The 111,150-nt window shown below is 67.3% G+C and carries 110 protein-coding genes (1 of these 110 cut by a window edge); 71 read left to right on the forward strand and 39 right to left on the reverse strand.

Annotated elements, in window-relative coordinates:
- Window positions 1-207: the 3' portion of a hypothetical protein gene (locus FHJ30_RS01130; RefSeq protein WP_139027432.1), read on the forward strand. The gene continues 42 nt to the left of window position 1, outside the view; 207 of the gene's 249 nt are visible here — the last part of the coding sequence; its start codon lies off the left edge, out of view; its stop codon occupies window positions 205-207.
- A 34-nt stretch (window positions 208-241) separates the two neighbouring features.
- Window positions 242-1,045: a glycerophosphodiester phosphodiesterase gene (locus FHJ30_RS01135; protein ID WP_240793537.1), complete on the forward strand. Its 804-nt coding sequence runs from the start codon at window positions 242-244 to the stop codon at window positions 1,043-1,045.
- A 6-nt stretch (window positions 1,046-1,051) separates the two neighbouring features.
- On the opposite strand, the gene FHJ30_RS01140 is transcribed toward FHJ30_RS01135, so the two are convergent.
- Window positions 1,052-1,519, reverse strand: coding sequence for a hypothetical protein (locus FHJ30_RS01140; RefSeq protein ID WP_139027434.1), 468 nt, complete (start codon window positions 1,517-1,519; stop codon window positions 1,052-1,054).
- A gap of 140 nt (window positions 1,520-1,659) precedes the next feature.
- Here FHJ30_RS01140 and FHJ30_RS01145 point away from each other — a divergent pair, with 140 nt between their 5' ends.
- The gene (locus FHJ30_RS01145; protein WP_139027435.1) at window positions 1,660-1,869 is read left to right on the forward strand and encodes a DUF6480 family protein; all 210 of its coding nucleotides are present in this window, start codon (window positions 1,660-1,662) and stop codon (window positions 1,867-1,869) included.
- Between the two features lie 68 nt (window positions 1,870-1,937).
- Here the strand turns inward: FHJ30_RS01145 and FHJ30_RS01150 are convergent, their stop codons facing one another.
- The 3 genes from FHJ30_RS01150 to FHJ30_RS01160 form a co-directional block, all read right to left on the reverse strand.
- Complete coding sequence (locus FHJ30_RS01150; protein ID WP_228405011.1) at window positions 1,938-2,999, reverse strand: EAL domain-containing protein; 1,062 nt, start codon at window positions 2,997-2,999, stop codon at window positions 1,938-1,940.
- Between the two features lie 166 nt (window positions 3,000-3,165).
- Complete coding sequence (locus FHJ30_RS01155) at window positions 3,166-4,707, reverse strand: bifunctional diguanylate cyclase/phosphodiesterase (protein WP_139027436.1); 1,542 nt, start codon at window positions 4,705-4,707, stop codon at window positions 3,166-3,168.
- Between the two features lie 18 nt (window positions 4,708-4,725).
- On the reverse strand, window positions 4,726-6,369 hold the full coding sequence (locus FHJ30_RS01160) for an ATP-binding protein (protein ID WP_139027437.1): 1,644 nt from the start codon (window positions 6,367-6,369) through the stop codon (window positions 4,726-4,728).
- Between the two features lie 246 nt (window positions 6,370-6,615).
- Here FHJ30_RS01160 and FHJ30_RS01165 point away from each other — a divergent pair, with 246 nt between their 5' ends.
- The 5 genes from FHJ30_RS01165 (at window position 6,616) to FHJ30_RS01185 (ending at window position 10,544) form a co-directional block, all read left to right on the forward strand.
- A complete protein-coding gene (locus FHJ30_RS01165) occupies window positions 6,616-7,386 on the forward strand; it encodes a class I SAM-dependent methyltransferase (protein ID WP_139027591.1) in 771 nt (256 codons plus the stop codon).
- Window positions 7,387-7,548: 162 nt separating this feature from the next.
- On the forward strand, window positions 7,549-7,998 hold the full coding sequence (locus FHJ30_RS01170; RefSeq protein WP_205677026.1) for a hypothetical protein: 450 nt from the start codon (window positions 7,549-7,551) through the stop codon (window positions 7,996-7,998).
- A gap of 90 nt (window positions 7,999-8,088) precedes the next feature.
- Window positions 8,089-8,508, forward strand: a complete 420-nt coding sequence (locus FHJ30_RS01175; RefSeq protein WP_139027438.1) for a hypothetical protein — start codon at window positions 8,089-8,091, stop codon at window positions 8,506-8,508.
- 20 nt (window positions 8,509-8,528) lie between these two features.
- Window positions 8,529-9,338 carry an SDR family oxidoreductase gene (locus tag FHJ30_RS01180; RefSeq protein ID WP_139027439.1) on the forward strand — a complete coding sequence of 270 codons (810 nt, stop codon included), beginning with the start codon at window positions 8,529-8,531 and terminating at the stop codon, window positions 9,336-9,338.
- Window positions 9,339-9,419: 81 nt separating this feature from the next.
- Window positions 9,420-10,544 carry a glycerate kinase gene (locus tag FHJ30_RS01185; protein ID WP_139027440.1) on the forward strand — a complete coding sequence of 375 codons (1,125 nt, stop codon included), beginning with the start codon at window positions 9,420-9,422 and terminating at the stop codon, window positions 10,542-10,544.
- Window positions 10,545-10,548: 4 nt separating this feature from the next.
- Here FHJ30_RS01185 and FHJ30_RS01190 read toward each other — a convergent pair whose 3' ends face one another.
- The 3 genes from FHJ30_RS01190 to FHJ30_RS01200 are packed head-to-tail and all read right to left on the reverse strand — an operon-like array spanning window position 10,549 to window position 12,107.
- A complete protein-coding gene (locus tag FHJ30_RS01190) occupies window positions 10,549-10,893 on the reverse strand; it encodes a LuxR family transcriptional regulator (protein ID WP_139027441.1) in 345 nt (114 codons plus the stop codon).
- A gap of 27 nt (window positions 10,894-10,920) precedes the next feature.
- On the reverse strand, window positions 10,921-11,583 hold the full coding sequence (locus FHJ30_RS01195; RefSeq protein WP_139027442.1) for a DUF6766 family protein: 663 nt from the start codon (window positions 11,581-11,583) through the stop codon (window positions 10,921-10,923).
- 2 nt (window positions 11,584-11,585) lie between these two features.
- Entirely contained in the window at window positions 11,586-12,107 is a 522-nt protein-coding gene (locus tag FHJ30_RS01200) for a DUF6328 family protein (RefSeq protein WP_139027443.1), read from the reverse strand.
- 208 nt (window positions 12,108-12,315) lie between these two features.
- Here FHJ30_RS01200 and FHJ30_RS01205 point away from each other — a divergent pair, with 208 nt between their 5' ends.
- The 5 genes from FHJ30_RS01205 to FHJ30_RS01225 all read left to right on the forward strand — a co-directional run bounded on the left by FHJ30_RS01205 (window position 12,316) and on the right by FHJ30_RS01225 (window position 16,589).
- Window positions 12,316-13,215: an SDR family oxidoreductase gene (locus FHJ30_RS01205; protein ID WP_139027444.1), complete on the forward strand. Its 900-nt coding sequence runs from the start codon at window positions 12,316-12,318 to the stop codon at window positions 13,213-13,215.
- A 70-nt stretch (window positions 13,216-13,285) separates the two neighbouring features.
- Window positions 13,286-13,654 carry a hypothetical protein gene (locus FHJ30_RS01210; protein WP_139027445.1) on the forward strand — a complete coding sequence of 123 codons (369 nt, stop codon included), beginning with the start codon at window positions 13,286-13,288 and terminating at the stop codon, window positions 13,652-13,654.
- A 201-nt stretch (window positions 13,655-13,855) separates the two neighbouring features.
- Complete coding sequence (locus FHJ30_RS01215; protein ID WP_139027446.1) at window positions 13,856-14,728, forward strand: glycosyltransferase family 2 protein; 873 nt, start codon at window positions 13,856-13,858, stop codon at window positions 14,726-14,728.
- Between the two features lie 92 nt (window positions 14,729-14,820).
- Window positions 14,821-15,717, forward strand: coding sequence for a GAF and ANTAR domain-containing protein (locus FHJ30_RS01220; RefSeq protein ID WP_139027447.1), 897 nt, complete (start codon window positions 14,821-14,823; stop codon window positions 15,715-15,717).
- Window positions 15,714-16,589: an SGNH/GDSL hydrolase family protein gene (locus FHJ30_RS01225; RefSeq protein WP_139027448.1), complete on the forward strand. Its 876-nt coding sequence runs from the start codon at window positions 15,714-15,716 to the stop codon at window positions 16,587-16,589. The genes FHJ30_RS01220 and FHJ30_RS01225 overlap by 4 nt, the downstream gene beginning before the upstream one ends.
- Here the strand turns inward: FHJ30_RS01225 and FHJ30_RS01230 are convergent.
- Window positions 16,586-17,938, reverse strand: coding sequence for a uracil-xanthine permease family protein (locus FHJ30_RS01230; RefSeq protein WP_139027449.1), 1,353 nt, complete (start codon window positions 17,936-17,938; stop codon window positions 16,586-16,588). The genes FHJ30_RS01225 and FHJ30_RS01230 overlap by 4 nt on opposite strands.
- Window positions 17,939-18,138: 200 nt before the next feature.
- Between FHJ30_RS01230 and FHJ30_RS01235 the strand changes: the two genes are divergently transcribed.
- Window positions 18,139-18,744 (forward strand): malonic semialdehyde reductase, encoded by a 606-nt coding sequence (locus tag FHJ30_RS01235; RefSeq protein ID WP_139027450.1) that lies wholly within the window; start codon window positions 18,139-18,141, stop codon window positions 18,742-18,744.
- A gap of 130 nt (window positions 18,745-18,874) precedes the next feature.
- On the forward strand, window positions 18,875-19,381 hold the full coding sequence (locus FHJ30_RS01240) for a 2'-5' RNA ligase family protein (RefSeq protein ID WP_171058884.1): 507 nt from the start codon (window positions 18,875-18,877) through the stop codon (window positions 19,379-19,381).
- Here FHJ30_RS01240 and pgm read toward each other — a convergent pair.
- Entirely contained in the window at window positions 19,378-21,036 is a 1,659-nt protein-coding gene (gene pgm / locus FHJ30_RS01245) for a phosphoglucomutase (alpha-D-glucose-1,6-bisphosphate-dependent) (RefSeq protein WP_139027452.1), read from the reverse strand. The two genes, FHJ30_RS01240 and pgm, sit on opposite strands and share 4 nt — an antisense overlap.
- Before the next feature lie 245 nt (window positions 21,037-21,281).
- Between pgm and FHJ30_RS01250 the strand changes: the two genes are divergently transcribed.
- Together FHJ30_RS01250 and FHJ30_RS01255 are read left to right on the forward strand one after the other, a co-directional pair.
- The gene (locus FHJ30_RS01250) at window positions 21,282-22,274 is read left to right on the forward strand and encodes an NERD domain-containing protein (RefSeq protein ID WP_139027453.1); all 993 of its coding nucleotides are present in this window, start codon (window positions 21,282-21,284) and stop codon (window positions 22,272-22,274) included.
- 50 nt (window positions 22,275-22,324) lie between these two features.
- On the forward strand, window positions 22,325-22,921 hold the full coding sequence (locus FHJ30_RS01255) for a DUF4190 domain-containing protein (RefSeq protein WP_139027454.1): 597 nt from the start codon (window positions 22,325-22,327) through the stop codon (window positions 22,919-22,921).
- Between the two features lie 147 nt (window positions 22,922-23,068).
- Here FHJ30_RS01255 and FHJ30_RS01260 read toward each other — a convergent pair whose 3' ends face one another.
- Together FHJ30_RS01260 and FHJ30_RS01265 are read right to left on the reverse strand one after the other, a co-directional pair.
- Window positions 23,069-24,493 carry an FAD-binding oxidoreductase gene (locus FHJ30_RS01260; RefSeq protein WP_139027455.1) on the reverse strand — a complete coding sequence of 475 codons (1,425 nt, stop codon included), beginning with the start codon at window positions 24,491-24,493 and terminating at the stop codon, window positions 23,069-23,071.
- Between the two features lie 159 nt (window positions 24,494-24,652).
- Entirely contained in the window at window positions 24,653-25,351 is a 699-nt protein-coding gene (locus FHJ30_RS01265; protein ID WP_139027456.1) for a FadR/GntR family transcriptional regulator, read from the reverse strand.
- A gap of 133 nt (window positions 25,352-25,484) precedes the next feature.
- On the opposite strand from FHJ30_RS01265, the gene FHJ30_RS01270 reads away from it, so the two are divergent.
- From FHJ30_RS01270 to FHJ30_RS01280, 3 genes are all read left to right on the forward strand, one after another.
- Entirely contained in the window at window positions 25,485-26,879 is a 1,395-nt protein-coding gene (locus FHJ30_RS01270) for an SLC13 family permease (protein WP_139027457.1), read from the forward strand.
- A 68-nt stretch (window positions 26,880-26,947) separates the two neighbouring features.
- Window positions 26,948-28,159, forward strand: coding sequence for a CaiB/BaiF CoA-transferase family protein (locus FHJ30_RS01275; RefSeq protein ID WP_139027458.1), 1,212 nt, complete (start codon window positions 26,948-26,950; stop codon window positions 28,157-28,159).
- A 1-nt stretch (window position 28,160) separates the two neighbouring features.
- The gene (locus FHJ30_RS01280) at window positions 28,161-29,669 is read left to right on the forward strand and encodes a carboxyl transferase domain-containing protein (protein ID WP_139027459.1); all 1,509 of its coding nucleotides are present in this window, start codon (window positions 28,161-28,163) and stop codon (window positions 29,667-29,669) included.
- Between the two features lie 27 nt (window positions 29,670-29,696).
- Here the strand turns inward: FHJ30_RS01280 and FHJ30_RS01285 are convergent, their stop codons facing one another.
- From FHJ30_RS01285 to FHJ30_RS01305, 5 genes are all read right to left on the reverse strand, one after another.
- Entirely contained in the window at window positions 29,697-30,122 is a 426-nt protein-coding gene (locus FHJ30_RS01285) for a lipopolysaccharide assembly LapA domain-containing protein (protein ID WP_139027460.1), read from the reverse strand.
- Between the two features lie 80 nt (window positions 30,123-30,202).
- Window positions 30,203-30,562 carry a hypothetical protein gene (locus FHJ30_RS01290; protein ID WP_139027461.1) on the reverse strand — a complete coding sequence of 120 codons (360 nt, stop codon included), beginning with the start codon at window positions 30,560-30,562 and terminating at the stop codon, window positions 30,203-30,205.
- Between the two features lie 186 nt (window positions 30,563-30,748).
- On the reverse strand, window positions 30,749-30,961 hold the full coding sequence (locus tag FHJ30_RS01295; RefSeq protein ID WP_139027462.1) for a hypothetical protein: 213 nt from the start codon (window positions 30,959-30,961) through the stop codon (window positions 30,749-30,751).
- A 117-nt stretch (window positions 30,962-31,078) separates the two neighbouring features.
- Complete coding sequence (locus FHJ30_RS01300; RefSeq protein ID WP_139027463.1) at window positions 31,079-31,303, reverse strand: hypothetical protein; 225 nt, start codon at window positions 31,301-31,303, stop codon at window positions 31,079-31,081.
- A gap of 158 nt (window positions 31,304-31,461) precedes the next feature.
- Window positions 31,462-32,949 (reverse strand): amidase, encoded by a 1,488-nt coding sequence (locus FHJ30_RS01305; protein WP_139027592.1) that lies wholly within the window; start codon window positions 32,947-32,949, stop codon window positions 31,462-31,464.
- 215 nt (window positions 32,950-33,164) lie between these two features.
- Here FHJ30_RS01305 and FHJ30_RS01310 point away from each other — a divergent pair, with 215 nt between their 5' ends.
- The 3 genes from FHJ30_RS01310 (at window position 33,165) to FHJ30_RS01320 (ending at window position 34,780) form a co-directional block, all read left to right on the forward strand.
- On the forward strand, window positions 33,165-33,491 hold the full coding sequence (locus FHJ30_RS01310; protein WP_139027464.1) for a rhodanese-like domain-containing protein: 327 nt from the start codon (window positions 33,165-33,167) through the stop codon (window positions 33,489-33,491).
- 13 nt (window positions 33,492-33,504) lie between these two features.
- Window positions 33,505-34,443, forward strand: coding sequence for a prephenate dehydratase (pheA, locus tag FHJ30_RS01315; protein WP_139027465.1), 939 nt, complete (start codon window positions 33,505-33,507; stop codon window positions 34,441-34,443).
- 136 nt (window positions 34,444-34,579) lie between these two features.
- Window positions 34,580-34,780, forward strand: a complete 201-nt coding sequence (locus FHJ30_RS01320; protein WP_139027466.1) for a hypothetical protein — start codon at window positions 34,580-34,582, stop codon at window positions 34,778-34,780.
- Between the two features lie 20 nt (window positions 34,781-34,800).
- Here FHJ30_RS01320 and FHJ30_RS01325 read toward each other — a convergent pair whose 3' ends face one another.
- Window positions 34,801-35,856 (reverse strand): diacylglycerol kinase family protein, encoded by a 1,056-nt coding sequence (locus FHJ30_RS01325; protein ID WP_139027467.1) that lies wholly within the window; start codon window positions 35,854-35,856, stop codon window positions 34,801-34,803.
- An 89-nt stretch (window positions 35,857-35,945) separates the two neighbouring features.
- On the opposite strand from FHJ30_RS01325, the gene serS reads away from it, so the two are divergent.
- From serS to FHJ30_RS01345, 4 genes are all read left to right on the forward strand, one after another.
- The gene (gene serS, locus FHJ30_RS01330; protein ID WP_139027468.1) at window positions 35,946-37,226 is read left to right on the forward strand and encodes a serine--tRNA ligase; all 1,281 of its coding nucleotides are present in this window, start codon (window positions 35,946-35,948) and stop codon (window positions 37,224-37,226) included.
- A 772-nt stretch (window positions 37,227-37,998) separates the two neighbouring features.
- Entirely contained in the window at window positions 37,999-38,451 is a 453-nt protein-coding gene (locus tag FHJ30_RS21555) for a hypothetical protein (protein WP_240793538.1), read from the forward strand.
- A 99-nt stretch (window positions 38,452-38,550) separates the two neighbouring features.
- The gene (locus FHJ30_RS01340; protein ID WP_139027469.1) at window positions 38,551-39,408 is read left to right on the forward strand and encodes an HAD family hydrolase; all 858 of its coding nucleotides are present in this window, start codon (window positions 38,551-38,553) and stop codon (window positions 39,406-39,408) included.
- A gap of 69 nt (window positions 39,409-39,477) precedes the next feature.
- Window positions 39,478-40,062 (forward strand): histidine phosphatase family protein, encoded by a 585-nt coding sequence (locus FHJ30_RS01345; protein WP_139027470.1) that lies wholly within the window; start codon window positions 39,478-39,480, stop codon window positions 40,060-40,062.
- A gap of 13 nt (window positions 40,063-40,075) precedes the next feature.
- On the opposite strand, the gene FHJ30_RS01350 is transcribed toward FHJ30_RS01345, so the two are convergent.
- Window positions 40,076-40,675 carry a hypothetical protein gene (locus FHJ30_RS01350; RefSeq protein WP_139027471.1) on the reverse strand — a complete coding sequence of 200 codons (600 nt, stop codon included), beginning with the start codon at window positions 40,673-40,675 and terminating at the stop codon, window positions 40,076-40,078.
- 158 nt (window positions 40,676-40,833) lie between these two features.
- Entirely contained in the window at window positions 40,834-43,062 is a 2,229-nt protein-coding gene (locus FHJ30_RS01355) for a catalase (protein ID WP_139027472.1), read from the reverse strand.
- A gap of 231 nt (window positions 43,063-43,293) precedes the next feature.
- Between FHJ30_RS01355 and FHJ30_RS01360 the strand changes: the two genes are divergently transcribed.
- Window positions 43,294-45,705: a phosphoketolase gene (locus tag FHJ30_RS01360; protein WP_139027473.1), complete on the forward strand. Its 2,412-nt coding sequence runs from the start codon at window positions 43,294-43,296 to the stop codon at window positions 45,703-45,705.
- Here the strand turns inward: FHJ30_RS01360 and FHJ30_RS01365 are convergent.
- The 3 genes from FHJ30_RS01365 to FHJ30_RS01375 form a co-directional block, all read right to left on the reverse strand.
- Window positions 45,702-46,463 (reverse strand): DUF429 domain-containing protein, encoded by a 762-nt coding sequence (locus tag FHJ30_RS01365; RefSeq protein ID WP_139027474.1) that lies wholly within the window; start codon window positions 46,461-46,463, stop codon window positions 45,702-45,704. The genes FHJ30_RS01360 and FHJ30_RS01365 overlap by 4 nt on opposite strands.
- A gap of 7 nt (window positions 46,464-46,470) precedes the next feature.
- Window positions 46,471-47,796, reverse strand: coding sequence for a carboxylesterase family protein (locus FHJ30_RS01370; protein ID WP_139027475.1), 1,326 nt, complete (start codon window positions 47,794-47,796; stop codon window positions 46,471-46,473).
- 87 nt (window positions 47,797-47,883) lie between these two features.
- Window positions 47,884-48,372: an inorganic diphosphatase gene (locus FHJ30_RS01375; RefSeq protein ID WP_104996439.1), complete on the reverse strand. Its 489-nt coding sequence runs from the start codon at window positions 48,370-48,372 to the stop codon at window positions 47,884-47,886.
- A 154-nt stretch (window positions 48,373-48,526) separates the two neighbouring features.
- Here FHJ30_RS01375 and dacB point away from each other — a divergent pair, with 154 nt between their 5' ends.
- The 18 genes from dacB (at window position 48,527) to FHJ30_RS01465 (ending at window position 65,493) form a co-directional block, all read left to right on the forward strand.
- Entirely contained in the window at window positions 48,527-50,041 is a 1,515-nt protein-coding gene (gene dacB / locus FHJ30_RS01380; protein WP_139027476.1) for a D-alanyl-D-alanine carboxypeptidase/D-alanyl-D-alanine-endopeptidase, read from the forward strand.
- A 399-nt stretch (window positions 50,042-50,440) separates the two neighbouring features.
- Window positions 50,441-51,346 (forward strand): hypothetical protein, encoded by a 906-nt coding sequence (locus FHJ30_RS01385; protein ID WP_240793539.1) that lies wholly within the window; start codon window positions 50,441-50,443, stop codon window positions 51,344-51,346.
- An 89-nt stretch (window positions 51,347-51,435) separates the two neighbouring features.
- Entirely contained in the window at window positions 51,436-52,569 is a 1,134-nt protein-coding gene (locus FHJ30_RS01390) for a zinc-dependent metalloprotease (RefSeq protein WP_139027477.1), read from the forward strand.
- 60 nt (window positions 52,570-52,629) lie between these two features.
- Window positions 52,630-53,718 (forward strand): tRNA lysidine(34) synthetase TilS, encoded by a 1,089-nt coding sequence (gene tilS, locus FHJ30_RS01395; protein ID WP_139027594.1) that lies wholly within the window; start codon window positions 52,630-52,632, stop codon window positions 53,716-53,718.
- A 30-nt stretch (window positions 53,719-53,748) separates the two neighbouring features.
- Window positions 53,749-54,300, forward strand: coding sequence for a hypoxanthine phosphoribosyltransferase (gene hpt, locus FHJ30_RS01400; RefSeq protein WP_041651844.1), 552 nt, complete (start codon window positions 53,749-53,751; stop codon window positions 54,298-54,300).
- Between the two features lie 250 nt (window positions 54,301-54,550).
- Entirely contained in the window at window positions 54,551-56,614 is a 2,064-nt protein-coding gene (gene ftsH / locus FHJ30_RS01405) for an ATP-dependent zinc metalloprotease FtsH (RefSeq protein ID WP_139027478.1), read from the forward strand.
- Window positions 56,615-56,624: 10 nt separating this feature from the next.
- On the forward strand, window positions 56,625-57,269 hold the full coding sequence (gene folE, locus FHJ30_RS01410) for a GTP cyclohydrolase I FolE (RefSeq protein ID WP_139027479.1): 645 nt from the start codon (window positions 56,625-56,627) through the stop codon (window positions 57,267-57,269).
- Window positions 57,270-57,279: 10 nt separating this feature from the next.
- Window positions 57,280-58,200, forward strand: a complete 921-nt coding sequence (folP, locus tag FHJ30_RS01415; RefSeq protein ID WP_139027480.1) for a dihydropteroate synthase — start codon at window positions 57,280-57,282, stop codon at window positions 58,198-58,200.
- Between the two features lie 7 nt (window positions 58,201-58,207).
- Window positions 58,208-58,630: a dihydroneopterin aldolase gene (gene folB, locus FHJ30_RS01420; protein WP_139027481.1), complete on the forward strand. Its 423-nt coding sequence runs from the start codon at window positions 58,208-58,210 to the stop codon at window positions 58,628-58,630.
- Complete coding sequence (gene folK, locus FHJ30_RS01425) at window positions 58,627-59,172, forward strand: 2-amino-4-hydroxy-6-hydroxymethyldihydropteridine diphosphokinase (RefSeq protein WP_139027482.1); 546 nt, start codon at window positions 58,627-58,629, stop codon at window positions 59,170-59,172. Before folB ends, folK begins: the two co-directional genes overlap by 4 nt.
- Entirely contained in the window at window positions 59,169-59,711 is a 543-nt protein-coding gene (locus FHJ30_RS01430) for a DUF3180 domain-containing protein (protein WP_139027483.1), read from the forward strand. Before folK ends, FHJ30_RS01430 begins: the two co-directional genes overlap by 4 nt.
- Window positions 59,692-60,204, forward strand: coding sequence for a PH domain-containing protein (locus FHJ30_RS01435; protein ID WP_139027484.1), 513 nt, complete (start codon window positions 59,692-59,694; stop codon window positions 60,202-60,204). Before FHJ30_RS01430 ends, FHJ30_RS01435 begins: the two co-directional genes overlap by 20 nt.
- A 41-nt stretch (window positions 60,205-60,245) precedes the next feature.
- A complete protein-coding gene (locus FHJ30_RS01440) occupies window positions 60,246-61,805 on the forward strand; it encodes a PH domain-containing protein (RefSeq protein ID WP_373683147.1) in 1,560 nt (519 codons plus the stop codon).
- Entirely contained in the window at window positions 61,798-62,691 is an 894-nt protein-coding gene (locus tag FHJ30_RS01445; protein ID WP_139027486.1) for a Rossmann-like and DUF2520 domain-containing protein, read from the forward strand. Before FHJ30_RS01440 ends, FHJ30_RS01445 begins: the two co-directional genes overlap by 8 nt.
- 2 nt (window positions 62,692-62,693) lie before the next feature.
- Window positions 62,694-63,611 (forward strand): pantoate--beta-alanine ligase, encoded by a 918-nt coding sequence (panC, locus tag FHJ30_RS01450; RefSeq protein ID WP_139027487.1) that lies wholly within the window; start codon window positions 62,694-62,696, stop codon window positions 63,609-63,611.
- Window positions 63,612-63,772: 161 nt separating this feature from the next.
- Window positions 63,773-64,045, forward strand: a complete 273-nt coding sequence (locus FHJ30_RS01455) for a hypothetical protein (RefSeq protein ID WP_139027488.1) — start codon at window positions 63,773-63,775, stop codon at window positions 64,043-64,045.
- Window positions 64,042-64,773: a GAF and ANTAR domain-containing protein gene (locus FHJ30_RS01460; RefSeq protein WP_228405045.1), complete on the forward strand. Its 732-nt coding sequence runs from the start codon at window positions 64,042-64,044 to the stop codon at window positions 64,771-64,773. The genes FHJ30_RS01455 and FHJ30_RS01460 overlap by 4 nt, the downstream gene beginning before the upstream one ends.
- Before the next feature lie 9 nt (window positions 64,774-64,782).
- Window positions 64,783-65,493, forward strand: a complete 711-nt coding sequence (locus FHJ30_RS01465; RefSeq protein WP_139027489.1) for a GAF and ANTAR domain-containing protein — start codon at window positions 64,783-64,785, stop codon at window positions 65,491-65,493.
- Window positions 65,494-65,604: 111 nt separating this feature from the next.
- On the opposite strand, the gene FHJ30_RS01470 is transcribed toward FHJ30_RS01465, so the two are convergent.
- Complete coding sequence (locus tag FHJ30_RS01470; RefSeq protein ID WP_139027490.1) at window positions 65,605-65,868, reverse strand: hypothetical protein; 264 nt, start codon at window positions 65,866-65,868, stop codon at window positions 65,605-65,607.
- A 126-nt stretch (window positions 65,869-65,994) separates the two neighbouring features.
- Here FHJ30_RS01470 and FHJ30_RS01475 point away from each other — a divergent pair, with 126 nt between their 5' ends.
- Window positions 65,995-66,615 carry a TetR/AcrR family transcriptional regulator gene (locus FHJ30_RS01475; RefSeq protein WP_139027491.1) on the forward strand — a complete coding sequence of 207 codons (621 nt, stop codon included), beginning with the start codon at window positions 65,995-65,997 and terminating at the stop codon, window positions 66,613-66,615.
- Here FHJ30_RS01475 and FHJ30_RS01480 read toward each other — a convergent pair.
- Window positions 66,612-67,640, reverse strand: a complete 1,029-nt coding sequence (locus FHJ30_RS01480) for a LacI family DNA-binding transcriptional regulator (RefSeq protein ID WP_139027492.1) — start codon at window positions 67,638-67,640, stop codon at window positions 66,612-66,614. The two genes, FHJ30_RS01475 and FHJ30_RS01480, sit on opposite strands and share 4 nt — an antisense overlap.
- Window positions 67,641-67,663: 23 nt before the next feature.
- On the reverse strand, window positions 67,664-69,379 hold the full coding sequence (locus FHJ30_RS01485) for an alpha-amylase family glycosyl hydrolase (RefSeq protein ID WP_139027493.1): 1,716 nt from the start codon (window positions 69,377-69,379) through the stop codon (window positions 67,664-67,666).
- Window positions 69,380-69,595: 216 nt separating this feature from the next.
- Between FHJ30_RS01485 and FHJ30_RS01490 the strand changes: the two genes are divergently transcribed.
- The 5 genes from FHJ30_RS01490 to FHJ30_RS01510 all read left to right on the forward strand — a co-directional run bounded on the left by FHJ30_RS01490 (window position 69,596) and on the right by FHJ30_RS01510 (window position 75,794).
- Window positions 69,596-70,930 carry a maltose ABC transporter substrate-binding protein gene (locus FHJ30_RS01490; RefSeq protein ID WP_139027494.1) on the forward strand — a complete coding sequence of 445 codons (1,335 nt, stop codon included), beginning with the start codon at window positions 69,596-69,598 and terminating at the stop codon, window positions 70,928-70,930.
- Window positions 70,931-70,937: 7 nt separating this feature from the next.
- Window positions 70,938-72,542 carry an ABC transporter permease subunit gene (locus FHJ30_RS01495; RefSeq protein ID WP_139027495.1) on the forward strand — a complete coding sequence of 535 codons (1,605 nt, stop codon included), beginning with the start codon at window positions 70,938-70,940 and terminating at the stop codon, window positions 72,540-72,542.
- On the forward strand, window positions 72,539-73,480 hold the full coding sequence (locus tag FHJ30_RS01500) for a sugar ABC transporter permease (protein ID WP_139027496.1): 942 nt from the start codon (window positions 72,539-72,541) through the stop codon (window positions 73,478-73,480). The genes FHJ30_RS01495 and FHJ30_RS01500 overlap by 4 nt, the downstream gene beginning before the upstream one ends.
- A gap of 135 nt (window positions 73,481-73,615) precedes the next feature.
- The gene (locus tag FHJ30_RS01505) at window positions 73,616-74,182 is read left to right on the forward strand and encodes a type 1 glutamine amidotransferase domain-containing protein (protein WP_139027497.1); all 567 of its coding nucleotides are present in this window, start codon (window positions 73,616-73,618) and stop codon (window positions 74,180-74,182) included.
- A 136-nt stretch (window positions 74,183-74,318) separates the two neighbouring features.
- Complete coding sequence (locus tag FHJ30_RS01510) at window positions 74,319-75,794, forward strand: DHA2 family efflux MFS transporter permease subunit (RefSeq protein WP_139027498.1); 1,476 nt, start codon at window positions 74,319-74,321, stop codon at window positions 75,792-75,794.
- Window positions 75,795-75,860: 66 nt separating this feature from the next.
- Here the strand turns inward: FHJ30_RS01510 and FHJ30_RS01515 are convergent, their stop codons facing one another.
- Complete coding sequence (locus tag FHJ30_RS01515; protein ID WP_139027499.1) at window positions 75,861-76,697, reverse strand: alpha/beta fold hydrolase; 837 nt, start codon at window positions 76,695-76,697, stop codon at window positions 75,861-75,863.
- A 69-nt stretch (window positions 76,698-76,766) separates the two neighbouring features.
- Complete coding sequence (locus FHJ30_RS01520) at window positions 76,767-77,432, reverse strand: TetR/AcrR family transcriptional regulator (RefSeq protein ID WP_139027500.1); 666 nt, start codon at window positions 77,430-77,432, stop codon at window positions 76,767-76,769.
- A 219-nt stretch (window positions 77,433-77,651) separates the two neighbouring features.
- On the opposite strand from FHJ30_RS01520, the gene FHJ30_RS01525 reads away from it, so the two are divergent.
- The 5 genes from FHJ30_RS01525 to atzF all read left to right on the forward strand — a co-directional run bounded on the left by FHJ30_RS01525 (window position 77,652) and on the right by atzF (window position 86,340).
- Window positions 77,652-79,154 (forward strand): amino acid permease, encoded by a 1,503-nt coding sequence (locus FHJ30_RS01525; RefSeq protein WP_139027501.1) that lies wholly within the window; start codon window positions 77,652-77,654, stop codon window positions 79,152-79,154.
- Between the two features lie 88 nt (window positions 79,155-79,242).
- A complete protein-coding gene (locus FHJ30_RS01530) occupies window positions 79,243-80,121 on the forward strand; it encodes an urea amidolyase associated protein UAAP1 (RefSeq protein ID WP_139027502.1) in 879 nt (292 codons plus the stop codon).
- Window positions 80,118-80,795, forward strand: a complete 678-nt coding sequence (locus tag FHJ30_RS01535; protein WP_139027503.1) for an urea amidolyase associated protein UAAP2 — start codon at window positions 80,118-80,120, stop codon at window positions 80,793-80,795. Before FHJ30_RS01530 ends, FHJ30_RS01535 begins: the two co-directional genes overlap by 4 nt.
- Window positions 80,792-84,535 carry an urea carboxylase gene (uca, locus tag FHJ30_RS01540; RefSeq protein ID WP_139027504.1) on the forward strand — a complete coding sequence of 1,248 codons (3,744 nt, stop codon included), beginning with the start codon at window positions 80,792-80,794 and terminating at the stop codon, window positions 84,533-84,535. Before FHJ30_RS01535 ends, uca begins: the two co-directional genes overlap by 4 nt.
- Window positions 84,532-86,340: an allophanate hydrolase gene (gene atzF, locus FHJ30_RS01545; RefSeq protein WP_139027505.1), complete on the forward strand. Its 1,809-nt coding sequence runs from the start codon at window positions 84,532-84,534 to the stop codon at window positions 86,338-86,340. The genes uca and atzF overlap by 4 nt, the downstream gene beginning before the upstream one ends.
- Here atzF and FHJ30_RS01550 read toward each other — a convergent pair.
- Window positions 86,325-87,179: an alpha/beta fold hydrolase gene (locus FHJ30_RS01550; protein ID WP_139027506.1), complete on the reverse strand. Its 855-nt coding sequence runs from the start codon at window positions 87,177-87,179 to the stop codon at window positions 86,325-86,327. The two genes, atzF and FHJ30_RS01550, sit on opposite strands and share 16 nt — an antisense overlap.
- 73 nt (window positions 87,180-87,252) lie before the next feature.
- On the opposite strand from FHJ30_RS01550, the gene lysS reads away from it, so the two are divergent.
- From lysS to FHJ30_RS01565, 3 genes are all read left to right on the forward strand, one after another.
- Window positions 87,253-88,785 carry a lysine--tRNA ligase gene (lysS, locus tag FHJ30_RS01555; RefSeq protein ID WP_139027507.1) on the forward strand — a complete coding sequence of 511 codons (1,533 nt, stop codon included), beginning with the start codon at window positions 87,253-87,255 and terminating at the stop codon, window positions 88,783-88,785.
- A gap of 2 nt (window positions 88,786-88,787) precedes the next feature.
- Window positions 88,788-88,967: a hypothetical protein gene (locus FHJ30_RS01560; protein ID WP_139027508.1), complete on the forward strand. Its 180-nt coding sequence runs from the start codon at window positions 88,788-88,790 to the stop codon at window positions 88,965-88,967.
- A 133-nt stretch (window positions 88,968-89,100) separates the two neighbouring features.
- Window positions 89,101-89,430 carry an Lsr2 family protein gene (locus tag FHJ30_RS01565; protein ID WP_139027509.1) on the forward strand — a complete coding sequence of 110 codons (330 nt, stop codon included), beginning with the start codon at window positions 89,101-89,103 and terminating at the stop codon, window positions 89,428-89,430.
- A gap of 19 nt (window positions 89,431-89,449) precedes the next feature.
- Here FHJ30_RS01565 and FHJ30_RS01570 read toward each other — a convergent pair whose 3' ends face one another.
- Window positions 89,450-90,064: a hypothetical protein gene (locus FHJ30_RS01570; RefSeq protein ID WP_139027510.1), complete on the reverse strand. Its 615-nt coding sequence runs from the start codon at window positions 90,062-90,064 to the stop codon at window positions 89,450-89,452.
- Between the two features lie 130 nt (window positions 90,065-90,194).
- Here FHJ30_RS01570 and FHJ30_RS01575 point away from each other — a divergent pair, with 130 nt between their 5' ends.
- The 7 genes from FHJ30_RS01575 to FHJ30_RS21245 all read left to right on the forward strand — a co-directional run bounded on the left by FHJ30_RS01575 (window position 90,195) and on the right by FHJ30_RS21245 (window position 99,214).
- Entirely contained in the window at window positions 90,195-92,687 is a 2,493-nt protein-coding gene (locus tag FHJ30_RS01575; RefSeq protein ID WP_139027511.1) for an ATP-dependent Clp protease ATP-binding subunit, read from the forward strand.
- Window positions 92,688-93,113: 426 nt separating this feature from the next.
- The gene (locus FHJ30_RS01580; protein WP_139027512.1) at window positions 93,114-95,237 is read left to right on the forward strand and encodes a prolyl oligopeptidase family serine peptidase; all 2,124 of its coding nucleotides are present in this window, start codon (window positions 93,114-93,116) and stop codon (window positions 95,235-95,237) included.
- Window positions 95,238-95,773: 536 nt separating this feature from the next.
- The gene (locus tag FHJ30_RS01585) at window positions 95,774-96,283 is read left to right on the forward strand and encodes an amino-acid N-acetyltransferase (protein WP_139027513.1); all 510 of its coding nucleotides are present in this window, start codon (window positions 95,774-95,776) and stop codon (window positions 96,281-96,283) included.
- Window positions 96,284-96,568: 285 nt separating this feature from the next.
- Window positions 96,569-97,570, forward strand: a complete 1,002-nt coding sequence (gene dhaK / locus FHJ30_RS01590; RefSeq protein ID WP_139027514.1) for a dihydroxyacetone kinase subunit DhaK — start codon at window positions 96,569-96,571, stop codon at window positions 97,568-97,570.
- Between the two features lie 2 nt (window positions 97,571-97,572).
- Window positions 97,573-98,205 carry a dihydroxyacetone kinase subunit DhaL gene (gene dhaL / locus FHJ30_RS01595; RefSeq protein ID WP_139027596.1) on the forward strand — a complete coding sequence of 211 codons (633 nt, stop codon included), beginning with the start codon at window positions 97,573-97,575 and terminating at the stop codon, window positions 98,203-98,205.
- Window positions 98,202-98,891 carry a dihydroxyacetone kinase phosphoryl donor subunit DhaM gene (gene dhaM / locus FHJ30_RS01600; RefSeq protein ID WP_139027515.1) on the forward strand — a complete coding sequence of 230 codons (690 nt, stop codon included), beginning with the start codon at window positions 98,202-98,204 and terminating at the stop codon, window positions 98,889-98,891. The genes dhaL and dhaM overlap by 4 nt, the downstream gene beginning before the upstream one ends.
- A 146-nt stretch (window positions 98,892-99,037) precedes the next feature.
- The gene (locus FHJ30_RS21245; protein WP_171058878.1) at window positions 99,038-99,214 is read left to right on the forward strand and encodes a hypothetical protein; all 177 of its coding nucleotides are present in this window, start codon (window positions 99,038-99,040) and stop codon (window positions 99,212-99,214) included.
- Window positions 99,215-99,261: 47 nt separating this feature from the next.
- Here the strand turns inward: FHJ30_RS21245 and FHJ30_RS01605 are convergent, their stop codons facing one another.
- The 3 genes from FHJ30_RS01605 to FHJ30_RS01615 form a co-directional block, all read right to left on the reverse strand.
- Window positions 99,262-99,744, reverse strand: coding sequence for a hypothetical protein (locus FHJ30_RS01605; protein WP_139027516.1), 483 nt, complete (start codon window positions 99,742-99,744; stop codon window positions 99,262-99,264).
- A gap of 114 nt (window positions 99,745-99,858) precedes the next feature.
- A complete protein-coding gene (locus FHJ30_RS01610; RefSeq protein ID WP_139027517.1) occupies window positions 99,859-100,290 on the reverse strand; it encodes a DUF3592 domain-containing protein in 432 nt (143 codons plus the stop codon).
- A gap of 53 nt (window positions 100,291-100,343) precedes the next feature.
- Window positions 100,344-101,261 (reverse strand): A/G-specific adenine glycosylase, encoded by a 918-nt coding sequence (locus FHJ30_RS01615; protein WP_139027597.1) that lies wholly within the window; start codon window positions 101,259-101,261, stop codon window positions 100,344-100,346.
- A 192-nt stretch (window positions 101,262-101,453) separates the two neighbouring features.
- Here FHJ30_RS01615 and FHJ30_RS01620 point away from each other — a divergent pair, with 192 nt between their 5' ends.
- On the forward strand, window positions 101,454-102,143 hold the full coding sequence (locus tag FHJ30_RS01620; RefSeq protein ID WP_139027518.1) for a hypothetical protein: 690 nt from the start codon (window positions 101,454-101,456) through the stop codon (window positions 102,141-102,143).
- A gap of 66 nt (window positions 102,144-102,209) precedes the next feature.
- On the opposite strand, the gene disA is transcribed toward FHJ30_RS01620, so the two are convergent.
- From disA to FHJ30_RS01635, 4 genes are all read right to left on the reverse strand, one after another.
- The gene (disA, locus tag FHJ30_RS01625) at window positions 102,210-103,286 is read right to left on the reverse strand and encodes a DNA integrity scanning diadenylate cyclase DisA (RefSeq protein WP_139027519.1); all 1,077 of its coding nucleotides are present in this window, start codon (window positions 103,284-103,286) and stop codon (window positions 102,210-102,212) included.
- A gap of 422 nt (window positions 103,287-103,708) precedes the next feature.
- Window positions 103,709-103,900 carry a MarR family transcriptional regulator gene (locus tag FHJ30_RS01630; RefSeq protein WP_139027520.1) on the reverse strand — a complete coding sequence of 64 codons (192 nt, stop codon included), beginning with the start codon at window positions 103,898-103,900 and terminating at the stop codon, window positions 103,709-103,711.
- A gap of 40 nt (window positions 103,901-103,940) precedes the next feature.
- Window positions 103,941-104,081 (reverse strand): hypothetical protein, encoded by a 141-nt coding sequence (locus tag FHJ30_RS21250; RefSeq protein ID WP_171058879.1) that lies wholly within the window; start codon window positions 104,079-104,081, stop codon window positions 103,941-103,943.
- Between the two features lie 87 nt (window positions 104,082-104,168).
- The gene (locus FHJ30_RS01635; protein WP_139027521.1) at window positions 104,169-104,381 is read right to left on the reverse strand and encodes a hypothetical protein; all 213 of its coding nucleotides are present in this window, start codon (window positions 104,379-104,381) and stop codon (window positions 104,169-104,171) included.
- A 262-nt stretch (window positions 104,382-104,643) separates the two neighbouring features.
- Between FHJ30_RS01635 and FHJ30_RS01640 the strand changes: the two genes are divergently transcribed.
- Together FHJ30_RS01640 and FHJ30_RS01645 are read left to right on the forward strand one after the other, a co-directional pair.
- Complete coding sequence (locus tag FHJ30_RS01640; RefSeq protein WP_139027522.1) at window positions 104,644-106,257, forward strand: peptide chain release factor 3; 1,614 nt, start codon at window positions 104,644-104,646, stop codon at window positions 106,255-106,257.
- A 6-nt stretch (window positions 106,258-106,263) separates the two neighbouring features.
- Window positions 106,264-107,508: a beta-ketoacyl synthase gene (locus FHJ30_RS01645; protein ID WP_139027523.1), complete on the forward strand. Its 1,245-nt coding sequence runs from the start codon at window positions 106,264-106,266 to the stop codon at window positions 107,506-107,508.
- Between the two features lie 42 nt (window positions 107,509-107,550).
- Here the strand turns inward: FHJ30_RS01645 and FHJ30_RS01650 are convergent, their stop codons facing one another.
- Window positions 107,551-108,024: an NUDIX domain-containing protein gene (locus FHJ30_RS01650; protein ID WP_139027524.1), complete on the reverse strand. Its 474-nt coding sequence runs from the start codon at window positions 108,022-108,024 to the stop codon at window positions 107,551-107,553.
- A gap of 119 nt (window positions 108,025-108,143) precedes the next feature.
- Between FHJ30_RS01650 and FHJ30_RS01655 the strand changes: the two genes are divergently transcribed.
- On the forward strand, window positions 108,144-108,413 hold the full coding sequence (locus tag FHJ30_RS01655) for a hypothetical protein (protein ID WP_139027525.1): 270 nt from the start codon (window positions 108,144-108,146) through the stop codon (window positions 108,411-108,413).
- Here the strand turns inward: FHJ30_RS01655 and radA are convergent, their stop codons facing one another.
- Both radA and FHJ30_RS01665 read right to left on the reverse strand, forming a co-directional pair.
- On the reverse strand, window positions 108,414-109,787 hold the full coding sequence (radA, locus tag FHJ30_RS01660; RefSeq protein ID WP_139027526.1) for a DNA repair protein RadA: 1,374 nt from the start codon (window positions 109,785-109,787) through the stop codon (window positions 108,414-108,416).
- 77 nt (window positions 109,788-109,864) lie between these two features.
- Window positions 109,865-110,992, reverse strand: a complete 1,128-nt coding sequence (locus FHJ30_RS01665; RefSeq protein WP_139027527.1) for an aromatic acid exporter family protein — start codon at window positions 110,990-110,992, stop codon at window positions 109,865-109,867.
- Between the last annotated feature and the right edge of the window lie 158 nt (window positions 110,993-111,150).

Genomic DNA, 111,150 nt, shown 5'->3' on the forward strand with positions numbered 1-111,150 from the left:
CGCGAGGCCGCGCCCGCTCCGCACTGGAAGAAGCTGCGGCAGGGCGACCGGGTCCGCGTCCTCCTGGTCCCGGGTTTCGAGGCCAGCGGCCTGGTGGACGCCGTCACCGCCGACCATTCGGCGGTTTGGATCGATTTCGACGGCGGGCGGGGCCGGACGCTGCTGCACTGCAGCGACGGCGTGGACATAGTCCTCCAGGAGGGCTGATCCCCGCCGGCCCCGGCTGGGGTACGCTCGCATTGTGGCCCTCCCCTTCTTCGAGCATGCTGATGCCGACGGGTCATTACTGCCCATCGCCATGGCTCACCGCGGGTTTTCACGCGAAGGTTTGGAGAACTCGATGGCCGCGTTCCGCGCCGCGGTCGAGCTCGGCTACCGGTACCTCGAGACCGATGTCCACACCACTTCCGACGGCGTGGTGTTCCTCTTCCACGATGAGACGCTGGACCGGGTCACCGACGGCAGCGGGAAGGTGTCCGAGCTTCCCGCCCATAGGGTTTCCGAGGTGCGCATCGGCGGGCGCGAGCCCATCCCGCGGTTCGACGAGCTCCTCGTGGAGCTCCCCGACGTCCGGCTGAACGTGGACGTCAAGGACTGGAACTCCGTACGCAGCATCGCCGCCGGCATCGAATACCACCAGGTGCACCACCGGGTGCTGCTGACCAGCTTCTCGGACCGGCGCCGGCGGGCGGTACTGAAGCTGCTGAGCCAGCCGGTGGCTGCGTCCGCCGGTGTGGTTTCGGTTGGCCTGTTCACCGTGCTGGGCCCGCTGCTCCCCGGGCCGGTCTTCAGGTGGGGCATGCGCCTGAACCTGCGCGGGGTCCACGCCCTCCAGGTTCCGGTGCGTTACGGCAGGGTGGAAGTGGTGACGCCCGGGTTTGTTCGCCGCGCCCACGCCCTGGGCCTGGTGGTCCATGTCTGGACCATCAATGATCCGGAGGAGATGCACCGGCTCCTTGACCTGGGCGTGGACGGGCTGGTGACCGACCGCGCGGACCTGCTCCGCGAGGTCCTGCTGGAACGCGGAAAGTGGCCGCGCGGCTGATGTGAGCTACCCGCGGCCGGTGCTGGTTGAGGGGTCCTGGTCCCCTTCGGAAGGGTCTGCCCGCAACTCGTCGGGATTGGACTCCGGCAGGCCGCCCGGCCCGGGAACCCCGCCCGCGCCAACACCCCCACCGCCTTCCGGGGCGGAGGCACTGCCGGCCAGGCCGTCGTCGTCCTGGTCCGCTGTGCCGCTGCCGCCCGTGCCGCTGCCGCCTTCCGGACTGCCGGCCTCCTCGTCACCGCCAAACGGATTCGCCGATACGGGTCCGGGGGCGGCGCCGGTCTTGAGTCCGGGTGCCTTTTCCTTCTCCGCTTCCATCGCGTTGGATCCCTCGCTCAAAGAGGAGTGCACTTCCACGTCATCGTTGGGATCCGTGGGATCAGGAACATGTGTTTTCTCCGTGGGCTTGGATGTCCCCGCCAGATCCTCCATGGCGTTTTCCGCTGCCTTGCCGATGCTGTCGCCGATACCCATGTGACTGCTCCTTCCGACCTCGCGTGCCGGGCACCCCAGCGGATGCCCGGAGCATTACCCTTCCAGAATTATCAGCATGCTTACAATTAGTCCAGAGCCGGGGCAAGGAACCCCGGCCGGGCAGGAAGGACGCATGCACCATGAGCAGCTACCATCCGGAAAACGACCCAGCGAACCCTGACCAGCCGGGCAAGGACCCCGGGCGCGGCAGCGAGGCGTCTGCGGGCTCGCCGAACCCGGACCCTGCGGAAGGCAACGTCACCGGCCTGGAGCCGGGCGGGGGAGTGCCCCCGGGCGAGACGCCGCCGGCTGAGGACCAGATGAGCCGGGACCAGGGCCACAGCGAATAGCGGCACTGGTGAGGCTTGGCAGGCCCGCCGGACTGCATCCGGCGGGCCGGCAGCCAGTGCGGGCTGTGTCAGTGCGGTTCGTTTGTGTGCGGCGTGCCGGCCGCCTGCCCGGGTTCCGCCAGGTGGCGGTTGATCCCGTCCAGGTCCAGCCGGGTGTTCCAGCTGGCCCAGTCCTTCGGCCGGACCGAGGGCCTGCCGAGGAGGTAGCCCTGCCCGGCGGTGATTCCCAGTTCGGTGAGGACCTTGAGCTCCCCGACGGTCTCGATGCCCTCAGCCACAAGGGAGGTGCCGATCTGGTCCGCGAAGTCCACCAGGCAGGCTGCCAGGGCGCGCTGGAGGCCGTCTTTGTCAACGTCGCCAATGACGTTCCGGCCCACCTTCAGGAAGTCGGGCCGGAGGTGCACCATCCGGCTCAATGCCCCCGCCCCTGAATGGGTGTCATCCACGGCAATGCGCAGACCCTGGTCGCGCAGCGGATTGATGGCGGCAATGAACTGCGGGTATTCCTCGTCCTTGACGGTTTCGGTCAGTTCGAGCACCACACGGCTGATGGGAAGCTCGATGTGCTCGAACAATTCCGGCAGCCGGGGGTCAAGGCATGAATCGGGCGAGATGTTGAGGGACACAAACAGGTTCTCGGGAAGTGTCTTGGCTGCGGCGGCCGCAGATCCGAGTGCCGAGAATTCCAGGTTTGCTCCCAGCCCCACAGCGGCTGCCTCAGCGAACCACAGTTCAGCGGCGGCACCGTCGTCGCTGACGAACCGGGACAACGCCTCGACTCCAACCACGATTTTTTCTTCCAGGCCATAGATGGGCTGGAAGGCCGTCATCAACATCTGGCTCTCGAGCAGGGCGCTGATGCGGGACATGCTGCGGATCGCGTCGATTTGCTCCGCCACCTTAGGCGGGACGGCCGGGGTGAGGCGCATCTCCCTGGCGGTTTCCAGCGTTTCCACCGTGTTGGCGTCGCTCCGCCGGGTTTCAAGGAGGTATTCGAGCAGGGCCCGTTCGGGCACTCCGGGATTTTCATCCAGCCTGTTGCTCAGGCGCTGCCGGACAGCCGCTCCGGCCGGATCCGTGTCCGCCAGTACAGCGGCGATAATTCCCCATGCCTGTAGTCGAACCGACATTAGCTACGCCCCCAGTTGACGAAGTAATGACCCAGTGGCCCTTTGTTGTTCAATTTGTAAACGCCTTTAAAGTCCGGTGCCCTGTCCAACATTGATTTTCGCGGCGACGAAAACCGCAGACACCGCACCACGATCGTATATCGCAGGGAACAAAAGCGCAGTAGTTTCAGCCTTTCCGCTTCGCGCTTTCTGGCTGCTTCGCCAGCAATTCCGGAATCTGTTCGGGAGGGACCGGCCTGCTGAAGAAATAGCCCTGGGCGCTGAGGCAGCCGAGGCCGCGGAGAAGCTCCGCCTGCTCTGCCGTTTCCACGCCTTCCCACACCGCTTCCAGGCCACAAGCGCGGACGAGTTGCAGGACCGCTGCCACCAGGGCGGGCTGCGTGGGATCGGTTCCCAGCCCGGTGATCAGCGACCGGTCCACCTTGACCCGGTCCACGGGGAGCCGGCGCAGGTAGCTGATGGACGAGTAGCCGGTGCCGAAATCGTCGATCTCGATCCCCACACCCAAGCCCCGCAGCCCGCCCAGCGAGTACCGGTCCAGATCGTTGCCTTTGACGATGGCGACTTCCGTCAGCTCCAGCACCACCTGGTCCGGCTGGACGCCGGTTTCCTTCAGGACGCTCCTGACGTCCTCGATGAACTGCAGGCTCTGCAGGTCCGTGGCGGAAATATTGATCCGGACGGAGAACCGGCTGTCCACCACGGAGGCGTTGACCCATTCGCGGAGCTGGTGCACAGCCGTCCGGAGCACCCACAGCCCGAGCTCGGAGATCAGCCCGGCTTCTTCCGCCAGCGGGATGAATTCGTCGGGCATGATCAAGCCGCGGGTCGGGTGGTTCCAGCGGACCAGGGCCTCCACGCCCTCGATCCGGCCCGTGCCCAGCTCCACCACCGGCTGGTAGTTGAGCGTCAGGCCGTCGCTGCTGATCGCGGCACGCAGATCCTCCACCAGCTGGCTTCGGAGCCTGCGGACCAGCAGAAGCCCCGGCTCGAAGCGGTGCAGCTTGCTCTGGCCTTCGGCCTTGGACGCATACATGGCGACGTCGGCCTCCATCAGCATGTCCTCCGGCGACTTGCCCGGCTCGCCGGCGCTGAGCCCGATGCTGGCACCGCAGCGGAAGCTGCGTTCAGGCAGCTCAATGGGCTGGCCCACGGCGGCCAGGATGCGGTGGCCCACGATGCCGGCCTGGTCAGGGGTGGCCGACGGCAGGACGATGGCGAACTCGTCGCCGCCGAGGCGGGCAACGACGTCGGATTCGCGCACGGCGCTGCGGATTCGCTCCCCCACGGTGATCAGGACGTGGTCCCCGGTGGAATGGCCCAGGCTGTCGTTGATGGATTTGAAGGCGTTCAGGTCCATCATCAGCAGGACCGGGCTTTCGCCTTCTTCGGAGCGGGCCTCGAGGGCGGCCCTCAGCGCGTCGATCAGGGCGGAGCGGTTTGCCAGGCCCGTGAGCGGGTCCTGCATGGCCATCTTCTGCATCTCGAGATGGGCCTCGTGCAGGAGCTGGGTCCGGACCTGCACCCGCTGCTCAAGCTCCTCGTAGATGACCTGCAGGTCCTCTGCCAGCAGGTTGGTGCCCATGATGATGGCATCCAGCTCATCACGTGCCGGCGAAACCTCGATCCGGGAGGTGAGGTCTCCGGACGCCAGCCGCACGATGCCTTCCAGGAGCTGGGAGAGCCGCGGGTCGTTATCCGCAAACATCGGATTCCTGCATTCCGCTCAGTTTTCCCGGCTGCGTTCAGCGTCGAGGGGGAGGCTGACCGTGACCGTGGTCCCTGCGCCCAGGATTGAGGAGACGTCGATCCGGCCGCCGTGGCGGGAGACAATATCCTTGGTGATGGCCAGCCCCAGCCCTGTGCCGGGAATGGCGCCGGACATGGCGTTTGATGCCCGGTAGAACCGCGTGAAGACGTGGTCGATCTCGTCGCTCGAAATGCCGATGCCGGTGTCCGCCACACTGACGGTGGCCCACCGCGTGCCGTCGGCTGCTGCGTGCGACTCGCTCCCCACCTGGATGCGCCCTCCGCTGGGGGTGAACTTGATGGCATTGGAGACCAGGTTGGTAAACACCTGCTGCAGCTGCACCTCGTCGGCAAGGATCTCAGGGTCCTCCGGAACCTGCTCCACGGCGATGGTGACGTTTTGCAGGGTGGCCAGCGGCCGGAGTGCTGCGGCAACCAGGTCCAGGGTCTGTCCCAGCCGCACCGGGGTGAGGTGCATCAGGCTGTCATCAAGTCCGTTGCGTGAGACGCTCAGCATGTCCTCGATCAGGATCCTCAGCCGCTCGGTGTTGCGGACCACGATGTCCAGCATCTGGTGGACCTCGGGCGAAACGGGCTGCTCGGTGCTTTCCTGGATCATGTCCAGGTACGCCATGATGGACGTCAGCGGCGTCCGCAGCTCATGGTTGACGGTGGCCAGGAAATCGGTTTTGGCCTTGTCCAGCTGCTGCAGTTGCTTCACCACCTGCTGCTGGCTGCTGATCAGGTGGCTCTGGATCAGTCCGTGCGCCGCGTTGCCCGCCACGTGTTGGATGAGCCCCAGTTCGGTCCCGGACCAGGTCCGCGGCTGGTCGATCATCGCAATCCAGATAATGCCCAGCGAGGAACTGCCCTCGCCCATGGGCACCGCCAAGGAGGAGACGGCGTCGGCGATGCCCGGCGAAGCGGCCTCACCCGCTGTCAGGTCCTCCGCGCCGGGTGAGGACGAGGTCTCGGTGCCGGCCCACAGCAGGTCCGCTGCGTGGCGGGCATCCTGCTCGTCCGGCAGGGCCTGCTCGCGGAGCGGCTTTAGCCCGGGCCTGCTCCAGGCGGCGTTGATACGGGGAACCCGGCTGTCCTCGAACGTGGTCAGCCAGACGTGGTCGGCCTTGAACGTCCGGCCGAAACCTGCCACCACATGGCGGGCGATCTCTTGGGGGTCGTTCGTGGCCCGAACCGCGGCAGAGACCTGCCGGAGCTGTTCGCGCAGCGCCTCGGTCTCCTGCCGGGCGGCGTTCCGCCGGGCCACCGTGTCGATAAGGGCAGTGGCGCGGTAGGCCAGTTCCCGGGGGGCGGGCGGCTTCGCGATGCAGTCGTGGATGCCGGTCGGCTGCATGGCGGCGAGCTCTGCGGGATCGTCAAGGTCCACCACCACAAGGACCGGCGCGTCCGCCTTGACGGCGGACAAAGACGCATCAACCACCACGACGGAAGGACGGCATTTCTCCAGGGAAGCAGCAAGTCCGTCAGCGTCCCGCGCGCACAGGACTGAGTACCCTGCATCCCGCAGCGCCTTGGCGTAGGACGCGAGCCGCGCGTCATCGGGGTCTGCCACGACGGCGGTGCGCGGCGCGCGCAAGTCACTCGGCGTGTCAACCGCCACAGTGTCCCCTTCCCTCCCAGTTGAGTACATTGTATGGTCACGCCGGGCGGGCGGCTCCACGGGAAAGACATGGATTGGTTCCATGGCCCTGACGGGCACGGAAATTGGCTGGCCGGGGGTCATACAGGCCACAATAAGGCGGCAGATCGCGCCGCCGGGTTGACCGGCCCCTATATTTGATCCGTGCCCTCCCCCTCGAAGTCCTTCCCGGCAAAGTCACTGCGGTCCACTGTGCAGAAGTACTTGATGGTCCCGAAGCTCATCCGGCTGTCACGCTCGGCTCCGAAGGACCGGCCGCAGGCATGGGACATGTACTGGGCCGGCATTAGGGGGGCCGGAACTGGGGGCGAGGTTCTCTGGGACTCGGGGACGGACGATGAATTTTACGGCTACAAGGACGTCCTGCTCCGCCACCTCGACCCTGAACTTCCCGTGGTGGACGTGGGCTGCGGCCACGGCAGGTTTACCCGTGCGTTGGCCGGAGTGTTCCCTGAAGTCATAGGCGTGGATGTTTCCGGGCAAGCCATAGCCCACGCCGGCGCCCAGGCAGCCACGCATGGCAGCGCCGGCGCCGTCCGCTATATGGCCCGGGACATGACCGCGCCGGGCGCGGGCAGGGGCCTTGCCGGCGGCATGGACGCAAACGTCTTCATCCGGGGCGTGCTCCACGTGCTGGACAGGGCCGACCAGGAGGCGCTGGTGGAAAACCTGCGGCTCATGGCCGGAAGCCGGGGCACCATATTCCTTGCCGAAACGAACTTCCAGGGCAATCCCGTTGAGTACGTTTCCCACCTCGGTGCAACCACGCAGGGCATCCCCGCGCCCCTTGAACGGGCCATCCGCGGGCTGCCGATGCCCGGCCACTTCGGTCCCGAAGAGCGTTCCCGGGCCCTTCCGCCGGAGAAGTGGGAGCTCCTGGAGGACGGGGAAGTGGCCATCGAAACACACCCCATGACGGGCGTAGGCGGGAAGAGCCGGGTCCCGGGGTACTTCGCCGTGCTGCGCCCCAGGGACTAGGCGCGGCTCCGCCCTTCCCGCCCGGAGGGTCGCCCCTTTCTGCACTCACATCCCGTTCCGGCGTTCCATCGGACTGCAGCCGAAACCCTTGACACGCAGTGGATTGGGAGGCTGAATGGTAAGTAAACTTACTACTTAGCTTCAGGGGAAGGGATAGCCATCATGGTGCAGGACAAAGGCAACAACACGCGGGACGCCGGCGCAGGCCGTGACGAAGAAGATCTCGGTGCCGGGCCTGATGACGGCAAGGTCCGGACCGGCCCCGAATCATCCAAATCCCTCAAGTATTCACAGGAGGTCACCTCAACGGAGGACGAACCCGAGCGCGAGGGCCGGAGCCTGGCCACCACGCACCACGAAGTCATCCGGCAGTGGGCCGAAGAGCGCGACGGCGTTCCGGCCACGGTGGAAGGCACCGAACACGGTGACCACCTGGGAGTGCTGCGCATCGACTTCGGTGGTCAAAACGACAAGCTCCGCCACATCAGCTGGGAGGAATGGTTTGAAACCTTCGACTCCCGCGGGCTGAACTTCATCTATCAGGAACAACGCAGCGACGGCCAGCAGTCAAACTTCTTCCGGCTGGAGAATCCCGGCCGCGAAGACGCCTGAGCCGCGTACCGTTCCGCCGCCAGCCCAGCACCGGCCCATGAAGCCGGCGCCGTTTCGCCGACGGCGGACGCAGAACTTACAGGAACTACCATGCGCGAACTCATTCCCTCCGGTTCCCTCCGCGGGATGTTGCTGCCGCCCACCTACGGACAGCACGTCACCCACTCCACGGAGTTCACCGTCTTGTCCGTCGAGATCTGGTCCGCCGGACTGGTGGTCAATATCCACTTGGCCTCCGACGGCGCTACGGAGCCGCGGATCATCCTCCAGGACCACTTCGGCACGGAGTACTCGTTCCGGGATTCCGCCACCCTGGGGTCGCGGAACCTCCAGGTGTTCACCCCTACGGTGCCCCCCGGAACCAGAAGCCTGACCGTCCGGGCCGCCGACGATCCGGAAGGCCGCCCTGTGGTGACCTTTGCGGTCCCACTGATGGCCGTGCCCGAAGAGCCTGAATCTTCCCAGGACGGCGAATACCCCCCGGCGCCGGAACTGCGCCGCCCGGCTTGACCCAACGAAAGGCTGCCACCATGCAGGACACCGCAGGATTTGCCCCAAGCACCGCCATCGTTACCGGATCAGATTCCGGCATCGGCAAGGCCACCGCCGTCGCGCTTGCAAGGGCTGGCATGGATGTAGGCGTCACCTGGCACTCCGACAAGGACGGGGCCGAAGGCACGGCCGAGGAAATCCGCCAGCTCGGACGCAAGGCGGTGGTGCGCCGGCTGGATACCACAGAGCTTCGCGCCGCCGGAGCCGTCATCGACGAACTCGCGGACGAGCTGGGCGGAGTGGACGTCTTCGTCAACAATGCCGGGACCGGCGACGGTACCAAATTCCTGGACCTGGACGTCGACACCTGGATGCAAACGCTGGACACCAACCTCAACGGGGCCTTCGTATGCCTCCAGGCCGCGGCCCGCCGCATGGTGCAGGCAGGCAAGGGCGGACGCCTGGTTGCCGTCACCAGCGTGCATGAATTCCAGCCGCGGGTGGGCGCGTCCGCCTACGATGCGTCCAAGCACGGCCTGGGCGGCCTGATGAAGACACTGGCGCTCGAGCTTGCAGAGCACGGCATCACGGCCAACAGCGTGGCGCCGGGCGAGATCGCCACTCCCATGACCGGGCAGGAGGACGAGGACCCCACCACCAAGGACCGGCCCGGCGTGCCCTTGGGCAGGCCCGGTGATGCCCGGGAAATTGCGGCCGTCATCGCCTTCCTGGCTTCGCCCGCTTCCAGCTACGTCAACGGCGCCTCCTGGGCGGTGGACGGCGGCATGCTGCAGATGGGGCCGCAGGCCGGCTCGCACATCACCAGCCACGAGTGGCGCGAAGGTTAGCCTTCCGGGCAAGGTGGCCTGCAGTCCGCATTACGAGCCGGGCAAGCGCTTTCCCTCGGGGCTGCTGGCATGATGGAGCGCATGCGCATTCTTATTGCTCCGGACAAGTTCAAGGGTTCCCTCACGGCAGCCGAGGCCGCAGCTGCCATTGCCGAAGGTGCCTTGCGGGTCTACCCTGACGCCGTCGCCACGCAGTTCCCCATTGCCGACGGCGGCGAGGGAACCCTCGAAGCGGCGGTGGCGGCGGGCTATGAGGAGCGCCTCAATGCGGTCGTGGGCCCCATCCTTGCGCCAATCGGGGCCGCGTGGGCGGTCAGAAAGGCCGACGACGGCAGGGTCACCGCCGTCATCGAGACGGCCCAGGCCTCCGGCCTTGCGGAAATGGAGCCCACCCCCGCCAACGCCCTCCGGGCCCACAGCTACGGTTGCGGGCAGCTCATTGCGGCCGCCCTGGAGGCCGGCGCCACCGAGATTGTGCTGGGCCTGGGCGGTTCGGCCATGACCGACGGCGGCAGCGGGGCACTGCGCGCCTTGGGCCTCAAGCCGCTGGACTCCGCGGGGAACGTGGTGCCCCTGGGCGGCGGCTCCCTCGCGGACGTCGCGGCGCTGGACACGAGCGGGCTGGATCCCCGGCTGGCCTCCGTCACCTTCCGCATCGCCGTCGACGTGCGCAATCCCCTCTACGGGCCGGAAGGTGCCGCCCATGTCTTCGCTCCGCAAAAGGGCGCGGACCCGGACGCTGTGGAACTCCTCGACGCCGGCCTCCGCAACTGGTCATCGGTCCTGCGCGAAGCAACCGGCCGGGACGTGAACGTCCCCGGGGCGGGCGCCGCCGGCGGCTTCCCGGCGTCGTTCCTTGCCTTCACCGACGCCGCGCTGGAAGGTGGCTTCTCGCTGGTTGCCGGACTTACAGGCCTGGCCGGACAGCTGGGCGGAGCGGACCTGGTCATCACCGGCGAAGGGTCCATGGACTCGCAGTCCCTGACCGGAAAAGCACCCATCGCGCTCGCGGACGCCGCCCGGGAGCGCGGGATTCCGGTGATCGTGGTGGCCGGGAGGATCCTGGTCACGCCCGGGGAGCTCGCAGAACACGGCGTGGTGGCCGCCGCGCAGCTGCTGGACGTGGCACCCACCCCGCAGGATGCCATCGAAAACGCCGCCAAGTACCTGGCCTGGGCAACAAGCCAGGTACTTGAGGGCGCCTAGCGAGCTAAACGATGGTGGTGTTGCGGCGCCGGCGCCAAATGAGCACCACAATCAGCGTTGCAAGGGCGATCGCACCGATAACCCAGGGGGCGAAATTGACCCGGGTGGACTCATTCTGCGCGGATTCCCCGGTTCCCGGATTTGCGGGGCCGGTGGAGGCGGTATCCCCGGGAGACGGCGTGGGAGAGGAAGCGCCCATGGCCCACACTCCTCCGGAGGATCCCGTACTTCCTTCGACGGCTGCAGGTGCGGAACCCGCAGCTGGGGAGGCGTGGGCCGCTCCCAGCGGGAATACCGGGGCGGAGATCAGCAGCAGGGCAAAAAGGGTGGTTCTCAGGATGGTTCGCATGCGGTTTTCCTTTCGGCTGGTCCGGGCTTAGGCGCCGGTCTCGTAGTGTGGCTCGGCAACGGGCTTGGACTCCGGCGATCCCTTTTCGCGGAGGTAGACGGACGCGCCCACCAGGACGGCGACGGCCAAAAACTCGCTCTGCCAGTTTTGGAAGGACTCAAACCAGAAACGGCTGGTGCCCACGTATTGGAGCACGGTGACGCCGGCCTCCCCGTGGCTTTGCTGTTCCTCGTTGTACGCCGCGGTGCCACCCAGGGCGTGCGCGGTGAATGAGCCCAGGAAGAGCAGGAACAGGAGGATGGACAGGGAGTGCTCGTAAAGCTTGAGGACTGCGCCCCCGTGCTTCACAGGCCACGGTGTGGCCTGCTTGATGGCCGCCTGGCGCGGATCCTCGTCCTGGGGTGCCTCCTTGCCCACGGGCTTGGATTCGGAGGAACCTTTTTGGAACAGGAAGACCGTCAGGACCACGTACATGGCCATCTGCAGGAATTCCGATTCCCAGTTCTCAAAGGTGGCCTCGACGAAATCGCCCGTGGCCAGGAACTCGAATACCGAGACGGCGGCTTGGCCGTGAGCCTGCTGCTCCTGGCTGTAGTTCGCCGCACCCGTCAGGATCATCCCGCCGAAAAACGCGAGGAACAGTCCGGCATTCGCCAGGAACAGCCCGTGTTCCCTCATCCATTTGCCCATGGTCATCCTTCCTTCGAGCCGTCCGGCGCCGTGCCTTCAGCGGCGCGCCTGTTGAGGTGGATCGGGATGTAAACGAGCAGGACCACCATCACTGCCATCAGCGCCCCGCCGGCGGTAAGACCGGCCGACCGGCCGGCTGCCACATCGAAGACCAGCGCAGCCGTCCCTGCGCTCAGCAGGGCGATTCCGGCAAGGGTTATCTTGGCGATGGTATCCCCGCTGGACACAAGCGTTTCCTTGAGCCGCTTCCGGAACAGCCTGCGGTGCACGCTCACGGGCAGGAGGATGAGCGCCGTGGTCAGCGCCGCGATCACCACGTTGGTCAGGTACAGGCCCACCTGGAAATCGTCGAGGTCCTCAAACCGCTGCTGGAAGGGGAGCGTCAGCAGAAAACCGGCAAGGATCTGCACGCCCATCTGCAACACCCGCAACTCCTGCAGCAGTTCTGCCCAGTTGCGGTCCAGTTGCTCCTCACGGGTCTCATTCCGGCCCGACCGGCCCGTGTAATCCTCAACCTCGGACATCGCCTCTCCTTCCCGTGCCAGCCCCCTTGTTCTCTTTCTACTCTTCCCGTACCCAGAAACAAGGCCGACGTTGCGCCTGCGCCAACATTTGATAAGTTTACTGATTATTCGCACCGAACGGTGGACTTTGCTCCTCCGGCCGGGATAGCTTCGAAGGACCGGTGCACGGCGGGGCTCTTCGAAAACCGACACAGTGAGCAGGCGGACTATGAGCGACACAGACAAGCAGGCAGACCAGCCAAAGGATCCCCGGGGCGGCTACCACTCAGGCCCGTTCCCGGAGCAGGAACAGAAGCAGCCCGGCCTGACGGCCCCGATGGAACCCAAGCCGGACCACGGGGAATTGAGCTACGAGGGGCACGGGAAACTGCAGGGCAAGGCGGCCCTCATCACGGGCGGTGATTCCGGAATCGGCAAGGCCGCCGCCATCGCTTTCGCCCGGGAGGGGGCCGATGTGGCCATCTCCTACCTCCCCGAAGAGGAGGAGGACGCGCAGGACACCGCGGACTGGATCCGCAAGGCCGGCCAGCGGGTCCTCCTGTTTGCCGGAGACGGCCGGGAAGAGGAATTCAGTACGCGCATTGCAGAGGAGACCCTGTCCGGGTTCGGGCGGCTGGACGTGCTGGTGCTCAACGCGGCCTACCAGAAGAACCGCGAGAGCCTGGAGTCCCTGCCCACCGAGGAGTTCGACCGCGTCTTCAAGACCAACCTCTACTCGCTGCTCTGGACCGCGCGGGCAGCCGTGCCGCACCTCAAACCAGGTGCCTCCATCATCACCACGGCATCAATCCAGGCCTTCAACCCGTCGCCCGGCCTGATTGACTACGCCATGACCAAGGCCGCGCAGGTGGCCTTCACCAAAGCGCTGGCGCAGGAGCTTGGTCCCAAGGGCATCCGCGTTAACGCAGTGGCCCCCGGCCCCATCTGGACTCCACTGATCCCGGCAACGGAATGGCCGGAAAAGCTCCCGAAGTTCGGGCAGGATACCCCGTTGGAGCGTGCCGGCCAGCCGGCAGAACTTGCCGCCGCGTATGTACTGCTGGCTTCCGAAGACGGCTCCTACATCTCGGGGGCAGTCCTTCCGGTGACCGGGGGCAAGGGGCTCTGAAGCCGGGCTCCACAAAAATGAACGGGACCCAGCAGGCCAGCTTCATCCGACCAGACAACAGGAGGAAACCATGACGCAGGAAAACCAGCATGCCCAGCCCGAAACGGACCCGGGCGGTTACGGCACCCCCACCGCTGAGCAGGAAATGGGCGGGGCCCACGGCTCAGGAGGCGGCTCCGGCGCCGGCACGGAAGCTTCGGGAGGCGTGGAAACCAACGAGCCCCAGTCGGACGCCAGCGGGGATCCGGTACCCCACGACGTCGACCTTCCCTCCAGCGCCGCTGAGATCGACGAGTCCAACGATGACTCTCAGGGCTCCGCTCCCGTCTCGTCCGAGTCAGGGCAGGAAGCTGCCGGAATTCCGGACGGCAGCGGCAACGACCTCCCCAAGGAGAAGTCGCCCAATGACGAGGGCGGCGAGAGCTTCGACGCCGGATAGGCGCCTTCCGGGGCCGTCCGCGCCGGACGTTCCGGAGCTTTGGGACAGTCACTGAACGGAGGCCTCCGCCCCTGCGGTTCCCCGGGAACCGCAGGGGCGGAGGCCTTCGGCGTGCCGGGCATAGATCCGGGCGATGTGGGTAAAGAACAGGGCGGACCCTATTCGCAATCCATGCCGAGTGCAGGCGCCAGGAGGTTGGCTGTGAGCAGGAAATCGTCAGAACAGTGGGCACGGCGCGTTGATGCGGAGGCAAGCGTGGAAGTGGACGTCCTGCTGCCCACGTGCAACCGCCCGGCTGAACTTGCCGTAACCCTCGCGGGACTTGCCGCGCAGGCCGAGCCCGCGTTCGCCGTCGTGATCAGTGACCAGTCAACCGGGACCCCCGGCTGGGAGCACCCTGCCGCTGCCGCCATGGTGCGTGTCCTGCAAGCCCAGGGCAGGCCCGTCACCCTCCTCCGCCACCTGCCGCGGCGGGGCCTGGCGGAGCACCGCCAGTTCCTGCTGGAACAGTCAACCGCTGAAAAGTGCCTTTTCCTTGACGACGACGTGTGGCTGGAGCCCGGGGCGCTGGACCGGCTCAGCTGCGCCCTGGACAAGCTTGAGTGCGGCTTCGTGGGGATGGCGCCGCAGGGCCTGTCCTACCTGGAGGACAGGAGGCCCGAACAGACAGCGGTGTTCGAGGTATGGGAAGGGCCCGTCACTGCCGAGCGCATCCGCCCGGGGGACCCGGGCTTCGAACGGTGGCCCCTCCACAGTGCCGCAAACCTCAGCCACATCAGCGCCGATCTGGCCCTCCAGCCGGGGCAGTGGGTGCCCTATCGGGTGGCCTGGCTGGGCGGCTGCGCACTGTACCGCCGCGACGCGCTCAGCGAAGCGGGCGGGTTCGCGTTCTGGGACAGCCTGCCGCCCGGCCACGCCGGGGAGGACGTGGTGGCCCAATGGCGCGTGATGGAACGGTTCGGGGGTGCCGGGATCCTGCCTTCCGGGGCCGTCCATCTGGAGTCACCCACCACGGTGACCGACCGGCAGGTGGAGGCATACGACGTCGTGCTCGGCCAGGAACAGGCAGGCTGACAGGGCCTGCCCCTCCCTTCAGCCGCACAGGGGACGTATTCTTAGAAATAGGTTTTGCAGTAGGCCGGAGCGCTTCAACCAAGGCGTGGATCATGGCCGCTGAACCCACAGGGCAGCTAGGCTGGGGACCCCTTCCAGTACCCCCGGAACAGGTGTTTGACAGCAAGGACGTCGAAACCTATCTCTGGGATGTCACCCGTGACTTCATGGCGGACATCAAGGGCGACCAGCGCGGCATAACCTGGGCAGCCACGCTTTTCCGCCTGGGCCAGGCCCGCACCGTTGCCGCCAGCACGGAGAAGGCGCGCGAGGCTGACCAGGAGCAGTGCTCCTTCGCCGACGGGCCTGTCATGGAGGCCATCCGCAGCGGCGAGTTTGTGCTGCTGTCAGATGTCAGCCGGGACCGGCGCTGGCCGGGATATGCGAGTGCGGCTGCCAGCCACGGCGTGCAGTCGCTCCTGTCGATGCCCATCGCGTCCGAGGGCGGGACAAGCGCCGCCATCAACCTGTATGCGGCGTTTCCCCACGCCTTCACCAGTGACGACCTTCTCCGCAGCCGGAACTACGCCCACCAGGTGGCGCGTGCACTGCGGGTAGTGGTGCGCGTGGCGGAACGGGCCGAAGCGACGGCGGGGATCGCCGTCGTGCAAAGCTCCCTGGTCCTGGTGGACCTGGCGGTGCGCAGCCTCATGGATGAGTACGGGCTCAGCCGGGAGGGGGCGCTTCGGTTCCTGCAGACCCAGGCCCTGCACCATGAGCTTGACCTGCGCGATGCCGCCCTGAACGTTGTTGCGCCCGGCTCCGCAAGGGAAAGCCCCACGGCAGGGGATTCAGGCAGGGAACCCACAGGGCTGAGGCAGGGAACGCCCGACGGCGTGGCGGACTTCCGCCTGCTGCCCCCTGCCGAGCTGGACCAGCAGGCGGAAGCACCGCGCGGCAAGGCCGGACCGCGCAAGAAGTCATCGCACCCAGAAGGGAGGACGGCATGACCGCGCAGAAGCAGGAGCATCCGGCATGGGCTTCAGACGCCGGACATCATCCCTGGCACCGCTTTGTTGCACTCGGCGACTCGTTCACCGAGGGCGTCGGGGATCCCGAGCCGGGGAGCCAGGGCGGGCTGCGGGGCTGGGCCGACCGCGTGGCCGAGGAACTCAGTGTTGGCCAACCGGATTTTGCCTATGCCAACCTAGCGATCCGGGGCCTGCGGCTGCAGGAGATCCTCGACCAGCAGGTGGGCCCGGCACTGGCAGCCAAGCCTGACCTGGTTACGCTGTCCGCCGGCGGGAACGACATCGTGTTCCGCCGCAGCGACCCGGACAAGTTGGCCGAAAAGATCGATGCCGGCGTGGAGCAGCTGGCCCGATCCGGGGCCACCGTGGTCCTTTTTGCCGGCCCCGATTGGGGCGCTACCCCGGTCTTCGGCCAGATACGCGGCAAGGTGGCAATTTTCAACGAGAACCTGCACATAGTGGCCGCCCGGCATGACGCTGTCATCGTTGACCTGTGGTGCCTGCGCGACCTCACCAGGCCCGGAATGTGGGATCCTGACCGGCTGCATTTCTCTCCGCTGGGCCACCACACCATAGCCATAGGGGTGCTGCAGGCACTCGCCGTTCCCCATGGCCTTGAACCGTTGCAGCCCAAGGCGCTCCCGCCTCGCAGCTGGAAGGAATCCCGGGCGCAGGACCTCGCCTGGGCCCGTGAATACCTTGTTCCCTGGGCAATCCGCCAGGTCAGGCACCCGACGGTGGCCCCGCCCGCTCCCAAACGGCCCCGGCCCGGGCCGGTTGGCCATGGGCATTCGGCTGTGGGCCATCCGGGGGCCCTGCCCGCCGAGCCCCTGTCCCTGAAGAAGGCTTAGCGCTTCTTCGGAGCCCGCTTGGCGGCAGCGTTCACGGCGGCCTTGACGGCAGGGGGAAGGCCAGCCTGTTCCGTCTCCGGCTCTGCCACCGTGCCCCGGGCTTTCGCGATGGCCTTCATGCCGTGGTAGATCACCAGGGCTGCCGCCGAGCCCAGCGCGATGCCAGTGAACTTGAGGTCACCGATGGTCCAGGTATAGTCCGCGATGCCGATGATCAGGGCCACGGCGGCGGTGGTGAGGTTGACCGGGTTGGAGAAGTTGACCTTGTTCTGGACCCAGATCTTCACGCCCAGGATGCCGATCATGCCGTACAGCATGGTAGCCGCCCCGCCAAGGACGCCCGGCGGAACGGTGGCGATCAGTTCGCCGAACTTCGGGGAGAAGCTCAGCAGGATGGCGAAGATGCCCGCAACCCAGTAGGCCGCCGTCGAGTACACCTTGGTGGCGGCCATGACGCCGATGTTCTCGGCGTAGGTGGTGGTGCCGGAACCGCCGCCAAAGCCTGCCAGGACGGTGGCGGCGCCGTCGGCCATCAGCGCACGGCCGGAGACGCCGTCGAGGTTCTGCCCCGTCATGGCCGCCACCGACTTCACGTGGCCGATGTTCTCCGCCACAAGTACCAGGACCACGGGCACGAACAGTCCGAGCACGCCGATGTGGAACTCGGGGGTCTGGAACTGCGGGAGGCCGATCCAGGCTGCGGCGTCCATCTTGTCGTAGCTCACCTCGCCGCGCAGCATGGCCACGAGATAGCCAACCACCACGCCCACCAGGATGCTCAGGCGGCCCAGGATCCCGCGGAAGAGGACGCTGACCAGGATGATGGTGGCCAGCGTGACCACGGCGGTGACGGGCGCGGCGTCGAAATTGTTTTTCGCCGCAGGGGCAAGGTTGAGCCCGATCAGGGCCACGATTGCGCCCGTGACGATGGGCGGCATCAGCCGGTTGATCCAGCCCGCGCCGAACTTCTGCACAATGGCGCCCACCAGGGCCAGGGCGGCGCCAGCCAGCACCACACCGCCCAGTGCCCCGGGGACGCCGAACTGCTGCTGGGACGCCATGATGGGCGCGATGAAGGCGAAGCTTGAGCCAAGGTAGCTGGGAACCCGGCCCTTGGTGATCACCAGGAACAGCAGGGTGCCAATGCCGGAGAAGAACAGGGTGGTAGCAGGCGGCATGCCCGTGATGATGGGCACCAGGAACGTGGCTCCGAACATGGCCACCACGTGCTGCATGCCGACGCCAATGGTGAGCGGCCAAGCCAGCCGCTCATCGGGGGCCACCACATGGCCGGGCTTAATCGACTTGCCGGTGCCGTGCAGCTTCCATTTGATTCCGAGCATGCTCATGGGCGGAGGCCTTTCAAGGGGGATGCCGCGGAGGGCGGAGATTAACTGGGACAAGGATACCGCCAGCGCCGGCCCGCGGTCTGCTGTGGTGGACGTCACCTGCCGTCACGGGAAGAGGGCGGAACTGGTTGAAGTTGCAAGTATGGAAAGCAAATAAGGCCGGCCCCGGGAAGCGGGGAGGCGCAGCGAAAGGTAAGCCCATGACCATTGCCCACGAAGAAGCCGTTATCGATGCGGCCGCGGTAGACGCCATTTTCGCCCAGGCCCGCACTGCCAACTCCTTCACCGGAGAGGTGACCGAGGAGCAGGCGCAGGCCATCTACGAGCTGACCAAGTTCGGCCCCACAGCGTTCAACTCCCAGCCGCTGCGCGTGACCTACGTCCGTTCCGATGAGGCCCGCGCCAAGCTGGTGGAGGCCCTCATGCCGGGCAACCGCGCCAAGACCGCTTCCGCCCCGCTGGTGGCAATCCTCAGCTACGACACCGACTGGGCGGGCCAGTGGGACAACTTCCTCCCCGGCTACAACGCCCCCAAGGCCATGTACGATGCCAACCCCGAGCTCGCGGCCGCCACAGGCAACAACAACGCCCACCTGCAGGCCGGCTACTTCATCCTGGCCGTCAGGTCCCTCGGGTTCGCCGCGGGCCCCATGACCGGCGCGGACTTCGGCGCCATCGATGAGGCCTTCTTCCCGGCAGGCGACCAGAAGAGCTTCCTGGTGGTCAACATCGGCCAGCCGGCCGAGGACGCCTGGGGCGAAGCGAAGCCCAAGTTCGCCTACGAGGACGTCGTCCGCACCGTCTAACCCCCCGCGACCCTCTCTCACTTAATGCGCCTTTTTTCCTGACGCTCTCTCACGCCCTGAGAGAGCGTTGGCGCTTAAGTCGCGTTAAGTGAGAGAGCGTTGGAGGGGGTGGGAGACTGGGGCTATGCCGATGCGGAACCTTATCCTGGTGGCCTTTGTCGAGCCGGTGGCGGACGGGCTGGTTTTCCCCCGCAGCGAATGGCCGCTGCACATCACCCTGGTGAGGTTCGACGTCGGCAGTCCTGCAGGTGCCGACCCCGCCGAACGCCTCGCCGGGCTGGCTGAACCGCCAGTGCTGGCGGCCCTGGGTGCCGGGCTGACGGTGGGTGAGGACGCAGGTTTCGGCCGGAACGGCGCGGTCCCCGTGAACCTCATCCAGCCGCAGCCGGATCTCCAGGCCCTGCACGAGCAGCTGGTCGCCGCCGTCGGCGGCCTGGGCGGCACAATCCTCACGCCCGCCCACACCATGTCCGGCTACAGGCCCCACGTCTCACACCACGGCCACAAGCGGCTGAACCCGGGGGACGCCGTCGTGCTCGACCGGATCGCACTGGTGGACATGGCGCCGGACGGTGACCGCACCGTCCGGCGCATCCTGAAGCTGTGGACGCTGGCGGAAACCGGGAACAGCGCCTAGGCGATGACGCTGTCCACCAGGGCCTTGGCTTCCGCCTGGACCTGCTTGAGGTGCTCCTCGCCCTTGAAGGACTCGGCGTAGATCTTGTAGACGTCCTCGGTGCCGGAGGGGCGCGCGGCGAACCAGGCGTTCTCCGTGACCACCTTCAACCCCCCGATGGACGCGCCGTTGCCGGGCGCCTCGGTGAGCTTGGCGGTGATCTCCTCACCTGCCAGGGACGTCGCCGTGACATCCGCGGCGGAGAGCTTGCCCAGCTTCGCCTTCTGCTCCCGGGTGGCCGCGGCGTCAATGCGGGCGTACACGGGCGCGCCGAACTGGTCCGTCAGGCCCTTGTAGAGCTGCGAGGGGGACTTGCCCGTGACCGCGGTGATTTCCGAGGCGAGCAGGGCGAGCAGGATGCCGTCCTTGTCCGTGGTCCAGACGCTGCCGTCCTTTTTGTTGAAGGAGGCGCCGGCCGATTCCTCGCCGCCGAAAGCGCCCTCGCCGGACAGCAGGCCGGGCACGAACCACTTGAAGCCGACCGGAACCTCCACAAGCTTGCGGCCCAGGCTTTCCGCCACGCGGTCGATGATCGAGGAGGAAACCAGGGTCTTGCCCACCACGGAGGCCGGGTTCCAGCCGCTGCGGTTGCGGTAGAGGTAGTCGATGGCCACCGCCAGGTAATGGTTGGGGTTCATCAGGCCGGCATCCGGGGTGACGATGCCGTGCCGGTCGGCGTCGGCGTCATTTCCGGTGGCGACGTCGAAGGCGGAGCCGTTGCCGGCGTCGGACATCCGCTTGATCAGCGACGCCATCGCGGACGGCGAGGAGCAGTCCATCCGGATCTTCTCGTCCCAGTCCAGGGTCATGAACGCCCACTGCGGATCCACGGTGGGGTTCACCACGGTGAGGTTGAGCTGGTGCCGCTCGCCGATCTCGCCCCAGTAGTCGACTGAGGCGCCGCCCATGGGGTCGGCGCCGATGCGCACGCCGGCCTCGCGGATGGCGTCCAGGTCAAGGACGGACGGGAGATCGTCCACGTAGCTGCTGAGGAAGTCGAATTTGCCGGTGGTGTCCGCAGACTGGGCTTCAGCCAGGGGAACGCGCTTCACGCCGCGGAGGTCATTCTCGAGCAGTTCGTTGGCACGGTTGGCGATCCACCCGGTGGCATCGGAATCGGCCGGGCCGCCGTGCGGAGGGTTGTACTTGAAGCCGCCGTCGGCCGGCGGGTTGTGGCTGGGGGTGACCACGATGCCGTCCGCCTGGGGGGCGCCGGCCGCGGCCTTCCGGTTGTAGGTGAGGATGGCGTGGCTCAGGGCGGGCGTCGGCGTGTAGCCGTGCCGGGCGTCCACGAGGACCTGGACGCCGTTGGCCGCCAGGACCTCAAGCGCGGAGTTCTGCGCCGGCTCGCTCAGGGCATGCGTGTCCTTGGCCAGGAACAGCGGGCCGGTGATGCCCTGCCCCGCCCGGTACTCCACAATGGCCTGGGTGATGGCAACGATGTGTTTCTCGTTGAAGGACGCCTTGAGGCTGGAGCCGCGGTGCCCCGAGGTTCCGAAGACCACGCGCTGCCCCGGATCACCCAGATCCGGCGAGATGTCGTAATACGCATCGAGGAGCGCAGTGATGTCAACAAGGTCCTGGGGTTGGGCAACTGTGCCCGCGCGGCTAGCCATGCCACCAGCATGCCAGACGGCGGCCGGAGTCAAAACGATCCGTCCGGAATGCGGCCCGTGTGTCCGGCCTGTGACGAAATTACGTCATCAACCGAGTAGTCAAACTGAGTACCGACCCCGGAAAGTACTTATATACCGCCGCCTGCGCGCCCTGTTACGTTCGAGAAAATCCGGAAAAACATCCGCAAGCAGGGCACGACGGCGGGCGGCCGCCGTCGTCCTTCCGGCAGGGAAGCAGGGACGCCATGGGGGCAGGGGACGGGGCAGCCGAGCAGTCCAGGCTGGCCGCGGAGAGGGTGGCCAGGCTCAAGCGCCGGCTCGACGAAGCGGAGCGCGCAACGAAGCCGTGGGACGCGGGCGCAGAGGGCACGGCGGCAGTGGCCGAGAAGCTCAGTGAGCTGGTGCCGCGGGGCTGGTATGTGCTGAATGATGTCTACTGGCCAGGCCGGCCAAAGGCCAGCCTGGACCATGTTTTGGTGGGGCCGGGCGGCGTGGTTGTGGTGGATTCCAAGAACTGGACGGGCGAGGTCCGCGTTGCCTCGGGCGTGCTGTGGCAGGGGCGCTACGCCCGGACCCAGGCGGTGGAGGGGGCCCTTGCCCAGTGTGCGGCCGTGACGTCCGTGGTTGCTCCGGCGCACCGGAGGCTGGTGCGCCCGTTGATCTGCATGGCTGCCCAGCCGGACCTCTTTGGGGTGACGAATTCTGACGTGGCAGTGGCCGGAACCGGGCGCGTGGTGGGGGCCATAGAAGCCCTGCCCCCGGTCCTGGACCCTCAGGCCGTGGCGGGACTCTACGAACACCTCGGCCAGGAGCTGACCCACGAACAGGAGCCCGGCATCACCGCGCTGCGGAGCGTACGGCCCGGAACCGTGGTCCCGCCCGCCGGAACCACAGTCCCGCCCGCCGAAGCGACAGGAAGTGACCCAACAGGTCCTGCAGGTGGTGTCCGGAGGGCTGGCTCGCCGCCCCGGCCGGTGGTCCGGGGAAACTCCTCCGGGACCACGCCGGCCGGGAACAGCAGCCCGGTCCCGCCACACACTCCGGCCCGGCATGGTTCCCCCCGGCATGGTTCGCCCCGACGCAGTCCGGCCCGGCACGGTTCGGCCCGGCATGGTTCGGCCCTGCACGGTGCCGGCCCGACCTCGCGCCAGCACGGTGCTGCCGGCGCGGGACGGCTGGCCCTGCTGGCCGCTTTTGTGATTTTTGCCGTGTACGTCTTGCCCTACTGGGGACAATAGATCCCCCAACCGGCCGGGAGTAGGCTGGAACAAAATCCTAGGGGGAAACCATGTCCGACCAGCCAAGCCAGCGTCCCGAATCCGGGCAGCCGGAGTCCCCGGCGCCGCCCGGCTTTGAACCGCCCCGATCCGCCGGGCCATCCGGCAGCGGGATGCCGTCGCAGCCGCAGCACGGGCAGGGCGGTTATGGGCAAAATTCTTATGGCCAGGGCGGCTACGGGCAGGGCGTCTATGCACCGGACGGTTCCGGGCAGGACACCTACGGCGAGCCGGGCCAGTACGGCACACCGTACGGTCAGCAGCCAGGCCCGTATGCGCAGCCTGCCAGCCCCTACGGCCAGCCTGCCAGCCCATATGGCCAGCAGCCGTACTACTACGGTATGCAGGCGGAGCCGAAGACGCTGAGCATTGCCAGCATGGTGTGCGGCATCGCCTCGGTGATCATGGGCTGGATCCTGATTCCCCAGGTCGCCGCGATCATCACCGGACACCTGGCCCTCAAGCGGGAACCGGCCGGCAGGGGCATGTCCATCGCCGGCCTCGTCCTGGGGTACCTGTGCCTACTGGGCTACGGCGCACTCTGGCTGCTGGCCATCATCGGCCTGACCGTCGCCAGCACCAGCGGCGGTTCAACCTACTCATACTGAACCGCACGTCTTCTGACCCCCAAGTCCTCAGCCATGCTCAACAGCCTGAACCAACCGCCCACGCCGCCCGGCGCTCCGGCGCACGTGCCGCCGTCGCTCGCCTAGGCCTTCATGCGACTAAGCGCTTGTGAGCCTAAAGCGCTGGGACTAGCCTGGCGGCGGCTGCGTCGGCGGGATGTTGTGGTTAAGGCGGAAGACGTTGTGGGGGTCGTACCGGTCCTTGAGGGCAACAAGCCGCTGGAACTTCTCCGGGCCGTACGCCGCGCGGGCAGCGTCCGCCTCCTTCAGCCCGACTTCGGCACCCAGGAAATTGACGTACTCGCCATGCTCGGCGAACGGCTGCATGAGTGCATAAGCCTTGCGGGCAAAGGCTGTCAGCCGGTCGTCCTCGGAACGGTCGCGCCAGAATCCGTACACGTTGAGCCAGTAGCGGGCGGACCGGTTGGGGAACGCCGTGGCATCCTCCGGCACCCGACCGAACGCTCCCTCCATGTGGTGGATGTCGATGCCGGTTCCCTCCCAGGTCACCTCGGACGCGAAACCCAGCAGGACATCCACCGTCTCCTCGTCGAGGCGGGAAAAGGAGACGTTCTTCCAGTAGCCGCGCGAGCCCTTCGGAAAAACGCTGTCCATGGCGCTCTGCCAGTCCAGCCACGAGGCAGGGCCAACCTCCTGTTCATCGGGCGGTGCCGCGGCCGTCAGTTGCCCAACGAGGTCGAGGCCGGCCTGGTGGTCCTCGCCAACCCACATGAACCCGAGGATCATCCACGGGTCCCCGCCCATCCCGAACTCGGGCGGGAAGACCAGGAACGAGACGATCGGGTTCATTTCCTCGGGCAGGGTGGGGGTCCAGGCGGCAAAGGCGACTAGGGCGTTCCGCCAGTGTTCGCGCCGGTAGAACAGGTTTCCGCCCAAGGGCGCCGCCGGCAGGGGGCGGGCGCGGAAGGTGAACGAGGAGGCAACGCCGAAGTTGCCGCCGCCGCCGCGCAGCCCCCAGAAGAGCTCCGGGTTCTCCTGGCCGCTCGCATGCAGGTGCTCTCCGGCGGCGGTCACGACGTCCACCGATTCCAGGTTGTCCAGGCTGAGGCCGCCGGTACGGGTCAGCCAGCCCACCCCGCCGCCGAGGGTAAGGCCCGCAACGCCTGTCCCGCTGATCACCCCCAGCGGAACGGCGAGGTTGTAGGGGGCAGTGGCCCGGTCCACGTCGGCAAGTGTTGCTCCCGGCTCAACCGTGACGAGCCGGGATTCAGCATCGACCTGGACGCGCTTCATCGGCCCGAGGTCCAGGACCAGTCCGCCGTCAACCGTTCCGTGACCGGCCACATTGTGGCCACCGCCGCGGACCGCCAGGGCCAGGCCGGTCCGCTGGACAGCGTCCAGCACCACCTCGATGTCGGTCAGGGCCCCGGCGCGGACCACGGCCCGCGGCCGGAGGTCCACCATGCCGTTCCAAACAGCACGGGCATCGTCGTAGAGCGGATCCCCGGGCTCGATCAGGGATCCTGACAGCTTCCCGCGCAGCTCGTGCAGTGCCTGTTGCAACTCCATGGCGTTGTCATGAACTGTGGACATCGTCCGTGCTCTTCCGCTTAAGGGCTGAACCCTAGGGGATAAGGAAGATGTGGGAGGCGTTGGCCGCCTTCCACGAGGAACTGCCGGCACATTAAGCCGGAAGCCTCACGCGATGTCCAGAGTGTAAAACCGCCGCCGGGCGGGGTCAATACGCTTGCGTCAGCGGAGCAGCTCCACGTCCGACACCAGCTCGATGTGCGCAAGCATGGCTTCGGCGGCACCTTCAGCATCCTGCGCCCTGACAGCGTCGGCGATCTTGCGGTGGGAGGCAAGGGACTGCTCGGGCCGTCCGGGCTGGCCAAGGGATTCCATCCTGGTTTCAAGAATCATTTCCGCGATGAAGGCCATCAGCTGCGCCAGCACGGAGGAATGCGCTGCGGCCGTAATGGCCTGGTGGAAGAGCTCGTCACCGTGGGTTCCGCGGTCGCCGTCGCTGATTTCCTTCGCCATCACGTCAAGGGCGTCATCAATGGCAGCCAGGTCTTCGTCCGTGCGCCGGGCAGCGGCGAGGGCGGCAAGCTTCACTTCCAGCGTGCTTCGCGCTTCCACGATCTCCGGCAGCCTGCTGCGGTGCTCGCGCAGGCCCTTTATCACGGAGGCGACACTCGGCCGGCGGGCCAGGACGGCTCCGGTCCCGTGCTGCACGTCGATCACCCCCAGCACCTCGAGGGCCACGAGGGCCTGGGCGAGCGTGGCACGGGAAACGCCGAGGCGCTCGGCAAGGTCACGCTCCGCCGGCAGCAGGTCGCCGGGCCTCAGCTGGGCGGACTCGATGTAGGACAGGATCTGCTCCACGAGCTGTTCGTACAGCCGGGGGCGCGTGATTCGTTCCAGTCCCAGCCGTGATGCCTTCTCCACAAAGCCCTCGCTACGTCGTCGGTCCTTCCAGAATAGCGCGTCCTGCTATTGACATACAGACTCGGTGTCTAGGAGGCTAGTCCAGTGAGCCAGTAACTCACGTCACACTCCCATCCCCAATGGAGGACCAACGATGTCCGCTCCTGTTTTATCCATCCTCATCCTGGCGGCGATGTTCCTGCTCGCCACCGTCCTTCCCCTGAACATGGGCGCGCTGGCCTTCGTTGGCGCCTTCCTCCTGGGCAGCGTTGTCCTGGGGATGTCCACCAGTGACATCCTGGCCAACTTCCCCGGCGGTCTGTTCCTTACCATCGTCGGCGTCACGTACCTTTTCGCCATCGCCCAGAACAACGGCACCATCGACCTCCTAGTGAGGGGCGCCGTGCGGCTGGTGGGCAACCGCGTAGCCCTGATTCCCTGGGTCATGTTCGCCATCACCGCGCTGATTACCAGCGTCGGTGCCCTGTCCCCGGCCGCGGTCGCAATCATCGCCCCGATCGCGCTCAGCTTCGCCGGGAAGCACAAGATCAGCCCGCTGCTGATGGGCATGATGGTGATCCACGGCGCCCAGGCCGGCGGGTTCTCGCCGATCGCCGTCTACGGCGTTACGGTCAACGGACTGATTGCCAAGACTGAACTCGCCGCGAGCCCGATGGCTATCTTCCTGGCCAGCTTCATCTTCAACCTTGTCGTGGCAGCGGTCCTGTTCATCGTCCTCGGTGGCAGCAAACTCCTCTCCTCCAAGGCTGGCCGGATCGTTGAGCAGGCAGCCGAGAGCCGCATGAAGGTGAGCGTCGGCGCCCGCGCGGCCGGTGTCACCCTGCAGGGCTCCGGTTCGGACATTTCCCCTTCTGGCGTCTCGGCCAAGGGCACCACTGGTGGGTCCTCCGCAGCCGGTGAGGCCGGGGTCAGCTCCGCAGGCGCCCGCGCCACCGTGCCGCAGCTCGTGACCATCCTTGGTCTCATCTCCCTCGCCGTCATCTCCCTCGGATTCAAGGTCGACGTCGGCTTCGTTTCCATTACCATCGCCATCATCCTGGCGCTGGTGTCACCGGCCGCCCAGAAGGGCGCCGTCAACAAGATCAGCTGGTCCACCGTGCTGCTCATCTGCGGCATGCTGACCTTTGTTGGAGTCCTCGAAGAAGCCGGCACGATCAAGTTCGTCTCCGATGGCGTCGCCAACCTCGGCCTGCCCCTGCTGGCAGCGCTGCTGATCTGCTACATCGGCGGAATCGTTTCGGCGTTCGCATCGTCCACCGCAATCCTCGCGGCACTCATTCCGCTGGCGGTTCCGTTCCTTGCCGCCGGCGAAATCGGTGCCGTCGGAGTCATCGCGGCACTTGCGGTCTCCGCAACCATCGTGGATGTTTCGCCCTTCTCCACCAACGGCGCACTTGTGCTGGCCAATGCGCCCGACGGCGTGGACAAGGAACGCTTCTACAAGCAGATATTGACCTACAGCGGCATCGTCGTGGTCGCTGGACCCGCAATCGCCTGGCTCGTCATGGTCGTCCCGGGCTGGATGTAGCCGGTTGAATGCACCCCGGCAGCGCCGAACCGGCAGCCGCGAGATCAGCAAACGAAGGAAACCAGGCAATGAGCAGAACCGATAGTACGCAGGGCCCCCTGTCCGGCCACCTGATAGTGGACCTGAGCCGGGCTTTGGCTGGACCGCATGCCGGAATGATGCTGGCCGACCTGGGCGCCCGCGTCATCAAAGTGGAGAACCCCGGGACGGGGGACGATACCCGGGGCTGGGGTCCGCCCTTCGTGGGCCCCGCCGACGATCCGCAGTCCACCTACTTCATGTCCTGCAACCGCAACAAGGAATCCATCAGCCTGGACCTGAAGAGCGGAGACGGGCAGGCGGTGCTGTGGGGGCTGCTGGAGCGGGCCGACGTGGTGATCGAGAACTTCCGCCCCGGCGTCATGGACCGGCTGGGCTTCTCCACCGCTGCCATGCACGAACTAAACCCGCGCCTGGTGGTCCTCTCCATCACCGGCTTCGGCCATGACGGGCCGGAATCCCAGCGCAGCGGCTACGACCAGATCCTCCAGGGCGAGGCGGGGCTGATGTCCCTGACAGGCTCCGGACCGGACGATCCCCAGCGGGTCGGCGTCCCCATCGCGGACCTCCTCGCCGGCATGAACGGGGCATTCGGAGTGCTGGCGGCGCTGGTTGACCGGGACAAAAGCGGCCGCGGGCAGGTGGTGCGGACGTCTCTGCTGGCATCACTGATCGGGGTGCACGCCTTCCAGGGCACCCGCACCACGGTGGCAGGGGAAGTTCCGCAGGCGCAGGGCAACCACCATCCGTCCATCGCGCCCTACGGCCTCTTTGCCTGCAGGGACGGGAGCGTGCAGATCAGCGTTGGCAGCGAAAAACTGTGGGCATCGTTCGCTGCGGCCTTCGGCCTGGACCCGGCGGCGCCGGGCTTTGCCAGCAACGCCGAAAGGGTGCGGAACCGCGCTGGGGTGATTGCCGCCGTCGAACGCGTCTTTGCCCGCTACGGGGCAGCAGAGCTGCTGCAGAAGCTGAACGACGCCGGGATCCCCGCGGGCAAGGTGCGCTCGCTTGACGAGGTGTACGCGTGGGAACAGGTTGCGTCCCAGGGGCTCGTGGTGGATGTGGAGCATCCGCTGCTCGGCAAGGTCAGCCTGCCCGGGCCGCCGCTGAGGTTCTTTGCTCCCGGCGACGCCTCGGAAACCACGGTCACCGAACACGACGCGCCGCCCTTGCTGGATGAGGACGGGCAGGCCATCCGCGAATGGCTGGGCCTGTGGGCCGTGGCCGCCGGGGCGAAATAGCATGGCGACGACGGAAAAGGTGCGGCACCTGGGCGCCGCCGAGTTGCTGGACAACGTGGTGGATGCGGGGTCCTTCGTTTCCTGGGACATGCCGGCGCAGGAGCCGCCGCTGTCCGCGGAGTACTGCCGCGACCTTGCCAAGGCGCGGGAGCGGAGCGGTACGGACGAATCCGTGATCACGGGCGCCGGGCTCATCCGGGGTCGCCGGGTGGCGGTGATCGTGAGTGAATTCTCCTTCCTGGCGGGATCGATCGGCCACGCGGCGGCACAGCGGATCGTGGCGGCCGTCGAACGGGCAACGGCTGAGGGGCTGCCGCTGCTGGCCGGCCCGGCGTCCGGGGGCACGCGGATGCAGGAAGGGACGCTGGCCTTCCTGTCCATGGTGAAAATCACCGGGGCCGTGCGGGCGCACCGCCAGGCCGGCCTTCCCTATCTGGTCTACCTGCGGCACCCCACCACCGGCGGCGTCATGGCCTCCTGGGGATCCCTGGGCCACATCAACGTGGCTGAACCCGGCGCCCTCCTGGGGTTCCTGGGCCCCCGCGTTTACGAGGCGCTGCACGGCGATGCCTTCCCGGAGAACGTGCAGACAGCGGAGAACCTGTTCAACAAGGGACTGATCGACGGCGTGGTGGAGCCTGCCGACCTCGCTGACCTGGTGGCCAGGGCCTTGGACATCCTGTGCGCGGAGCGGGCCGGCGTTCCGGCGCAGCCCGCGACGCTCAGAGTCCGGCCCGCTCCCGTGGACGCGTGGACGTCCATTGGCATCTCCCGGCGTGCCCGGCGTCCGGACCTGCGGCAGCTCCTGAAGTACGGGGCAGTGGACGCCCTGCCCTTGAACGGGACGGGGCAGGGTGAGAAGGACCCCGGGCTGCTGCTGGCCCTGGCCCGTTTCGGCGGGCAGTCCTGCATCGTCCTGGGCCACGCGCGGCCGCTTCGCAAGGAAGCAGCCGGGATGGGGCCCGGATCCCTGCGGGAAGCGCGGCGGGGCATGAAGCTGGCGGAGGAGCTGCGGCTGCCGCTGCTGACCGTCATCGACACCGCGGGTGCGGCGCTCTCGCAGGATGCGGAGGAAGGCGGCCTGGCGGGCGAGATTGCGCGCTCGCTGCACGAACTGATCGGCCTGGCCGCCCCGTCGGTCTCCGTGCTGCTGGGCCAGGGTGCCGGGGGAGGGGCGCTGGCACTGCTGCCGGCGGACAGGACCATCGCGGCCCAGCACAGCTGGCTCTCACCGCTGCCCCCCGAGGGTGCCAGTGCCATTGTGCACCGGACAACTGCGCTGGCCCCCGCGATGGCGCAGGCGCAGGGCGTCAACGTCGCGTCGCTGTACGCTCACGGACTGGTGGACCACATTGTGGATGAGCGGGACGACGCCTCTTTGGAGCCGCGCGCATTCTGCCAGCGCATGGCAAAGGCCATCGAGTATGAGCTGGGCTCGCTCGCCGGCCTTCCCGTCGCCGGGCTGGTTGCGGCGCGCTCCGAAAAGTACCGGAGCCTGGGCGCGGGGTGACCTGGCCGCAGCCTTGCTGCGGCGGCGCTACCTCCGCTGCTGGACCCTTGCGCGGTGGGCGTTCCTGCGGAGCTGGAGGATGCGGGCGCCGCCGGCCATGGCAACCAGGACGCCGCCGGTCACGCTGGCGATGAACAGGGCCATGCCCAGCGGGACCATGCCCTCCAGCCCCAAGTAGCGGACCACCACTTGGTCCTGGTTCTGCAGGATGAAGATGATCAGCAGGATCAGCACCACCAGGGCGGCAACGACGGCAGCCCACACCACCCCTGCCCGGGTCACCCGTGGCTGCTCCGCAGCGGGAACCTGGGCCGTGGGGCCAGGGGAGACGGGCCCGGCGTCTGCCGGCCGCGCGTTCGGCACCGCTGCTGTACCGGTCCGGTCCGGCGGCATCCCGTTGCCGCCCTGTTCCGGCTGCCCCTCAGGCCCAGGCGTGTACTGTCCAGCACTCATTGCGTCCCCTTCCCAAATGCTAAGCATGCTTACTGATGCCACCTTAGCGGTCGGGGTTCAGCCGGCACAACGCGGGGCTGCTAAGTCCCGGCGATTCGGCGACCATGCCCGCGCTCCTCCGCCGTCAGCCCGGCCGGTCCAGCTGCCACCAGAGTCCACCGGACAACCGTGCCGTCCGGGCCGGCCTGTGAGCCGTGGGCCAGGGCGCCATCAATACGACGGCGGACCTCGGCTTCCCGCTGCGGGTCGGCAGTGAAGATGGTTCGCAGCGTCACGATTTCACCGTCACGCTGCGCTGCTGTGTGGTGGGCGGCCAGCGGGCAGGGCGGCGGATGCTGCCAGCTGCCGCACAGGGCAACGGTGATGGCTGCCCCGGGCGCCCCGGTTCCGGCGCCGGCGTCCATCAGGACGGTGGCTTCATGTACATAGATCCCGGGCATGCCGTCCTTTCTCCTGCGGGGTTTTCCTGCGCGGGCCCGCGTAGGGATACTGTGTCCGCATGCGGCCGGAGGCTGTGTCCGAACGGGTGGGGAGGCTGCGTCCGGAGCCCGCCTCCGCAGTCCGCGTCCGGAGACAGCGGAAGGGCCTTCCGTGAAGACCCTTCCGTTGACTTTGCCACGCCGGCGTCAGACCCTCTCCTTGCTCCGATCAGCAGAGGTGGTGCGGGGCTCTGGCGTCTTCCACCAGGCCGGGAAAGCCCAGAACGTGAAGTCCTGCGCCCTGACTGGCTTCTCCGGGGTTTCTACCGGGGTTTCCGGGGTGTCCTGCTTGGCTTCAGGCCGGCGGTGGGTTTCCTTCCTGGCGCCCCACCCGAAGTCCTTGCTGGATGAATAGCACATCACAGACCTCCTCACAGTGACTGCCCTTTAATCGTCCTCCCGTTTCGGTGGGGAGTCGACACCCTGGCGGGAGCATTTGCTGCGTCGTCCGGCTCCGGCGTGCCCGCGACGGGGTGGCTATCCGCCGGTGATCACGTCCTCGGCCTCCTGAGGGCGGTGGAACTCGCACGGGCCATGGTGCCGGAGGGGAAGTAGGCAGGTCCGGCCCGTGGGCAAATGGACCATGCCGCAGCGGCCCCTCTCCGCGAGGTCCTCCCTGATATTTGCGTTGTTCAGGTCCGGCCGGGCCAGGTTCGCTTCGTGGGTGTTGCTGGGAGCGGTGCGGGAGTGTTCAGCGTTCATGATCGGCAACTCCTCGTTGAGTGATGGCCAGATTAGGGGAAGCGAAAGCCGTGTGGACTCTGCCAGTCTGGTCCCACACGGTTACGGGAAAATTAAACCGGTGTTAGATCCAGGTCAACAAGACCCCCATCAAGGCTTTTAGTGCCCCAATTGCCTGGCTAGTACCCCAACTGGTTGGCCACCTGCAGGAGCAGGGCCTCGGAACCCGCCGGCCCCACCAGTTGGATGCCCATCGGCAGTCCCAGGCCGGGTGTTCCGCCCGTCCAGCGGACAGGAAGGGTGATGGCCGGCAGGCCACAGACGTTGATCATGGAGGACCAGGGCGCGTATTCGCACTGCTTGCGGTAGTCGCCGTCGGCGTCCCCCGGCCAGTGGGCCGCGGGCCACCGTTCGCCCCCGTGCAGCCCGGTGAACCAGCCCACCGGGCGGGGTGTCTGCGCAAGTGCGGGCATCAGCATGAGGTCCCACTGGGCGAACTGCGCCACCGTATCGTGCTGGAACTGCCGCAGGAAGGCCAGCGATTCAGCAAGTTTCGCCGGGCTGCGTTGCTGGGCGCGGCGCCGGAAAGTGCGGGTCAGGGGAGCCAGCAGCGCTTCGCGGTGCGGGCTGATCCGGGCCGTCCCCACTGCCGCCGTCCAGGCCGTGGTGAAGGCATCGGGGTAGCGGTTGTCATAGCGGATGGAAGCCTCCCCGAGGGCGTGTCCGGCATGTTCCAGCAGGCCGATGCCCGCCTGGAGGGCATCCAGCGCTTCCTGTTCCGGGCTGAAGGGAAAGGTACTGGACCACGGGCTGTCCAGCGTCACGCCGATGCGGAGCCTCGGCGGTTCCTGCTCCAGCGCCTCAAGGTAAGCGCCCTCACCTCGGGCAACTTCCCCGGGCACCGCGCGTGTGGAGGCAGGGAGGCTGCGTGCAGCCGGCGTGGACAGGGCGGGGGAGGACCCAGGTACAAGAGCGTCCATCATGAGTGCGGCATCGGCGGAGGTCTCGGCGATGGGGCCGGCAACCACCAGCCGGGCCGGATCCCCCAGGCTTTCCCCCGCAGGGACCAGGCCGCGGCCGGGCTTGAGGCCCACCAGCCCGCAGGCGGCAGCGGGAATCCGGACTGATCCGCCGCCGTCAGATCCCGGCGCGAAAGGCAGCAGCCCGGCGGCCACGGCGGCGGCGCTGCCGCCGGAGGATCCCCCCGAGCTCCTGCTGGGGCCATGGGGATTGCGCGACGGCGGCGCGATCCGGTTTTCGCTGTAGGCAGTCAGTCCGAACTCGGGCACCTGGGTCTTGCCCAGGGAAATTGCGCCGGCTTTCCTGAGCAGCGCCACCAGCGGGGCGTCGCTGAGGGCCGGCTTGTGGTCCAGCGCCGCGCTGCCATGCGTGGTTGGCACGCCTTCCACGTCGGTCAGGTCCTTGAAGGCCAGGGGCATGCCGTGCAGCAGTGGCAGCTCTCCGGCCGGAGTCCGGGATCGCCGGGAATCCGCGGAGCGGGCGTGCTCCATGGCCTGGTCCGCCGTCACCGTGATGAACGCGCCCAGCAGTGGGTTCTTCTGTTCTATCCGCTGCAGGAAATGGGCTGCCGCCTCCGCTGCCGACACCTTTCCCTGCCGCAGCTCGTCCCGGAGGGCCACCGCGGACAGCTCGTGGAGTTCAGCCACGGGATCCCGCGGCCAGCGCAGGGCGGCAGCGGCTGCCTGGCCTGCCCCGGCCAGCGGCGGCCACGGCAAAGTGTGCAGGGAGCAATTTTCCTCCTTGGGTCCACACAGAAGCTTAACGTGGCTGCGTGAGCTTAACCTGGCGGCCAAGAGGCCCCTGCCGGACGTAAAGCACTAGGCTTAAAGCCGACCCCCGATCCGCGAAGGCAGGAATCACCGTGAGCGATTTCGACAACGTCCCCGTCAACGACATCCCCGACGATGCCGTCATCCTGGATGTCCGTGAGGATTACGAATGGGTGGCAGGCCACGCAGACGGCGCCCTCCACATTCCCCTGGACCAGCTTCCGGGCCGGCTGGAGGAACTCGATCCCGACGAGGACGTCTACGTCATCTGCCGCACCGGGGGCCGGTCCTTCCGCGCGGCGCAATGGCTCACAGGCCAGGGCTACACCGCCATCAACGTCGCCGGCGGCATGGACATGTGGCTGGAGGCCGGTAAGCCCCTTGTCTCGGACAACGGGCTCAAGCCCATGGTGCTGTAGGCGAAGGGCACCCATGTCTGCGTCCTCCGTCACCTATGCCTTCCTCGGGCCCGAGGGTACCTTCACCGAGGCTGCCCTCATGCAGGTGCCGGACGCCGCGCAGGCTACCCGCGTGCCGTCGTCGAACGTCAACGCTGCGCTGGACAACGTACGTGACGGTGCGGCATATGCAGCCATGGTGCCCATCGAAAACTCCGTGGAGGGCGGGGTCACCGCCACCCTCGACGCCATCGCCAGCGGCGGGGAACTGAGGATCATCCGCGAAGTCCTGGTGCCCATCAGTTTCGTTCTGGTGGCCAGGCCGGGAGTCCGTTTGGCCGACGTGCGCCGGGTATCAACGCATGGACATGCCTGGGCGCAGTGCCGGCTCTGGACGGACAGTAATATCCCGTCAGCGGAATATGTCCCGGGCTCATCCACCGCCGCGGCGGCAATGGGGCTCCTCGAGGAGGCCTGCCATTATGAGGCCGCCATTTGCGCTCCACTGGTGGCGCAGGAGCAGCCGGGCCTGTCCGTCCTGGCGGAGGACATTGGCGACAATCCTGAAGCCGTGACGCGCTTCATCCTGGTCAGCCGCCCGGGCGTGCTGCCCGCGCGCACCGGAGCGGACAAAACCACCGTGGTGGTGCCGCTTCCGGAGGACCGTCCGGGAGCCCTGATGGAGATTTTGGACCAGTTTGCCAGCCGCGGAGTAAACCTCAGCCGCATCGAGTCCCGCCCCACGGGACAGTATCTGGGGGACTACTTTTTCAGCATCGACGCCGACGGGCACGTTGGCGACGAGCGGATGGCCGATGCCCTGGCAGGACTCCACCGCATCAGCCCGGCCACACGTTTCCTCGGCTCATATCCCAAGGCGGACATGCAACGTACAGTGGTGGAGCGGCACACCGCTGACCAGGCGTTCCAGGCAGCGCGGGCGTGGGTGGGAGACATTCTCCGGCCTGCATGACAGGGCAGCGAAAGCGGTTCCGCCGCTTCGCCCAAAGCGTACGCAAATGCCCTCCGAAGTACTTTCGCGGGCTGTGGACAATGCGTATGCTTGCTTGATCCACATGGGGGATGGCCCCTAGTGAAGGGAGCGCGTCATGACTACCAGCAGCACCGAAAACGATGGCCAGGGGATGATCGTCAACCCCCGGCCTACCGCCGACAACCAGGACTGGGACGGCGACGAAGCCGACCGTGCCGACCGCCTGCGCTTTGAAGAAGAGCAAGCCATGATCCGCGAGCAGTCCGAGGCCCACGCCGCCGCAAAAGCTGCCGAGGCCCACAGGGACAGCCACTGACCCTTCCGGGTTCCCGTGCCCTAGTCCTGGCCCTTGACCCTCACCAATAGAGACCGCGGCTCCACGTGGACGGTGAGCTTGGTGGCCTCGCCGGCGGTGTCGCCGTCCAGCTGGGTGGGCATCGGTTCCGGACACTTGATGACCACTTTCCCGGAGCGGTAGACGGTCATGACGGGCAGCTTCCCGCTGTGCTTGAACATGATCTTGACGTACATGAGCAGCCAGCCAAGGGCGCTGCGGGGACTCATCACCACCACGTCCAGCATGCCGTCGTCGATCATGGCCTGGGGGATGAAGTCGATGCCGCCCGGGATCAGGCCGCAGTTGGCGAACAGCACGCTGCGGATGTTCCGGACCTGGGCCGGGCTGCCGTCCAGGGAAATCGAGACCTTCTTCCGGCGTCCCGGCAGGTGCCGCATGCCGGCCTCGGTATATGCAAGCCACCCCACAGCCTTTTTCAGGCCCGCATTGGTGTCGGCCAGGATCTCGGCGTCCATGCCGATGCCCGCGATCACCAGGAACGAATGCTCGGATGATTCGCCCGTCACGGAGTTTTCGATGTCCATCCGGGCGGTGTCGATGTACCGCTGCCGGCCGAACAGCGCAGTGTTCACATTGGCGTGAAGGTCATTGACGTCCAGGTCAAGGTTCCGGGCCAGGAGGTTGCCCGTCCCCAGCGGGACCAGTCCCATGGCCACACCGCTGTGCGCGAGGGACTCAGCCACAACCCGGACGGTGCCGTCACCGCCCCCCACCAGGACGACGTCGGGCTTGTACGCCAGCGCGGCCCGCACCTGTGAATGGCCCGGGTCTTCCGCCGTCGTCTCGAAGAAGACGGGATCTTCCCAGCCTGCCGCCAGGCAGCCCCGCTGGATTTTGCCCTTGGCTTCCATCGACCCTGCCTTGATGGGGTTCAGGATCACGGCGACGCGCTGTTCCGCAAGCCCCGATTCCTGCGCCTCCCCGCCCACCGTACTGCGGATGTGCAGCGCCTTGAGCCTGCGCACGCCCCACCAGCTCGAGATGGCAAACGCGAGGGCCACCCCAATCAGCAGGTACAGGATCCAGTCGCTCATGGTGGTTCAACAGTAGCCCGGCGAAGCCTTCCGGTCCGGCACGCCCGCCTCCGCCCGCCGTCGTCCGCGGGATTGGATACCCTTGTCTGGTGATCGACGTAAAAGACCTCAGCGAAAACCCGGATAAATACCGTGCCAGCCAGCGTGCCCGCCGCGCGGATGAATCAGTGGTGGACGCGATCATTTCCGCGGACTCCGCCCGCCGTGCCGCGCTGATCCGCTTCGAGAACCTCCGTGCCGAGCAGAACGCCTTCGGCAAGAAGGTGGCACAGGCCAAGGGCGACGAAAAGAAGGCGCTGCTGGCAGAGGTCAAGGAACTGGCCAACTCGGTCAAGGCTGCCTCCGCCGAGGCTGATGCCGCCCAGGCGAAGCAGGAAGAACTGCTGCGCAGCATTCCCAACCTGATTGAGGACGGCGTTCCCGAGGGCGGCGAAGATGACTACGTGGTGGTCAAGACCGTCGGCACCCCACGTGAATTCCCGGACTTCGAGCCGAAGGACCACCTGGAAATCGGTGAGCTGATCGGCGCGATCGACATGGAGCGCGGCGCCAAGGTCTCCGGCGCGCGCTTCTATTTCCTTCGCGGCGTGGGCGCCCGGCTGGAGATGGCGCTCCTGCAGATGGCCATGGACCAGGCCATCGAGGCCGGTTTCGTTCCCATGATCACACCCACCTTGGTGCGTCCGGAGACCATGCAGGGCACGGGCTTTGACGTAAAGCACGACGCCGAGATCTACCGTCTCGCCGAAGACGACCTTTACCTGGTGGGCACCTCCGAGGTGGCCCTGGCCGGGTACCACGCGGACGAGATCCTGGACTTCGCCGCCGGCCCCATCCGCTACGCGGGCCAGAGCTCCTGCTACCGCCGCGAAGCGGGTTCGCACGGCAAGGACACCCGCGGCATCATCCGCGTGCACCAGTTCAACAAGGTGGAGATGTTCATCTACACCACCGTTGAGGAGGCTGCGGCCGAGCACCAGCGGCTGCTGGCGTGGGAAGAGGAGATGCTGGCCAAGTGCGAGCTGCCGTACCGGGTGATTGACACCGCCGCCGGCGACCTTGGCACCTCCGCAGCGCGGAAGTACGACTGCGAGGCCTGGGTTCCCACCCAGGGCGCGTACCGCGAGCTGACCTCGACGTCCAACTGCACCACCTTCCAGGCCCGCCGGCTGAACATCCGCGAACGCGTGGTGAACGCAGAGGGCGTGGCGAAGGGCACCCGGGCCGTGGCCACCCTGAACGGAACCCTGGCCACCACCCGCTGGATCGTGGCACTGCTGGAGCACCACCAGAACCCGGACGGCTCGGTCAACGTGCCCAAGGCCCTGCAGAAGTACCTGGGCGGGCTTGAGGTCCTCCCGGTCCTCTAGTTTGCTGTTCCCGGGCTTGTTCGCGGATCCGGACCTTGATGGCCCGGTTTCGCGAACAGGCCTCTGATCGCGGGCGGATTTCCACATAGGCCTGCCCGCGTACTGACGCTGCAGCCTCGTTCCGCCAGCATTGTGGCATGGAGATTCCGCCCGGACTTATTGATTCCGCCGCCATCCTTCGGACCCAGGGGACCACTGATGTGATCCACCGGGGGTTCCGGGCTGGGCGGCTGGTCAGGATCCGCAGGGGTTTCTACGTCCGGACGGCTGACTGGCTTGGCGCCCGTCCGTCGGAGCGCTTTGCATGGTCGACGGCGGCAGTGGCCAGGTCGGTAAAGGGCGCGGTGTTGTGCGGGGAGACGGCGGCCCTCGCCGCTGGATTGCCTACGCTGCGGACACCTGCATGCGTGGAACTGGCCACAACGCTGCCGGGTCGAAGCGGAGTGCGGCGCTCGCTCCTGACGGTACTGGGCGAGGACGCAGCTGCCCAGCAGGTCCGGGGCAAACGCTCGTATCCCCTCAAATACTGCCTACGGCCCGCCTCTGAGACTGTGGTCCGCGGCGAATTCCGGTGTACCAGCCCCGTACAGACAACCCTTGACCTGATGGTTTCCGGCAGGTTCAGCGAGGCCCTGGTGGTGGCGGATGGGCTGGCCCGGATGATGCATCATGGGGGCGTCCTGCCGGCTGAGGACGACCTGATGGCCGTTCCCGCGATCGCCGCCGGCATCTCGGCCACGCCTACTCGGCCGCGCGACACCGTGCAGTACGTGTGGCGTCCCTCGCCAGCCCGTTGGCCGAGTCCGTCGGTGAGTCCTACAGCCGGGCCGCCTTTGAGCTCCTTGGATTCGAGCAGCCCGTACTGCAGCATGTGTTTCGGGACACGGAAGGCTTCATTGGCAGGGTGGACTGCTGGTGGCCGCGGCAGCGGGTTGTGGGCGAGTTCGACGGCAAGGCAAAGTACCTTGATGCAGCTGTCCGTGGTGGTGCCTCACCGGAGGAGGCGGTTTACCGGGAGAAGCTCCGCGAAGACCGGATCCGCGCCCTCGGGCTTGGCTTCGTGCGGTGGGGCTGGGCGGATGTGGAGCAGCCGGAGCGGTTGCGGCGGAAACTCCTTGCGGCCGGGCTGCGGCCACGTGTCCCGGGCTTCTTCGCGGATCCGAACCTTGAAGGCTCGGATTCGCGAACAGGCGTGGGAGTGGGCGAATCCACAGGCGATGGCTAACACTCATGCCGGGGACAACCTGTGGGTATTTACCAACTGTTCAATAACACTGTGGTGCGCGTCCTAGCGGCGTTTAGGGGCGTCTGGTTCACTATTGGAATGACAACGCTGACTGAAACCTCAGTCGCCGGCAACGATGACCGGCGAGACAACGAAAACAACAACGGCCGGAAGCTGATGGTGGCCCTGGACGTGGACGGCACCCTGGTGAACCACGACGGCCACATGTCCCCGGGTGTCCGGGAATCGGCGCAGGCCGTCGTGGCCGCCGGGCACGAGGTAATGATCGCCACGGGCCGCTCGCTCAACGCCACACTGCCCATTATCGAGAAAATTGGAATTGAGCGCGGCTATGCCGTCTGCTGCAACGGCGGTGTGACCCTGCGGCTCCACCCAGGACTGGACAGCGGCTACGAGGTCATCCACAAAGCCACGTTTGACCCCGGACCTGCGCTCCGGGCACTCCGCGAGCGGCTTCCTTCGGCCAAGTATGCGCTGGAGGATGCGGACGGCAACTTCCTGTCCACCGAGCGCTTCCAGGACCCGAGCTTTGGCGTCGAGGCCATCGGCGTGGATTTCCACACCATGCTTGAAGCCACAGCCGTGCGCGTGGTGGTCTTCAGCACCGAAAACACGCCGGAAGAGTTCAACGAGGCCATTCAGCACGTAGGCCTGGCCGGCGTCACCTACTCTGTGGGCTGGACCGCGTGGCTGGACATCGCCGCCGCCGGTGTGACCAAGGCAAGCGCGCTGGAAAGCCTCCGCGGCAGGCTCGGCATCGAACGGCATCTCACGGTGGCCATCGGCGACGGCCGCAACGACATTGAGATGCTCACCTGGGCAGGACGTGGAGTGGCCATGGGGCAGGCGCCGGAGGAAGTCATCGCCGTCGCCGACGAGGTCACCCACTCAGTGTTCGACGACGGCGCTGCCCACGTGCTGCGCAGCCTGCTGTAGCGCCGGCGGACCACCCGTGCCTATGGTCCCGCGGCAGGCGGAAGCCCGCCGTCGGGCAGAATGGAAGCCATGACCCTCACCACCTTCGCCCTCATCCGCCATGGCCAGACTGACTGGAACGCCCAGCGGCGGCTGCAGGGATCCACTGACATTCCGCTGAACGACGTCGGCCGGGCCCAGGCGCGTGACGCCGTCGCTGTTTTGTCCGCTTACGAATGGGACGCCGTGGTGTCCTCCCCGCTGAGCCGTGCCGCCGAGACCGCCGACCTGATCGCCGATGGGTTGGGGCTCGCCGATGTACGGCACGTGCCGGAGCTGACGGAACGGAGTTTCGGCCCGGCTGAGGGCATGCAGGCAGGGCCGGAACTGGACGCGCTGCGCATTCCGGGAGGTTTCCGCGGCGCTGAAAGCGAGGACGAGGCGGCCGACCGGGGGCTGGCGGCCCTGGAGGCACTGGCCGAAGAGTTCCGCGGCCGCCGACTTCTCGTCGTCGCCCATGGGACGCTGCTCAGGGTGAGCCTCAGCCGCGCGGTGGGAACCACACTGGCCAGTATCGACAATGCCGTGCTGAACCTGGCGCACCACCACGCGATCGACGGCTGGCAGCTCGAGTACTTCAACGGCGAGCCGGTAATGGCGGCCACCCAGGCCTGAGTGGGGCCAGCCCCTAGCGCGCCTCGAGGATCAATGCCAGCAGCCGGGCCGCGGCAGGCCGGGCCGCATGCTCCTCGTTCCACTGGGCCCGGGCCACGGCCTTGCTCACAGCCTGCGTGGTGATACCGAGCTCCTGGGCCACCGCCTTCTGCTGCCCGCGCACGCCGGGGGTCAGGAGGTCCAGCACGCGCCACTCGGCCTCGGACCGGTTACGGACGATGTGCCCGAGGAGGCGCAGCACGGCCTCGGCGTCGTGGGCAATATCCGCCAGTGGGCCCTCCACGGCCACCGGCACGCGCTCCTTGCTGCCGTGGAGGCGGTCCACCGCACGCCGGGCATACACCAGCCCGTGGCCGGACGCGTCCTTGATCTGGTTCGGCAGCGGCTCGTTTACGGGCCCGACGCCAATCCCCACGTACCAGGAACCGCACCTCAAGGCGATTAGGGCAGCTTCCACCGCCTGGTGGGGGCAGTCGACAATGCCCTGGACCTCGTCTTCCACCGAGCGGTCGAAATCCAGGCGCGCAGGAATGTGCCGCAGGTCCTTGAGCAGCTGCGGTACCCGGTCACCGTCGCGCCGGCTGTCCGTCTGGTTGATGGTCAACGTGAACATTCTGGGTCCACACTACCCGGAAGTAGGAATTGCGGAACGCCCCGGATTGCAGGCGGCTCTGCCGCCCAGATCCACAAACCTGGTTCATCAAAAGGGAAGGGGCCCGCACCGTGCTGGTGCGGGCCCCCGTCCCCTGCTGGCGGAACAGCCGGCCGGCGTCAGTTCCCCTGGGTCGGCTGGCCCGTGGCCGGGAAACGGTCCCACGCGCGGTGGGCGGCGAGCAGGCTGGAGATGCCGGCTGCCACCGGGGCGCCGGCGTCGCCCGCACTGATACCGGGCGCTTCCGCCGGGATGCCGGCCGCGGCCAGGACATCGGATCCGGAACCCCAGGCGCCAATGGCTTTAGCGTGGCGGTAGGCCTCGGACAGCATGATGGCGACGCGCGGATCAGGGGATCCGGCTGGGTTCCCGGCTTTGGCGTCACGTCCCGCAGTGGCGTCCGGCGCGGGCACCTGGCCGCCGGCGACGATGAGCGCGTCGAACTCAGTGGACCGCGCCGTCAGGAAGGTCCGCTGGACCGTGAGGGAGAGCCCGTCACCTGACAGCGTGCCACCCGTCGGGGCGATGACCAGCGGGACCATGCCCTCGCCGTCGAGCGCTGTGCGGGCGGCAGCCACCTGGGCCAGGTCGCTGGAAGAATCGGTGATGATGCCCACCACCCTGCCTGCGACCGGCCAGGTTGCGCCCAGCTGGGACAGCGCCGGGCTAAGGTCCCGGTCGGGGACCTGTTCGGTGGCTTCCGGTGCGGGCATGCCCAGGCCGGCAGCCACCGCAGCGCAGAGCCCTGCATCGATGTTGGCCAGTGCCTGGAGCTGGCGCTCCCGGATGGGCGTTTCGAAGCACTTGCCGAGCTCGAACGTGTAGGCCTGGATCACGTGGTCCTGCTCCACAGCGCCCAGGCTGCGGAAGAACAGCCGGGCCTGGCTGTAGTGGTCATCGAAGGAGGCCGGGTTGCGCCGCTCCTTGATGGATTCCGCCACGGCCTCTGGTACGTCCACGAACGCCCCCATGTCCTGTCCGGCAAGGAAAGGGCACCCGCCGTCCAGGGAATTGGGCCGGTACGGGGCAACTCCGGCGTGCACCGCGGTCTGGTGCATGCCGTCACGGAGCATGTCATTCACCGGCGCGTGCGGCCGGTTGATCGGAATCTGGGCGAAGTTGGGGCCGCCCAGGCGTGAGATCTGGGTGTCCAGGTAGGAAAACAGGCGGACCTGCAGCAGGGGATCGTTGGTGACGTCGATTCCCGGTACCAGGTGCCCGGGATGGAAGGCTACCTGCTCGGTTTCGGCGAAGAAGTTCGTTGGGTTCGCATTGAGGGTCATGAGGCCGACAGGCTGCACCGGTGCGAGCTCCTCGGGGACGAACTTGGTGGGATCCAGGAGGTCGATGCCTTCGAACATCTGGTCTTCGGTGTCCGGGAAAGCCTGGATCCCAAGCTCCCACTCCGGGTAGGCGCCGGCCTCGATGGCGTCGGCAAGGTCGCGGCGGTGGAAATCCGGATCCATCCCGTTGATGATCTGGGCCTCTTCCCAGACCAGGGAGTGCACACCCTGTTTGGGTTTCCAGTGGAACTTCACCAAAGTGGTGTCGCCGGCGGCGTTGACCAGCCGGAAGGTGTGGACGCCGAAGCCCTCCATGGTCCGGTAGGAACGGGGGATGCCGCGGTCGGACATGTTCCACATCGTGTGGGCCTGCGCCTCGGTATGGAGCGAGACGAAGTCCCAGAAGGTGTCGTGCGCGCTCTGGGCCTGGGGGATTTCCCGGTCCGGATGGGGCTTCGCCGCGTGCACAACGTCGGGGAACTTGATGCCGTCCTGGATGAAGAACACGGGGATGTTGTTCCCCACCAGGTCGTAGGTTCCTTCATCCGTGTAGAACTTCGTCGAGAATCCGCGGGTGTCCCTGACCGCGTCGGCGGAACCGCGGGAGCCGAGCACCGTGGAGAACCTCACGAACACGGGCGTTTCAACGTCCGGGGCCAGGAATCCGGCCTTGGTGACCTTTGCCGCTGTCCCGTAGGAGCGGAAAACGCCGTGCGCTCCGGCGCCCCTGGCGTGCACCACGCGCTCCGGGATGCGCTCGTGGTCGAAATGGGTGATCTTTTCGCGCAGGTGATGGTCCTGCAGCAGGATGGGACCACGCGCGCCGGCTTTCAGGGAATGGTCCGTATCCTGCAGTCGAAGCCCCTGCGCGGTGGTCAGGTACTGGCCGGACTGCGCCCGTGAGGCAGTCGGCGCACCGGTGGGGCTTCCGGTGGGGGACACGGCCTCGGGACCTCGCTGGTCCGGTTTCGGCGGCAAGGGCTCCCGCGGGGTGGTGGGTTCTTCGAGGGCCGGAGGTTCGCTGGCCGGAGCCCCGGGAATTACAACATCGTCTTCGGCTGGCATGTCTTGATCTCCCCACAGTTGTGTTTTCCCAGCTCCGCCAGGCGGAAGCTAAGCTTGCTTAGTACTCTACAGGGCCGCAATCTGGCGCTCTGTTGTGGGGACGGCAGCGATGGCCGCGGCGGGGACGGGTGGACCAGGGCGGCCGACGGCGGGGCTTGCCTGCGTGCCCCTCCATCTGTTGCGATGGGAGGACGGCCGCCTGCAGCGGCACACCCCGACGTGAGGATGGTTATGGCCGGCAGCATTGGGCAGGATGGGACGCGGCAGGACCAGTTGCGCCAGGACGAAATCGAACTTGTGGACCGCTGGTGGCGCGCCGCGAACTACCTCTCCGTCGGGCAGATCTATCTCCGTTCCAATCCGCTGCTGCGCGAACCGCTGAAGGCCGAACACACCAAGTCCCGGCTGCTGGGCCACTGGGGCACCACCCCAGGGTTGAACTTCGTCTATGCCCACCTGAACCGCATCATCCGCCGCGACTCCGCCGAGATGCTCTTTGTGGCAGGTCCCGGCCATGGCGGCCCCGCCGTCGTCGCCAATGCCTGGCTGGAGGGCACCTACTCCGAGATCTACGGCCACGTGGGCAACGACGGCGACGGCATGGCCGAGCTGTTCCGCCAGTTTTCCTACCCCGGCGGCATCCCCAGCCACGCGGCGCCGGAAAGCCCGGGCTCCATCAGCGAGGGCGGCGAACTCGGGTACTCCCTGGCGCACGCGTACGGCTCGGTCCTCGACAATCCCAAGCTGGTGGCCGCCGTCGTGATCGGCGACGGCGAGGCGGAGACCGGCCCGCTGGCGGCCAGCTGGCACTCGCACAACTTCCTGGACCCCGCCACGGACGGCGCCGTGCTGCCCATCCTGCACCTGAACGGCTACAAGATCGCCAACCCCACCATCCTGGCGCGGATGCCCGAAGCCCAGCTGGAGCAGCTGTTGCGCGGCTATGGGCATGAGCCCTGCTTCGTTACCGTGAAGGACCCCAACAACACGGAGCAGGCGCACCGCGACTTCGCGGACGCGCTGGAACGCTGCATGGCCGGCATCCGCGCCATCCAGGACAGCCGGCGGACGCCCCAGGCGGACGTGGCCGAGACGGACATCGAAGCGCCCCGCTGGCCCATGATCGTGCTGCGCTCGCCGAAAGGCTGGACCGGGCCGCGGACGGTGGACGGGCTGCAGGTTGAGGGTACCTGGCGCAGCCACCAGGTCCCGCTCTCCGAGGTCCGCACCAACGGGGAGCACCTGAAGCAGCTGGAAGAGTGGTTGCAGTCCTACCGGCCGGAGGAACTGTTCGACGGCGACGGCAGGCCCCGGCCCGACGTCGCCGAGGCCGCGCCCACGGGCGCTTTCCGGATGAGCGCGACGCCACACGCCAACGGCGGACTGCTGCGGAAGGCGCTGAAGCTGCCGGCCTACCGGGACTACGCCGTCGAGGTCCCGGCGCCGGGGACCGAGCGGGTCAGCCCCATGGTCACGCTGGGCTCGTGGATGCGGGACGTCATCGCGCAGAACATGGAAACGTTCCGGCTGTTTGGCCCCGACGAGACCGCGTCCAACCGGCTGCAGAACGTCTACGAGGTCACCGACAAGGTGTGGCAGTACCGGATTGACGACGCCGACGAGCACCTTGCGCGGTCCGGCCGGGTGATGGAGGTGCTCAGCGAACACCTGTGCCAGGGCTGGCTGGAAGGGTACCTCCTGACCGGCCGGCACGGCGTCTTCAGCTGCTACGAGGCCTTCATCCACATCGTCGACTCCATGTTCAACCAGCACGCCAAGTGGCTGAAGGTGCACCGGCAGCTGCCGTGGCGCCAGCCGGTGGCATCGCTGAACTACCTGCTGTCCTCGCACGTGTGGCAGCAGGACCACAATGGCTTCTCGCACCAGGATCCGGGCTTTATCGACCACGCCGTGAACAAGAAGGCAGAGGTGATCCGGGTGTACCTGCCGGCGGACGCCAACACACTGCTGTGCGTGATGGGCCACTGCCTCGCCTCCACCGACTACGTGAACATCGTTGTCAGCGGAAAGCAGCCCTCACCCACCTGGCTGGGCCCGGCCGACGCCGCCAACCACTGCCGCCGGGGACTGGGGATCTGGGAGTTCGCGGGGTCTGAGGTGCCCGGCGAGGAGCCCGACGTCGTTATGGCCTGCGCAGGTGACGTGCCCACGGTGGAAACCGTCGCGGCAGCCGAACTGCTCCGCGAGGGCGCGCCAGGACTGAAGGTCCGGGTGGTAAACGTGGTGGATCTGATGCGGCTGCAGGACGTGAGCGAGCACCCGCATGGGCTCCCGGCGCGGGACTTCGACGGGATCTTCACCACGGACAAGCCCATCATCTTCGCCTATCACGGCTACCCTGCCCTGATCCATCGGCTGGCCTACCGCCGCTCCAACCAGGACGGGCTGCACGTGCGCGGTTACAAGGAAGAGGGGACCACCACCACGCCGTTCGACATGGCCATGCTGAACGGGATCGACCGGTTCCAGCTGGCCATCGACGCCATCGACCGGGTGCCCGGGCTGGCTGAGAGGCACTCCCTCCTCCGGCAGCACCTCCAGGACCGGCGGATGCGGGCCCGGGAACACACCAGGCTGCACGGGGAGGACCCGGAGGAGATCCGGAACTGGAAGCTCGGCTAGCCCCTCTGGCCGACCAGTCCGTCGAGGCTGCACGAGGGCAGGTGGATCCACCCCTCCGTGAGGGCGGCTGCGGCGTGCGCGGCATCAGGGGGAACGGTAAGCCTGACGGCGGCCGCGCGGGCGGTGAGGGACGCAACGACGGCGTCGAACAGGTCGTCCGAGGCCGCCAGCCTGCCCTCCTGGCCAGCCAGGTCCAGCCAGGGAGCCTGCTCCCGCAGGGTCGCGAGGAGCACAGAAAGCCGTTCGGCTTCGGAAGTTCCCCGCCCCTTGTAGCCGCGGGCGGCCAGTCCCCAGAGCTTGAGTGAAGCGGCCGGATAGACCTCCGCGAGGCGTCCGGACCCGTCCCTGGGCTGTGGCCCGTGGAGCGCCGCGATCTTGGCCTGGATCACCGCGCACCGCATGGCCGGGTGTGCCAGCCGGTCCGCCGAGACGCTGAGGGGAATCAGCCCGGTCCGGCCGGTGACGAACCTGTCCGTGTCACGGTAGGCAAGCAGCCGCCGGCCCTCGATGCCGTCGTGCTCGAGCACAGGGCCGGCGTCGAAATTGAGGTGCCCGGTGAGGAACGGGACCAGGGCCTGCGGCCACCCCACCGGGCAGTCGATTCCCGTCATGGCGGCGCCGCCAAAGATCTCCACGATCTCCTGGTCGCCCACATCCAGCGCCAGGTGCACCAGCTCGGCGGAATCCTTGCCCCATTCGAGGACGGCCACAGCTGTTTTCCTGGTGGCGGCGGCCAGGTCCACGCCTAAGGTCCGCATGGGGCCCTCACGCCGCCCGGTAGTGCAGTGTTCCCGGGATGGTGCCGCTTTCGCCGAGGCTGTCACCGCGGGCGAAACCGGCCCAGAGCGCCCGCAGCTGGCGACCGGCCGCGTTGACCTCTTCCCAGCCGGCGCCCGCGATCAGGCCCACGCCCTCCCACGTGCTCCGGTTGCCGAAAAGCAGCGGCAGGTCAACGGTGTGGGCAGCGCCGAAGATATTTCCAGGGGCATGCCAGGCCAGGACGTAACGGTGGGCCTTCCCTCCGGCCCGGACGTGGCGCCGTGCGAACTTCCGTGCCGCCCGTCCATAGACCGTCTCGGTGACCACCCAGTCAATGGCGCGGACAGCCGGAGCCCCCACCAAGGGGACGCGGGCCAGTCGGCTCAGATAGGGGCTGCGGGGCAGGAACAGCCGGGCTTCCTCTGAGGTATGCCCGATCAGGACCTCAATGCCGGGGGCGGCGCGGTTCCAGGCGGCTTCAATATCCTTTTCCTCCGGCAGTGGTGCGTGGCCGTACTGCGTTCCGAACGGCATGGCGGCCAGCATGCCGAATTTACGGGCCACCTGCGCCACGTGGTCCTCCCGTTCCACAACGTCCATGGCGGGGGTCTCCTCGTCCACAGCCTCGGCAACGATGCCCATGGCATGGTTCATTTTGGCCCTGCCGCGGGAGATTCCCAGGGGCGCGCTTTGGATGATGGCCCGCTGGAAGAGGGACGGCGCTTCGGCGGTGGCCATGAGGTGGGCGATCGCATCGCCCCCTGCGGACTGGCCGAAGGCGGTCACCCGGCCGGGGTCGCCGCCGAATGCCGCGATGTTCCGCTGCACCCAGCGGAATGCCTCGAGCTGGTCCAGGAGGCCCAGGTTGCCGGGCCGGCCGGAGCGGGTGGCCAGGAACCCAAACAGCCCCAGGCGGTACGTCACCGAGACAACCACCACCCGGTTCTCGGCCACCAGTGCCGCGGGATCGAAGATGGCGAGGTCGCCCGAACCGGTGGTGTAGGAGCCGCCGTGGATCCAGACCATCACGGGCAGCTGTTCGCCGGGGTCCACATCGGCGGGCATGGTGATGGAGAGGTTCTGGCAGTCCTCGCTCCCCGGCAGCTCCCCGTAGCGGGTGCCCAGGACGTCGTCGAGGAACGGCACCGGCCCCTGCGGGCAGGCAGGCGCGGGGGAGGTGGCGGCAAGCGGTTCGGTCCAGTCAGGTGCCGGGGCGGGAGGCTGGAAACGCCCGGCGGTGGCGTAGGGGATCCCGGTTGCCCGGAGGACGTCCCCGTCCCGCCTGCCGGTGACGGGACCACAGGGCGGATAGAACGAAGGCTCGAAGTTCACCAATCCACAATGTCACACCTCCCTAAAAGTACGACGGCGGGTGCGCGGCTCTTGCAAGCCGGGCACCCGCCGTCGTACACGGGAAAATCAGTGTGCTGTGGGCACGTAACGCTTGATGGAGGCTTCCAGCTCGGCCTCGGCGGCGGCGCGGTCGCCCCAGCCCTCGGCCTTGACCCACTTGCCGGGCTCCAGGTCCTTGTAGCGGGTAAAGAAGTGCTCGATCTCCTTGATCAGGAAGTCGTTGACGTCGCTGACCTCCTGGATGTGGTCAAAGCGGGCATCCACGGGCACGCAGAGGATCTTGGCGTCCCCGCCGCCGTCGTCCGTCATGTTGAAGACGCCGATGGGGCGGGACTCAACGATGACGCCGGGGTGCAGGTCGAAGTCCTGCAGGAGCACCAGTGCGTCCAGCGGGTCGCCGTCCTCGCCGAGGGTGTTCTCGAAGTATCCGTAGTGCGTGGGGTACTGCATGGAGGTGAAGAGGACGCGGTCCAGGCGGACGCGGCCGGTCTCGTGGTCAACTTCATACTTGACGCGTGATCCCTTGGGGATCTCGATGGTCACGTCATGCTTCATGGAATGCTCCTCGGCAATTGCAGGGGGTTCGCGGCACTTCTGACGGGCAACAAAAAGGACTGTCAGTGCCGCCGACTATTATTGAGGATATAGCGAGAGGCCCTGGAATCAGGAACTTGTGGGGAAATTTCAGGACTTGAGGACCGGCACCAGCATGACCAAAACAATCGGCACGGACCAGCAGCACGGCCGTGTCCGGCAGGCCGCGCGGAGGGCCGTCACCGGCCTGCGGAGCTCGTGGCCGCTGGTCCTCCTTTCGGCCCTCCTGGTTGCCCTCGCCCTCCCCGCTGCCCTCTTGGTGGCCCCCGGGTTCCTGGGTCCCGAAGCCCCTGCCCCCGCTCCGTCCGCGCCCGCGTGGCAGCAGGCACCCGCCACGCTCTCCGCCCGGCAGGGCCTGGCCGCCCTCGACGCGGCGGCAGAGATTCCGTCCCAGCCCGCCATCACTGCGCAGCTGGATCCGCTGTTGAAGGCCGACGGCGGCGGGACGTTCACCGGGATGGTCCAGGATGCGTGGACCGGCCAGGTCCTGTTTGACCGCGGCGGGTCGGAGGGCCGCGTGCCGGCGTCCAACATGAAGCTGCTCACCGCCGTCGCCGCCCTGCGGTCCCTGGGCCCCGGGCACCGTTTCAGCACAACCGTTGTTGCCGGGCCGGCGCCCGGGCAGGTGGTGCTGGTGGGCGGCGGCGACGTCCTCCTGGGGCCCGGCGACTCCAACCCCGAACGGGCCCTGGGACACGCCGGACTGGCAACCCTGGCTGCCGCCACGGTGGAGGCCCTGACGTCGGACGGCGCGTCCGGGGAGCTCAAGGTCCTGGTGGATGATTCCCTGTTCTCCGGGCCCGCGCTGAACCCGGCCTGGGACAGCGGGGATGTGGCGGCCGGCGAAGTGGCGCCGTTGTTCCCCCTCGCCCTGAATTCGGGCCGCTACGATCCTGCCGTCACCACCGGTCCCCGGCCCCAGGACTCCGCCATGGCTGCCGCCGAGGAGTTTGCCGCCCGGCTGCGGACGGCAGGCGCCGCCGCGGGACTCACTGTGGCCGCCGGCGTCGAACGTTCACCCGCCCCAGCCCGGGCGGCAGGCGGGGAAAGCGAAAAGCCAGTGGTGCTGGCGGAGGTGCAGTCCGCAACCGTGGCCGAGCAAGTGGACGTGATGCTGCAGGACTCGGACAACTATTTGGCGGAAGCACTGGGGCGGCTGACGGCACTGGCGGACGGGCTGCCGGGCAGCAACGACGGCGCCACAGCGGCAGTCCGCGCACAGCTCTCCGCAGCGGGCCTCGCCACCGATGCCATGAAGCTGGTGGATGTCTGTGGACTGGCCATGGGCAACCAGGTCCCGGCTCGGCAGTTCTCAGAGGTGGTGCGGGCCATCACGTCGGGCGCGGACACCAGGCTGCGGGCCGCGCTGGACGGATTCCCGGTGGCAGGCCTCACGGGAACCCTGGACACGCGCTACGGCGGCGGCGCAACGGCGGGCGGTGCCGGCCTGGTGCGGGCCAAGACCGGCACATTGAACACAGTCCTCGCGCTCAGCGGCTATGTGGTTGACGCGGACGGCAGGCTGCTGGTCTTTTCCTTCATCGGCAACGGGCTGACGCCCGGGGCCGCCGGCAACAAGGAAGCGCTGGACCGCGCGGCCACCGCGCTCGCCGGCTGCGGCTGCCGGTGAGGTATTAAGTGCGGCAGATGGAAAAAACGAGTAGCGGCTACTCGTGACCCTGGATTGCGGGCCGCCCTACACTCGACCACACGTGCGGACTCCGGGGTTGGCAACGTAACGAACTTCCGGCGTCGAACCGTCATGAGGGGGTGGGGTTTGGTGTCCATAGCCAATCGAATTACGTGATGGCGCGCCTCGTTCGCTCCAGCCAAACCGCGGCCAGGCCCAGCGTTGTGCCTCGAAGCCGCGCGTTTGGCAGGACACTGCTCCGACAGATGTAAAAACCTCACGCCAAAGGCCACAACGATGTTCCACGCAAATACACGATTATCAGTGTTCGGTTCCGCTTTCACGCTGCTTCTGGCCATGCCGGCCGTAGCCACGTGCGCAGACCCGAAGGCCGGGCAGATGAAGCCCGAATCCACCGGCACTTCGGCGCCGGTTGCGCCTTCCAGCGCACCGCCGGGGCCGCCCACCCTGGCGCCCGCAGCGGTGCCGCCGGCGCCGGAACTGTGCGGGCCGGGGTCTGCCATCAAGTTCGACAAGACGGCCTTCCCGGAGTCGCCCGTCATCGACAACAAGTGGTTTCCGCTGAAGCCTGGGATGAAGTACACCACCACCGGCGCGGTGGAAAGTGAAGGTGGAACCACTGAGCGGCGGGTCACGCACACCGTCACTGGCCTGACCAAGGTCATTGACGGCGTGAAGACCCAAGTGATGTGGGACCGCGATTACCAGGATGGCGCGCTGGTGGAATCGGAACTTGCCTTCTTCGCGCAGGATAACGCCGGGACGGTGTGGCTGTTCGGCGAGTATCCTGAGGAGTTTGAAGAGGACAAGTTCATTGGGGCGCCCAATACGTTCATCCACGGCATCTCCGGCAGCCAGGCCGGAATTGCCATGCAGGCGGCGCCCCGGACCCGAACGCCGGCATATGTCCAGGCTCACGCCGCTTCCGTGGGGTTCCTCGATTGCGGGCTTGTTTTCGACGACAATATAGCGCTTTGCGTGCCCAAAGGCTGCTACGGAGACGTGTTGGTGATTGATGAGCACAATCCGTTGGAACCGAATGTAGGCCATCAGCGCAAGTACTACTCAGCCGGAACCGGGCTGGTTAAAGTGACGGCCGAGGGCGGGGTGAACCAGGAAACCTTGGATCTCACCAGAGTTGAACATCTCACGGACGGACAACTGGCGGAAATCAACCAGCAAGCGCTCGAACTCGACCAGCACGGCTACGAGGTCAGCAAGGACGTCTACGCCAACACGGCGCGTGCCGAAATAACAACGACGACGTCGGGAGGCAAGAAATAGGATCTGCTGGCCGGACAGGATGCTTCGGGCGGTTCGCCGGTCAGCGAACTTAAGGACTATCCGCAGCATGCTGTGTTCTGATGGGAACCATGGAGCCCACTGCACGCGAGTCGTCATCCCAGACGTTGTCCGCCACGGCACAGTCCCTGATCAACTGGGACCTCGCCGCCTCCACCGCCGCACGCCTGGCCCCGGCCGGGCCCGTGCTCAGCGGGGCCGAAATCGGCGAGGCCGTGGACAGCCTGCGCCGCCTGGCCGATGTGTCCGTTGAACACGTCCACGAAATCACCGGGCTGGAGGCGGCACGCGACCTGCGGGATTCCTCCGTGCTGGTGGTGGACCGGGCGTCCTGGGCAAAAGCAAACACCCAGAGCTTTGCAGTGATGCTCAAGCCCGCCATGGAAAAGATGCTGGAAAACAGGCGGGGCACCCTGAGCCCCGGGGCTGCCAGCGTCAGCGGGGCCATCACCGGAAGCCAGCTCGGCGCGGTCCTGGCGTTTCTGGCGAGCAAGGTCCTGGGACAGTACGATCCCTTCGCGGCGCTCGCGGAAGGCTCCGCCGCCCCTCCCGGCGGCAGGCTCCTCCTCGTCGCCCCGAACATCGTGGCCGTGGAGCGCGAACTCAACGTCGCCCCGGAGGATTTCCGCCTGTGGGTGTGCCTTCACGAGCAGACCCACCGCGTGCAGTTCGCCGCGGCCCCGTGGCTGCGGCACCACATGCTTGAACAGATCGACGAACTCAGCGTGCACCTGCTGGGCAACGTTGACTCCCTGATGGAGCGGGCCACAGCCGCCGCCCGCTCCCTCAAGGACCGCACTGCCTCGGGAAACACTCCCGGGCGCGGTGCCATCCTGGATCTCCTGCAGGACCCGGAGGAAAAGGCGGCCATCTCGCACCTCACGGCCGTGATGAGCCTCCTCGAAGGCCATGCGAACGTGGTGATGGATGCCGTGGACGCGAGCATCATCCCGTCCGTGAAGACGATCCGGCAGCGGTTCAACGACCGCGGCAAGGACCGTGGGGTCATCGAAAAGTTCATCCGCAGCCTCCTTGGGCTGGACGCCAAGATGCGCCAGTACTCGGACGGTGCCCGGTTTGTGCGGGCGGTGGTGGACGCAGCCGGCATGGAGGGGTTTAACAAGGTCTGGGAGTCCGCGGACCACCTGCCCACCGAACCGGAGATCCACGACGCCAAGCTGTGGCTTGAGCGGATGGGACTCTGATTGCCGCGGAGCGAATCTCCCGGGAGCGGCTTCCAGGGCGGACGACGACGGCCGGGCAGGCTGGCGCCCGTCGTCGGCAAAGCGCGGAAAGCGCTCCAGGACGCCTTGGCCCAGGCCGGTTATCCGCGCCACGTCCTGGTTGCCTGCAGCGGCGGACCGGACTCCCTGGCGCTGGCCGCCGTGGCCGCGTACTTTGCCCGGCGCGGCCATGTGGACGGCCACCCGGTGACTGTGGGCGCGGTAGTGGTGGACCACCAGTTGCAGGAAGGGTCCGCCAGCGTGGCAGAGGAAACCGCCCGGGCCCTCCGTGACCTGGGACTCGCCCCGGTGGAGATCCGTGCGGTGACCGTGGCAACGGCCGGCATGGGTCCTGAGGCAGCGGCCCGGGAGGCCAGGCACGAAGCGCTTGAGGCCGCGGCTGCCGGCCAGGGCGCCGGAGCCATCCTGCTGGGGCACACGCTGGACGACCAGGCGGAACAGGTGCTCCTCGGCCTGGCCCGCGGTTCCGGCACACGCTCCCTGGCAGGCATGAGGCCGGAGCGGGGCCTCCTGTTGCGGCCGTTCCTGGGGCTCCGGCGGGCGGACACGGAAGAGATCTGCGAGGTGGAGCAGCTGGAGCCCTGGCATGATCCCACCAACGCGGACCCGGCCTTCGCCAGGTCTCGTACCCGGGTGGAAGTGCTCCCGCACCTGGAAGAAAAACTGGGCCCCGGCGTCGCCGAATCCCTCGCCCGGACCGCATCAATCCTCCAGCTGGACGCCGACTACCTTGAGGACGTGGCAGAAACCACGTTCGCAGCACTCGTTGAACGGGACGGCGCCGAAGTGAGCCTTCCTGAGGAGGCGTTGCGCGCCCTGGCCCCGGCCATCAGGTACCGCGTCATCGCCAAGGCCGCGGCCGACGTCGGCGGGCAGCAGCCCAGCTACCAGCGCCTTTTGGCGGCGGAGGCGCTGCTGCGGCGGCAGGGCTCGGCGGGTCCGGTCGAGCTGCCGGGCGGGGTGAGCGCCTACCGGCTGTCCCTGGCGCAGCTGGAGGCGGCGGGGACCGGTGGGAGTTCCGGGGGCCCGGATAACCCCGACCCCGTTCCCCGCGAAGGGGCCCGCTGTGGGAAGCTAGTATTCCGGCCTCAAAAACCGCCCGCAAAATAGTCGCACCCCGCATCTACACAGGAGCCATTGGTGGATTCAAACGACGTCCAGGCAGACCTCAAGCACGTTCTCTACACCAAGGAACAGATCCAGCAGCGCATCACGGAGCTGGCTGCGCAGATCGACAAGGACTACGAGGGCCGCGAGATCCTCATCGTGGGCGTGCTCAAGGGTGCCGTGATGGTCATGGCGGACCTGGCCCGGGCCCTGCACAGCCACATCTCCATGGACTGGATGGCTGTGTCCTCCTACGGCTCGGGGACCCAGTCCTCCGGAGTGGTGCGGATCCTGAAGGACCTGGACACGGACCTGATGGGCAAGGACGTGCTGATCGTCGAGGACATCATCGATTCCGGCCTCACGCTGTCCTGGCTCAAGACCAACCTGGAATCCCGCGGCACGGCCTCCGTGGAAATCTGCACCGCCTTCCGCAAGCCCACGGCTGCCAAGGTGGAGATCGACGTTAAATACGTCGGCTACGACATCCCCAACGAGTTCGTGGTGGGCTACGGCCTGGACTACGCCGAGAAGTACCGCAACCTGGACTTTGTGGGCACCCTGGCGCCGCACGTCTACGAGTAAGCCCCCGCTGCGCGGGATGGCACCTAACCGCAGTGTTGCAGGCCCGGACTGCCGCCGCATGCCATCCCGCGGACGCTGCCGGTTGCTGCCGCCCGCCCTCGCCCGGCTACGCCCACAGGGAACTTTTGCCGTCCATCATGCGTGATCTACTCCGGACGGTGTATAGCTAGAAGCTGACGCAGCACCATCACGCGCGCAGACTACTCGCCGTGCAGCACTACCAGAAGGGACGGGGCCAGCCCCCGAACAGATGAAAGCTAAGAATTTCTTCAAAGGCCCGGGCATCTGGATCGTCGTCGTGGTCGGTCTGCTCCTGGTGGCCTTTGCAACGCTGGCCCCCGGCGGTGCGGCACGGATCGACACTGACAAGGGCCTGGAACTGCTCTCCGGAAACCAGGTGGAGCAGGCCAAGATCTTCGACGGTGAAAACCGCGTGGACCTGACTTTGAAGGACAACCTGCAGCTTGACGGGCAGGACAAGGGCAAGAGCGTCCAGTTCTTCTTCGTGGACGCCCGTGCGCAGGACGTGGTCAAGGCCGTAACGGACGCCAAGCCGGCACAGGGCTACACGGACCAGCCCATCGAGAGCAACTGGTTCTCCGGCCTGCTGTCCCTCCTGATTCCCGTCATCCTCCTGGGCGCCCTGTTCTGGTTCCTCATGACCCGCATGCAGGGCGGCGGCTCCAAGATCATGCAGTTCGGCAAGTCCAAGGCCAAGATGGTCAGCAAGGACATGCCGCAGGTGACCTTCGCCGACGTCGCAGGATCCGATGAGGCAGTGGAGGAACTCCAGGAAATCAAGGAATTCCTGCAGGAGCCCGCCAAGTTCCAGGCCGTCGGCGCCAAGATCCCCAAGGGCGTGCTGCTGTACGGCCCTCCCGGTACCGGCAAGACCCTCCTGGCCCGCGCCGTCGCGGGTGAGGCCGGCGTCCCCTTCTTCTCCATCTCCGGCTCGGACTTCGTGGAAATGTTCGTCGGTGTCGGCGCCTCCCGCGTCCGCGACCTCTTCGAGCAGGCCAAAGCCAACTCCCCGGCCATCATCTTCGTGGATGAGATCGACGCCGTTGGCCGCCACCGCGGTGCCGGCATCGGCGGCGGCAACGACGAACGCGAGCAGACCCTCAACCAGCTGCTGGTGGAGATGGACGGCTTCGACGTCAAGACCAACGTCATCCTCATCGCCGCCACCAACCGTCCCGATGTGCTGGACCCCGCGCTGCTCCGCCCGGGACGCTTCGACCGCCAGATCGGGGTGGAAGCGCCGGACCTGATCGGCCGCGACCAGATCCTTCAGGTCCACTCAAAGGGCAAGCCGATGGCGCCCGGCGTGGACCTCAAGGCCGTGGCCAAGAAGACCCCCGGCTACACCGGCGCGGACCTGGCCAACGTCCTGAACGAGGCCGCCCTGCTCACCGCCCGCTCCAACGCGAACCTCATCGACGACCGCGCGCTGGATGAGGCCATTGACCGCGTCATGGCCGGCCCGCAGAAGCGCAGCCGCGTCATGAAGGAGCATGAGCGCAAGATCACCGCCTACCACGAAGGCGGCCACGCCCTCGTCGCAGCCGCGCTCCGGAATTCCGCCCCGGTCACCAAGATCACCATCCTTCCCCGCGGCCGTGCCCTGGGCTACACCATGGTGGTCCCGGACAACGACAAGTACTCCGTGACCCGCAACGAGTTGCTGGACCAGATGGCTTACGCCATGGGCGGCCGCGTGGCCGAGGAGATCGTGTTCCACGATCCGTCCACCGGCGCTTCCAATGACATCGAGAAGGCCACCGGCACCGCGCGCAAGATGGTCACCGAATACGGCATGAGCGAGCGGGTGGGCGCTGTCCGGCTTGGCCAGGGCGGCGGCGAGCCGTTCCTTGGCCGCGACGCCGGGCACGAGCGCAACTACTCGGACCAGATCGCCTACGTGGTGGACGAGGAAGTGCGCCGCCTTATCGACCAGGCCCATGACGAGGCGTACGCCATCCTCACCGAGAACCGGGACGTCCTGGACCGGCTGGCCCTGGAACTGCTGGAACGCGAAACACTGAACCAGGCCGAGATCGCCGACATCTTCAGGGACATCCGCAAGCGCGACTTCCGTGAGGTGTGGCTGTCCAAGGAGAGCCGCCCGGTCCAGATGGCCGGCCCCGTGGAGTCCCGCCAGGAGAGGGCGGAGCGCGAAGCCCAGGAAGAGGCCAAGAAGGCCCGCCTGGACGAGCCGCTGGACGCCCAGCCACCGCACCCGCAGGGTGTTCCGGAGGACGCACCGTTCCAGGGCGGGGTAACGGACGCGGGGCCTGACGCCCTTCGCGGCTAAGCTTTCTTACGTGACCCACTTCGACGACGACGACCTTTCCGCCTCCGCCGGCTACCCGGCGGAGGGCGGCGCCCACCACTCAAAGCACCACAAAGTGGACCGGCCCCGGATCGAGGCAGCCGTCCGCGAGATTCTCCTGGCCATCGGAGAGGACCCGGACCGCGGCGGCCTCGTAGACACCCCCAAGCGGGTGGCCAAGGCCTACGCCGAGGTGTTTGCCGGGCTCCATCATGACCCCGCGGACGTCCTGTCCACCACCTTCGACCTGGACCATGAGGAACTGGTCCTGGTCAAGGACATCCCCTTCTATTCCACGTGCGAGCACCACCTGGTGCCGTTCCACGGCGTGGCCCATGTTGGCTACATTCCGTCGCACGACGGCAAGGTGACGGGGCTCAGCAAGCTGGCCCGGCTCGTGGACATCTACGCCCGCCGCCCGCAGGTGCAGGAACGCCTCACCACGGAGATCGTCGAAGCGATGGTCCGCCACCTCAAGCCGCGTGGCGCCATCGTCGTTGTTGAATGCGAACACATGTGCATGTCCATGCGCGGTATCCGCAAGCCCGGAGCGAAGACCGTCACCAGTGCGGTCCGCGGGCAGCTTCATGACCCGGCCACCCGCGCCGAAGCCATGAGCCTCATCCTCGGAAGGTAATCAACAGACCATGGATTCACTCGCTGCAGCGCCGGGAACCGGCCCGGCAACCTCACCACTGCCCGTCCTGCGCAAACCGCGCCCGGCAGCCCGGTTCGAAGACCTGCCCACCGGCCGCACCCTGGTGATGGGCATCCTGAACGTCACCCCGGACTCCTTCAGCGACGGCGGCAGCCACGCCACGCCGGACACCGCCATCGCGGCTGGGCTCCGGATGTTCTACGCGGGAGCGGACATCATCGACGTCGGGGGCGAATCCACCCGCCCCGGCGCGGAAGACGTCAGCCCGGAGGAAGAACAGCGGCGCGTGGTTCCCGTGATCGAGGCGCTGGTGAAGGCCGGCGCCCTGGTCAGCATCGACACCACCCACGCGTCCACCGCCGCGGCCGCCCTGAAGGCCGGCGCCGCCATCATCAACGACGTCTCCGGGCTCACCATGGAACCGGAAATGGCCGAGCTCGCGGCGGCCTCCAAGGCGCCCTACATCCTCACGCACCGCCGCGGCGACGCCCGCACCATGAACTCGCTCGCCGAATACAAGGATGTGGCGGCCGAAGTGGTGGCCGAGCTCGCCGGGGTGCGGGACAAACTGTATGCCGCGGGCGTCAGCCAGGAACAGATCATCATCGATCCGGGCCTGGGGTTTGCCAAGAATGACGCCCAGAACTGGGAGCTCCTGCAGAACCTGGACCAGCTGGAAAGCCTGGGCCACCGGATCCTTGTTGGGGCTTCCCGCAAGCGGTTCCTGGGCACCCTGCTCACCGTGGCCGGCAAGTCCGCCGCCCCGGAGGAACGTGACGGGGCCACCGCCGCCATCACTGCCATCAGCGCCTACCGCGGCGCCTGGGCCGTCCGCGTGCACGACGTCGGCCCCAGCCTTGACGCCGTCAAGGTTGCCGCGCGCATGGCCGCGCCGCGCGCCGGCAGCTAGCGCAGCCATGGACAGGATTGCGCTGAGCGGCGTGACCGCCGTCGGCCATCACGGCGTGTTTGATTTTGAGCGCCGCGAGGGCCAGCCTTTTGTTGTGGACGCAGTGTTGTACCTGGATTTCGCCAAGGCGGCGGAGTCCGACGACGTCCGGGACACCGCGCACTACGGTGAGGTGGCGCAGCGTATTACCGAGTGGATCGCCGGAGAGCCGCTGAACCTGATCGAGGCGCTGGCAGTGCGGATCGCGGAGGGCCTGCTGGCCGAATTCCAGCTTCAGGCCGTGGACATCACCGTGCACAAGCCGCAGGCCCCCATCGAGGTTCCCTTCGGCGACGTTTCAGTCAGCGTCCACCGCGCCCGGAATGACGGGACCCGGACTGACGGTCACGGCACCGGCGAAGAAAGGCAAAGCCAGGGGGAGGGGCCATGAACGGCGGCTACACCAAGGCGGTCCTTGCGCTCGGCAGCAATTTGGGCGAGCGCAACGACACCCTGTCCGGGGCCGTTGCGGACCTCGTTGACCCGCCGGAGGTGCGGCTGCTGGCGGTATCGCCGGTGGTGCAGACGAAGGCAGTCGGCGGGCCGGCCGGGCAGCCGGACTTCCTGAACATGGTGATCACGGTGGAAACCAGCCTCACCCCACGGCAGCTGCTGGAGCACTGCCAGGCGGTGGAAAACAAGCACCACCGCGTGCGGGAGGTGCGCTGGGGGCCGCGGACGCTCGACGTCGACATCATCACCTATGGTGACGTCCGCAGCGACGATCCCGTCCTGACCCTGCCGCATCCCCTCGCGGCGAGCCGGGCGTTCGTCCTCTATCCGTGGTCGCTCATCGAACCCGGGGCCGTCCTGGACGGTGAACGGATCACGGCCTTGGCGGCCAAGGCGGCGGACTTCGATGACCTTGCCCCCTTTGACGGCTTCGGCGACTTCGACGGAATGCCCACCGCCGGGGCGGTGGAGGAACGATGAAGCCCATCAACCCGCTGCGACTCCTGCTGATCGGCTTCATCCTGGCCGTGGCCGGCTGGTCCGCCACCGTGGTGACCAGCCGGTACAGCATGTCCACCCCGGTGCTGCCGCCCACGGCGCTGGCAACCATGGGCGTGATCGTGGCCATCACGCTGATCCTCGGAATCAAGGTTCTCAGGTGGCGGAACAGCCTCAAGGACAGCAGCAAGAAGAAGACGGTCCTCGATCCCCTTCTGGCCGCGCGCACCCTGGTCCTGGCGCAGGCATGCGCCTACGCCGGGACGGTGCTGCTGGGCTGGCACGTGGGCATCTTCCTGGACCAGCTGCGCATCTGGAGCCTGCGCAGCGACCAGGGCATCACCTGGCTGGCGCTTGCCATGGCCGGCGGGGGACTGGTGATGATCGTGGTGGGCCTGCTGGTGGAACGGTTCTGCAGGATTCCGCCGGAGGACGGCGAAACGAAGGGCCTCGACGGGAAGCCCGGCCGCGCCGTCGGTGAGGCGTCGGGGGAAGGCGAATATGCATACCGGGGCGATTGACCCTCCCGGCATCACGTGGCAGCGGGTATCCCCCAAATACGTCACCGTCAGGGTGGTGCAGTGGGCCCTGGGAAACCTGGCCGCCGTGCTGGTCCTCTCCCTGCCGCTGGTCCTCGTCGTCGCGGACGTGTGGGCCTGGCCGCCGCTGTGGCTTGCCGCCGCCGTGCCCGCCGGCATGCTGGTGGTGGCCCTCTGGCGGCTCGCGCTCATCCCGCGGCAGGTCCGGGCCATCGGCTACGCGGAACGGGACGACGACCTCCTGATCAGGACCGGCATTTTCTTCCAGCGCACCATGGCCGTCCCGTACGGCCGGATGCAGTATGTGGACATCGGCGTGGGACCGGTGGAGCGCAGTCTTGGCCTGTGCACCCTCAAGCTCCACACGGCCTCGCCGGGCACGAACGCGCAGATCCCCGGCCTGCCCGCCGCCGAGGGGGCCCGGCTCCGCGAGCAGTTGGCGGCCCGCGGTGAAGCCAGGCTGGCAGGACTGTGACGGCAGAAGGACCTCCGCGGCCCGGTGCCCCGGCCGCTGCGCTGGGCACCGGCGCGCCTGAACCGCTGCCGGGCACCGGTGCCCCCGGCCAGTTGCCACGCACCGCGCCCGACGGCGAATGGCTGCGCGTGCACCCGGCGTCGCCTTTTGTCCGCGGCTGGGTTGCTCTGGCCGCCATCGGCTTCTTCTTTGGCCGCGACGTCTTTGAACGCGCGCTGCAGGGCCGGCCCCTTCTTGACGGGGACTTGGCCGGCCGTGCCCCTTTTCTGCTGGTGGGCGGCGGAGCCGTGCTGCTGGCGTCGGTGCTGGGGTTCATCCTGACCTGGTACTTCACCAAGTACCAGGTGTCCGGCGGCTACGTAAGGGTGAATACCGGGTTCCTGTTCCGGCAGCAGCGCCAGGCGCGGCTGGACCGGGTGCAGGCCATCGACATCGTGCAGCCGCTGCTGGCCAGGATCTTCGGCCTGGCGGAACTCAAGTTCGAGGTGGCGGACGCCGGGGAGTCAGCCGTGCGGCTCGCCTACCTGAAGATCGACGACGCCCGGCAGCTCCGTGCCACCATCCTCGCCCGGGCCGCCGGTGTCACCACAGGCCCGGACCGCCCGGGCGAACCCGCGCCCGAGGCGCCGGAATATCCGGTACTTTCGGTGCCGCCGTCGCGCCTTGTCGGTTCCCTGCTGCTCAGCGAGCAGAGCTTCTTCGTGGTGCTGGGCGGCATTGTGTCCGTGGTGCTCTCAGCCATCACCGAACACCAAGGGTTCATTTTTTACCTGATTCCGGCCGCCGTGGGCCTCGCCGCGAGCTACTGGGGACTGTTCAACAAGGGCTACAACTTCAGCGCCGCGATCTCCCCGGACGGCATCCGCCTGCGCTACGGCCTGCTGGACACCCAGGCGCAGACGTTGCCGCCGGGGCGTATCCAGGCTTTGAAAGTCACCCAGCCGCCGTTGTGGCGGCCGCTGGGCTGGTACCGGATGCAGGTCAACGTGGCGGGTTACGGGATTGTGGAGAACGCCGGCGAGGGCTCGGCCCGGACCACGCTGCTGCCCGTGGGCAGGCTCGAAGACGTGCTGGCCATGCTGGCGCTGGTGCTGCCGGACCCCGGTACAGCGCAGCCCGCCGCCGTCTTCGGGGCGGGGCTCACCGGGCTGGATTCCGACGGCGGTTTCGTCACCACTCCGCGCACCGCACGCTGGCTTGCCCCGCTGGGCTGGCGGCGGAACGGGTTCACGGCCACGGACACCGCCCTGCTTCTCCGGTCCGGCCGCTGGTGGCGCCAGCTCGTGGTGGTTCCGCACCAGCGCACCCAGTCCATGGCCCTGCACCAGGGCCCGCTGGCGCGCCGCTTCGGTGTGGCAGACCTGGTGCTGCACACCACGCCCGGGCCCGTTGCGCCCCGGCTCACGCAGGCCGGTACGGCCCAGGCGCTGGCACTGTTCGATGAACAGTCCGCACGCGCCCGGCTGGCCCGGAAGCGGCAGACTACGGAGCAGTGGCTTCGGCAGGTAGCCCCGGATGCCCCGGTGGTTGATACCAGGCGGGCGGGGGAGCCTGCCGAAACCCTGAAGCCCCAACAACAGGAAGGCGGGCAGCATGCCTAAGCCCGGACGCCTCGGCGTCGGAATCATTGGCGCGGGCAAAGTGGGGGCGGTGCTCGGTGCCGCCCTGCGCGCTGCCGAACATGCCGTCGTCGGGGTCTCGGCCGTTTCCGAGGCGAGCCGTGAGCGGGCCGGGACGCTGCTTCCCGGCGTGCCCGTCCTGGAGGTCCAGGAGATCGTGGAGCGCGCTGAACTGGTCCTCCTGGCCGTACCGGACGACGCCCTGCCGGGTTTGGTGGAGGGCCTCGCCAAGCTCGGCGCCTGGCAGCCGGGCCAGCTGGTTGCCCACACCTCCGGCCGGTTTGGAGTGGGTGTCCTGCATCCGGTGCGCGCTGCCGGTGCCGTCCCGCTGGCCCTGCATCCCGCCATGACGTTCACGGGGATGAGCCTGGACCTGACCCGGCTGCTGGACTGCACGTTCGGTGTGACAGCGGATGCCGCCATGCTCCCCATCGCCCAGGCCCTGGTGGTGGAGATGGGCGCGGAACCAGTGGCCATCGCCGAGGCGGACCGGACGCTCTACCACGCAGCCCTGGCGCACGGTTCCAACCACCTGGTGACCCTCGTGGCGCAGGCATCGGAGCTGCTGCGGGACGTGGGAGTGGAGCTGCCCGAACGCATGCTGGGTCCGCTGCTGCGGGCAACCCTGGAGAACGCGCTGGCTTCGGGCGAATCAGCCCTGACCGGGCCGGTAGCCCGCGGCGATGTTGGAACGGTTGCCGCCCACGCGGCGGCGTTGCGGGAGTTCGACGGCGGCGGTCACGGCGATGTGCTCGAGGCCTACCTTGCGATGGCGCGCGCCACGGCGCTGCGCGCCGAAGGGCGCGGGCTGCTGAAGGCCGGCCAGCTGGAGGGGCTGCGCCAGGCCCTCGAACCGAAGGAGGACTGAAGATGCCCATCAAACTCGTCACCACGGTGGCCGCCCTGCGGGCTGAGGGAGCCCGGCTCCTTGGCTCCAAACAGGGAACCTCGCAGGGCCTGGTGCCCACGATGGGTGCGCTGCATGAGGGCCATGCCGCCCTTGCGCGTACCGCCGTCGAACAGAATGACGTGGTGGTGGCAACAATCTTCGTCAACCCGCTGCAGTTCGGCGACGCAGTGGATCTGGACCGCTACCCCCGCACCCTGGACGCGGACCTGGCGCTGCTGGAGGCTCAAGGCGTGGACCTGGTCTTTGCGCCGTCGGTGGACGAGGTCTACCCCGGCGGCGAACCGCTGGTGCGCATCACCTCCGGCCGGCTCGGGGAAAAGTGGGAGGGCGCATCCCGGCCCGGGCATTTCGACGGCGCCCTGACCGTGGTGGCCAAGCTGCTCCACTACGGGATGCCCGCGGCAGGCCTGCCGGCCAGCGGGGCAACGGGTGCCGCCCTGCCCGCCTACCGGGCGTACTTCGGCCAGAAGGATGCCCAACAGTTGGCGCTGGTCCGGCGCATGGTGGCTGACCTGGATTTCCCGGTGGACATCGTGGGGGTGCCCACCGTACGCGCCGCTGACGGGCTGGCGCTGTCCAGCCGCAACCGCTTCCTCTCCGACGAAGAACGGGCGGCGGCGCTGGTCCTTTCCAGGGCCCTTCGCCTCCTGGAGCAACGGGCACAGGCCAGGCAGCCCCTTGACCTGGAGTCCGCGCAGGCGATGGTGGAGTCCCAGCCGCTGGTGGCTTTGGACTACTTCGACGTGGTGGATCCAGGCACCCTGGAACCCCTGGCCGAAAACTGCCGGGAGACGCCGTTCCGGGGCGAAGCCCTGGCGCTCATTGCGGCCAAGGTGGGCCCGGTCCGGCTGATCGACAACGCGCCGCTGTCTTCCTGATCCGGACCTGGGGCCCCGCCCTCCCGGGGTCAGGTACCCCCTGCCGCCGATAGGGGGCAGGGACACCTGTTGGGCCGGCAGCTGATCGGCTATGCTCGAATTGTTGCCCCAGACCCCTGGCATCGTCCCATTACGGCGATCCAGGAGGATCAAGAAATAACGTGGGCAAAAATCTATATACCCCCATCCACGGGCTTGTGGATCCTGCCGCGTATGGCGCGGCACCTGACACCGATCCCATCGCTGCGCAGGCGCTGGAAATCATCTTCTCCATCCTCGAGGACCGTTCGCCTGGGCTGGCGGAGGTCCAGCTGCGGCTGCGCCAATGCATGGCATCCCATCCGGGCCGTCCTGAGCGGGCCCTCCTTGCCCATCTGTTGGAGACTTCACGGCGTGTGAACGCCAACGACGGAAATGGCTGCCCCGGGCTGTGACGGAAAAAATCAGGGACAGCGGGCTCACCATGGATGACGTGCCCGGTGTGGCCGCGGATGAAGAGGACCTTTGTGGTCCGTACCTGGAGAAATTGCCGGTTACCGGCGCCGCAGTTTCCCTTTTCGGCGGTGCGACGGCTGAAACCCTGGTTTCTGCCAGTGACGCGCTGGCTGCCCGGCTGGATGAACTGCAGTTCAGCCTGGGCGAGGGACCCCGGTGGCGCGCCGTCCGTACCCGGCTGCCGGTGCTGGTTCCCGATGCACAGGGTGTGGCCCATCCGGACTGGCCCATGTTCCATAAAGCGATGGCCGGCACGGACGCTGCAGCGCTGTTTGTCTTTCCACTGACCCTTGGTGCCGCGGACTTGGGCGTGGTGGAGCTGTACCATTCACTGCCGGGTACGCTGAGCCGGTCCCACCAGGCGACAGCGGCCATGCTCGCCGGCCAGACCATGTGGTACCTCCTGCGAAAAATCCTGACAATCAGTTCGCCGGACACCGATCCTGCCCTGGAGCCCGCCCTCATGTCGCGGCGTGAGATCCACCAGGCAACGGGCATGGTCCTCGCCCAGTCCGGCGCCACCGCCGCGGATTCATTGCTGTTGCTGCGTGCGCACGCTTTTGCCCATGAGCTCACGCTGCGCGAGACTGCCGACGCAGTCCTCGAAGGCCGGCTGAGCCTGAAAGCTGCCCACAACGGCGGCCCCCTTGGCTGGCCGCTGCAGTAAAATATCGCCATGGAGGCGACTACCCGCGCGGAGCGCGTCAGTGGGGCGTTCGTGAAACTCACGGACACACTGGTGGCGGACTATGACGTCCTTGACCTGCTCCACACCCTGGTTGAAGAAGCCGTGGGGCTCCTCGACATCGCCGCCGCGGGACTTGTCCTGGCCGATCCCAGCGGGGAACTCCAGGTCCTGGCCTCAACCAGCGAGGAAAGCCGGCTGGTGGAAGTCCTCCAGCTGCGGGCAGGGGAAGGGCCATGCGTCGAATCCTTCGCAGCCGGCAAGGCTGTGACTGCGGACGATATTCGGGTCCTTGACCGGTGGCCGGCTTTCAAGGCCGCAGCACTGTCCCAAGGCTTCCACTCCGTGCACGCGGTCCCCATGCGTCTCCATGGCCGGACCATCGGCGCCATGGGCCTCTTCCGCTCCGCTCCCGGCTCACTGACCCCTGAGGACGCCGCCATTGGGCAGGCGCTGGCGGACGTGGCCACCATCAGCCTCTTGCAGGAGCGCGCCATCAGGGAAGCGGCCGTGGTCAACGAACAGCTGCAACGGGCGCTGAACAGCCGTGTCCTGATTGAGCAGGCCAAAGGGGTCATCGCGCACACATCCGGGGTGGACATGGAAGGTGCCTTCAGGCTGCTCCGCAAGCACGCCCGTGCACACAACGAAGCCCTCCATGAGACCGCCGGAAGGATTGTGGACAGGAGCCTCACGCTTTAGCCGGGCGTCCTGGTCCGCGGAACGGGCTGGTTTCTCCGCGGCTGGTTTCCAATGCGGCGCACATGGCCCGGGTCACGCCCGGCGGCCACCGGCAATCAGGAGCGGCAACAGTCAGAGGGGCAGGTGCCCGCGGTACATCAGCTGCTCCAGCAACGCCTGCTCCGGCTCGCCCGGATGCCGTGCGACGCAGCGGCGGAGCCGGGCCCGGGCCAGTTCTTCGCCGGGTGCCTTGCTGCAGAGCACCTCGTCGATTATTTCCTGGGCCTGCCATCGGAGCGACTCGATGGCAAACTGCCGGATCTCGGCCGGCGTATCACTGGCCATCCAGGGATCCGGGTCCGAGGGCACACTTTGGAACATCTGCTCTGCTGACACAGGGGCCTCCTTGCACCAACCCGAAGAGGCCGGTGGGGGCCTCCGCGGCGTCAAAAGCACGTAGGAAAAACATTACAGCGGGAAAGACCGGTCTGTCTGCCCCTCCGGCAGTAGACTTGAAGCCTCATGAATCCAGAGGCGAAGGTCCCTCCGTCCCCCGTGCCGGCACCGGTGGTGGCGACGGACGGCCATGCCAATTCCGTGGACCGGATCATGGCGGTGGCCTATGAGCTCTTCTCCCGGCGGGGTGTCAGGGATGTCGGCGTCAATGAGCTGATTGAACGGTCCGGGGTAGCCAAGGCGACCTTCTACCGGCACTTCCCCTCCAAGGACTCCCTGGTGCTGGCCTTCCTGGAACGGCGGGACAGGCAATGGACCGTGGATGCCATCGTCTCGGAGGCCCGGAGGCGGGGAAGCACGCCTGCCGATCAGCTGCTGGCCATCTTCGACGTCTTTGGCGACTGGTTCCTGCGGGAAGACTTTGAAGCCTGCTCCTTTATCAACGTCCTGCTCGAGATGGGCCCTGCTCATCCGCTGGGCCAGGCAAGCATCGACTACCTGGCCAAGATCCGCGGGCACGTGCAGGCCTTGGCGGAGGAAGCCGGGCTGCAGCGGCCGGAGGAGTTCGCCCGGTCCTGGCACATCCTGATGAAGGGTTCGATCATCTCGGCCACCGAAGGGGACATGCAGGCCGCCAAACGCGCGCAGCAAATGGCCGGCTGGCTGATCGAGCACCACCGCGGCTAGCGGCCGCGCTCCGGCGTGCGGGGAGCGGAAGTGCTGGACCGCACCACCAGCCGGGTCTTCATCAGCTCATCGGCCGGCCCGGCAACCTCCGCGTCATCCTGCACCAGCGCCAACAGCCGCTCCACCGCCCGCATTCCCTGGTCACGCGGGAACTGGTCGATGGTAGTGAGTCCCAGGATTTCGCCCATCTCGTGGCCGTCAACGCCAATGACGGACAGCTCGTCAGGGATCCGCAACCCCAGGTCGCGGGCCGCCAGCATTGCGCCGAAGGCCATTTCGTCGGAGGCGCAGAAGATTGCGGTAGGCCGTTCGGCGGCGTCCGCCAGCAGGTGCTTTGTCGCCTTGTAGGCGTCATTCGCAGAGTAGTCCGAGATCAGGGACCACGCCTCGCGAAGTGGCAGGCCGGCCGAGGCCATGGCTTCCTCGTAGCCGGCTCGCCGTCCGCTGGAGATCTCGAAGTTCCGCCCGTACTCATGCTCGCCGCCGACGTGCGCCACACGTGTGTGGCCGAGGCCGATCAGGTGGTTTGTTGCCTGGCGGCCCACCTCCACGTCGTCGATCCGGAGGGTGGGAATTTCCGGAAGCGGGCCGCCGACGCCCACCACCGGGATTCCGGCGGCGAGGATTTGTTCAGTCTCGTGGGCGTTGAGCTGCAGCGAGACCGCCAGGACGCCGTCGAGCCGTTTGCGCAAAAGGAAATCCCCCAGCACCGACTCCCGGTAGCGGTCGCCCTGGAAGTCGTAGAGGGTGAGATCGTAGCCGGCGTCCATCAGGGCGGAATTGGCGCCTTCCAGCAGCGTGGCGAAATACCACCTGTTGACGAAGGGCAGGACCACTCCGATGTTGTGGCTGCGCCCGCTCGCCAGGCTGGAGGCGTGGTAGGACATCACAAAGCCAAGCTCACTGGCCGCGGCGGTCACAGCTTCCCGTGCCTTGGTGGAAACACTGCCCTTGCCGCTCAAGGCACGCGACGCCGTCGCCTGTGAAACCCCCGCCAGCCGCGCTACGTCCCTGATTCCTGCCACTGGCCCTCTGCTGTTCCCCTTGATTACATTCGCAGCCAGATGCACTGCGCCGGACCCAGCTTACGCTGGTCGGCAGCGTCGCCGTCCGTGCTAAGGAGGATCTCCAAGCGGGGCAGATCCACCGGTTCCGCGCCCATGTTCATCATCACCAGGACCCCGTTGTTGACAAACGTGACGCAGTCGGGCGAGGTGAAACCGTCAAGCCATGCCAGGGAACCGGCACCGAGCTTCAGGGCACGGCGAAGCCCCAACGCGCGGGTGTACAGGGACAGGGCGGAGGATTCGTCCTGCCGCTGCACATCCCGGGACAGCGCTGACCAGCCCTCAGGCTGAGGCAGCCACGACTCGCCCGTGCCGTTGAAGCCGAAAGCCGGCCCGGCCGCCTCCCATGGCAGGGGTACCCTGCAGCCGTCGCGGCCAATGCGTTCTCCCGCCGTCCGCCGGAAGGACGGGTCCTGGCGGAATGTGTGGTCCATGGTGGTGTGGTCCGGCAGGCCCAGCTCCTCACCCTGGTACAGGTAGACGCCGCCGGGCAGCGCGAGCATAAGCATCGATGCCGCAAGCGCACGCCGCAGGCCAAGCTCAGCGTCCGGCTGGACGTCTTCCGCGCCCAGGCCGTCACCGGGACGGGCCGCAGGCTCGATGATGCCGAAGCGCGTGGCGTGCCGGACGACGTCGTGGTTTGAAAGCACCCAGGTGGTGGGCGCGCCCACGGAATCGAACATCCGCAGCGAGCTCTCAATCACCGCACGGAGCCTGGCGGGATCCCACGGCGTGCCAAGGTAGGCGAAGTTGAAGGCCTGGTGCATTTGGTCCGGCAGGACCCAGTTGGTCAGGCGGGAGAGGGGATCGATGCTCGCTTCGGCACACAGGATGCGCTCGCCGTCGAACTCTGCCAGGACCCTGCGCCACTCGCGGTAGATGTCATGGATCTCCGGCTGGCCGAACATGGGCGCGAGGTGGCCCGGGAACTCATCGGTGCTGACGCCGTCGGGCCGTCCGTGCCAGTCAGGCAGGCCGTCCGCCTTGACCAGGGCGTGGGCCACGTCCACCCGGAAGCCGGCCACGCCGCGGCTGAGCCAGAACCGCAGGATCCGCTCAAACTCAGCATGCACGGCCGGGTTGTCCCAGTTGAAGTCAGGCTGGGAGGAGTCGAAGAGATGCACGTACCACTGGCCGGGTTCGCCCGAAGGTTCCGTAATGCGCGTCCACGCCGGGCCGCCGAAGTGCGACTGCCAGTTGTTCGGCGGCAGTTCACCGGCCTCGCCTCGCCCGTCGCGGAAAACGAACATGTCCCGCTCCGGGCTCCCGGGTCCCGCCTGGAGTGCTGCCTGGAACAGGGCGTGGTCCGAGGAGCAGTGGTTGGGCACGAGGTCGATGATGACCCGGATACCCAGGGAATCCGCCCGGGCAACCAGGGCGTCAAAGTCGCTGAGGGTGCCGAACACGGGATCGACGTCGCAGTAGTCGGCAACGTCGTAGCCACCGTCCCGTTGCGGCGAGACGTAGAACGGGGACAGCCAGACGGCGTCGACGTCGAGGGCGGCCAGTTCATGGAGCTCCGCCGTGATGCCCGGAAGGTCGCCTTCGCCGTCGCCGTTAAGGTCCCGGAACGAGCGCGGGTAGATCTGGTAGATCACCGAGGACCGCCACCACTCCGAGCCTTCGTCCGCCGGGTGGACCGGCACCAGGCGGGCGGCGGAAACGTCGGGCTCTGCAGGGGAAAGTGTGTTCGTCATTGGCATATCGTAGCCCGCATTGTCCTGAAATTGGAACAGCTTCCATCCAGTAACTGCAAGGGATGAACAACTTTCAACTGCGTGTAGACGGAACCTTTGGAATCGCTTACAGTTGTGACTTGTCTCACCGCGCCCGGATCGGCATATCACCGCCCCATCCCCTGGCCGCGGTTTCCACACCGGGCATTTTGCCCAATTCATGAAGGAGGCGCACTGGTGCGCACAACTCTCATCACGCCCTTGGCCCGCAAGGCGCGGCTTTCCATTACGACGGCGGCAGCCGTCTCCGTGATGCTCCTCGCGGCAGGCTGCGCCGGCGGCCAAGCGCCGTCGGGAAATGCCTCAGGCGCAGCATCCGAAAGTGCAGCGGCCGCCACCGGCGAAGCCCCCGCGACTGGTTCTCCCGTCCGGGGCGATGCGGACCTCGTCATCTGGGCCAACGGCCCGGTGGTCCAGGCGCTGCAGCCCATCGCGGACAAGTTCGGCGAAGAGAACGGCATCACGGTGGAGGTACAGACCGTCGCCACCGAACTGCAGACCAACTTCGTGACGGCCAACGCTTCCGGCAACGGCCCGGACATCGTTATGGGCGCCCACGACTGGATCGGCAACCTGGTCCAGAACGGTGCCATCGACCCCGTCCAGATCACGGCCGAGCAGAAGGCCGCCTTCCTCCCGGTCGCCACCGACGCCGTCACCTACAACGGCCAGACCTACGGCATGCCCGCCTCAGTGGAATCGCTGGTCCTTATCCGCAACAAGGCCCTTGCCCCCGACGCCCCGGCCTCCTTTGAGGAGCTCCTCGCTGCGGGTGACGCCGCCGTTGCTGCCGGGAAGGCAGAGCGCGCGCTGAACCTCCAGGTCGGGGCAAAGGGCGACGCCTACTTCATGCAGCCGCTGTACTCCTCCGCCGGCGGATACCTGTTCGGCAAGAAGGCGGACGGCAGCTTCGACACCGCCGACCTCGGCGTTGGCAAGGAAGGTTCCATTGCCGCTGCCCGGAAGATCTCGGAGCTGGGCGACAAGGGCTCCAAGGTCCTCAGCACCTCCGTCAGCGCGGACAACGCCATTGCCCTGTTCAACCAGGGCAAGACCGCCTTCATGGTCAATGGACCGTGGGCGCTGGGCGACGTCAAGAAGGCCGGCATCGACTTCGGCCTGAGCCCCGTTCCCGGCTTCGCCGGCATGAAGCCCGCCCAGCCGTTCACCGGCGTGCAGTCGTTCTACGTCGCCTCCAAGGGCAAGAACAAGTCCTTCGCGGAAACCTTCGTCCAGACAGCAGCTTCGCAGAAGGAAACGCAGCGCGCGCTGTACGAGGCAGTGCGCATCCCGCCGGCCATCGCTTCCCTGGTGGACGAAGTAGCGCAGACCAGCCCGGAAACCAAGATCGCTGCCGACGCCGCGGCTGCAGGAATCCCCATGCCGTCCCTGCCGCAGATGGCCGCCGTCTGGGCCCCGCTGGGCCAGGCCGAAGCCGCCATCGCCGGCGGTGCCGACCCCGCGGCCACCATGACGCAGGCCGGCCAGACCATCGCCGGTGCGCTGAAATAACATCCCGATGACCACCCGATTCAAGAAACCTTCGGGGCAGGCGGTGGGGCCCGGTCTGTCGCTGGGCTCCACCGCGTCGGTCCCCGCCCTGCTGGCCAAGATCCTCGGGCTGGGCGCCGTGCTCGGCGCCGCCGTCTCGCTGACGCCGCTGCTCCTCGCCGGAGGCGAGTGGGGCATGCTGATCGGCCTCTGGGCCGGCGCGGCCGGGCTGCTGGCCGTCTACTCCACCAAGCGCATGGTTCCCCTGAAGTACCTGGTTCCCGGCACCCTGCTGCTGACCGTCTTCGTCCTGCTTCCCATCCTGTCCACCATCCAGCTCTCCTTCACCAACTCAGGAGACGGAACCCGGGGCTCCAAGGAAGACGCCATTTCCACCATCGTCCGCAACTCGGTCACGCAGCTGCCCGAATCCCGGACATACAACCTCGCCGTGGGCACAAAAGGCTCCATCACTGACGGTCCCTTCACGTTCTTCCTCGTCGAAACACCGTCAAACGACGTCTTCGCCGGCGATGAAAAGGGACTCCGGCCGCTGGCCGGCAGCGATGTGACGGTAGCAAACGGCTACGTCCGCGGCGCTGAGGGATACCAGATCCTTACCGGCAAGGAAGTCAACGCCGCCGGTGCCAGGATCAGCGGCCTGACCGTTCCCACGGACAAGGGAGCCATCCGGGCACAGGGCATCAACCGCGCCTTTGAAGGCGTGCAGACACTGAAATACGACGCCGGAACGGACAGCATCACCGATTCGGTCACCGGAAAGGTCTTCACCGTCCAGGAGTTCGGCGACCGTGAATACTTTGCCGACGCCAACGGATCCAAAGGCTTCGACCAGAGCTGGGAGCGGAACGTCGGTTTCGCCAACTACGAGCGGCTGTTTACGGACCCGCAGGTGCGTGATGCCCTGCTCGGCTCCTTCGTGTGGACGCTGGTCTTCGCGGTGGGCTCGGTGGGGACCACGTTCGTCGTCGGACTCCTCCTGGCCGCCGCCCTCAACGACCCCCGCGTCCGCGGACTCAAGCTCTACCGGGCCGTGATCATCATCCCGTATGCCATCCCGGTGTTCATTTCGTTCATCGTGTGGCAGTCCTTCTACAACAAGGACTTCGGCCTCATCAACTCCATGCTGGGCGGGGCGAAGATCGACTGGCTGGGGGACCCCGTCCTGGCCAAGGTGGCCGTCCTGCTGACCAATCTTTGGGTGGGCTTCCCATATATGTTCCTGATCGCCACCGGAGCCCTGCAGGCGCTTCCGCAGGACATTGCCGAGGCCGCGAAGATCGACGGCGCCAGCTCCTGGACAACCTTCACCAAGGTCCAGTTCCCGCTGCTGCTGGTTGCCGTGGCGCCGCTGCTGGTGTCCTCCTTCGCCTTCAACTTCAACAACTTCAACGTGATCCAGCTGGTCACCGGCGGCGGCCCCTTCCCGGCCAGCGGCGGCCAGATCGGAGCCACTGACATCCTGATCAGCGGCGCCTACCGCATCGCGTTCGGAGGTGCCGGTGCCGAATTCGGCTTTGCCTCGGCCATCTCCGTTGTCCTGTTCATCGTCACCGCGGTGCTTGCAGGCATCCAGTTCCGCTACACCAAAGCCCTGGAGGATGTCCGATGACAAACCTGCTCACTGATGCGCCGGCAGAGACCCCGGCACCGGCCCGCCGGGCGGCGATGCGCGTCCGGAAGGACGGGCTCGAGATGCCCCGCGGCAGGCGCTGGTGGCGGGAAGTGGGCTGGCGCCATGCGGCAGGGCTGGCCGGCGTCGCCTTCGCCGGGTTCCCTGTCCTCTACATCATTTCCGCGGCGTTCAACCCCTTGGGAAGCGTGGCTACCACCGAGATCATCCCCAGCACCTTCAGCCTGGTGAACTTCGAAACCCTCCTGGGAGGTTCCAAGGGGCCGTTCGGAACCTGGTACCTCAACACCCTGGTCCTGTGCGCGGTGGTGTCCGTCGCGCAGGTGCTGCTGAGCACCCTCGCTGCCTACGCCTTCTCCCGCTTCCGCTTCTATGGACGGCGCGGCGGCCTGCTGGCGCTGCTCCTGGTCCAGATGTTCCCGCAGTTCCTTGCCATCGTGGCGTTGTTCCTGATGATCGCCAACTTCGGAAAGGTTGTGCCGGCCATCGGCCTGAACACGCTCGCCGGCTACGGGCTGGTGCTGATGGGCGGGGCGCTTGGCCAGGTGTGGCTGATCAAGGGCTTCTTCGACTCCATTCCACATGAGCTCGATGAGGCCGCCAGGATCGACGGTGCGGGGCACTTCCGCACCTTCACCAGCGTGATCCTGCCCCTGATCCGTCCGGTACTGGCCGTGACGGGACTGCTGGTCTTTGTCTCCGTGATCGGCGAATACATCCTGGCGAGCATCTTCCTGACGGACAACGGCGTCAAGACCCTTGCCGTGGGAATGTTCGGCATCATTGCCGGGGACCGAAGCAACAACCTGGGCGTCTTCGCCGCCGGGTCCGTGATGATTGCGCTGCCGGTGCTCATCCTGTTCCTCTACCTGCAGAAGTTCATTGTTGGCGGACTGACGGCAGGCTCCGTGAAGTGAACGCACGGCTGCACCTAAATGCTCAGCTTGCTTATCACTTTCGGTGTTCCTAGGCTGGAAACTGTCAGGCAATAACTTCCGGTGCGCGGTCCGGTGCCCACAAGGCGCCGGGCCCGCCCCAGCCGAGGAGGAACAATGGCAGAGCAGAGCATCGCAGGCAAGAAGGTCGCCTTCCTGCTGACGGACGGCGTCGAGCAGGTTGAACTCACCAGCCCGTGGCAGGCAGTGAAGGACGCCGGCGGCCAGCCCACGCTGGTGGCGCCGAAGAGCGGCAAGCTGCAGGGTTTCAAGGGCACGGAGAAGGGCGACACGTTCGACGTCGACCTCACCGTTGCCGACGCCAATGCCGGGGACTTCGACGCCCTGGTGCTTCCCGGCGGCGTCGTGAACGCCGACCACCTCCGGGTGGACAAGGACGCCCAAAGCTTCACCCGCAGCTTCTTTGAGCAGCACAAGCCGGTGGCCTCCATTTGCCACGGCCCGTGGCTCCTCATTGAAGCCGGCGTGCTGCGCGGACGGAACGTCACCTCGTACCACACGCTCCAGACGGACCTGAAGAACGCAGGCGCCAACTGGACCGACGAGGAAGTGGTGGTGGACCAGGGCCTGGTGACCAGCCGCACGCCGGACGATCTCCCCGCCTTCAACGCCAAACTGGTGGAGGAAATCGCGGAAGGCCAGCACGCCGGCCAGACCGCCTAGCTCCCAAACAACCCCGGCTGTTCCCTCAGGCTTTGGAAAAAGTTCCGGCGCGGAGGAATTACTCCACCCGGTAGAGTGTTGGCATCTGCAGCGGCCATGTTCGCGCATCATCCATACACTCCCTGAGGGAACACCCATGTCTACCGAAGTCTCTCCAAACGCCAACGGGCAATCCGTCCAAACCGAAGGAACCAGGCCCGCCGCGCAGGAGAAGATGTCCCGTGAATCGGTGACCATCATCAGCACGCTGCTGGTGGCCACCTTCGTGGTGATCCTCAACGAGACCATCATGAACGTGGCGCTGCAGCGGCTCATGGTGGACCTCCGGGTGGATGCGCCCACCGTCCAGTGGCTCTCCACCGGCTTTATGCTCACGATGGCCGTTGTCATCCCCACCACGGGATTCATCCTGCAGAGCCTCTCCACGCGCGCCGTCTTCATGCTGGCCATGGGGCTCTTTGCCGGCGGCACCGGGCTCGCGGCTGCAGCCCCCGGGTTTGAGGTCCTGCTGCTGGCGCGCATCGTCCAGGCCGGCGGCACGGCCATTATGCTGCCGCTGCTGATGACCACCATCCTCACCCTGGTTCCGCTCGCCAAGCGCGGGGCCGTGATGGGTAACGTCAGCATCGCCATTTCGGTGGCTCCGGCCATGGGTCCCACGGTTTCCGGGCTAATCCTTGAACACTTCACCTGGCGCTTCATGTTTGTGTTCGTCCTGCCGGTGGCGTTGGCTGCACTGGCCATCGGCGCCAAGTACCTGACCAACGTGGGGGAGACGGAGAAGACCAAGCTCGACTTCCTGTCCGTCCTCCTCACCGTTCCGGCCTTCGGCGGCCTGGTCTACGGGCTCAGCCAGATCGGCGGCGGCCACGGCGGCCAGGCCGGTCCGGGCGCGGGTGCCATCGCGGCACTGGTGATCGGCGTGGCCAGCCTTGCCGTCTTTGTCCTCCGCCAGCTGCGGCTGCAGAAGGCCGAAGCGCCGCTGCTGGACCTGCGCGCGTTCAACTTCCGCATGTTCACCGTCTCGGTCCTGCTGATGGTGGTGGCCATGATGGCATTGTTCGGCGGCGTGATCCTGCTGCCGCTCTACCTGCAGGAAATCCGCGGCCTCGGTTCCCTCGAAACCGGGCTCGCGCTGCTGCCCGGCGGCCTGGCGATGGGCCTCCTCGGCCCTGTCATCGGCCGCCTGTTCGACAAGGTGGGCCCGCTGCCGCTCACCGTCACCGGTTCGGTTCTGATGGTCCTGGCCTTGTGGCAGTTTTCAATGCTCGACGCCGGCACGTCCGTGGCGTGGATCGTCACCCTCCATGTGGGGCTGAGTTTCGGCCTGGCACTGCTGTTCACGCCGGCGTTCACCACCGGCCTGAACCCGCTGCCCCCGCACCTTTACTCGCACGGGTCCGCGATCATGAGCACCACCCAGCAGGTCGCCGGTGCCGCCGGCACGGCCCTGCTGGTGTCCATCTTCGCGGTGGTGTCGGCAGCGTCCGGCCTCGTGGCGGGGATGAGCGCGGCGTTCCTGACGGCAACCGTCATAGCCTTCGCCGCCGTCGTACTTTCCGCGATGATGCGCAAGACCGAAGGTGCCGGGCCGGGTCACGCCGCCCACTAGCCCAACTAGGTAGCGCCAAGTGTCGTTTTGACTGCCCAAAACGACACTTGGCGCTACTTACTTGGGTCAGCCGGCGAAGAAGTCCGCGAGCTCCTTGATGAGCCGGTCCGGGGCCTTGATGACGCCGTCGTGCCCATAGCCCGGGAGGATGGTGTAGCTGGAGCCTGAAAGGACGTCGTGGATCTGGCCGCAGGCCACCCCGAAGTACGCCGGGCTCTTTTCGCCCACCACAATCAGCGTCTCCAGCGGCAGTTCCAGGAACGGCTCGGCCGGCATGTCCGCGGCGATGATCGCCTTGATTTCGCGGACGCCGGTCCGCATCATTTCGCGCTGCTGCTTGCCTTCTGAGGTTCCCGCGGTCAGTTTGTTGGCGAGCGTCAGCATGGACAGCGGCATACGGGACGAAAAGGAGCCCCCGGCTTCAAGCCCGCGCTGCAGGACGGCGAGGGCGCGGTCATCGTCGCCGGCTGTAGCCGCATGCTCGTACTCGGCAATCCAGTCCGCCTTCACGCTGTGGTTCACGGAGACCGCGGGGTCGTATACCGCGAGGCGTTCCACCGGCAGGGTCCGCGCCGCGTGCAGGGCAACCGCCCCGCCGAAGCTGTGGCCGAACACGTCCGTGCTCGAGGTGTGTTTCATGACCGTGTCCAGGTCGCGGATGTCCACATCAAGGGTGTAGTCCTCGGGCTGGGGTGAGGACGAACCGCGGCCGCGGCGGTTGAACGTGTGTACCGGACGGCCCAGCGCCGCACTGAGCTTCTGCGCAAACTTGGTGTAGTCCGCGGCGGTCACCATGGAGGGCGGGACAATAACAACGCCCGAACCGGCGGAAGCGAGCTCCGAGCCCGTGGAGAAGAGCTCCAGCGTGCCGCCGTCGGGGGTCCTGATGTTCTCACGCGTCATGTTCCGAGCCTAGCTGAGCAACCCCGCCGCAGGACACCACGCCGCAGCCGCCCGGCCGGCCGCTGGCCGTCACCCCAGGCGTGCGATGAGCGCCGTGCTCTGTTCCCGGATGGCGGGCAGTTCAGTGCCAAGCCCGCACAGGATGAGCCCGGCGTCGGCCGCCTGGAGCGGTGACTCCGGTGTTGCCATGCCGTCCGCCCGCAAATTGACCAGGGATTCGACGAGGCGGAACGCAAGGTCCCCCGGGTTCCCCGTAGCGGCAGGACCCGCGGCGGAGAGGGCGCCGCCCAGGTCCCCGTACAGGCTGCGCAGTTCCTGCCGCTCCGCCAGGAACCGGGCGAAGCGGCCGCCGCGGGCCTCGGGCAGGTGGTACAGGATTCCAAGGTTCCAGCGGGAGCTGCAGAGTTGCGTGCCGTCATAAAGCGCGACGGCGTGAAGCCGGCTTCCAGGAGTCCCCTCACCGCCGGGCAGGGCGGCAACCGCGCGGGCAAACGCGAGCCCGCCCAGAACGGTGCCCTCGAGCAGGTCCTCGAGGATGTCGTCCTTGGTTTTGAAGTGGTGGTACAGCGAGGACTGCCTGATCCCCACGGCGTCGGCTATAGACCGGGTGGAGGTGTTGGCGAAGCCGTGCGTCGTGAAAAGCTCGGCCGCCGCGTCCAGGATCTCGTCCCGGGCAGTCGCCCCCGGCCTGGAGGGCTGTTGGCTGCGGGGGCGTCCCGGTCCGGCTGAAGTCACGGCATCATTCTTGCACCAGGGCCGGGAAGCCATCGCGCCCGGGTCCGGGGTGAGGAGCCGGAAATACGGCGGAAACAAGATGTCTATGCGCCTTTTACAGAGGCGAAACTAGCCGGGGACATGGGGCTGGAAAACTATCAAGTGACCGGTATTCCGCAGCTTTCGGCCGAGTGCTGCAGTACCGGCGGCCCTCCGCCATTCCAGCCCCTGGAGAATCCGATGACCTCAACCATTGCTCCCGCCGTCCACGCGGACGACGCGGATCTGACGTCCCTTGGCTACGAACCCACGCTCCACCGGAAACTCGGCCGCTACGCTTCCTTTGCCGCCGGCTTTTCCTTCGTCTCGATCCTGACCACCATCTTCCAGCTGTTCGCTTTCGGCTACTCCTTCGCGGGCCCGGCCTTCTTTTGGACCTGGCCGGTGGTGCTGGTGGGCCAGCTCCTCGTTGCCCTGAACTTCGCGGAACTCGCCGCCCGCTACCCGCTGTCCGGCGCCGTGTACCAGTGGGCCCGGCGGGTCGGGGGCGAGGGCGTGGGCTGGTTCGCAGGCTGGTTCATGGCCATCGCCCAGGTGGTGACCGCCGCAGCCGCAGCGATCGCCCTGCAGGTGGTGCTGCCCCAGCTCTGGGACGGCTTCCAGGTGGTTGGCGGCGACCCGGCGCTCAACACCGTCAGCGGCGCCGCCAACGCCGTCATCCTCGGCGCCGTGCTCCTGGTGGCCACCACCATCATCAACTCGCTCGGCGTCAAGCTCATGGCCCACGTTAATTCAGTGGGCGTCACCTGCGAGATCGTCGGAGCCGTGGCCGTCATCCTCGCCCTCATCAGCGCGGCCCAGCGCGGACCGGAAGTTGTCGCTGACACCACTGTGCTCCAGGGCTCGGACCTCGGCGCCGTGGGGGCCTTCCTGGTCTCCGGCCTGATGGCCGCCTACGTCATGGTGGGCTTCAACTCCGCCGGCGAGCTTTCCGAAGAGACCAAGGACCCGCGCCGGACAGCCCCGCGCACCATTCTCTCCGCCCTGCTCATCTCCGGCATCGGCGGTGCGCTGATGATCATCACGGCCCTGATGGCAGCACCCACCCTCGACGACGGCCGGCTCGCCACCGAGGGCCTGCCCTACGTCCTCACCGCCGTCCTGGGCACGTTCTGGGGCAAGGTCCTGCTGGTGGATGTTGCCATCGCCATCTTCGTCTGCACCCTGGCCATCCAGACTGCAGGGTCACGGCTGGTGTTCTCCATGGCCCGCGACGGCAAGCTGCCCGCCTCGGACCTGCTCTCCTCGGTCCACCCCACCCGCGGCACGCCGATGTGGCCGTCGATCGCCATCGGTGCCCTCGCCGTCGGCGTCCTTGCCATCAACGTTGGCAACGCAGCCCTGTTCACCACCCTCTGCAGCGTCTGCATCGTCATGGTCTACATCGCCTACCTCCTGGTCACCGTGCCGCAGCTCCTCAACAGGCTCCGCGGCGACTGGAACCGGGTGGGGGAGGCGCTGCCGGAGGGACTGTTCTCCCTGGGACGCTGGGGGATCCCGGTGAATATCCTCGCCGTCCTCTACGGCGCCCTGATGGTGGTCAACCTCGCCTGGCCGCGGCCCGAGGTCTACGACCCCTCCGGCGAAAACGGACTCCTCCTCTACTCGGCGCCGCTGATGGTTGCCGTGGTCCTGCTCCTGGGGATGTGGGTCCGGCGGCGGAACCTGGCTTCGAAGGCCTGACGGGCCGGCGTTTCACAGGGCTTCCGAACAGCAGCTTCCGGAACAACCACGCGCAGCAAACCACGCTCCAGAACAACACGGGATTGACATGACACAAGTAACCGAAAGCCCGGCAGCAGCCGGCACCGCCACCACGGCAGGCGCCCGCGCCCACGCCAGGGAGCAGCACGGCAGGACCGTGGACACCATGCGGCATGTGCCCGCCTCCACCGCCCCGGCCCGCCTTCTGGCCGGAATGCCCGACGGCGCGTCCCCCACATGGGCGGAGTCCCTCGCCTTCGGCCGCTACACCACCATGGCCCTGGCCCGCGGCACCCGGATCCGGCTCACCGACACCGCCGGCGACGCCTGCGTGCATGCCCTGCTGTACAGGACCGGCGCCCTGCACGAACGGCTCAACATCGCGGATACCGTCAAGGTGCCCTGGCAGGCCTACCCTGCCACCGGGCACCCGCTGCTGTCCGACGCCGGCCGCCTGATGGCCACGATCGTCGCGGATACGTCCTCGCGCCACGACGCCCTGACCGGCGCCACCACGCTGGCAGGAAACACAGCCAAGTACGGCGCGGGAACTGCGCACAGCGCCGCACCTGCCGCACGGGAACTGCTCACCCTGGGCGCACTGAAGAGCGGGCTGGGACCCCGCGATGTGGCGCCGTCGCTGACCCTCTTCAAGGGCATCACCGTGGACCCCGCCGGCAGCATCACTTTCACCGGAAGCGCCGGGCCGGGTGCCGCCGTCGAACTCCTCCTCCAGCTGGACGCCGTCCTGGTCCTTGCCAATACCGCCCACCCGCTGGACCCGCGCCCGGACTTCACCGGCACGGCCGTGGACATCGTGGCCTGGCACGCGCCCCAGGACCTGGCGGCACTGGAATCCGGTGCCCTGACCGGGCCCCTGGCTCCGGAACACCTGCAGGCACTGCACAACACCGAACACGACCTGACCGCAAGGAACGCCCGATGAACACCGCCACATACACCGCTCACGCACCAGGCGCCCGCGGCATTGCCCTGGCACCCGGCGAGGTGGTCCTCGACGAGCTCGTCGAAGCGCGCGGCCCCTGGTCCGCCGTCGTCTCCGCCGGAGACGTGCTCACCATTGTGGATCTCGAAGGCAACCAGGCCGTGGACTGCCTGCTGTACGCCGCAGGCGACACCACCGTCCGCTACTCCGCCGCCGTCACCATCGCCCGGCAGCAGTCGATCGTCCTCACCACCGGGTCCGTCCTGAGGGCGGAAACAGGGGCGCCCCTGATGACGGTTGTTGCTGACGAAGTGGGCGTGCACGACACCATCGGCGGCGCCTGCTCGCAGGAATCCAACACCCTCCGCTACGGCCAGCACACCCGGGAACAGCACGCCTGCGTGGAGAACTTCCTGATCGAGGGCTCGCGCTGGGGACTCGGCAAGCGGGACCTGGTGTCCAACATCAACTGGTTCATGAACGTGCCCGTGGACCCGGACGGTGCCCTGGGCATCGTGGACGGCCTGTCCGCACCCGGCAAGCGCGTTGCCCTGAAGGCGGAGGTGGACACCCTGGTGCTTGTCTCCAACTGCCCGCAGGTCAACAACCCCTGCAACGGCTTCAACCCCACTCCTGTCCGCATGATCGTCACCCGGCCGGAGGCTGCGCTGTGAACACCTTTGACACCCTCCTGATCGCAAACCGGGGCGAGATTGCCTGCCGCATCATCGAGTCCGCGAAGAAGCTGGGACTGCGGACCGTCGCCGTGTTCTCCGAGGCCGACCGGGGCGCCAAGCACGTCCGGCTGGCAGACGAAGCAGTGCTCCTGGGGCCCGCGCCCGCGAAGGAGTCCTACCTCCGCGTGGACGCGCTGCTGGAGGCCGCCAGGACAACGGGAGCGGGAGCCATCCACCCCGGCTACGGCTTCCTCTCGGAGGACGCCGCGTTTGCCGAGGCCGTGGAAGCAGCCGGGCTGGTCTTTGTGGGACCCACCCCCGAACAGCTGCGCATCTTCGGCACCAAACACACAGCGCGCGACGCCGCCAAAGCCGCGGGGGTGCCCATGATTGCCGGATCCGGCCTGCTGGCGGACGTGGACCAGGCTGTTGCCGCGGGCGCCGCCATCGGTTTCCCGCTGATGCTCAAGGCCACCGGCGGCGGCGGGGGCATCGGCATGACGGTCTGCCGTGACGAGGCCGAACTCGCGGAAAGCTTCCCCCGCGTGGCCCGGCTGGCCGGCGCCAGCTTCGGCACCGCCGGCGTCTTTGCCGAACGGTATGTGGAGAACGCGCGCCACATCGAGGTCCAGGTCTTCGGCGACGGCGAAGGCCGGGTGGTCAGCCTCGGCGACCGGGACTGCTCCCTGCAGCGCCGCCACCAGAAGGTCCTTGAAGAGGCACCCGCACCGGACCTGCCGGACGAACTGCGGGAAGAACTGCACCGCAGCTCCCGCGCCCTCTGCGCCTCCCTCAACTACCGCTCCGCCGGAACCGTGGAATTCGTCTACGACTCCGCCCGCCGCGAGGCGTCCTTCCTCGAAGTCAACGCCCGGCTGCAGGTGGAGCACCCCGTCACCGAGGCCGTCACCGGCGTGGACCTGGTGGAGTGGATGCTCCGCCTGGCCCAGGGCGGCGGCGCGGCGCGCAGCATCCTTGAAGGGGCGCCGGACAGCCTGCCCGTTGCAGGCCACGCCGTGGAAGCCCGCGTCTACGCCGAGGACCCGGCCCGGGGCTTCCAGCCCAGCGCCGGCACCATAACCAACGCCGCCTACCCGGGGGCGGCAGAAGCGAGGGTGGACGCCTGGGCCGAAACCGGCACCGAGGTGTCCACCAACTACGACCCGCTCCTGGGCAAGATCATCACCTCCGGCGCGCACCGCGCCGAGGCTTTTGACCGGCTGGCCGCCGCGCTCGCCGGCACCCGGATCGACGGCATCGAGACCAACCTCGGCATGCTGCGGGCCGCCACTGCGCTGGATGTGGTCCGCCAGGTCCAGCACTCCACCGGCACCCTGGACAGCGTGGGGGATCCCGAGCCGCGCATCACCGTTGGCCGCCCCGGCCTGCAGACCAGCGTCCAGGACTGGCCCGGCCGGACCGGACTCTGGCAGATCGGTGTCCCGCCGAGCGGGCCCATGGACGATCTCTCGTTCCGGCTGGGCAACACCGCGCTCGGCAACGCGGAAGGCGTTCCCGGCCTGGAATTCACCATGACCGGGCCCAGCTTGACCTTCACCCATGCCACCACCGTCTGCGTGACCGGCGCGGAAGCCACTGTGACGGTTGACGGGGCGGAGGTGCCCGCGTGGACGCCGGTGACGGTGCCCGCAGGAGGAACGCTCGACGTGGGAACGGCCGCCGGCAGCGGCCTGCGTGGCTACATCCTGTTCCAGGGCGGCCTGGACATTCCCCAATACCTGGGCAGCGCCTCCACCTTCACGCTGGGCCAGTTTGGCGGGCACGCCGGCCGGGTCCTGCGGGCGGGCGACGTGCTGCGTGCAGTCACCCGGGCTGACGGTGCCGAAGACAAGTCAGCGACGGCGCCGGCAGTTCCGTTGGACAGCCGCCCGGCCCTGACGTCGGCCTGGGAACTCGCCGTCACCGAAGGCCCTCACGGCGCCCCGGAGTTCTTCCAGCGCGAAGACATCGAGGAGCTGTATGGCGCCGAGTACGAGGTCCACTTCAACTCCGCCCGCACCGGCGTCCGCCTCATCGGCCCCAAGCCGCGCTGGGCACGGAACGACGGCGGCGAAGCCGGCCTGCACCCCTCCAACATCCATGACACCGCCTACTCGGTGGGGGCCTTGGACTTCACCGGCGACACCCCCATCCTGCTGGGCCCTGACGGGCCGAGCCTGGGCGGGTTCGTGTGCCCCGTCACCGTGGTGACGGCCGACCGCTGGAAGCTTGGCCAGCTCCGGCCGGGGGACAAGGTCCGCTTCGTTCCGGTCAAGGCCAGCCAGGCGCCGTCGGCAAAGGACCTTGGCCCCGGCCGGCAGCTGGTCCTGCCGGGCGACGCCGGCTGGTCTGCGGACGTGGCGAACGCAAGTGCCTCAGTCACGGCGCCCGCCATCAGTACGGCGCGGGGAGATGGCGACGACGGCGTGCTGGGCCGGGTGCCGGAAGGTTCCGGCCGGCCTGCGGTCACCTACCGCCGCTCCGGCGATGACAACCTGCTGGTGGAGTACGGCGAGATGGTGCTGGACCTGGGCCTCCGCGCACGGGTGCACGCCCTCCACCAGCACCTGGAACAGCTCCGCGTGCCCGGCATCGTGGACCTTACCCCGGGCATCCGCTCGCTCCAGATCAAGGTGGACCCGTCCGTTCTGTCCATAAAGCGGCTGCTGGGCCTGGTCCGGGAGATCGAGGCGGCACTGCCGGCCAGTTCAGAACTGGTGGTGCCCAGCCGCACCGTCCGGCTGCCCCTGTCCTGGGATGATCCCGCCACCCGCGAGGCCATCGAACGGTACATGGCAGGCGTCCGCGACGATGCCCCCTGGTGCCCGTGGAACATCGAGTTCATCCGCCGGATCAACGGGCTGGACTCAGTCAACGACGTCTTTGACACCGTCTTCAACGCCGAATACCTGGTCCTGGGCCTGGGCGACGTCTACCTCGGCGCCCCGGTGGCCACCCCGCTGGATCCGCGGCACCGCCTGGTCACCACCAAGTACAACCCGGCCCGCACCTGGACCCCGGAAAACGCGGTAGGCATCGGCGGGGCGTACATGTGCATCTACGGCATGGAAGGCCCCGGCGGCTACCAGTTCGTGGGCCGCACCACCCAGGTCTGGTCCCGCTACGCGGACTCCGCCCCGTTCGAGCCGGGTTCTCCCTGGCTGCTGCGCTTCTTCGACCGCATCTCCTGGTACCCGGTCAGCCCCGAGGAACTCCTGGACCTGCGCGCGGACATGGCTGCAGGCAGGGGCCGCGGCGTGGAGATCGAGGACGGCACCTTCTCGCTCGCCGAGCACGAGGTGTTCCTTGGGGAGAACCGTGAATCCATTGCGGCGTTCCGCGAAAAGCAGGGCGCAGCCTTCGCCATTGAACGGCAGGCATGGGCCGACGCCGGTGAGTTCGACCGTGCCGACGCCCTGGCCGCTGTCATCCCTCCGGTGGCAGACGAGGTGACCGTTCCGGACGGCGGTTCCCTTGTTGCCGCGCCGTTCGCCGCCAGCGTCTGGAAGGTGGACGTGAAGCCCGGTGACCGGGTGGTGCAGGGCCAGGCGCTGGTCTCGCTGGAGGCGATGAAGATGGAGACCGTCCTGGAAGCGCCCTGCGACGGCGTGGTGCTGCAGGTCCTGCCGGCCGCCGGTTCGCAGGTGGTTGCGGGAGAGGCTGTGGTGGTCCTCGGAATGGAAGTGGAGCCCGGGGCCGTCACCGAAGCACACGAACTGGAAGAGGCAGCCGTATGAACACCGCAACCCCCGGCCCCGCCACCCAACGGGTCAAGGCCGCCCTCGCCGCCCTGGCCGCCGTGGACCGGCCGGAAATCTGGATCACCCTCCGCGGAACTGACGAGCTGCTGGCCGAGGCCGCCGGCATTGACACAGCCGTGGCGGACGGCGCCCACCTGCCGCTGGCCGGACTCCTGCTCGCCGTCAAGAACAATGTTGACGTGGCAGGCATCCCCACCACGGCGGGGTGCCCCGGCTTCGCCTACCTTCCGGAGAAGGACGCGGAGGCCGTGTCACGGCTCCGGGCCGCCGGCGCCGTTGTCCTGGGAGCCACCAACCTTGACCAGTTCGCCACCGGCCTGGTGGGGACGCGCAGCCCGTACGGAGCTGTCCGCGATTCCCGCCGTCCCAACTTCATTTCCGGCGGCTCCAGCTCCGGCTCAGCAGTGGCCGTGGCCCTGGGCCTGGTGGACATCGCCATCGGGACGGACACGGCAGGCTCGGGCCGCGTGCCGGCCGGGCTGCAGGGCATCGTGGGCATCAAACCCACCCTGAATGTTGTGTCCACCGCCGGCGTCGTCCCGGCCTGCAAGTCCTGGGACGCCGTCACCATCTTTGCCCGCCACCTCTCCACTGCCGAGCTCGCCATGGGCGTGATGGCCGGCGGAGCCCGGTCCTGGCCGCCGGACATCCGGCTGGCGGCGCCGGAGAAGCCGCGGGTGGCCTACCCGGCAACCCTGCCTGCGCTGCCGGAGACCTGGGCCGCGGAATTCCACCGCAACGTTGGCAGGCTTCAGTCCTTGGGCGTGGAGGCGGAGGCGATCGAATTCGATGCCTTCCTCGAAGCCGCCCGGCTGCTGTACGACGGCGGGCTGGTGGCGGAGCGCTATGCCGCCGTGGGCGGGTTCCTGGACAAGTACGACGGCGGCACGGACAGCCAGGCGGGTATCGACCCCACTGTGGAACGCATCATCCGGGCGGCCGGGACTGTGCCCGCCCACCGGTACGTCTCTGACACCGCCAGGCTCGAGGAACTGAAGCGCAAGGCGATGGCGCGGCTGGAAGGCTTTGACGCCCTGCTGGTCCCCACCGCCCCGTTCCACCCCACCCTTGCCGAGGTGGCTGCGGATCCGGTGGGGGTGAATTCGTTGATGGGGACCTACACGAACTTCTGCAACCTGTTTGACCTCAGCGCCGTTGCCGTCCCGGCCGGCGAGGTGGACGGCGCGCAGTTCGGGCTGACCGTGGTGGCGCGGACGTTCCAGGACGCCGTTGCCGCGGACATCGCCCGGCTCCTCGAGGCAACCCCCGAAGCACCCGCACTCTTCGCTCCTGCCCTTCCCGCTCCGGTCGCGGCAAAGGAGGCTGCGCGCACAGGCGCCCGCCCGGCGTCGTCCGTTCCCTGGCCCGTGGCTGCAGGCGCAACCGCCGTCCCGCTGGTAGTGGTCGGCGCGCACCGGAAGGGGCAGCCGCTGGCCCCGCAACTGGAGGAGCTCGGCGCCGCCTGGGACGGCCCCGTGCGCACCGCGGCGCGCTACCGGATGGTGTCCCTGGACACCGTACCGCCGAAGCCCGGCGTGTACCGTTCGGACCGCGGCGGCGCCGAGCTTGCGGGTGAACGGTGGCTCGTCTCCGAAGCGGGCCTGGGCAGGTTCCTGGACGGACTTCCGGAACCCATGCTGCTCGGATCGATTGAACTGGCCGACGGTTCCAGGGCCGTGGGCTTCGCCTGCGATGCCGTGGCCGCCGCGCAGGGGGAGGACATCACCCGCTACGGCGACTGGCTGGCAGACCGGAATGCGCTGCTTCAGCTCTTGAAGTAGCGGGAGATGTCGGTGACCAGTTCGCCCACGGCGGCCGGGATGGAGCCGTGGAAGCACTTGGGGGAGAGCTCGTAGCTGCTGCCGGGGACCGCGGCATGCAGCCGCTCGGCTGTTGCCTTGTAATAGCTGGGGCTCTTGCCGCCCGCCATGAAGTGCGTGTTGGCCGGCAGCACGCTGAAGTCCCTGGCATGGTCCGCCTCCTTGTAGGCAGCCCGCAGCTCGCCCACCCCGCTGGGCATGACTTCCTGGAACATCCTGTTCACCTTGGTGCGGGACAGCACGGCCATCAGCCCGGCAAGGACAGGCTCGGGGATCCGCGCCATGGCCGAGCCCGGTTTGGTGGCCCTCTTCATGTGCGCCAGGGCGTGCCCCACCTTGCCGTTGTCCACGGCATCCTCGAATCCGTCCAGCCAGCCAGTATCGATGCTGCCGTCGATGTTCACTGCGGCGTCGTACACCGCAAGCTTGTCCGGCACGTACGCGGTCCCCGTGAACTCCTGGACCGCGTTGAGGGCCACGGATCCGCCCAGGCTGTGGCCCAGGATGTTCCGCGCACCGGTGGCGTCCAGGACCGTCCGGACATCCTCAATCTCGGTGGCCATGGAGTAGCCGGCCGGCTGTTCCGAGGAGCTGCCTCGCCCGCGGCGGTCATAGACGTCAACGGCCCACCCCTCGCCGAGGCCCTCGGCCAGGGCCACGGAGAACGGCCGGTAGATCAGGGCGGTGAGGAAGGCCCCGCCGATCAGCAGCACCCGGCGCTCTCCCGGCGCATCTTCGGTGCCGTAGCTGTACAAAGCCAGCCGGCCGCCGTCGTGCGTTGGAAGTACCTGTTCTTTCACCACCCCATCCTAGGCAGGCGCCCCCAAGGCGCCGCGAAGCCCGGCTGCCCAACTCCCGGTAAACTTGGAAATTGTGACTTCCCAAAACACCCCCGCGCCCAAGAACGCCCCAGAGCCCCTCGACGCCAGCGAGCAGATGCGGATCCGCATGGAGAAGCGCGCCAAACTGATCGAGCGCGGCACCGAGGCGTACCCGGTGGGCGTGGAACGGACGCACTCCCTCGCCGAAATCCGCGAGAAGTACGCCCACCTTGAGGCGGACGACACCACGGGGGACACCGTGGGCGTCACCGGCCGCGTGGTGTTCGTCCGCAACACCGGCAAGCTGTGCTTCGCCACCCTCCAGGAAGGCGGCACCGACGGCAAGGGAACCCGGCTCCAGGCCATGCTCAGCCTCGCGAATGTAGGCGAGGAAGCGCTCGCGGACTGGAAAGCTCTGGTTGACCTGGGCGACCACGTTTTCATCAAGGGCGAGGTCATCTCCTCCCGCCGCGGCGAGCTGTCAGTCATGGCAGAGTCCTGGTCCATGGCCTCCAAGGCGCTACGTCCCCTGCCGGTGCTGCACGCGGAACTGAATGAGGAGACCCGGGTGCGCCAGCGCTACGTGGACCTCATGGTCCGCGATGAAGCCCGCGAAATGGTCTACACCCGCGCGGCCATTACCCGCTCCATCCGCGAAACCCTCTTCCGCCACAGCTACGTGGAGGTGGAGACCCCCATCCTGAACCTGGTCCACGGCGGCGCCCTGGCCCGCCCGTTCGAGACCCACATGAACGCCTTCGACCAGAAGATGACCCTGCGCATCGCCACCGAGCTGTACCTCAAGCGTGCCGTTGTGGGCGGCATCGACCGCGTGTACGACATGGGCCGCGTGTTCCGCAACGAGGGCGTGGACTCCACCCACAGCCCCGAGTTCACAACGCTTGAGTGCTACGAGGCGTGGGCTGACCAGTTTGTGATGGCCGAGCGCATCAAGGAGATCATCCTCGACGCCGCCGACGCCGTGGGTGCCGGACGCACCATCCAGACGGAAGCGGGGGAGATCAACCTCGACGGCGAGTGGGCATGGCTCGCTGTCTACCCCGGGCTTTCCGACGCCGTCGGCCAGGAAGTCACCCCGGACACCCCGCTGGAGGTGCTCCGCGAAATCGCCGAAAAGCACGAGGTCAAGGTGGACCCGAAGTGGGACGCCGAGAAGCTGGCTGTTGAGCTCTTCGGCGAGATTGTGGAGCCCACGCTGCTCAACCCCACCTTCGTCTACGACTACCCGCCGTCCGCGCAGCCCCTGGCCCGCCCGCACCGCGAGGACGGCCGCCTGATCGAAGCCTGGGACCTCATCATCGGCGGTATGGAGCGCGGCACCGCCTTCTCCGAACTGATCGACCCGGTGATCCAGCGCGAACGCCTGACCGAGCAGTCACGGCATGCCGCCGCCGGCGACGACGAGGCCATGCAGCTGGACGAGGACTTCCTGCGCGCCCTTGAATACGGTGCTCCTCCGATGGGCGGCATCGGCCTGGGGATCGACCGCCTGGTGATGCTCTTCACGGGCGCCGGCATCCGCGAAACCATCCTCTTCCCGCTGCTCAAGCCGGAAGGACACTGACCATGGAATACGTGGCTGTCCTTCTTCCCTCGGTGGTGGTGGGCCTGCTTTTCTGGTTCGCCATGAAATCGATTTTCAATGCGGACAAAGCCGAGCGGCAGGCGGAAGCCCAAGCCCAGGCCGAAGCCGAAGCTAAAGCGGCTTCCCCCGTTGACCGGCCGGACCCTGAATCGAATAGATAAACCCTTGGCTTTTCCCCCCAATATCCCCCGGAACCATTTGGCGCTTTGACGCGTTGCCATAAAGAGAGTCATACTTTTAGGGAAACATCCTGCTTTTCTGCACACCGAACCCTTTCCAAAAGGAAGTCTTTTAATGGCACAGAAAGTAAACATCATCCTCGTTGATGATCTGGATGGGGGATCCGCAGACGAGAATGTGAAGTTTGGCCTTGACGGAACGAACTACGAGATTGATCTTTCGGCGGCAAACGCCGCTGAGCTTCGGTCTTCGCTGGAACGTTTTGTTGCAGCCGCACGGAAAACTTCCGGTGGCCGCCCGGTCCGGGCCAAAGCGGCATCGGGGGGACGCAGCCACGACTCTGCAGCGATTAGGCAATGGGCCCGCGAAAACGGCTACACGGTCAACAGCCGCGGCCGAATTCAGGCCGAAATCCAGGAAGCCTACCAAAAGGCAAATTCCTAGTTCCGGCGCCTAACGGTTATTAGGTCCTGCTTCCCATGCCGGGAGGCAGGGCCTTTTTCCTGCGCAGGAAACTTGCCGCGGCAAGCTGCTCGGCGACATAGAACACAAACGGCGGGATGTCCCCGGTTTTTGCCAGGACCGTCCCGGCCCCCAGCGCCGCCAGGCCGACGGCGGCCGCTTCCTTTTCCCTGTCCGGCAGGCTCGCCAGGGCGCCGGACAGTGAGCCGACGGCCAGCACATGCAGCCACGCATAGCTGAGGAACGGCCACCCCGGGAGCCGGCGCGCCGCAAAGCGCTCCGGGTCGGAGGCACGCAAGGCCAGCTGGGAAACAAACAAGGGCGCCCCCGCGGCAAGGGCGACGGCGGCTGTGCCCACCAGCGTCCTGGCCCGGCCGGCCGGGAGTGCCAGGGCAAGGCGTGCGAACGCGGCAGGCATGGCCGCGGTGCCCGCCGCGGCGACGTGCTGCCCCGCGACCCAGGAGCGCCGTCCCTTGAGCAGCATCGCGAGGCGTCGGGCGGGATCCGGCTCAAGATAGACGCCGGACACCGGACTGATGCCTGCAAGCCACACAACCCCGGCCGCCACGGCAACTTCCGCCGGACGCCGCACGCGTTTCGGATCCACCTGGAACATGTCCTTGCCTCCCTAGACCCCTTTCAAGGTTATTCCCAAACTGCCCCGGTTTCCCCTGTGGCGAACACGCTCCACAACCAGGGGCCAGCCACGTAGCATCAAAGTACGTCGTAGCTAGGAGTGTGGCGAAATGTTTGAGCGATTTACGGACCGTGCCCGTCGCGTAGTTGTGCTTGCCCAAGAAGAGGCACGCATGCTGAACCACAATTACATCGGTACCGAACACATCCTCTTGGGTCTGATCCATGAGGGTGAGGGTGTTGCCGCCAAAGCTCTTGAGTCCTTGAGCATTTCGCTCGACGGCGTTCGCGAGCAGGTGCAGGAGATTATCGGACAGGGCCAGCAGGCGCCGTCCGGCCACATCCCCTTCACGCCCCGTGCCAAGAAGGTGCTGGAGCTCTCGCTGCGCGAAGCCCTCCAGCTGGGCCACAACTACATCGGCACGGAGCACATCCTGCTGGGCCTCATCCGTGAGGGTGAGGGTGTTGCCGCCCAGGTGCTGGTCAAGCTCGGCGCCGACCTGAACCGGGTCCGCCAGCAGGTCATCCAGCTCCTGTCGGGCTACCAGGGCAAGGAGACCACCGGCGCTGGCGTCGGCTCCGGGCAGCCCGAGGGCACCCCCGCCGGGTCCGTGGTCCTGGACCAGTTCGGCCGCAACCTGACCCAGGCTGCGCGCGAGAACAAACTGGACCCCGTCATCGGGCGCGAGCAGGAGATGGAACGCGTCATGCAGGTCCTCTCCCGCCGTACCAAGAACAACCCCGTCCTGATCGGTGAGCCGGGTGTCGGCAAGACCGCCGTCGTCGAGGGCCTTGCCCAGGCGATTGTCCGCGGCGACGTCCCGGAGACCATCAAGGACAAGCAGCTCTACACCCTGGACCTCGGGTCCCTGGTGGCCGGCTCGCGTTACCGCGGTGACTTCGAAGAGCGCCTGAAGAAGGTCCTCAAGGAGATCCGCACCCGCGGCGACATCATCCTCTTCATTGACGAAATCCACACCCTCGTGGGTGCGGGTGCCGCTGAAGGAGCCATCGATGCTGCCTCGATCCTGAAGCCCATGCTGGCCCGCGGCGAGCTGCAGACCATCGGTGCAACCACGCTGGATGAGTACCGCAAGCACATCGAAAAGGACGCCGCGCTGGAGCGCCGCTTCCAGCCGATCCAGGTCAAGGAACCCTCCGTGGCGCACGCCATCGAGATCCTCAAGGGCCTGCGTGACCGCTACGAGGCACACCACCGCGTCACCATTACCGACGGTGCCCTGGCCTCTGCCGCCAGCCTCGCCGAGCGCTACATCTCGGACCGTTTCCTCCCGGACAAGGCGATCGACCTGATCGACGAAGCCGGTGCCCGGCTGCGCATCCGCCGCATGACCGCTCCGCCGGAGCTGAAGGCCATGGACGAGCGCATCGCCAAGCTGAAGATGGAAAAGGAGTCCGCGATCGACGCGCAGGACTTCGAAGGTGCTGCTGCGCTCCGCGACAAGGAGCAGAAGATGATTTCCGAGCGCTCGGAGAAGGAGCGCCACTGGAAGTCCGGCGGCATGGACGACATCTCCGAGGTTGATGAGGATCTCATCGCCGAGGTGCTGGCGAACTCCACCGGCATCCCCGTGTTCAAGCTGACCGAGGAAGAGTCCTCGCGCCTGCTGAAGATGGAAGACGAACTGCACAAGCGCGTGGTGGGGCAGAACGAGGCCATCAAGGCACTCTCCCAGGCCATCCGCCGTACCCGTGCAGGGCTCAAGGACCCCAAGCGTCCCGGCGGCTCGTTCATCTTCGCCGGCCCCACCGGCGTCGGCAAGACCGAACTCGCCAAGGCACTCGCGGAGTTCCTGTTCGGTGAAGAGGACGCCCTCATCACGCTGGACATGTCCGAGTACTCCGAGAAGCACACCGTTTCCCGGCTCTTCGGTGCCCCTCCGGGCTACGTCGGCTACGAGGAAGGCGGCCAGCTGACCGAGAAGGTCCGGCGTCGTCCGTTCTCCGTGGTGCTGTTCGACGAAGTGGAAAAGGCCCACGCGGACCTCTTCAATTCGCTGCTGCAGATCCTGGAAGACGGCCGCCTGACCGACTCCCAGGGCCGCGTGGTGGACTTCAAGAACACCGTGATCATCATGACCACCAACCTGGGTACCCGGGACATCTCCAAGAGCGTCGCCACCGGCTTCCAGTCCGGCACAGACACGCAGACCGGCTACAACCGCATGCGTGCCCGTGTCACGGAGGAGCTCAAGCAGCACTTCCGCCCGGAGTTCCTGAACCGTGTGGATGACGTTGTGGTGTTCCCGCAGCTCACCCAGGACGAGATCATCGAGATCGTGGACCTGTTCGTCACGCGGCTGGAGAAGCGCCTCAAGGACAAGGACATGGGCATCGAGCTCACCAAGGCCGCCAAGGTGCTCCTCGCAACCCGCGGCTACGATCCCGCCATGGGTGCCCGGCCGCTGCGCCGCACCATCCAGCGCGAGATCGAGGACCAGCTCTCCGAGAAGATCCTGTTCGGCGAGATCCACCCCGGCGACATCGTCGTTGTGGACGTGGAAGGCGACGGCGACGACGCGAAGTTCACCTTCGCCGGTAATGCCAAGCCCCGCATCCCGGAAATCGCCCCGAGCGTCTAGTTTCCACAGCCAAAGCCCCGCCACTCCACAAGGAGCGGCGGGGCTTTCGCTTTGCCCTCCGTCCCATCAAAGGGTTGGCGTCCGGCGGTGTCCGGGGCTGGGTCGCTGCAGCTGGGTCCGGTGCCGGGCATCAGAGATTTCCCGGCGCCTGCTCCTTCGTCACTTTGACGGCGCCTACATAAATCCCTGATGCCCGGCACCTCGTGCGCGGCGGCACTTAGCGCAGGCGCCGGGGTCATTTGTGTAGCTTGCGTCAAAGCGACGAAGGAGCAGCAAGCGGCAAATGGCGCCGGTGGCGGCGCAACCCAGCCAGACGCCGCTCAGGGGAGCATCGTTAAGGGTGGCCGGGTGCGGTCGAGGGGAGCTTGGTGGATGTCGCCGTCGCTTATTTTGTGATGTGGGACACGGTCCGGTTGAATCGGGGGCATGGCTAACTTGGAACCGGCGATCCCGGATGAGCAACCTTTGACCCCTTTTCATGACCTGGACCATTACCTGTCCATTCCGCGGGTAAGCGGACTGGCCCTGAGCCCGGACGGCACCCGCCTGGTCACTACCGTGGCAACCCTCAACGGCAAGGGCACTGAATTCGGCACGGCCCTGTGGGAGTTGGATCCCGCGGGGCAAAAGCACGCCCGGCGGATCACCCGCAGCGCCAAGGGTGAGGCCGGGGCTGCATTCGCTGCCAACGGGGACGTCTACTTCACGTCCGCGCGGCCGGACCCGGACAGCCCCGAGGAGGAGCCCGTCAAGGCGCTCTGGCTGCTGCCGGCGGACGGCGGCGAAGCCCGCGTGGTGTTGAACCGCCCCGGCGGAGTGGGCGCCGTGCTGACGGCCAGGAATGCGGATGCCGCCTTCGTTACGGCGGAGGTGCTGGCCGGTTCCGCCGACGAAGAGGAGGACGCCGAGCGCCGCAAGTCGCGGAAGGACCGCAAGGTCTCGGCCATCCTGCACAGCGAATATCCGGTACGGTACTGGGACGCGGACCTGGGGCCGGGCCAGCCGCGGATCTTCGCCGTCGAGCCCGGTAAGGAACAGGACGGCGGCAAGCCGGCGACGGTAGATGCCACGGCGCCGCTGGTCCTCCGAAACCTCACGCCGGACGCCGGACCCAGGCTGCGGGAGGCGGAAACCGTGGTCAGCCCCGACGGCAAGACCATCTACACGAGCTACACCAAGCCGCTGGCCAAGGCTGACAGCCGTTCCATCCTGGTGGCTGTGGACGTGGCCTCCGGCAGCATGAAGGTGCTTCTGGACGAGGAAGGCACGAGCTACTTCCCGGGTCCCGTCAGCCCCGACGGCACCACGCTGGCAGTGGTCAGCGAAACCGACACCACGCCGCAGGAGGCCCCGCAGGTCAAGCTCCATCTGCTGGACGTAGCAGGGCAAGGCGGAGATGCCCCTGGCGGGCTGGTGCCGCTGGCCCACGGCTGGGACCGGTGGCCCAAGCCCGCTGCCTGGCTTCCGGACGGGTCCGCCCTCCTGGTCACCGCGGACGACGACGGCGCGTCGCCGGTTTTCCGGATCAGCGTCCCCGCCGCCGCGGCTGAAGTAAGTGTCACCCGGGTGACCCAGGACGCTGCGGCATACTCCGACGTCGTGGTTTCACCGGACGGACGCACCGCCTACGCCCTGCGGAGCTCCTATGAATTCCCGCCGGAAGCAGTCCGCCTGGACCTGCGGACGGGCGAAGCCACGCGGCTGCCCGCCCCCGCGGAGCGGCCGATCCGTCCCGGCAGGCTGGAACGCATCGCTGCTACGGCGGCGGACGGCTCCCGCGTCCCGGCCTACCTGGCCCTGCCGGAGGGCGCGTCGGCAGAGTCTCCGGCACCCATGCTCCTGTGGATCCACGGCGGGCCGCTCGGGTCCTGGAACGCCTGGACCTGGCGGTGGAACCCGTGGTTGATGACTGCCAAGGGCTACGCGGTCCTCCTTCCAGACCCCGCACTCTCCACCGGGTACGGCCAGGCCCACATCCAGCGTGGGTGGGGAGCCTGGGGCAAAGCACCATTCGCGGACCTGATGGCGGTCACGGACGCAGCAGTGGAGCGGCCCGACATCGACGCCGGCAGAACCGCCGCCATGGGAGGTTCCTTCGGCGGCTACATGGCCAACTGGGTGGCAGGTCAAACTGACCGGTTCAGGGCGATCGTGACGCACGCCAGCCTGTGGGCCCTGGACCAGTTCGGCCCCACCACGGATGCCTCCCAGTACTGGCTGAAGGAAATGACCAAAGAAATGGCGCTGGACAACTCGCCCCACCTGCACGTCGAAAACATCGGCACGCCCATGCTGGTGGTCCACGGAGACAAGGACTATCGGGTACCCATTGGCGAGGGGCTGCGGCTTTGGTACGAGCTGCTGTCGAAGTCAAAGCTTGCCGCGGACCAGGACGGGCAGACGCCCCACCGGTTCCTGTATTTCCCGGACGAGAACCACTGGGTGCTCCAGCCGCAGCATGCAAAAGTCTGGTACCAGGTTGTGGAATCATTCCTGGCCAAGAATGTCCTTGGGCAGGACGTGCCACTTCCTGCCGAGCTCGGGCTGTAGCTCTTCGGGGCAGGTTTAGGGAAGCCCCTTTTTGGCATTGTCCCGCCCGTCAGGGAAAGCAGCGGGCGGGACAATGCAAAGGCCTTTATGCGCCGTCCCGGCGTGGGCTGGAAAGAAAAGCGGTCCGGCCAAAGAAAGCCGGCTGCAATAGAGCCAAGTAGCCCCAAATTCATCGACGCCGGTGCAGGGAGGCGGAATACGGGACCAGCCAGGCGGGGGACGAATAAGTGCGTCGGCATTGTCGCGGAAAGAATTGGCGGCCGGGTTGGCGGGTTTCCTGCCGTACTCCCGTAAAAACGTCCCACCCGGAATGCCACAAAGGACGGCCAGCCATCATGTGCGGAGTCCCGCAATTCGATGGGGAAGCAAACCCGGAGGCACTCCCGGCTACGTGGCTAACGCCCTTTGCGCTTGACTGGGAGGCATTTCTTCCCGCCCGGACAAAGGCCGGGACTGCTGCCCGGCGGTCTGCAAGGAAATGCCTGCGGAAGAAGGCACGGTGGGGCGCCGTGGGTTGTGCGAACTAGGATTGCCCTGTGACTGAGTCTTTCCATATTCGTCCGGCCCGCACCGGTGACGTCCCCGCCATCAAGAAACTGGTGGCGCCGCTGGCGGAGCAGCGGATCCTTATGGCCAAGGAGACGGTGGCCTACTACGAAAGCCTGCAGGAGTTCCGGATCGCTGAATCCAGCGACGGCGAAGTCATTGGCTGCGGGGCGCTGCACGTCATGTGGGAAGACCTTGCCGAAGTCCGCACGCTTGCTGCTTCCCAGGACTGGCGCGGTAAAGGAGTGGGGCACGTGCTGGTGGAGAGCCTCCTGGATGAAGCCCGGGCCCTTGGCGTCTCCCGTGTTTTCTGCCTGACGTTCGAGGTGGACTTCTTCAAGCGCCACGGGTTCGACGTCATGGCCGACCAGTCAGCGGTTGATCCGGTGGTGTATTCCGAACTCCTCCGCTCGCACGACGAGGGTGTTGCCGAGTTCCTTGACCTCGCCCGGGTCAAGCCCAACACCCTGGGCAACACCCGCATGATCAAAGTGCTGTAAACCGCGTTTCTCCGCACAACCTGTTCAGGGGTGCCATCCTGCCCGCCGTCGGCGCGAAACACCTGCTGCTTCGGCCTGACCTGCGAAGACTTGTTTTATTCGATTTGATGGATAAACTGGCTAAGGCCGGGATGGGGGGCCCACAGGAAAGGGACAGTCATTGGGGGCTGTCCCTTTGCTGCGTCCGCTCAAGGCCATTGCCAGCAGGGAGTCCCTACCGCGGTCCCGGCGCCGGTAGTAGGGTCAAAGTGACATTCTCCAGGAACCAGAACCAGGAGCGCCGCCATGAAAAAACTCATTAATGATCCCCGTGCCGTAGTCGATGAATCCGTCCAGGGCTTTGGCCTTGCCCACGCTGACTTGGTTAACGTCAGCCCGGATCCCACGTTCATCACGCGCAAGGACGCGCCCGTGAACGGCAAGGTGGGGCTGGTCTCCGGAGGCGGCAGCGGGCACGAACCGCTGCACGCCGGCTTCGTGGGGCGGGGAATGCTCGACGCCGCCGTGCCGGGGGCGGTATTCACCTCACCGACGCCGGACCAGATCCTTCCGGCGACGCTCGCGGTCAACTCAGGCGCCGGCGTCGTGCATATCGTGAAGAACTACACCGGCGACGTCCTGAACTTCGAAACCGCTGCCGAACTCGCCGAAGCCGAAGGCGTCAGCGTCCGCACGGTCCTGGTGAACGACGACGTCGCCGTCGAGGACTCGCTGTACACAGCCGGGCGCCGCGGCGTAGGCGGCACCGTGCTGGTGGAGAAGATCGCCGGTGCCGCCGCCGAGAGGGGCGATGACCTGGAAGCTGTGGCCGCCGTTGGCGAACGGGTCAACGCGAACGTCCGCACCATGGGTGTGGCACTGTCCGCCTGCACCGTCCCGCACGCGGGCTCGCCCAGCTTCGACCTGGCCGAGGACGAGATTGAAATCGGCATCGGCATCCATGGCGAGCCCGGGCGCCACCGCATGCCCATGGAGAACGCCGACGGCATTACCGACAGGCTGCTGGAACCAGTACTGGCGGATCTCGGAATTACGTCGGGGGACAAGGTCCTGCTGTTCGTCAACGGCATGGGCGGCACGCCGCTCAGCGAGCTGTACATCGTCTACCGGCGCGCCGCGCAGGTCCTGTCCGAGCGCGGCGCCACCGTGGAGCGTTCGCTGGTGGGCAACTACATCACCTCCCTGGAAATGCAGGGCTGCTCCATCTCGGTACTGCGGCTGGACGACGACCTCACGGAACTGTGGGACGCGCCGGTGCACACGGCGGCACTGCGTTGGGGCGTGTAGCAGTGGTGCTGGATGTCACCTGGGCGGTGAAGTGGCTGACCCTGTCCGCCCAGGCAATGGCTGAACACCGGGTGGAGCTGATCGAGCTGGACCGTGCCATTGGGGATTCGGACCACGGGGAGAACATGGACCGGGGCTTCCAGGCCGTCCTGGCTAAGTTGGCGGAAGCGCCGCCGGAGACGCCCGGGGCTGCCTTCAAACTGACAGCCATGACACTGATGTCCAAGGTCGGCGGAGCCGCCGGCCCGCTCTACGGCACGGCCTTCCTCCGGGCGGCCGCCTCCGTGGGGGACTCCGCTGAGATCGATCCGGCGGCCTGGGCAGGCGCCCTGGCCGCGGCGCGGGACGGCATTGTGGCCCGTGGGAAGGCTGAGTCCGGGGACAAGACAATGGTTGATGCGTGGACTCCGGCGGTGGAAGCAGCGCAGAAGGCTGCGTTGAACGGCGGTTCGGATGTCCTGACGGTTCTGGTCGCGGCGGCCGAGGCCGCCGAAGCCGGAGCCGTCGCCACCGATCCCATGGTGGCGCGCAAAGGCCGCGCGAGTTACCTGGGGGAGCGCAGCGCGGGGCACCGGGACCCCGGAGCCGCCTCCTCGGCGCTGATTCTCCGCGCCGCCGTGGGGGCAGCTGCGTGACGGTCAGCCTCGTGGTGGTGTCCCACAGCGGGAAGATTGCCGACGGCGCTGCCGAACTTGCCGCCCAGATGGCGCCTGACGTGGTGGTCCTGACTGCCGGCGGCACCACTGACGGCAGGATCGGCACCAGCCTGGAAAAAGTCCTGGCCGCACTGGACAAAGCGGGCAGCGGAGGCACTGTGATCCTTACCGACTTGGGATCGGCGGTGATGACGGCCGAGTCCGCGCTGGAGTTCGCCGAGAACGCCGAAGACATGGTGCTGGCCGATGCACCGCTGGTGGAGGGACTCGTGGCAGCAGCCGTGGCGGCCCAGGGCGGCGCGGACGTGCAGGCGGTCAAGCGGGCCGCTGAAGCTGCGGGCGGCGGGATCCACCAGGAGGACTCGCCCCGCAAGACTATTGAGGAAGGACGCGTCACCGGAGCGGGCCCGGACTTCACCGGGGACTTTGAACTGGTCAACCTGGCGGGGATGCACGCCCGCCCGGCGGCGAAGATCGCCGGGGGCCTCTCCGCGCTGGACGCCGAGGTAACGGTGAACGGGGTGGACGGCGCGTCAATGACGGGGCTGATGACGCTTGCCGCGGGGAAGGGTTCCGTGCTGCATGTGGAAGCCTGGGGCGCCGACGCGGAACGCGCCGTGAACTACGTTGGCGGGCTGGTGCAGGCAGGGTTCGGGGAACCCTGAGGCTGCCTGGGAGCTGATTGTTCGGCCGGTCTAAATCAGCGCCAGCCCGCATCAAGCGGCCCCTCCACATCCAGTGCTGGTCCAAATCAACGTCCGGCGGTGTGTTCCAGGCAGCCATGGCCGCTCCTGCGAATATGCTCGATGCCATGGAATTGCCCCAGCCCGAAGACAGCCCCGCGGAGATCGAAGTACTGGACGGGCAGACGTCCTTCGAGGAGCTGCTGGCAGACCTGGGGTTTGAGTGGCGGCACGGCACGCCGGCGCAGGAGTCCGCCCCCGCAACTGCTGACGGCAACCCCTTCGGCCAGCCGGCACTGTTCTGAGCATCCCCATCCCAAGGGCCTGGTTCCCAAGGCAGGCAGCCCGGGAGTCAGTCGCGCTGGTGCAGCCCTTCGGCGTCCAGCACCAGTGACGCGGTAATGAACCGGCCGCACTGCTCCCCGAACGGATAGTCACCCCGCGGGCGGAAATCCAGCATCCGCACCGGCAGGGCAGTCCCGTCCGCGGCCGTCCCGGCAGCGGTCACAGCCATCGGTGATTCGGTCAGGGTTTGCAGGAACAATGTGGCAAGTTTCGTTCCGTCGGGGGAAGCCGTGGCGGAGCAGACGCCGTTGGTGCAGCCCTGGTCGATCGACGCACTTCCCGGCCGGAGCTCCACGTCTTCTTCCGTACAGGCGCCGTCCTGGCAGGCTTTCAGGTGAAGGGCCGCAACCTGCTGGGCGTAGCTTGCCGGCACCGTTACCGAGACGGCAGTTGCCTGGGCGATGGCAGGGCACGGGGCGGCGCCCGGGCCGCAGGCCGTGGTGAGTCCCGCCGTCGTCATCAATGCCAAAAGCAGCCCCTGCCTGCGCATACCTTCAGCGTATGGCGCCGGGGCTGCGGTGCCGGGCCTCCCGGGCAACTGGTGCCCGCATTGTTATTGGCCCCGGGGCAGTGACTGCCAAAAGGAGACCAGGGCGCATCGGTTTCAGTCCACGGGAAAAATGCTGATGAACCATAAGGAGGCCGCCGCGAAAACGGCGAAGAACGGTACGAGGCATCCCAGCGCTGTCCGGGGTGAGGAGGAAACCTGGCGCGACTCGTTGGGGTTGGCTGGGTTGTAGGCCACCTCAATGCGCGAGCCGGGCACCGGCTGGCCGGCAAAGGAAATTTCCGATTCGCCGGCGAACAACGTGCCGTGCGGATCCGTGAACTGGTACGTGGGATAGTAGCGCCGGCTGCGGCTGGAACCGCCTCCGCCCTTCGTCCAGCCCGCTACGCTGCCGGTGATGGTTGCCTGTACCTTGGGCCAGGCGGCAACCAGCTGCTCCTCGCGCCTGGTCTTGCGCACGGCATGGACAACGGCAAAGACGGCTGCCGTGACGAACAGCGCCCACACGAAGTACAGAATCAGTTTCACGTTTCCCCCGGTTCCCCTGCTTTGCCCGGCCCAGCCACCGGAACGTGGTGTGCCTAGGCAGGAAGCCGAAAGCCGCCGTCGTGGATCTCCGCCAAGCCGTCGGCGAGCAGCCCCGCCAGCGCCCGCTCCAGTTGCTCCGGGGCGGAATTAAGCCTGTGCAGTGCCGCGAGAGGGACGCCCATCCCCGCCGGCGCGAAACCCAGGTCCGCGGGCTCCCGATAAAACATCTCCGGCGGCACCGGAGCCTCGGCCAGCCGCAGCACAGCCACCACGGCGCCCCGGACCTGGCGGTCCGTCCCGTGCCACGCCTGGCCCTTGGGGACATACGACGGCGGCGGCTCGCCTGCTGCCCGCCAGGCACAAAGGTCGTTGACGGGGCAGGCGGCGCACTTGGGCGCCCGTGCCGTGCACACGAGTGCGCCCAGTTCCATGACCGCCGCGTTCCACCGGACTGAAGAATGGTCCGCGGCGGGCAGGAGTGAAGCTGCCAGCCGCATCTCTGCCGCAGTGAGTGCAGGGGCCGGGAGGGCTGTGCCGGTGACCAGCCGGGCGTGAACGCGCCGGATGTTGGTGTCCACCACGGTTTCCCGCCGGCCGTACGCAAAGGCCGCCACAGCGGCAGCGGTGTAGCTGCCGACCCCGGGAAGGGCCAGCAGTTCCGGGTACGTGTCCGGGACCTTGCCGTTATGGTCCTGGGCTATTGCCACTGCCGCCGCATGCAGCCGGAGCGCGCGGCGCGGATACCCCAGCCGGCCCCAGGAGCGGACGGCCTCCCCGGCAGGTTCGCCGGCAAGTCCTGCCGGGGAGGGCCAGCGCTTCAGCCACTCGTGCCAGACCGGCAGCACCCTCACCACGGGTGTCTGCTGCAGCATGATCTCGCTGACCAGGATGCCCCAGGGGGAGCACCCCGGCTCGCGCCAGGGCAGGTCACGGGCGGTTTCGGCGAACCAGGCGTTGATGCGTTCGTGCAGCGTGTTGAGTTCTACGGCACTTCCGGCGGGGCCGGCAGGAAGCGCGGAAAAGGCGGCAGTGGAGGATGCAGTGTCGATGCCAACACTGTAATGGATGCGTCGTGGCTGGCTGAAAACCGGATGTGACCAGATCGTTGGCGGCGCGGCGGCGTGGTGGTTAGCAGATGTGGGGCAGTTCCCTAGCCTAGAAGTATGGGCAGGCAAGGCAATTCATCACCACGCGGCGGGGCACCGGCATCCGGTTCCAGCGCCGTCCGCAAGCCAAGCGCGGCAGTCTACCGCCGCCGTCGGCTGTTTGTAGGCGGGGCGCTCCTGTTGGTCATAGCGCTGGTGGCCGCCTTCGCCGTTGCCGGTGCGTTCAGCGGCAAGTCGGAGCAGGTTTCCTCCGCCGACCCCGCGGCCGGAGCCACGGCGCCCGCCGATCCTGCCCCCGGGGCACCGTCCGCCTCCGCCACCGAACCTGCGGCGACGCCCACGCCGTCGGCCACTCCAACCTGCAACCAGAACCTGGTAACGGTTTCAGCCTCCACGGACAAGGCAGCCTACGGGCCGGAGGAGAACCCGATGCTCACGCTCAAGGTGACCAACGGCGGCACCATGCCGTGCGAGGTCAACATCGGCACGTCCCAGATGGAGTTCCTGGTGACCAGCGGCGCGGACCGGATTTTCTCCTCCCGTGACTGCCAGGCAAAGAGCGAGGACCTGCTGAAGGTGATTGCGCCCGGTGCCAGCGAGACCGCCAATTTCCCCTGGTCCCGCAATCGGAGCGTGGAGGGCTGCCAGCCTGTCGAAGCCAAGCCGGGCGGGGGCGGGGCGTACTACATTTTCACCGCGAAGCTTGGTTCCAAGGCCAGCCCCAAGGCCGTTTTCCAGCTGAATTAGCATCGATTGCTCCATAGATGCCGTTGTCAGCCTCCAAAAGGACGTCTGCGGAGCACTCGATGGAGGCTAGAGGAAGCGGTCCAGCAGGCTTGCTTCCGCCATCCGGCTGAGGCCTTCACGGACAGTGCGGGCGCGCTGGTCACCGATGCCGTCCACGGTCATCAGGTCATCGATGGTGGCGGCCATCAGGAACTGGAGCCCGCCGAAGTGGTCAACTAGGCGGTCCGCGACAGCCCGGGGAACCGCCTTCAGCCCTGACAGCAGGCGGTAGCCGCGCGGCTGCACAACGGCGTCGAGGTTGGCTTCGCCGCCCGCAAACCCCACGATTCCGGAAATCTTTCCGAGGTCGATCAGCTCCGTGGGGCCAAGGTTGACCAAGGCGCTGACGGCCTTCTCGATGTCCTCCGGAGTGGCATCCGGAGAACCATAGTCGCGGATGATGACGTCGCTGCCGGGGCCCCTGCCCACCGTGAGTTCGTCGAGCTGCAGGGAGAGCAGCCGGCCGTCCTCGCCGAGCTCCAGGACGTACTGGGCAATTTCCTCGGAGATGCGCCGGACCATTTCCTGCCGCTGCAGCGTGACAGCCACGTCCCGCACGGTGACCATGGCTTCGATTTCCAGGGCCGAGAGGGAGCTGGTGACCTGGTCCAGGCGCGAGCGGTAGCGCTCCAGGGTGGCCAGGGCCTGGTTGGCGCGTGCCAGCACCTTCTCCGAGCCCTCCAGGACGTGGCGCAGGCCGTTGACGTAGAGGGCGATGATCTGCATGGACTGGCTGACGGAGATGACCGGCACGCCGGTCTGGATGGCAACGCGTTCGGCTGTGCGGTGCCGCGTGCCGGACTCCTGGGTCTCGATGCTGGAGTCCGGGACCAGCTGGACGGCTGCGCGGAGGATGTTGCCGGCGTCCTTGTCGCAGATAATGGCGCCGTCCATCTTGGCGAGTTCGCGGAGCCGCGTGGGGGAGAAGTCAATGCCGATGTCGAAGCCGCCGGAGCAGATGGAGTCGATGGTCCGGTCTGAGCCCAAGACGATCAGTGCACCTGTCCGTCCCCGCAGGATCCGCTCGAGGCCGTCGCGAAGGGGAGTGCCGGGTGCCACCCTGCCAAGAGTTGCCCTGAGTGATTCTTCGGGGCTCCGCGCCATAGGTGTTCCCTTCAAAGGTGCAGGCGGCCGCCCGCAAGAATGCCGGCTTCAGCAGGTTGCCGGCAGGACCAGAAAGTGCTCTGTTTCCCGCAAGCTCAATGATAGGGGTAAGGAACACCATCTTCCGCACGGGTAAGCCCCAAAGTGCCCCGTTAGGGGGTGCGCGCAGGGGCTCAGGAACGCGTCCGACGACGGGTGGCTGGGTGGGCATTTTTGCCGTCCCCGTGCTGCGACGCTCTCTCACTTAATGTGGCCTTTTGCCGGACGCTCCCGCACTTCCGGCGCGGCACAGCGGGACGCGGCGGGTGGTGGCAGGGGAGGAAGGTCCCGGTAGGGGGAAGGGCTTCGGAAAGCGTTCGACGGCGGTGGCCGGGTGGGCATAGGGGTGCGCCTGCCCTTGGGCGGCACGGAGTATGGCCGGTTTACTGCCGGTGCTCCTGGATCCAGGGATTGATGGTTTCCGCCAGCCAGCCCGGGGACTGTCCGAGCTGGAAATCGGGGTTGGGAAGCTTTCCGCGGTTCTTCCAAACCCGGATAAGGCTGACGTCCTGGCCGATTGCTTCAGCTATCTCCATGTAGCCAAGGAGCGGGACTGTTGGTTTTTCTTCCTGCATGAGTCAATTCCATCCCGCCCTTGGGTGCCAGGCATAGTCCCTAGGCGATGCCGGTGGACTGTGAATAGGACATGGTGGGGGCGGACTCATCGTCTGCCTCAACCCATGCCCGGAAGTCCGAGTACGACATGAACGAGTAGTAGTCGCAGAACTTCAGCACGAGCTTTTCGCGCTTGCTCACGTTCTTTGTGCTCCTCCTTTCTGCTTTTCCTGTTGTTAAAGTGTAATGCCGCATTACAGTACGGTGCAATAGGGTGTAACGCCGGAGTCAGCGCATCCGGTCCCGCAGCATCCTCTCCAAGTCCTTGCTGACCTTCGAAAGAGACGCCGCCCTGAGGGCTTTCTGCTCGGCCGGAGTCTGCGTTCCCCGGCGCGGTTCCACTGCGTTCCCGCGTGAATCGGGGTCCTGCATCCGGGCGGGTGCCAGGCCGGTGGCCAGGGGATCGAAGAACAGGTTGCCAGAAAAGGAAACGCCCTGCACTGCCGCTCAGATCCGATCCGTGCGGCGCAGGTGGCATTTGCGCGCCGGGTTGTGATTGGTGTCCATGCGGGTCACGCTAGCGGGGCGTCGTTTCGCGGCTTTGAACGTTCCGTTTCGGTGGCGTTAAGTGGCGCCGGGGCCGGTTTGCCGCCCTGCGATAAACTGGAACTTGGCTGTTTGCCAGCCCGTTCCCCCGGCCCAACGCCTCAACGCCCCACGAGGCACCGCCCGGGCAGTCCCAAACCGCAGCGAAAGTAGCACCGTGTCCCAAGATGTCCTGACCCCCGCCCGGATCTCCGGTATCCACAAAGAGGCGGGCCGGCGCCGGACCTTTGCTGTCATTTCGCACCCCGACGCCGGCAAGTCCACGCTCACCGAAGCGCTCGCCCTGCACGCGAAGGTGATCGGCACCGCCGGCGCCTCCAGCGGCAAGGCCAACCGCAAGGAAACCGTCTCCGACTGGATGCAGATGGAGAAGGACCGCGGCATCTCCATCAGCTCCGCGGCGCTGCAGTTCTCCTACCGGGACACCGTCATCAACCTCCTGGACACCCCCGGCCACGCCGACTTCTCCGAGGACACCTACCGGGTGCTGGCCGCCGTCGACTGCGCCGTGATGCTCGTGGACGCCGCCAAGGGCCTGGAAACCCAGACCATGAAACTCTTCGAGGTCTGCAAGCAGCGCAACCTGCCCATCATCACCGTCATCAACAAATGGGACCGCCCGGGCCTGGACGCCCTGGCCCTGATGGACGAAATCACCGAACGCACCGGCCTGCAGCCCATGCCCCTCACATGGGCCGTGGGCATCTCCGGCGACTTCCGCGGCGTCTGGGACCTCCGCAATGACCGCTTCGCCCGGTTCCAGCGCAACAACGCCGGCGCCCAGATTGCCATCACCGAGTACTTCACCCCCGAGGAAGCTGCGGAAAGCCAGGGCAGCAACTGGTCCGACGCCGTGGACGAGGCCGGCCTGGTCATCGAATCCAACCTGGAGTTCGACGTCGAGGCCTTCCACGCAGGCAAGGCCACCCCCATCCTGTTCAGCTCCGCCGCGCTGAACTTCGGCGTCAAGGAACTCCTGGACGCGCTTGTGGACTTCGCCCCGCCGGCAGCTCCGCGCCCGGACATCGAGGGCAACCCCAGGGCGGTCGAATCCCCGTTCTCCGGCTTCGTGTTCAAGGTCCAGGCGGGCATGAACAAGGCCCACCGGGACCACGTAGCCTTCATCCGCGTCTGTTCAGGTGTCTTCGAGCGCGGCATGGTGGTCACGCAGACCCGTACCGGCAAGTCCTTCGCAACCAAGTACGCCCAGCAGGTGTTCGGCCGTGAACGCGAAGTAATCGACGAGGCGTACCCCGGGGACGTCGTCGGCCTGGTCAACGCCTCCTCCCTTCGCGTGGGGGACAGCCTGTTCCTCGAAGGCCCCGTGGAGTATCCCGCCATCCCGCTGTTCGCCCCGGAACACTTCCAGGTGGCTCGCTCCAAGGACCCCAGCAAGTTCAAGCAGTTCCGCCGCGGCATCGAGCAGCTCGAACACGAGGGCGTCATCCAGGTGCTCCGCTCGGACGTCCGCGGCGACCAGGCTCCGGTGCTTGCCGCCGTCGGGCCCATGCAGTTCGAAGTGGTGGAGGACCGCATGGCGCATGACTTCAGCGCGCCCATGCGCCTGGAACGCCTGCCCTACTCCCTGGCCAGGATTTCGACGGCGGACGCCATGCCTGCGCTCGCCAACGTACCGGGCGCAGAGGTGCTTTTGCGGTCCGACGGCGAATACCTCGCCTTGTTCAATGACGTCTGGGCGCTCCGGCGCATCGAAAAGAACCACCCGGACCTCACCCTCGTGCCCATCGGCACCCACAACCCAGCAAAGTAGCGAACCATGAACGCAGTTCAAGCCGGTGCAACACGGCCCCGCGCCCTAATCACCGGCGTCGGCACCATCAACCCGGTCGGCTCGTCCGTGCCCGAAACCTGGGCCGGCCTGGTGGCCGGAAAGTCCGGGATCGCGCCGCTTGCGGAGGCGTGGGCTGAGCAGTTGCCGGTGAAGATGGCGGGACAGGTCACGGCTGACCTTTCCGGGCACCTCAGCACCCGCGAAATGAAGCGCATGGACCGCTGCGGCCAGCTGGCGCTCATCGCGGCCCGCGAAGCCTGGAAACAGGCCGGCGCCCCGGACGTCGATCCCGAACGCTTCGCCGTGGTGATCGGCTCCGCATATGGCGGCCTCGGCTCCACCCTGGAACAGGACCGGACCCTGGCAGCATCAGGCCCGCGCAAGGTCTCGCCGCACACCCTTACCCGGCTTATGGTCAACGGCCCGGCGGCCTGGGTGTCCATCGACCTTGGGGCCCGCGGCGGCGCCCGGACGCCGGTCAGCGCCTGCGCCTCCGGGGCTGAGGCGATTGTCCAGGCAGCCGAGATGATCCGCTCAGGCGCTGCCGACGTCGTGATTGCCGGCGGCGTTGACGCCTCGGTCAACGACCTTGTGATCACCGGCTTCTCCCAGATCCGCGCCCTGTCCACCCGCAACGACGACCCGCAGCGGGCATCACGGCCGTTCGACGGCGGCCGGGACGGCTTTGTGCTCGCCGAGGGCGCCGGCGTGGTGGTGCTGGAGAGCGAGGAGCACGCGCGGGCCCGCGGCGCCGCCGTGCTGGGCGCGGTGGCCGGGGGAGCGGTGACGTCCGACGCGAACGACATCGTGGCAGCCGATCCTGCCATGCAGCGGCGCGTGATGCAGAAGGCGCTCGAATCGGCCGGCATGGCCGCCGGGGACATCGGCTTCGTGCACGCGCATGCCACGTCCACCCCTGTTGGCGACCGGCTCGAGGGCCAGGCCATCAACGCCATCTTCGGCGCCGGTATACCCGTGACTTCAACGAAGGGGCACACCGGCCACCTGCTGGGCGGTGCCGGGGCGCTTGCCGCCGTCGTGGTGGTGGAAGCCCTGCGCACAGGAATGCTCCCGGGGACGTTGAACGTTGAGGAACAGGATCCCGAGGTCGACCTCAACGTCGTCACCGAACCCGCCCGCCCGCTCCAGCCGGGAACTCCTCCGGCCGGGCTGGTGAACGCCTTCGGTTTCGGCGGGCACAGCGTTGCCCTGGTGATTACGGGCGCATAGCAGCCCCGACCTCGAGTGGAATGAGGATGGTCCGCGGTGCCATTACCCCGGGCTGCCCACGTGCTCCTTCAGCGCATCCAGGATTGGCAGCTGGCCCTTCACCAGCTTGAGCCGGGCTTCCGGTTCCGGGAACCAGCGGGCGTCGTCAATTTCCGGGTACTGCTGGATCCTGCCTGAACCCCTGGGCCACTCCAAGGCAAACGTGTTGCTGACGATGCGTTCCGGCCGGAAGTCCTGCTCCGCGGCGAACACCGTGATGACCTTGCCCGAGGGCTGCCGGAACTGGCCGAGGTGCTGGTAGTCCGCGTGGGGTGCGGGAGTTCCCATCTCCTCGGCGAACTCCCGCAAGGCGGCAGCCAGGGGGTCCTCGCCTGCGGAGTATTCACCCTTTGGGATGGACCAGGCGTGGGCGTCCTTGCGGGCCCAGAACGGGCCGCCCATGTGGGCAATCCACACCTCCAGCAGGCCCCCGGCACCCTGCCGGTACAACAGGAGCCCTGCACTCGTAACGGGCATTTGTCCTCCAGGGGATGGATGTTCCACAAAAAAACAGAAGATGCCGTCAAACGTTAACCTGCAGTTCACGGCGCTGCTTTAGGTTATTCCTTCAGGCACTCTGCTCGAAGGGACCCGTCATGGCCAATATTGCTGAGGTTTTGGGTCGGCTTACGCCGGAAGAACTTGAAGAGCTTCGCAGCCTTGGTCCTCAGGGCCACCTGCCGCGGTATCTGGTGGATGCCCTGGACCGGGCGGCCGGCGGGCCGGGCTCCGGCCGCGGCTACTACGTGCCCACCGGAAACGTCACCGCCACGGGCGGACCGCTGCTGGTGCTGCGCAGCGACGTGTCCGGCTGGCTATTCAACGCCCACCAGGACGATCCGGATTCCCTGCCGCAGCTTGGCTAGCTACCCGATCAGCAGGCTCAGGGCCTCGGTCAGGTGTTCCACTTCCCGCACGGAGAAACCTGCCGGTATTGGTCCGGGGCCCGCATGGCTCGCAGGAACCACCGCGTGCGTAAACCCGAGGCGGTGGGCCTCCTGGATGCGCTGGTTGATGCCCGGAATAGGACGGACCTCGCCCGCCAGGCCCACTTCTCCAAAGGCAATGAGCCGGATGGGCAGCGGCTTGCGGGCCTTGGCCGAGGCAACGGCAAGGGCAACGGCAAGGTCCGTGGCGGGTTCGCTGAGCTTTACTCCGCCCACCGTGGCCACGTAGGAGTCGTCCTTGTGCAGCAGTGTTCCCGCGCGCTGCTGCAGGACGGCGAGCAGCATGGACACCCGGGAACTGTCCAGGCCACTGGTTGCCCGCCGCGGCTGTGAGTTGGGGCTCTCGGCGAGCAGCGACTGCACCTCGGCCAGCAGGGGCCGCCGGCCTTCCATGGTCACGGTGATGCAGGTTCCGGAGACCGGTTCCTTGGTACGGCTGACAAAAAGCCCGCTGGGATCAGCGAGGCCTTCAATGCCGTTCTCGTTCAGGTCGAAGCAGCCGACGTCGTCGGTGGGCCCGTAGCGGTTCTTGACGGCACGAAGCAGCCGCAGCCGGGAATGGCGTTCGCCCTCAAACTGGCACACCACATCCACCAGGTGCTCCAACAGGCGCGGCCCGGCGATGGAGCCGTCCTTGGTCACGTGGCCCACCAGCAGGGTTGTCATGTTGCGGCGCTTGGCCGCGGCAATAATGGACGCGGCAACCTCCCGGACCTGGGACACGCCCCCCGCGCTGCCGTCGACATCGGCGCTGCTGAGGGTCTGGACCGAGTCCACGATCAGGAGCCGGGGCTCGATCTTCTCCACCTGCCCCAGCGCCTGGCCGAGGTCCGTTTCCGCGGAAAGATAGAGGGATTCGGCCACGGCGTCGATCCGCTCCGCGCGGAGCTTCACCTGCGCCGCGGACTCTTCCCCGGTCACGTACAGCACGTCCTGGGCCGTCCGCGCGAACTTGGCGGCCACGTCCAGCAGCAGCGTGGACTTGCCGACGCCGGGCTCGCCGGCCAGCAGTATCACCGCGCCGGGGACCAGGCCGCCGCCCAGCACCCGGTCCAGTTCGTCAACGCCCGTCGGCAGGAACGCCGCCGTAGTGGCATCCACCTCGGCAATGCGGCGGGCCGGCTCTACAACTGTTGTGGCCGCCGTCGTACGCGCAACGGCGGTGCCGGTCTCCTCAACAGTGCCCCACGCCTGGCACTCGCCGCAGCGGCCCACCCATTTGACGGTGGTCCAGCCGCATTCAGCGCACTTGTAGGCGGGCGCCTTGGATGCCCGGGAAGTCTTTGTAGCCATGCGTCCAACCCTAGTGGCGGGCTCCGACATTCCGGGCTGCCGCCCCCTGGAGGACCCTGCCGCGTGGGCCCAGCCCCCTACAACGCGGGCAGCACGTCCCGGGCCTCGCGGGCGTCCATGCCCGTGGCTTCCAGCAAATCCACCATCAGCGGCCGGTAGAGCATCACCACCGTTTCGCCCTCCAGCCGCTGCACCCCCAGGAGCTTCGGATGCAGGCGCAGGGCGATCTCGCTGAGGTCCTGGCGGGCCGTGCGCATGTGGGCGCGGCGGACGCCGTCGTGCGTTTCCGCCAAGCCGAGCGAAAGCTCGTCAATGGCGGCAGCGGTCTCCTGCAGCACCTCCGCGATGTTTTCCGTGGCCTCATCGGACAGTGCCGCGTGGTTGATGGCGCTGGTGAGGCGGCGGGCGAAGACGCGGCTGTTCCGCAGCGCAAGGTCGATGAAATCGAGCGAGCGTTCCAGCCGGTCCAGCTCGTCCCGGTGCCGGCGGTACGCGGGCGCGAGGCGTGCCACTTCGCCGGATGCGCGGAGGGAATGCCTCATCGCGTCCACCAGGGGCTGGCAGTTGCGGCCACGGACCAAGGCGTGCCAGGCCTGGGTGGAGTCGCTGTTGATGAGGGCGTCGGCGCATTCGCGCAGCACCTCCGCCAGCTCGTGCAGGAGTTTCTGCACGTCCCTGCGGGGCTCACGGCGGGGGTCCTTCGGCGCGAGGATGGTCACCAGCAATGCGAACAGCCCGCCCACCACGGCGTCGATGCTCCGGGTGAACGGCCCGCCGGACGGTGCCGGAAGGAGCACCACCAGCAGCGACTGCAGGGCCAGCTGGGTGGTGAAGATGTTTCCGCTGTCCAGGAAGCGGGCCAGCAGGATGGAAAACAAAAGGACGACGGCGGCCTGCCAGATTCCAGCGCCCAGCCAGTGCAGGAGCAGGTCGCCCACCGCGATGCCGATGGTGCAGCCCAGGCCGACCTCCAGGACGCGCCGCAGCCGGGGTTCCCGGGAAAACCCCAAGGCGATCAGCGAGGAGGTGGCCGCAAACAGCGGGCCGGAATGGCCCAGCACGTACTCAGCGAAGGCATAGGCGCCTACGGCGCACACGGTCATCTGGACCGCGGGGACCAGCGAGTTCCGGCTGCGGATCAGGCCGGTGCGGAAGCGGCCGCGCAGGAACCGTCTGCCTGCTGAGAGTCCTGCTGCGGGAGCCATGCCGTCCAGTGTATTTGCTGCCCGGCCCCTTTCATTTCCGGTGCGCGGCGCCTTACGGCCCAACATGTGATCTGCGCAATGGTGACCGGGCATATGTAAACGAATATCCGGCCGCCGTTAATCCTCCGTTAACCTTGGGCAGGCAATCCCGTTACCTG

The sequence above is a fragment of the Arthrobacter sp. BB-1 genome (genome assembly GCF_006151685.1).
Classification (GTDB): domain Bacteria; phylum Actinomycetota; class Actinomycetes; order Actinomycetales; family Micrococcaceae; genus Arthrobacter.

What these genes read in the sequence shown, in the direction of transcription:
- FHJ30_RS01320 (WP_139027466.1), top strand. Translation starts at nt 34,580, where the DNA reads ATGACTACCAGCAGCACCGAAAACGATGGCCAGGGGATGATCGTCAAC.
- FHJ30_RS01205 (WP_139027444.1), top strand. Translation starts at nt 12,316, where the DNA reads ATGAGCGACACAGACAAGCAGGCAGACCAGCCAAAGGATCCCCGGGGC.
- FHJ30_RS01345 (WP_139027470.1), top strand. Translation starts at nt 39,478, where the DNA reads ATGACCCTCACCACCTTCGCCCTCATCCGCCATGGCCAGACTGACTGG.
- FHJ30_RS01350 (WP_139027471.1), bottom strand. Translation starts at nt 40,675, where the DNA reads ATGTTCACGTTGACCATCAACCAGACGGACAGCCGGCGCGACGGTGAC.
- FHJ30_RS01385 (WP_240793539.1), top strand. Translation starts at nt 50,441, where the DNA reads ATGAAGCCCGAATCCACCGGCACTTCGGCGCCGGTTGCGCCTTCCAGC.
- FHJ30_RS01150 (WP_228405011.1), bottom strand. Translation starts at nt 2,999, where the DNA reads ATGTCGGTTCGACTACAGGCATGGGGAATTATCGCCGCTGTACTGGCG.
- FHJ30_RS01250 (WP_139027453.1), top strand. Translation starts at nt 21,282, where the DNA reads ATGGGGGCAGGGGACGGGGCAGCCGAGCAGTCCAGGCTGGCCGCGGAG.
- FHJ30_RS01645 (WP_139027523.1), top strand. Translation starts at nt 106,264, where the DNA reads ATGAACGCAGTTCAAGCCGGTGCAACACGGCCCCGCGCCCTAATCACC.
- FHJ30_RS01280 (WP_139027459.1), top strand. Translation starts at nt 28,161, where the DNA reads ATGGCGACGACGGAAAAGGTGCGGCACCTGGGCGCCGCCGAGTTGCTG.
- dacB (WP_139027476.1), top strand. Translation starts at nt 48,527, where the DNA reads ATGACCAAAACAATCGGCACGGACCAGCAGCACGGCCGTGTCCGGCAG.
- FHJ30_RS01360 (WP_139027473.1), top strand. Translation starts at nt 43,294, where the DNA reads ATGGCCGGCAGCATTGGGCAGGATGGGACGCGGCAGGACCAGTTGCGC.
- FHJ30_RS01175 (WP_139027438.1), top strand. Translation starts at nt 8,089, where the DNA reads ATGCGCGAACTCATTCCCTCCGGTTCCCTCCGCGGGATGTTGCTGCCG.
- dhaK (WP_139027514.1), top strand. Translation starts at nt 96,569, where the DNA reads ATGAAAAAACTCATTAATGATCCCCGTGCCGTAGTCGATGAATCCGTC.
- FHJ30_RS01140 (WP_139027434.1), bottom strand. Translation starts at nt 1,519, where the DNA reads ATGGGTATCGGCGACAGCATCGGCAAGGCAGCGGAAAACGCCATGGAG.
- FHJ30_RS01525 (WP_139027501.1), top strand. Translation starts at nt 77,652, where the DNA reads ATGACCTCAACCATTGCTCCCGCCGTCCACGCGGACGACGCGGATCTG.
- folB (WP_139027481.1), top strand. Translation starts at nt 58,208, where the DNA reads ATGGACAGGATTGCGCTGAGCGGCGTGACCGCCGTCGGCCATCACGGC.
- FHJ30_RS01225 (WP_139027448.1), top strand. Translation starts at nt 15,714, where the DNA reads ATGACCGCGCAGAAGCAGGAGCATCCGGCATGGGCTTCAGACGCCGGA.
- FHJ30_RS01390 (WP_139027477.1), top strand. Translation starts at nt 51,436, where the DNA reads ATGGAGCCCACTGCACGCGAGTCGTCATCCCAGACGTTGTCCGCCACG.
- FHJ30_RS01230 (WP_139027449.1), bottom strand. Translation starts at nt 17,938, where the DNA reads ATGAGCATGCTCGGAATCAAATGGAAGCTGCACGGCACCGGCAAGTCG.
- FHJ30_RS01570 (WP_139027510.1), bottom strand. Translation starts at nt 90,064, where the DNA reads ATGTTCCAGGTGGATCCGAAACGCGTGCGGCGTCCGGCGGAAGTTGCC.
- FHJ30_RS01475 (WP_139027491.1), top strand. Translation starts at nt 65,995, where the DNA reads ATGAATCCAGAGGCGAAGGTCCCTCCGTCCCCCGTGCCGGCACCGGTG.
- radA (WP_139027526.1), bottom strand. Translation starts at nt 109,787, where the DNA reads ATGGCTACAAAGACTTCCCGGGCATCCAAGGCGCCCGCCTACAAGTGC.
- FHJ30_RS01665 (WP_139027527.1), bottom strand. Translation starts at nt 110,992, where the DNA reads ATGGCTCCCGCAGCAGGACTCTCAGCAGGCAGACGGTTCCTGCGCGGC.
- FHJ30_RS01240 (WP_171058884.1), top strand. Translation starts at nt 18,875, where the DNA reads ATGCGGAACCTTATCCTGGTGGCCTTTGTCGAGCCGGTGGCGGACGGG.
- FHJ30_RS01285 (WP_139027460.1), bottom strand. Translation starts at nt 30,122, where the DNA reads ATGAGTGCTGGACAGTACACGCCTGGGCCTGAGGGGCAGCCGGAACAG.
- pgm (WP_139027452.1), bottom strand. Translation starts at nt 21,036, where the DNA reads ATGGCTAGCCGCGCGGGCACAGTTGCCCAACCCCAGGACCTTGTTGAC.
- atzF (WP_139027505.1), top strand. Translation starts at nt 84,532, where the DNA reads ATGAACACCGCAACCCCCGGCCCCGCCACCCAACGGGTCAAGGCCGCC.
- FHJ30_RS01505 (WP_139027497.1), top strand. Translation starts at nt 73,616, where the DNA reads ATGGCAGAGCAGAGCATCGCAGGCAAGAAGGTCGCCTTCCTGCTGACG.
- FHJ30_RS01510 (WP_139027498.1), top strand. Translation starts at nt 74,319, where the DNA reads ATGTCTACCGAAGTCTCTCCAAACGCCAACGGGCAATCCGTCCAAACC.
- pheA (WP_139027465.1), top strand. Translation starts at nt 33,505, where the DNA reads ATGTCTGCGTCCTCCGTCACCTATGCCTTCCTCGGGCCCGAGGGTACC.
- FHJ30_RS01485 (WP_139027493.1), bottom strand. Translation starts at nt 69,379, where the DNA reads ATGACGAACACACTTTCCCCTGCAGAGCCCGACGTTTCCGCCGCCCGC.
- FHJ30_RS01430 (WP_139027483.1), top strand. Translation starts at nt 59,169, where the DNA reads ATGAAGCCCATCAACCCGCTGCGACTCCTGCTGATCGGCTTCATCCTG.
- FHJ30_RS01655 (WP_139027525.1), top strand. Translation starts at nt 108,144, where the DNA reads ATGGCCAATATTGCTGAGGTTTTGGGTCGGCTTACGCCGGAAGAACTT.
- FHJ30_RS01295 (WP_139027462.1), bottom strand. Translation starts at nt 30,961, where the DNA reads ATGTGCTATTCATCCAGCAAGGACTTCGGGTGGGGCGCCAGGAAGGAA.
- FHJ30_RS01495 (WP_139027495.1), top strand. Translation starts at nt 70,938, where the DNA reads ATGACCACCCGATTCAAGAAACCTTCGGGGCAGGCGGTGGGGCCCGGT.
- FHJ30_RS01170 (WP_205677026.1), top strand. Translation starts at nt 7,549, where the DNA reads ATGGTGCAGGACAAAGGCAACAACACGCGGGACGCCGGCGCAGGCCGT.
- FHJ30_RS01325 (WP_139027467.1), bottom strand. Translation starts at nt 35,856, where the DNA reads ATGAGCGACTGGATCCTGTACCTGCTGATTGGGGTGGCCCTCGCGTTT.
- FHJ30_RS01210 (WP_139027445.1), top strand. Translation starts at nt 13,286, where the DNA reads ATGACGCAGGAAAACCAGCATGCCCAGCCCGAAACGGACCCGGGCGGT.
- FHJ30_RS01270 (WP_139027457.1), top strand. Translation starts at nt 25,485, where the DNA reads ATGTCCGCTCCTGTTTTATCCATCCTCATCCTGGCGGCGATGTTCCTG.
- FHJ30_RS01200 (WP_139027443.1), bottom strand. Translation starts at nt 12,107, where the DNA reads ATGTCCGAGGTTGAGGATTACACGGGCCGGTCGGGCCGGAATGAGACC.
- FHJ30_RS01435 (WP_139027484.1), top strand. Translation starts at nt 59,692, where the DNA reads ATGCATACCGGGGCGATTGACCCTCCCGGCATCACGTGGCAGCGGGTA.
- FHJ30_RS01375 (WP_104996439.1), bottom strand. Translation starts at nt 48,372, where the DNA reads ATGAAGCATGACGTGACCATCGAGATCCCCAAGGGATCACGCGTCAAG.
- FHJ30_RS01340 (WP_139027469.1), top strand. Translation starts at nt 38,551, where the DNA reads ATGACAACGCTGACTGAAACCTCAGTCGCCGGCAACGATGACCGGCGA.
- FHJ30_RS01465 (WP_139027489.1), top strand. Translation starts at nt 64,783, where the DNA reads ATGGAGGCGACTACCCGCGCGGAGCGCGTCAGTGGGGCGTTCGTGAAA.
- FHJ30_RS01650 (WP_139027524.1), bottom strand. Translation starts at nt 108,024, where the DNA reads ATGCCCGTTACGAGTGCAGGGCTCCTGTTGTACCGGCAGGGTGCCGGG.
- FHJ30_RS01535 (WP_139027503.1), top strand. Translation starts at nt 80,118, where the DNA reads ATGAACACCGCCACATACACCGCTCACGCACCAGGCGCCCGCGGCATT.
- FHJ30_RS01500 (WP_139027496.1), top strand. Translation starts at nt 72,539, where the DNA reads ATGACAAACCTGCTCACTGATGCGCCGGCAGAGACCCCGGCACCGGCC.
- FHJ30_RS01290 (WP_139027461.1), bottom strand. Translation starts at nt 30,562, where the DNA reads ATGCCCGGGATCTATGTACATGAAGCCACCGTCCTGATGGACGCCGGC.
- FHJ30_RS01190 (WP_139027441.1), bottom strand. Translation starts at nt 10,893, where the DNA reads ATGCGAACCATCCTGAGAACCACCCTTTTTGCCCTGCTGCTGATCTCC.
- FHJ30_RS01145 (WP_139027435.1), top strand. Translation starts at nt 1,660, where the DNA reads ATGAGCAGCTACCATCCGGAAAACGACCCAGCGAACCCTGACCAGCCG.
- FHJ30_RS01300 (WP_139027463.1), bottom strand. Translation starts at nt 31,303, where the DNA reads ATGAACGCTGAACACTCCCGCACCGCTCCCAGCAACACCCACGAAGCG.
- FHJ30_RS01530 (WP_139027502.1), top strand. Translation starts at nt 79,243, where the DNA reads ATGACACAAGTAACCGAAAGCCCGGCAGCAGCCGGCACCGCCACCACG.
- FHJ30_RS01605 (WP_139027516.1), bottom strand. Translation starts at nt 99,744, where the DNA reads ATGCGCAGGCAGGGGCTGCTTTTGGCATTGATGACGACGGCGGGACTC.
- FHJ30_RS01365 (WP_139027474.1), bottom strand. Translation starts at nt 46,463, where the DNA reads ATGCGGACCTTAGGCGTGGACCTGGCCGCCGCCACCAGGAAAACAGCT.
- folK (WP_139027482.1), top strand. Translation starts at nt 58,627, where the DNA reads ATGAACGGCGGCTACACCAAGGCGGTCCTTGCGCTCGGCAGCAATTTG.
- panC (WP_139027487.1), top strand. Translation starts at nt 62,694, where the DNA reads ATGCCCATCAAACTCGTCACCACGGTGGCCGCCCTGCGGGCTGAGGGA.
- FHJ30_RS01620 (WP_139027518.1), top strand. Translation starts at nt 101,454, where the DNA reads ATGGGCAGGCAAGGCAATTCATCACCACGCGGCGGGGCACCGGCATCC.
- FHJ30_RS21245 (WP_171058878.1), top strand. Translation starts at nt 99,038, where the DNA reads ATGGAATTGCCCCAGCCCGAAGACAGCCCCGCGGAGATCGAAGTACTG.
- FHJ30_RS01235 (WP_139027450.1), top strand. Translation starts at nt 18,139, where the DNA reads ATGACCATTGCCCACGAAGAAGCCGTTATCGATGCGGCCGCGGTAGAC.
- ftsH (WP_139027478.1), top strand. Translation starts at nt 54,551, where the DNA reads ATGAAAGCTAAGAATTTCTTCAAAGGCCCGGGCATCTGGATCGTCGTC.
- FHJ30_RS01565 (WP_139027509.1), top strand. Translation starts at nt 89,101, where the DNA reads ATGGCACAGAAAGTAAACATCATCCTCGTTGATGATCTGGATGGGGGA.
- FHJ30_RS01260 (WP_139027455.1), bottom strand. Translation starts at nt 24,493, where the DNA reads ATGTCCACAGTTCATGACAACGCCATGGAGTTGCAACAGGCACTGCAC.
- FHJ30_RS01630 (WP_139027520.1), bottom strand. Translation starts at nt 103,900, where the DNA reads ATGCAGGAAGAAAAACCAACAGTCCCGCTCCTTGGCTACATGGAGATA.
- FHJ30_RS01155 (WP_139027436.1), bottom strand. Translation starts at nt 4,707, where the DNA reads ATGTTTGCGGATAACGACCCGCGGCTCTCCCAGCTCCTGGAAGGCATC.
- FHJ30_RS01580 (WP_139027512.1), top strand. Translation starts at nt 93,114, where the DNA reads ATGGCTAACTTGGAACCGGCGATCCCGGATGAGCAACCTTTGACCCCT.
- FHJ30_RS01515 (WP_139027499.1), bottom strand. Translation starts at nt 76,697, where the DNA reads ATGACGCGTGAGAACATCAGGACCCCCGACGGCGGCACGCTGGAGCTC.
- FHJ30_RS01255 (WP_139027454.1), top strand. Translation starts at nt 22,325, where the DNA reads ATGTCCGACCAGCCAAGCCAGCGTCCCGAATCCGGGCAGCCGGAGTCC.
- FHJ30_RS01180 (WP_139027439.1), top strand. Translation starts at nt 8,529, where the DNA reads ATGCAGGACACCGCAGGATTTGCCCCAAGCACCGCCATCGTTACCGGA.
- FHJ30_RS01185 (WP_139027440.1), top strand. Translation starts at nt 9,420, where the DNA reads ATGCGCATTCTTATTGCTCCGGACAAGTTCAAGGGTTCCCTCACGGCA.
- FHJ30_RS01195 (WP_139027442.1), bottom strand. Translation starts at nt 11,583, where the DNA reads ATGGGCAAATGGATGAGGGAACACGGGCTGTTCCTGGCGAATGCCGGA.
- FHJ30_RS01165 (WP_139027591.1), top strand. Translation starts at nt 6,616, where the DNA reads ATGGTCCCGAAGCTCATCCGGCTGTCACGCTCGGCTCCGAAGGACCGG.
- folP (WP_139027480.1), top strand. Translation starts at nt 57,280, where the DNA reads ATGGATTCACTCGCTGCAGCGCCGGGAACCGGCCCGGCAACCTCACCA.
- disA (WP_139027519.1), bottom strand. Translation starts at nt 103,286, where the DNA reads ATGGCGCGGAGCCCCGAAGAATCACTCAGGGCAACTCTTGGCAGGGTG.
- FHJ30_RS01275 (WP_139027458.1), top strand. Translation starts at nt 26,948, where the DNA reads ATGAGCAGAACCGATAGTACGCAGGGCCCCCTGTCCGGCCACCTGATA.
- FHJ30_RS01355 (WP_139027472.1), bottom strand. Translation starts at nt 43,062, where the DNA reads ATGCCAGCCGAAGACGATGTTGTAATTCCCGGGGCTCCGGCCAGCGAA.
- FHJ30_RS01220 (WP_139027447.1), top strand. Translation starts at nt 14,821, where the DNA reads ATGGCCGCTGAACCCACAGGGCAGCTAGGCTGGGGACCCCTTCCAGTA.
- FHJ30_RS01575 (WP_139027511.1), top strand. Translation starts at nt 90,195, where the DNA reads ATGTTTGAGCGATTTACGGACCGTGCCCGTCGCGTAGTTGTGCTTGCC.
- FHJ30_RS01445 (WP_139027486.1), top strand. Translation starts at nt 61,798, where the DNA reads ATGCCTAAGCCCGGACGCCTCGGCGTCGGAATCATTGGCGCGGGCAAA.
- FHJ30_RS01560 (WP_139027508.1), top strand. Translation starts at nt 88,788, where the DNA reads ATGGAATACGTGGCTGTCCTTCTTCCCTCGGTGGTGGTGGGCCTGCTT.